Source organism: Apolloniradiicaulis salifontis (assembly GCF_053756655.1).
The window spans coordinates 782,053-891,999 of sequence record NZ_CM132387.1 but is presented as its reverse complement, the minus strand read 5'-3'; the positions used below and the strand labels follow the sequence as shown (position 1 = coordinate 891,999).

The following is a 109,947-nucleotide window of genomic DNA, read 5'->3' as shown; positions in this document are numbered from 1 at the left end:
CCGGTCGAGCCAGCCCTCTGGACCACGCAAGGGAAGAAGCGTCAGCTCCACCAGGCAGGAGCGCGCATCCAGCGTCACCGCCTCGCACAGGGCGCGGGCCGGCGCCGGCGCGCTCAGCGCGCCTTCAAGCAGGGCCGTCATGTGGGCGCGATCATGATCGCTCCACAAAGACAGGAAGTTCTGATCACGAAACTCGCGCTTGTGCAGGCTGCAAAGGCCCGTGCCGGCCAGGCGGAACACGTGATGGTCCCGGTCCATGCGGCGCAAGAGAAAGATGTGGGACAACAGCGCGCCCAGATCCTGGGGCGCGATATCAGCCCGGGCCGGCGCGGGCTCGCCGCGCCGGCGCGCGTCCCAATAAGCGAGCAGAGTTCTGGTGTGGGCGTGTTCCAAAGCCGGGCGTCCTTCGTCCTGTCCGGCGCATCGCTCGCCGGCCCGTTAGATCGGCCCCCAAGCAAACGTCTTGCCAATTGATGAAACACACCCGGCTCGCACTCCTGTCCCGGGCAACGGCGCGACGCTTGCAAGGCGGGGGGCTGAACTGATCTGGAGACCGCCATGCGCGTTTCATCCCGGTACGCCGCCCTTGCGACCGCCATAGCCGGAGCCGTCCTGGCCGCAGCCGCCGCAGCGGGCGATCCGGCGCCGACACCGCCCTCGCCCCCGCCGCCCTCGCACAATCCCTGCTGCGGGCATCCAGGCGGGCCCAACATCCATGCGCCCAACGTCCATATCGGCGGACCCAACGTGCATGTAGGCGGTCCCAACATCCATATGGGCGGCATCAATCTGCACTCCAGCGTGAATGTGAACGTCAACGCCAGCGCAAGCGCCAACGCCGTAGCGACAGCGACCTCCGGCGCCCGCGCCGGAGCGGGCGCGAGCGGGAACACCTTCATCTATTCGGGCGGCGGCTATGTGGGCGGGACCTATCCCGGCGCCGCCACGGCCCTCACCGGCCTGAGGCTCGCCGGCGCGTCCTCCACCGAGATCGTGGAGGAGGAACGCACCCGCCTGGTCGAGGAATGGCGGCTGGTGCGCGCGGTGTGCGTGGACGACGGCGGCTCGCCGCACCCGGCCTCTCGCCCCGACCCTGACGAGCGGGTTCATCCAGACTTTGACGGCGAAATCTTCCGCTGCATGGCCGGCACCGCCTTGCAGGCGACGCTGGGCTGGCGCGAAGCGGGCCATGACCGCTTTGACGGCGGCGAGACGATCCAGTGCGACAAGGGCGAAGCTCTGCGCCACGGCGCGGGCGGACGGCTCTACTGCGCCACCGAGGAAGCCCGCCGCAACTGTAATGAGCGTTCGCTCCTGCGCCTTCACGGGCCGGGCGTGAAGCTGATCTATTACCGCTACGAGGAAACCTACATGGAGAGTTACGAGCGCCGAACCGAGCGCAGCGAAGTCTCCTCCATGACCCTCATGCTGGACGGCGGGGTCGGCGGCTACCGCTGAGCCGCGCCTTAATCACACCCACCACCCACCTTCAAACGCGCCCCGGCTTCTCCTGCCGGGGCGTTTTTTTAGTCTGCCAAGGCGTCGAGAATCAGCTGCGCCGCCTCGCCAACCGTGCGGCGCTCCACCTCCACCACAGCGTTGGCTTCGCGCATGAGCTCGGCGTCGATGGCGCCGATCAGCGGCGCCAGAGCGCGGGCGATCGCGGGGCGCTGGGCGGCGTCGGCGGAGATCAGCAGAATCGCGTCATAAGGCGGCAGGGCGCCGGCTGGATCCTCAAGCACCCTGAGATCATAGGCCAGGATCCGCCCGTCAGTGGTGTAGGCGGTCACCGCGTCCACCTGGCGATCGCGCACGGCGGCGTACATGAAGGTGGAGTCCATGGAGCGCTGCTCCACGCCGGATAGGCCATAGAGCCCCCTCACCCGCTCCCATTCGGGACGCGAGAAGAACTCCGGGTCCGCGCCCACGCTCAAGTCCTCAACGCGGGTGAGATCGCCGATGGTCTGAAGCGCCTGGGCTTCGGCCAGCCCGCGCGAAACCGCAAAGCCATAGGCGTTCTCAAAGCCGAGCCCGCCCAGCGAAACCACGCCGTGAGTTTCATAAAGCCAGCTTGAGACCGCCGCGTTCATCACAGCCCGCGGCGCTGACGCCTCGCGCTGCATTGCGGCGCCCCACAACGTGCCGGTATATTCCACATAGATGTCGATCTCGCCCGATATCAGCGCGTCGAAGACGACGGTGGAGCCCAGATTGTCTCGCCGGCGCACCTGCGCCCCAGCGGCCTCGAGGCGCGCGCCCATCACCTCGGCCAGGATATATTGCTCGGTGAAGCTCTTGGCGCCGATGACCACGGGCTCGCCGCCGAAGCCGGTCACGGCGTCATCGGAGCGCGCCATCCGGTCCACGTCGCGGGTGGCCAGCTGGGCGCCCAGAATGGCCCCGGCTGGCACGGCCACCATGGCGATCCCGGCCAGCGCGGCGCGCAGGCGCTTGCCGGAGCTGGCGGACACCTGAAGCGCCCGGATCGTCTGATCGAGCAGGATGGCGAGCCCGGCCGAGCAGATGCAGCCGAACACCACCGCCGCCCAGTTGCGGGTCTGCAGCCCGGAGAAAATGTAATTGCCAAGGCTTGTGGCGCCCACCGGCGTGGCGAGCACCGCGGCGCCGATCACCCAGACGCTGGCCGTGCGCACGCCCGCGACGATCGCCGGCGCGGCAAGCGGCAGCTCGACCCGGAACAGGCTCTGCGCCTGGCTCATGCCCACCCCGCGCGCCGCCTCGCGCACGCCGGCGTCCACGCCCTGCAGGCCGACGATGGTGTTGCGCAGGACGGGCAGGATCCCATAGAGCGTCAGCGCCACATAGGCGGGCAGAAAGCCGATCATGCCGCCCAGCAGCGGCACCATGAGCGCCAGCAATGCAAGGCCGGGAATGGTCTGCAGCACGCTCGCCACCGTCAGGGACGGACCGGCCAGGCGCGGATTGCGCGCGGCGAAGACGCCCAGCGGCAGCGAGATCGCCAGCGCCGACAGGATCGCCGCCAGCGACAGCCGGATATGGCCGCCAAGATATGCGGGAAGCTGCTCGATCAGGGGCTGAAGCGTCTCACCCATGGCTCGCGCCTTCGTGCAGGGCCGCAATGCGTCCCGCCTCGCGCAGCGGACTTTCCAGCATGCGCGACACCCGCTCGTCCGCCGGCGAGGCCAGCAGGCGTTCAGGCGTATCGTATTGAATCACCGCGCCCTCGTGCATCACTGCGATTCGCGTCGCCAGCAGCAGCGCCTCGGCCATGTCGTGCGTCACCAGCACCGCAGCAAAGCGCAGCTCCGCCTGCAGAGCGGCGACGTCCTCGCGCAATGCGTCGCGGGTGATCGGGTCCAGCGCGCCGAACGGCTCGTCCATGAGCATCAGGCCGGGACCGGCCGCCAGCGCGCGGGCGACGCCGACGCGCTGGCGTTGACCGCCGGAGAGCGCGCTCGGCCTGCGTTTCGCAAACTCGGCCGGATCCAAGCGCACCAGGGTCAGCAGCTCCTCGACGCGCGCGGCGATCCGCTCCGGCGCCCAGCCCAGAAGCCTTGGCACGACGGCGATGTTTTCAGAGACGGTGTAGTGAGGAAACAGGCCGTCGCCCTGCATCACCCAGCCGATGCGCCGGCGCAGGGCTACGGGATCAAGCCCGGCCGCGTCCTCGCCGTCGATCTCTATGCGTCCCGAGGACGGTTCAAGCAGGCGATTGACGCATTTCAGGGTGGTCGTCTTGCCGCAGCCGGACTCGCCCACAAGGGCGACAAGCTCGCCGGGGCCGGCGGCGAAGCTCACATCACTCACCGCCTGAACCCCGCCGGGAAAAGTCTTGGCGAGCGCCTCGACGCTTAAGGCCGCCCGCTCAGCCATCAGTCCTCGAGATCGATGTCGAGAATGGTGATCTCGAAGGAGTAGGAGGTTTCGCCCTCCTCCACATTCTTCGACACCACGCCCAGGCATTCCTGGCCCAGATAGATTTCCGCGCATTCGTCGGCGCGCTGGCGCAGCTGAACGCGCAGTTCAGGGTTCAGTTTCTTATGCAGGAAGGATTCGACCTTCGCGGCTTCTTCACGGTGAAAAACGGGTGCGGCCACTGACGTGCCCCTTTCGTGTCTTGAGTCTGGAAAATCTGGCCGGAGCCTAGCGCCAAAGCGCCAAAGGGCAACCGGGGGCGGTGCTCGCGGCGGCGAACCGGTGAGGCTTTCGCGCCGCGCGGCGGCGTGCGGCGCGGCGCTCGCGGTCTCGCGCACTGGACCGGGGCGCCGCGGACATGCATATACGGGGCGACCCTTATCTCGACTTCTTGCGAAGGACGGCCATGCTCGGTCTGCTCTCGAAAATGTTCACCTGGTGGAACGGCGCCAGCGCCGGCGCGGTCTTCACGATCTGGCGCAGCGGCGTGAAGGTCGGCGACGACCAGTTCGGCAACCAGTATTATCGCGAAAAGACCGGCGGCACCGGCGCCGACGGCAAGCAGCGCCGCTGGGTGGTGTATAACGGCTATGCCGACGCCTCGCGGATTCCCTCCGACTGGCACGGCTGGCTGCACCACACCTGGGACGAAACGCCCGACGAGGCGCCCCTGCCGCGGCGCGCCTGGGAACTGGATCACCTGCCCAACCAGACCGGCACGCTGAACGCCTATCGGCCGAAGGGATCGCTTGTCGGCGGCGACGGGCGCGAACGCCAGCGGACCGTGGGCGATTACGAGGCTTGGACGCCGAAGGAGTAGGCCATGCGCAGCGGCGCGGTTCTCGAAACGGTTCTTGGCTTCGTGGTGCTGGTCGCCGCGGGAGCCTTTCTTGTTTACGCCCAGGGTCAGATGACCGAGGGGCCAGGACGCGACGGCTATGAAGTCACGGCGCGGTTCAACACGGTGGGTGATCTGGCGCGCGGCGCCGAAGTGCGCGTGGCCGGCGTTCCCGTCGGCGCGGTGCGCGCTGTGGCGCTGGACCCCGAGACTTATTTTGCGCGCGCCGACATGGTGATCCGCGCCGATGTGGAGATCCCTGAGGATTCCACTGCGAAAATCTCCACGGCCGGCCTTCTGGGCGGCTCCTATGTGGAAATCGAACCGGGCGGAGCCATGGAGATGCTCCAGCCCGGCGGCGAGATCACCTATACCCAGGGTGCTGTCGACATGTTCGATCTGATCGGCGAGGCGGTGATGAATCGCGGCGGCGGCGGCGGCGATTCAAACTAGCCACGCTTTGGCCAAACCCTGTGCTTAGGAACGCGCCATGCTTCGACTGACTTTTCTGCTCGCCGCCGCTTCGCTCCTGACCGCGCCGGGCTTCGCCCAGGACGCTGGGCAGGCGCCCGCGCAATCGCAAGACTCGCTGGACGACGTGCTAGGCGCGCGCGATCAGGAGAGCCGGTCTCAGAACCGCCGCTCCCAGGACAGCCGCGCACAACAGCGCCGCGAACGCTCGGGCCCGACATCGCAGCCGGGAACGGTCGCGATCCTGCGCGGTCTGGACAAGGTCACCGCCCGCACCCGTGATTTTGAAGCGCCGGTGGGCGAAACGGTGGCGTTCGGCGCCCTGGACGTGACGGTGCGCTATTGCCGCAAGCGTCCCCCCGAAGAGCCGCCGGAAGTGTTCACCTTCATGCAGGTCAATGACCGGCGCACCGATGGTTTCGGGACCGAGACCGAAGGCGAGCGGATCTTCTCGGGATGGATGTTCGCCTCCAACCCGGCGCTCAATCCGCTGGAGCACCCGGTCTATGATGTCTGGGTGATCGACTGCAGGGCGTAGGCGCCTGACACCCCTTCGGGCATCGCCAGAAAGTCCGCCTTGCGCTCCAGCGCGGCGGCCAGCATGACCTTGTAGGCCCTTCGCGGCACGCCCTTGGCGCCGAACCGCTCCAGATGGGCGGTGGTGAATTGCGCGTCCAGAAGGCTGAACCCGCCGGTTTTGAGACGCGCCACGAGATGCACCAGCGCGGTCTTGGAGGCGTCGGTGGCGCGCGAAAACATGCTCTCGCCAAAAAAAGCCCCGCCCAGCGTCACGCCATAGAGCCCGCCGGCCAGCGCGCCGTCCTTCCAGCATTCCACTGAATGGGCGTGCCCCTTCGCGTGCATCTCCATATAGAGCGACTCGATGGACTCATTGATCCAGGTGTCCTCGCGCCCCGGCGCCGGCTCGGCGCAGTTGCGCACGACGCTGGCGAAGCTGCGATTCACGGTGACGGTGAACACGTCGCGCTTCACCGTCTTCTGCAGGCTTCTGGGCATGTGGAACCCGTCCAGCGGAATCACGCCGCGCACGTCCGGCTCCAGCAGGAAGATTCGCGGGTCGTCGCGCGATTCCGCCATGGGAAACACGCCGCGCGCATAGCAGCCCAGCAATTCCTCAACGCCGAATCCACGCATGTCCGCTCCCTGACGGTCCGCCTCGCCCACATATCCACGCAAAAAGGTTAGCATCTCCATGTGCACCGGGGGAGCCCGGCGCGCGCCGCATACGCACCCCTTTGCGATGATGCGTGGCTGGACAGCAGGCCTGTGCGGCCTAGTCTCGCGCAGCGTTCATCAAAGGAGACCCCCATGATCAAGGCCTGGCAGGCGCCGCGCGCCGGTGCGAAATTCGAGCTCACCGAATACGATCCCGGCCCGCTGGCCGCCGACGATGTGGAGATCGCGGTTGAAAGCTGCGGGCTGTGCCACTCCGACATGTCGCTCCATGACGATGAGTGGGGGATCAGCCAGTATCCGCTCACCCCCGGCCACGAGGTCGTCGGCAAGATCACTGAGGTCGGCCCGAACGTCACCCATGTGAAGCCGGGAGACACTGTGGGCGTGGGCTGGTTCTCGCGCTCCTGCCTGACCTGCGACCCGTGCATGCACGGCGACCACAATATGTGTCAGAGCGTTGAAATGATCGCGGTGGGCCGGCGCGGCGGGTTCGCCGAGAAGGTCCGCGTGCAGGCGAGCTGGGCCAATCTCTTGCCGGACAATCTCAAGGCTGAAGACGCCGGGCCGCTGTTCTGCGGCGGCATCACGGTTTTCAACCCCATCGTCCAGTTCGGCGTGAAGCCCACCGACAGGGTCGGCGTCATCGGCATTGGCGGTCTTGGGCATATGGCTCTGCAATTCCTCAACGCCTGGGGCTGCGAAGTGACCGCCTTCACCTCCACCGGCGCCAAGGCCGACGAGGCGCGCGCCCTGGGCGCCCACCGCATCGTGGACAGCCGCTCTGAAGAAGCGCTGAAAGCCGAGGCCGGCCGGTTCGACTTCATCCTGTCCACAGTGGCGGTGGATCTCAACTGGAGCCTTTATGTAAACGCGCTGGGTCCGCGCGGCCGCCTGCACACCGTGGGTGTTCCGCCAAAGCCCATCGGCGTTCACGCCTTCCAGCTTCTGGGGGGTCAGCGCTCGATCTCCGGCTCGCCCCTGGGCAGCCCGGCGACCATCCGTGACATGCTGGACTTCTGCGCCCGCCACGACATCGCCCCGAAGGTGGAGCGCATGCCCATGAGCAGAATCGACGAAGCGTTCGAGCATCTGAAAAACGGCTCGCCGCGCTATCGCATCGTCCTCGACAACGATTTCTAGCTTGCCGCAGACAACGGGGCCGGCCTGCGCACACGACCCGGCGCGGGCCGGCCTCGATTTATCGGGTCTCCTGGGGAGCAAGGCTCGCCAGCGCGAACTCAGGGCCGGCCCACAATCCCGTCACGGCGCGGATCAGCGCCCCCTTGAAGTTCGCCGTTCTCGCCCACGCGCACGATGTGTATGCCGGAATTTTCCCCGCGGCCGCCCTCGATGGTGAAGCCGCGCGCGCGCAGCTCCGCCAGGATCTCCGGATCAAAGCCGTCCTCGATTCGCACCACGTCGCCGCGCGCCACCACATTGGGAAGGTCGGCGGCGCTCTGCGGATCCAGGCCCCAGTCCAGCATCGCCACCAGGGTCTTGGCGGTGTAGGCGATGATGGAGTTGCCGCCGGGGCTGCCGGTGGCCAGGTGGAACGCGCCGTCCTCGTCCAGCACGATCACCGGGCTCATGGACGAGCGCGGGCGCTTTCCAGGCTCCACCGCGTTGGGCAGGAGAGCGCCGCCGGGTCCGCGCGGCGTGAACGAGAAATCGGTCAGCTGGTTGTTCAGGAAAAAGCCGCCCGCCATGCGCCCTGACCCGAACGGGCTTTCCACGCTGGAGGTCATGGACACCACGTCGCCGTCGGCGTCGATCACCACGAAATGCGTGGTCCCCGGCGCATCGATCGTGGCGTCTTCAGGCTGCGGCGCGGCGCCCGGCGGCATGCCCGCCTCGGCGGTCGCCATGGCGTCGTTCATGTCGATCAGACCTGCGCGCTCTGACAGATAGACCGAGTCGATCAGGCCACGCACCGGCACATTGGCGAAGGCCGGGTCGCCCACATAGCGGTCCCTGTCGGCGTATGCGAGCCGGCTCGCCTCGATGAACAGCGCCCAGCCGTCGGCGGTCTCTGGCCCGTGCTCTGCCATGGCGAAGCGCTCGAGGATCCCGAGAATCCCGTTGATCGCCACGCCGCCCGACGAGGGCGGCGGCGCGGAGCACACCTCAAAGCCGCGATAATCACCACACAGCGCTTCATGGCGGCGGGGCTCGTATCCCGCGAGATCGTCGACGGTCAGCCGCCCCGGCAGCGGCGACTGATTCACCGCCGCCACAATGTCCTGGGCGATCTGGCCCTCATAAAAGCTGCGCCAGTCAGCCGCGATCCGCTCCAGCGTGTCGGCGTAGGCGGCGTTGGTGAGGACGTGGCCCACCGGCCACGGGCTCCCGGAGCCGTCGAACAGATAGGTCGACGCGGCGCCGGTCTCCTCCATATCGGTGAATTGCGCCATACGCGTGGAGTTGGCGTTCAGGCGCGGCGCCACTGCAAATCCGTCGCGCGCCAGGGCGATCGCCGGATCGAAATTGGCCGACCAGTCCAGCGAGCCATGGCGTTCATGGGCCAGCGCGAACATGGCGATGACGCCCGGCGCCCCGGTGGAAAGACCGGATCGCCAGGCCTCGACAAACCCAAGCGGCTCACCGGCCTCGTTCAGGAACATGTCCGGCGTTGCAGCCGCCGGCGCGGTCTCGCGCCCGTCAAAGGCGGTGACATCGCCGCTCGCGGCGTCATAGCGCACCATGAAGCCTCCGCCGCCAATGCCGGAGCTTTGCGGCTCCACCAGGCTGAGCACGGTCTGAATGGCGATGGCGGCGTCCACCGCGTCGCCGCCCTGGCGCAGTATCGAGAGCCCGGCCTCCACTGCATCGGGGTTTGCCGCCGCAACCATGCCGCCCACCCGGCTTCCGGCCGCGGATTCGCGTTGCGTCTGATCTATGGTCGCCGCGCCGGCGGACTCGCCCTGATCGCCCGGCGCCGGGCTGCAGGCGGCCATGAAAAGAGCAAAGGCGATCAAGGCGTACAGGCGTGAGATCATGGCGGTGTCCGATCAGCGGGGTTCAGACCCAAACCATCGCGCGGCGAGGCCCCCGCGTCCAGAGCCGGACAGCGAACGGGGCGGCGCACTGGCGCCGCGCGCCGCGTCGCGTAAGCTGCCGCCCGAACTCGGCGATGGGACGGCGTGACGCGCGTCCGTTACCAGGCGCACTGTTTAACCGACGCCCAAGCGGGCGCCCAAAGTGGCGGATGGCGCCTCAGGATGCTTGGCAATGGCCGGATCAGCTCGCCGTAACGACCTCACTGACATCGCCGGCCTGCGCGTCGGCGCCGCGCAGGATGAAGCCGCGCAGACCGGCGTCAGCGTCGTGCTGTGCGAGCCGGCTGCGGTCGCCGCGGTGGATGTGCGCGGCGGGGGCGCCTGCACCCGGGAAACCGATGTGATGAACCCAGGCGGGCTTGTGGAGACGGTGAACGCTATCGTCCTGTCTGGCGGCTCGGTCTATGGCCTGGCCGCCGCCGACGCCGTCACCGCGGCCCTGGGCGAGGCCCGGACCGGGTTTGAACTGTTTGAGACGCCGGGCCTGCCCGTCTCTCCCATCGTGCCGGCGGCCTGCCTTTATGATCTGGCCAATGGCGGCGACAAGGCGTGGGGGCGCGAGCCGCCCTATCGCGCCCTTGGCTTCGCCGCCCTGGACGACGCGAGGCGAGCCGCCCCGGTGCGCCTTGGCCGCGCCGGCGCAGGCTTCGGCGCCAGCGCCGGCGCTCATCCCGGGGCCATTGGCTCGGCGAGCTGGCGCACCGCCGACGGGATCAGCGTCGCGGCCCTTGTGGCGGTCAACAGTTTCGGGTCGGTGACGATGCCGGGCCAGGACGATGTGTACTGGGCCTGGCCGTTCGAGATAGAGACCGAGTTTGGCGGCGCCCGCCCCGATTCCCGCCGGCGCTTTGACCTGGCTGACTGGGGCGCGGCCAAGTTCAATCCCGGCGCCGCCCACGCCCGCACCCAAACCACGCTCGCGGTGGTGGCCACCGACGCCGCCCTCACCCGCGACGAGGCGCGCCGCTTCGCCGTGATGGCCCAGGACGGGCTGGCGCGCGCCATCCGGCCGGTTCACGCGCCGGTGGACGGCGACGTCGTCTTCGCCCTCGCCACCGGCCCCCACGCTTTACCGGACCCGCGCCCGATCAGCCTGTCCGTGCTGGGCGCGCTGGGCGCCGACTGCCTGACGCGCGCCGTGGCGCGCGGCGTCCACGCCGCCCGGCGGCAGGGATGAGACAGCGGCTGAGAAAAACGCTGCAAATCAGGCGCGGCAAGCGCTTGCCAATCTGAAAACCTGCAGCTAGGTTCCGCGCCTCTCGACGGGGCCTTGCCCCGTGACCGGGACGGCAGGCGCCGGTAGCTCAGCTGGATAGAGCACCAGACTACGAATCTGGGGGTCGGGAGTTCGAATCTTCCCCGGCGCGCCATCAATTACCTGATGTTTGCAACCGCTCGCATCGGCCGATCTGGGCCGGCGCGCGGTGGCGCTAGTGCGGCTGCAGCGCGGTTTTTTCTGAGGTCTCGAACCCGTGCCGGCGCGCGGCGGTGCTTATAAACCCGTTGGGTTGGAAGCTGGCCGCAGATGCGCTCGCGCAGGTTCAGCTTCGGGCGCTCACAGGCCTGATTTAGCGCGTGGCCTGTCCCAACGCCCAACCCCGCCAAGCGTTCACGCATCATTAACTGCAATCACGCATCGTGTTCAGTGCGTATCTTCAGTAAATACATTCAATATAAAGGGGCTGGGTATGGAATGGCGGGCTGGAAAATCAGAATACACGTTACGTGACCATGGCGCGCTGGGCGCCCTTCTCATTTATGACTGGCGGTTGCGCAGCGTTCTTACCGACGACGAGATGTTGGCGACCATTGAAGGACCGCTGACCAAAAGCGTGCTGCGCCATCTTCAGCGGCTGGGCCTGGTGCGCGCCCTTCACGGGGTTCGCCCCCAGGGCGGCCGCATGCGCATCTGGTCGCTGGAGGACGCGCTGCGGGTGCAGGCGGCGGCCGATCTGGTCCGCGCCACCGGCAGGAAGCTTTCGGTGTGCGCCGCCGTGATGGTCAGCGCGCGCGAGTACCTTGATCCGGTTTTCGCAGACTGGGAGCGCCATATCGATCAAAGCGGGACTCTGCGCGAAGACGTGGTGATGGAGGGCGACACGCCGGGGGTTCTGACCCATCCCACCGCTCTGAAGCGCGCGGTTCAGGCGTCGGTGTGCCGGTTCATGGCGCGCAGCCGGTTCGACCAGGTGAGCGCGCCCGCCTTCCTGCTCTAGCGCACGGCGCCTCACGCATTGCAATTTGGCTCAAAACCGGCTCGCATGTCGCCCGAATAAAAAACGGGAGGCGAAACGAACCCATGAGCGATATCCGCTTTGACGGCCGCACGGCCATCGTCACCGGCGCCGGGGCCGGACTTGGAAAAAGCCACGCTCTGGAGCTCGCGCGCCGCGGCGCGCAGGTGGTGGTCAATGATCTGGGCGGCGCGGTGGACGGCACCGGCGGCTCGGCGAGCGCGGCGCAGGCCGTGGTGGACGAAATCAAGGCGGCCGGCGGCCAGGCCATGGCCCACGGCGCCAATGTCTCCAGGCCCGATGAAGTCGCCGACATGGTGGATCAGGCGATCAAGACCTTCGGCAAGGTCGACATCCTGGTGAACAACGCCGGCATCCTGCGCGACAAGAGCTTCTCCAAGATGGATCTGGAGGATTTTCGCGCCGTGGTGGAGGTGCACCTCATGGGCGCGATGATCTGCACGCACGCGGTGTGGGATCACATGAAGGAAAACCAGTACGGCCGCATCGTCATGACCAGCTCGTCCTCGGGCGTCTACGGCAATTTCGGCCAGTCAAACTATGGCGCCGCGAAGATGGGCGTTGTCGGGCTGATGAACGTGCTCCACCTGGAGGGGCGCAAGTACGACATCCGCGTCAACACGCTCTCGCCCACCGCTTATACCCGCATGACTCAAGGCCTGATCCCCGAGGAAGCCGGCAAGCTGATGACCGCAGAGAGCGTCACCGCCGGCCTCATCCCGCTGGTGGCCGAGGACAGCCCGAACCGGCTGATCCTGTGCGCCGGCGCAGGCGGCTTTGCGGCCACGAAGATCTACGAAACGCCGGGTATCTATCTGGAGCCGGAGAAGCAGACGGCCGAAAACGTGTCGGCCGCACTGGGCCGCATTACGGACCCCTCCGGCCAGGAGGAGTACACCGAGGGCGGCTCCCAGACCTTCAAATTCCTCAAAGCCGCCGCCGACCATCACGGCGTGAAACTCGGCTGACCCCCCGCTCACATTTCTTCGACAATTCAAGGAGTTTCACCATGCGTGAAGCCGTCATCGTCTCCACAGCCCGCACCCCGATCGGCAAGGCCTATCGCGGCGCCTTCAACGACACCCAGGCCCAGGCTCTGGGCGGTCACGCCATCAAGCACGCCGTCGAGCGCTCCGGGATTGATCCCAAGGAGATCGAGGACGTCGTCATCGGCGCCGCCATGCAGCAAGGCTCCACCTTCCAGAATATCGCCCGCCAGGCGCTGATCCGCGGCGGCGTGCCCACCTCGGTGGCCGGCCAGTCCATGGACCGTCAGTGCGCGTCCGGCATGATGGCGATCGCCACGGCGGCAAAGCAGATCATCTCAGACGGGATGCAGATCACCGTGGGCGGCGGCCTTGAGTCGATCTCGCTGGTGCAGAACGAGCACATGAATCTGCACAAGGCGTTCGATCCCTGGATCAACGAGCATGTGCCCTCGCTCTACATGTCCATGCTGGAAACCGCCGAGATCGTCGCCGAGCGCTACGGCGTCAGCCGTGAAGCCCAGGACGAGTATTCGCTGCAGTCCCAGCAGCGCACCGCCGCGGCCCAGGCCGCCGGCAAGTTCGACGACGAGATCGTGCCCCTGCCCTCCACCATGCTGGTGAAGGACAAGGCCACCGGCGAAATCTCCAAGCAGGAGGTCACGCTGGACAAGGACGAGGGCAATCGGCCCTCCACCACGCTGGAGAATCTACAGAGCCTGAATCCGGTCTTCGCCAACGGCCAGCAAGTGCCCCAGGGCAAGTTCATCACCGCCGGCAACGCCTCCCAGCTCTCCGACGGCGCCAGCGCCTCGGTGCTCATGGAGCGCAAGGAAGCCGAAAGGCGCGGGCTTTCCCCGCTGGGCGCCTATCGCGGCATGGCCGTGGCCGGTCTTGATCCGGCCGAGATGGGCATCGGGCCGGTCTTCGCCGTGCCGAAGCTCTTGAAGGCCAACGGCCTGACCATGGACGATATCGGCCTGTGGGAGCTCAACGAAGCCTTTGCGGTGCAGGTGCTGTACTGCCGCGACAAGCTGGGCATCCCCAACGAGAACCTGAACGTCAATGGCGGCGCCATCTCGGTGGGCCACCCTTACGGCATGTCCGGCGCGCGCATGGTGGGCCACGCCCTTATCGAGGGTAAGCGGCGCGGCGTGAAATACGTGGTCTGCACCATGTGCGTCGGCGGCGGCATGGGCGCAGCGGGCCTGTTTGAAGTCCTGTAAGCGGCGCCATTTTTCGCTGGTCTCCCTCACGTCCGCTCGGTCGAGCGGCCCATAAGGAGCCGGCGGGCTGTCGCCCTTGGAGACCTGGCGGGTTCGAACATGCGCCTGCAAGGCGCGCCTGATGTCGCGCCCCGCACGATGAAACGGCCGCCGGCGTTTGTTCGCCGGCGGCCGCATTTCGTTGCACGCCGGTCCGGTTCGGCGTATTTGTCCGGACATGATTGACTTGAAAGACGCCTATTTCGCCGCCACGGCGCCGCGCGACGCCGAATCCGATCGCCTGCGCCGGCTGGACGGGTTTTACGCCGCCCAGACGCAGGCCTGGCTGGAGGATGCGGTGGCGTTCCAGCCGGGCATGAAGATCCTTGAAATCGGCGCAGGATCGGGCGGCATGCTCACTTGGTTTGCGCGCAAGACCGGGCCGGACGGAGATGTCCTGGGCCTAGATGTCGACCTGTCGCGCGCCGCGCCGGCGACCGCGCCCGTGCGTCATCTCCAGGCTGACCTTTATGCGCCGGCCGCCGAGCCGGAGGCGTTCGATCTGGTCTATGCCCGCCTTGTGCTCATGCACCTTCCAGACCCGGCGCGCGCCATTGATGCGATGTCTTCCTGGCTGAAGCCCGGCGGCGTGCTGGCCATCGCCGATCTGGACTGCTCCACCTGCACGCCCGCAGATCCGCATGCGCCCGGCGCCGGTGAATTCGCCGAGGCGCTGGACGCCATACGCGCCGCCATGGAAGCCTGCGCCCTGATGGACCCGGCCTTCGGCGCCCGCCTGCCCGCCCTGATCGGCGCGGCCGGGTACCAGAGCGTCGTGGAGCGGCGTTTTGAGCGCATCGTTCAGGGCGGTTCGGACTGGGCGGCCTTCATGGCGCACAACAATATGATGATCGCGTCGGCCATGGACGCAGAAGCGGCCGCCGAGACGGTCTCTCGCCACATGCTGTCGCCGGACACACGCTTTCATGACCAGACGCTGGTCTGCGTCACCGCGCAGAAATCCGAGGCGACGACGCCAAATAGTCGCTAAGGCGCGGGCGCCAGGTGCGTCACCTTGGTCTGGAAGGCGTCGTCATTGCCTTCGATCAAGAGCGGCAGGGCGCGGGCGATCGCGTCGGTGAGATCGGTGAACCAGGTGTCGGCCTTGGCGAAGTCGGAAAGCACCCAGGCGGTGACCTTCGCCTTGTCGCCGGGATGGCCGATGCCGATCCGGCCGCGTTTGAAGTCGCCGTCCAGATGGGCGAGCGTCGAGCGCAGGCCGTTATTTCCGGCGTGACCGCCGCCGGTCTTCAGCCGGAACTTGCCCGGCGCCAGATCCAGCTCGTCATGAAAGACGGTGACCATGGGACTGGGGATCTTGTAGAAACGCGCCGCCTCGCCGATGGAGCGTCCGCTCTCATTGTAAAAGGTCTGGGGCTTGAGCAGCAGGACTTTTTCGCGCCCGCGCGACGTCTCCACCACCGCCTCGGCGGCGGCGCCCTGAAACCGGGCGCGAAAGCCCGACGGGGCGTAGCGTTCGGCGATGGCGTCCAGCGCCATGAAGCCGGCGTTGTGGCGGTTGCCGGCGTACTGGCCGCCGGGATTGCCCAGTCCTGCGATGAGATGCATCCGCGGTCTCCGCAAATGAAAAGGGCGGCCGCTGGAGGATGTCCGGCGCGCCGCCCTTTAATCAAACAGATCTGAAAGTCGGTCGGCCTACGCCTCGGACTCTCCTTCTTCGCCTTCACCCTCGGCGGAGGCTTCAGCGTCGTCGCCCTCAACACCTTCGGCCTCGGCTTCGTCTTCAGTCTCTTCCTCCACGAGGGCGCGCGAGCCCTGCATGGTGGCGATGGTGAAGTCACGGTCGGTAATGGTGGGCTCGACATTGGCCGGCAGGGTGACATCGGAGATATGCACCGAATCGCCGATATCCAGGCCGGAAATATCCACCGTAATGGCGTCGGGGATCTGGCCGGCCGGGCAGCTGACTTCGATCGTGTGACGCACCACATTGAGGACGCCGCCGCGAGTTATGCCCTTGGACTTTTCTTCGCCAGTGAAGTGAACGGACACTTCAACAGAGATGACGTCCTTGGCGTTGACCCGCTGGAAGTCCACATGCAGCGGCAGATCCTTGACCGGATCAAACTGGACGTCGCGGGCGAACACGGTCTGGGTCTCGCCCTTGTGATCGATGGTGATCATGTTGGCGATAAACTTGCCGGAGCCGATCGCCTTGATCAGCTCGTTGTTCTTCAACGAGATGGACACGGGATCCTGGTCGCCGCCATACAGCGTCGCAGGCACAAGGCCGTCACGGCGCGCCTGGCGGGCGCCGCCCTTGCCGGTGCGCTCACGCACCTCAACGGAAAGAACAATGTCGCTCATCGGTCCGGTCCCTCGGCGAAGTCGGTTCAAATGCAAGCGCCGCCGGAAGGCGGCGCTCGGGGTTGGCGCCGCGCCGCCGTAGCGCGCTTCGCCCCATTTCGAGCGCGGCGTATAGCCGATCAGCCAGGGCCACGCAAGCGCGGGCGCTGAATCCGCTGCACCGGTATCGCACGCGCGCCGGGCCCTGTCGCGCCCAGCCCGGAGATATCAGGATCAACACGCCCCCGCCCGGTGATCGGGCTGATCTCAAGCCTCCGCCGCAAAGGCTGAACGGGTCTTTTTAGCGAAGATGTTCCAGGCCCAGCGACACCAGGCCGCCCGACGCAAGAAACAGCAGGCCGGACACCAGCGCCGCGCCGCGCTCGAACGGTCCGGTGATCTCCAGCCGGCGGGTGACCGCAGCCAGAACCGCAGCTTTCGGCGCCAGGCCCGCAATCAGGAAAACCACGCCGCAGACCAGAAGAAACCCGCCCGCGACCATCACCGCAACCATGCCCGCCTCCAAAGAAAATCATTGTCAGATGTGAACAGATTATGATCGCGGCGCGCAGGTGGCGAGCAAAACCGGAGCCCCACCATGAAAAACCCGGCGCATCAGCGCCGGGCCTTTTCTATGCGAACGATCGAATGAGAAATCTAGTCGGACTCGCCGCTCATCGGCTCGTCTTCCCTGGTGTCCTCCATCTCGTCCTCACCGGCGGGTTTGTCCGCCGTTAGCGAGCTGGTGTCGTAGAGCGACATGGTGGCGCTGCGATACTCATCCCAGCTGATCGACTCGTCGGAATTGGCGTCGAACATGGAGAGGCGCTCGGCATAGAAGCCTTCATCGGCCTGCCAGGCGCCCCACTCGTCCGTCGAGATCGACTTGTCGCTGTCCGCATCGATGGCGGCGAAGGCGCGCTGGAGCCTGGAGTCGAACATCAGCTCGAAAGCCGCCTCGTCCTGGCCGCCCCAGGTGCTTTGCGCCCGGTCCATGGTCTGGCCTTCGCTTTCGTCCATTTCCTGACCGGTATTGTGGTGGTCAAGAGCGCCGGCCGCTCCGCCAAGGGCGAGGGCCGCAACGGCGCCGAACAATGCTGTGGTCTTCATGGCGTTGTCCTCCTTTTATCCCGCCGCAGCTTTGCAGCGGGTTCTTCGCGGACAACGCGATCATTTCCGCCCCGTTCCAGAGCGGCTGAGTCCTGAAAAAAGCTGGACGGCTTCAATCGAAAAGCTTGGAGACCGACTCGTCGTTGGCGATGCGCCGGATCGCCTCGGCCAGAAGCGGCGCCACGGAAAGGGCGCGGATATTGCTCGCTGCGCCGTGAATCTTCTGCGTGGAGTCGATGGAGTCGGTGACCACCAATTCCTTGAGCGCCGAGGCGCCGATTCGCTCCACCGCCTTACCCGACAGAACCCCGTGAGTGATGTAGGCGGACACCTCCACCGCTCCGCGCTCTTTAAGCGCCGCAGCCGCGTTGCACAGCGTGCCGCCGGAATCGATGATGTCGTCGAAAATAATGCATCGCCGGCCCTCGACATCGCCGATGATGTTCATCACCTCGGCCTCACCGGGCTTGGGCCGGCGCTTGTCGACGATGGCGATATCGGCGTTGATGCGCGAGGCCAGCGCCCTTGCGCGCACCACGCCGCCCACGTCCGGCGACACCACCATCAGATCCTTGGTGTCATAGACCCTGCGGATATCGTCCTCGATCACCGGCGTGGCGAAGAGATTGTCGGTGGGAATATCGAAGAAGCCCTGGATCTGGCCGGCGTGCAGGTCCAGCGTCAGCACACGGTGCGCGCCGGCGCCGGCGATCAGATTGGCCACCAGCTTGGCGGTGATCGGGGTGCGGCCGCCGGTTTTGCGATCCTGCCTTGCATAACCGAAATAAGGAATGACCGCCGTGATCCGACGCGCGCTCGCCCGGGTGAGCGCGTCCATGCAGATCAGCAATTCCATCAGATTGTCGTTGGCCGGCTTGGAGGTCGACTGGATGATGAAGACGTCCTGGCCGCGCATGTTTTCGTCGATGCGCACGAACAGCTCGCCGTCGGCGAAGGTCTCGATGTCCACATTCGACAACGGTGCGTCGAGAAAATCCGCGATGGCTTTCGCCAGCGGCCGGTTGGCGTTGCCGCACATGAGTTTCATGGGAAGCCCCTTCGCGAATGGATCAATGCGCGCTGGCGCTCTTAGCAGGGATGGCGACCGGGGCAAAGCGCCGGGCGCGCTCGATAGCGCGCTCGGGCGCGGCCTTGATCAGGACGGCGATCGAAGCGCGCCGCGCTTGACGGGCGGGCCTCGCCGCGTCATCGCAAAGCCCTATGAAACGCCGCGTCAAATCCTCTCCCCCCGCCCGCACCGAAACGCTCACCGCAAAAGCGCTCGGCGCGCGGGGCGACGCCGTCTTCCCCGGCCCCGTCTACGCCACGGGGATTCTGCCGGGCGAGACCGTGAAGCTGGAGGTCCGCGGCGAACGCGGGCGCGTCCTGGAACGCCTGGACGCAAGGCCCGAACGTGTGACGCCCTTCTGCCCCGTGGCGGAGACCTGCGGCGGCTGCTCTTTGCAGCATTTCGAGGAATCCGCCTATCGTGTCTGGAAACGCAGCCTGGCCGAAGACGCCATGTCGCGCGCCGGGCTGGGCCTGCCGCTGGGCGAGCTGATCGACGCCCACGGCGCCGGCCGGCGCCGCGTCACCTTCCATGCAACCAGGATCGGCGCGAAATTCATCTTCGGCTTCAATGAACGCGCTGGGGACAAAATCGCTGATTCCCACGACTGTCCGGCCGCCACTCCGGGCATTCGCCGCGCCATCCCGGCCCTGCGCGAAATCGCCGAAGCCGCCACCCCGAAAAAGGGCCGAATCGACATCGCCGTGGCGTATCTGGAGCCCGGCCTCGACGTCTCCATCGAGGGCGTGAAGGAGGCGGACCTCGCCCTTCGCGAGCTCATCGCCCGCCACGCCTCAACCCATCACTGGGCGCGCGTCACCTTGAACCGCGAGCCGGTTATCGAGATCTCCACGCCTGTGGTGCGCTTTGGCGATGTGAAGGTGACACCGCCGCCAGGCGGCTTCCTGCAGGCCACAGAGGCCGGTGAAGCCGCGCTGGCCGCCGTGGTGATGGAGGCCGCGTCCCTGGTCGACGGCGGACCCAAGCACGTGATTGATCTCTATGCCGGATCAGGCGCTTTCGCCCTGCGCCTCGCCAGGAAATCCAAGGTGCTTGCGCTGGAGGGCGAAGACCGCCCGCTTGCGGCCCTGCGCCGCGCCGCCGACCGTACGCCGGGCCTGAAGCCGGTGGATGCGCGGGTGCGCGATCTGGCGCTGGAGCCTTTGAGCGTGAAGGAACTGTCCGGCGCCGATCTGGTGGTGCTGGATCCGCCCCGCGCCGGCGCGAAAGCCCAGATGGAGCGCCTGGCTGACAGTCAGGTCCCGGTGGTGTGTTCGATCAGCTGCAACCCCGCGACCTTCGCCCGCGACGCCGCCATCCTCATCGAGGGCGGATATCGCCTGGCCGCGCCCATCGTTCTTGTGGACCAGTTCAAATGGACCGGGCATCTGGAGATGGCGGGCGTGTTCAAGCGCAACAAGCCGCAGCGCTGAGCTCCATCGCCTTTTCACCGAGTCTGAAGCCCGCCCTCAAGCCGTCTGGTTATACGCCAGCGCGCCGATGCTGGTGCGCACGGCGTTGGGGCCGTAGCCCGACCCCGCTTGCTTCTGACGCGCGGCCTCGTCGGCGAGGGCTTTGACCAGGCCCTCAGTGAGCTGCTTGAGCGCCTCCACCGCGGCGCCGTTTCGTTTCAGCGCAGCCTCGAACGCGACCGTGCTGTTGGTCAGGCGCGTTTTCAGCACCGGGTCGAGGCCGGCCAGACGGCTGCGATCCTTGGCGGCGCGCTGGGTCTCGGCGCGGTATAGAGTGGCCAGCTTGGTCTTTTCACCCTGCAGGCTCACCGCCTCATGGGGTTTGCGCGCCTGAAAGAACGCCGTCTCCTGCTCGAGAAGCTGGGTCAGGCGTCCGGTGAGGCGGATCAGCGCTTCAGCGCGCTCTATGGGGGTGGTTGCAGCCAATTCGCTCATGGGTCCTGCGCCTCCTGAAGCGCCAGCATTTCGCGGGCCAGGCTGTCGGCCAGGCCGATCCCGCCGGCCTTGGCCATCACCTTGGCGAATTCTTCATTAAGCATGCCCTTGAAGGCGGATTCGCCGGGCCCGCCGCCGAAGCTCGTCTCGGTGCTGTCGCCCATCATCTGTTCCATCATCTGCGCCAGGAAGACCGATTCGAACTCTTCCGCCGTGGCGCGGATCTGATCTGGAGTTTGACCGCGCTGAGGCCGGTCCGGCCCGTTGGACCGCGAAGCTGCAAGCGCGTTCTGAAGCTGGGCGTCGAGAAGGCCCTCCATCACAGCACCTCTATTTCCGCCTGCAGGGCGCCGGACGCCTTGATGGTCTGCAGGATGGTGATCATGTCGCGCGGGCTCACCCCGAGCGCATTCAGCCCGTCCACAAGCTCACGCAGCGACACCGTGCTCTCCAACACCCCGAGCTGGGTCCGGCCTTCCTCCACGGTGACGTCGGTGCGCGGCAGGACCACCGTCTCACCGCCCTCGGCGAAGGGCTGGGCCTGGCTGGCGATGGGGCTTTCAGCCACGGTGATGGTCAGCCCGCCCTGTGCGATGGCGACGGTGGAGACGCGCACATTCTCGCCCATCACAATGGTGCCGGTGCTTTCGTCGATGACGACGCGAGCGCGCATGTCGGTCTCCACGCGCAGCTGCTCCACCTCGGCCACAAGCGCCACCATGTCGCCGCGAAACCCGTCCGGGCGTGACAGCGACACGATGGATGGATTCTGCGCATGGGCCGCGCTGGAGCCCAGATAGGCGTTGATCGCCGCCGCCATGCGCCGGGCGGTGGTGAAATCGGGATTGCGAAGCGCCAGGCGAATCGAGGCCTGGGCGGCGAGATCCCACGCCACCTCGCGCTCGATCACCGCGCCATTGGCGATGCGTGCGTTTGTGGGCACGCCTCGGGTGATGCTGGCCGCATCGCCCTCGGCGGAGAAGCCGCCCACCGCCAGCGCCCCTTGCGCGATCGCGTAGACGTCGCCGCCCGAGCTCATGAGCGGGGTGGCGATCAGCATGCCGCCCTGCAGGCTGTCGGCGTCACCGATGGCGCTCACCGTCACGTCAAGGCGCGTCCCCTGCATAGAGAAGGGCGGCAGCTCGGCCGTGACGATGACAGCCGCCACATTGCCGGTGCGCAGATCCGCATCACGCACATTGATGTTGAACCGCTCCAGCATGGAATTGAGCGCCTGGCGCGTGAAGGCGGAGTTGCGCAACGTATCGCCGCTTCCGTCCAGGCCCACCACAAGGCCGTAGCCCACCAGCTGGTTGTCGCGCACGCCCTCGACATCGGCGATGTCCTTGATGCGCGGATCGGCCATCGCCGGCGCGGACAGCACGAAAACAGCAGCGATGAGGACGAGGAATCGAATCATGATCGGCGCGCTATCCTAAGCTTTGAGCTTGCGTCGCAGCCATGCCAGAACCATGCCAAGGTTAACGCCGATGAACCGATTTTATTTCAATGGGTTGGCAAATTTGACGCCCGGCGTGATTTTCCGCCGCCCATGCGGCGCCCGGCAAGATCTGCCGCCTGAGGCGTCAGGCTTAAGGCGTTGTTAACAGAGCTTAAGCCAGTGTTCGATCCGACGCTTGAAAGGGCTTTTCACTCATGAAGGTCAATGGTCCGCGCAATGTGTCCGGCGCGTCCGGGGCTCGTAAATCGGGCAAGTCTCCGGCTGAATCCGGCTTTACGCCTGGCGGCGCCTCCAGCGCCCTCGGCCCCAGCGCCAGCGGAGGCCTGTCGGGCGCCGGCGCTATCGGATCGGTGGACGCGCTGCTGGCGCTACAAAGCGCGGGCGATTTCCGTGAAGCGAAAAAGCAGGCGACCGAGCGCGCCTTCTCGCTGCTGGACGTGCTGGACGATCTCAAGATCGCCCTTCTGGACGGGACATTGCCCCGCCAGACTCTCGTGCGGCTCATGGAGACCTTGAAAAGCCGGCGAGACTCCACCGACGACCCCCGCCTTGAGGCGATGCTGGACGAGGTTGAAGTGCGCGCGGCGGTGGAGCTGGCCAAGCACGACGCTTGAGGGCGCCGGCCCTGTCGCATTAACGCCAAGTTTTCATGATGTTTTCCAGGTCGCGGTTAACTTGTGGACGTGCGGCCCTGTCCGATTGACTCAACGCGCGGCGTGGATATTGTCTGCGCGCCTTCAGAGGGGTGGCGCAGGAGACGATCGGATGAGCGTGGCCACGGATTCCAAGCCTGATCTTCCCGCCGGCTATCGACCGAGCGACACGGAAGAATTCATGAACGCGCGTCAGCGCGAGTACTTCCGGCGCAAGCTGCAGGCCTGGAAGGAAGAAATCATCCGGGAGAGCAAATCGACCCTGTCAAATCTGCAAGAGGACATGGGCTCGCTTCCCGATATCGCTGACCGCGCCTCTACCGAAACCGATCGTGCGCTGGAACTGCGCGCCCGGGACCGGCAGCGCAAGCTGATCGGCAAGATCGAGGCGGCCCTGCGACGGATCGATGAAGGCGAGTACGGCTATTGCGAGGAGACCGGCGAGCCGATCTCGCTGGCGCGCCTTGACGCCCGGCCGGTGGCGACGCTCAGCCTGGAAGCCCAAGAGCGCCATGAACGCTCCGAGCGGGTCCACCGCGACAACTAGCGGTTCACGGCGCGGCCTTCACTGCGCTGATCAGATATTCGCGATTGCCGTCCCCGCCAGTGATCGGGCTCTCGGTCTCGCCCAAGACGTAAAAGCCCGCGTCCTTTAAAAAGGCGCGGGCTTTTTCTCGCGCGGCGTCTACTGCGGCGCCGTCGCTGACGATCCCGCCCTTGCCTACATGGGCCCGGCCCACCTGGAACTGAGGTTTGAAAAGGGCGACGAGATGCGCGCCCGGCGCCGCCAGCGCCAGCGGGACCGGTAAGACCTTCTCCAGCGCGATGAAGCTGGCGTCGCACACGATGAGCTGCGGCGCACGGCCGCCGATCCGCTCCAGGGTGAGCGCGCGCGCATCGCACCCTTCAAGGCTGAGCACACGCGCATCGGCCTTGAGAGCGCCATGCAGCTGATCGCGCCCCACATCCACCGCCGCCACCTGGGCTGCGCCACGCTCCAGAAGGATCTGGGTGAACCCTCCGGTGCTCGCACCCACATCCAAGCAGATCAACCCGGCGGGATCGATCTCGAACGCATCCAGCCCAGCGGCGAGCTTGAGCGCCGCGCGGCTTACATAAGGGTGGGCGGGTGCGGCCTCGATGGTCGCGCCGGGCGCGATTTTCGCCGCCGCCTTGTCAAGAATACGCCCGTTCACCCGCACGCAACCGGCCGCAATGGCCGCTTGGGCTTTCGCCCGCGTATCGAAAAACCCGTATTCTACGAGATGTTTATCAGCACGCATCCTGCGCTCCCGCACCGGTGAGTCGCAATTAATGCGAAATCAGTTGCTTTTTTCATTCTGCAGCCTTAAAAAAACTTATCAAATTTTTGGCCGGTCTGTCTGGTTTGCGCGTCGCTGCGCTCCGCTGTTCGAACCCTCCCCAAAACTTGATCTAAACGCGCCGCACGCATTGCGGCGTGTAGCTACACTGTGACGTAAAGGAAGTTTCCCATGGCTACGGGAATTGTTAAATGGTTCAACTCCACCAAGGGCTACGGTTTCATCCAGCCTGACGACGGTTCCAAGGACGTGTTCGTTCACGCCACGGCCGTCGAGCGCGCTGGCATGCCTTCGCTCAACGAAGGTCAGCGCGTCCAGTACGAGGAAAGCCGCGACCAGCGTACGGGCAAAACGTCCGCCAGCGACCTGCAGGCTCTTTAAGACCTCAAGCCGCAAGGCTTTGCCGCACCTCTAGCGAGATGCGGAAAAACCCCCGGCGCCGCCAGGCGCCGGGGGTTTTTTGTGTCCGCCAGGCAGTTTCAATCCGGATGTCGCCGAGCGCCCCAATCCCCGGTCGGCGCCGGCGGGAGGGCGCGGCTTAGGCAAGGGCCCTGGCCGCTTCGGCCTCACGGCCGAGGGCTTCGAGCACTTTGGCGGTGACATGCTTGGCGTTTAGACAGGCCTCTTCGTACATGGCGTAGGGGCTGTCCTGATCCTGGAAAATATCGGGCAAGGTCATGGTGCGGATCTTCAGACCGGCGTCGAGGGCGCCGCTATCGGCCAGGAAGTGGAGTACGAAGGCGCCAAAACCGCCGCGCGCACCCTCCTCGATGGTGATCAGCACTTCGTGCTCGCGCGCCAGGCGCGTGATCATGTCCTCATCCAGCGGTTTGGCGAAGCGAGCGTCCGCGATGGTGGGGTTCAGCCCGTAACCGGCCAACTCTTCGGCGCTTTTGAGCACTTCGGAAAGCCGTGCGCCGAAATTGAGAATGGCGACGCCTGATCCCTCCTGGATGATGCGGCCCTTGCCGATCTCCAACGGTTCGGGATTCTCAGGGATCTCCACGCCCATGCCTTCGCCGCGCGGATAGCGGAACGCGCTGGGGCGGTCGTCGATGCCGGCTGCGGTGGCCACCATGCGCGCCAGCTCGGCTTCATCGGCGGCGGCCATCACGACCATGCCCGGCAGAGCGCCGAGATAGCCCACATCGAACGCGCCGGCGTGGGTCTGCCCGTCCGAGCCCACAAGTCCAGCCCGGTCGATGGCGAAGCGCACCGGCAAAGACTGGATCGCCACATCGTGGACGACCTGGTCATAGCCGCGCTGCAGGAAGGTGGAGTAGATCGCCGCAAACGGTTTGAGGCCTTCAGCCGCCAGGCCCGCCGCAAAGGTCACAGCGTGCTGTTCGGCGATGCCCACATCCCAGGCGCGGTCGGGGAAGCGGGTCATGAACTTGTCGATCCCGGTTCCGCCGGGCATGGCCGCGCTGACGGCGCAGATCTTGTCGTCCTTTTCGGCCAGACCGATCAGGGCCTTCGCGAACACCGAGGTGTAGCTGGGCGTGCCGGCGGCTTTTTTCTGCTGCTCGCCGGTGACGACGTTGAACTTGGAGACGCCGTGATACTTGTCGCTGGCCGCTTCGGCGGGAGCGTAGCCCTTGCCCTTCTGGGTGCAGACATGGATCAGGACCGGGCCCTCGCCCGCGTCGCGCACATTGCGCAGCACCGGCACCAGCTGCTCCAGATCATGGCCGTCGATCGGGCCGATATAGCGAAAGCCCAGCTCTTCAAACAGCGTGCCGCCGCCCACCGCCATGCCGCGCAGATACTCCTCGGCCCGGCGCGCGGAATTCTCCACCCCCAGCGCCTTGGCGACGCCTTTGCCAAGCTTGCGCAGATCATTATAGCTCTTGGAGCTGACCTGCCGGGCGAAATAATGGCTCATGGCGCCCACGGGCGGCGCGATGGACATGTCGTTATCGTTGAGGATGACGATCATGTTCTTGTCGAGCGCGCCGGCGTTGTTCATCGCCTCATAGGCCATGCCAGCGCTCATGGAGCCGTCGCCGATCACCGCGATCACCTTGCGGTGGCCTTCGCCCTTGAGATCGCGGCCCACCGCAAAGCCCAGCCCCGCCGAGATCGAGGTGGAGGCGTGCGCGGCCCCGAATGGATCGTACTCGCTTTCCTTGCGCTTGGTGAAGCCGGACAGCCCGCCTCCCTGGCGGATGGTTCGGATCCGGTCGCGCCGGCCGGTGAGTATCTTGTGGGGATAGCACTGGTGGCCGACATCCCAGATCAGGATGTCCTCGGGCGTATCAAATACGTGGTGGATCGCAACCGACAGCTCCACCACGCCGAGACCGGCGCCGAGATGACCGCCGGTGACGGAGACCGCGTCGATCACTTCGGCGCGCAATTCATCGGCAGCCGCGCGCAGGAAGCGGGCGTCGCGATTCTTGAGATCGCGGGGAAACTGGATCTGATCGAGGTGGGGCGTATCGGGCATAGGGGCTCCGGTGTGACCGTCATACGGTCATGTAGACGTCAAGACTGGCGATCCAACACGTAATCCACCGTCTCACGCAAGCGCCCCGCCTCTTTCCCGAAGGGATTAAGGTGGTCCTTGGCCTGCTCTGCGAGCCGGCGCGCGCGATCGCGTGCGCCCTCGACCCCGAGAATGGTGACGAATGTGGCCTTTCCCTGCAGCGCATCCTTGCGGGTGCGTTTGCCGGTGAGAGTTTCATCGCCTTCGGCGTCCAGAATGTCGTCCACGATCTGGTAACACAAGCCAAGATCATGAGCGAAGCCTTCAAGGGCGACGCGCTCATCCTTGGAGGCGTCGGCGACCAAGGCGCCCGCTTCGGCGCAATAAGCGATCAGCGCGCCGGTCTTCATGCGCTGGCAGCGTGTGATGATGCCGATGTCGTCGGCCTCGCCGGCCTCTATCGCCATGTCGATCATCTGCCCCCCGGCCATGCCGCGCGCGCCGGCGGCCTTGGCCAGGCGGCGCACCAGCTCGACGCGCGCGCCCGGAGACGGGCAGGTTTCAGGATCGGCCAGGATTTCAAACGCCATGGACTGCAGCGCATCCCCGGCGAGAATCGCGGTCGCCTCATCATAGGCGATGTGAACCGTGTCGCGTCCGCGCCGGATATCGTCATCATCCATGGCCGGGAGATCGTCGTGGATCAAAGAATAGGCGTGGATGCACTCCACCGCGCACGCCGCGCGAAGAAGCGCGCGCTCATCGGCGTCCACCAGGCGGCCGCATTCGATGGTCAGGAAAGGCCGCATGCGCTTTCCAGGCCCCAGCGCGGCGTAGCGCATGGCCGAGATCAGGCGCTTCTCTGGTCCGTCGGGGCGGGGTATCAAGGCGTCCAGCGCAACCGTGATGCGGTCGGCGGTCTCGGCGAGCGCGGTGTTGAAATCTGTCATCGCGATCCTCACACCACGCGAGCGCCGAGCGGCGCATCGCCGTCAGCGTTAAGCAGAAGGACGCGGCCGGCCGCGTCATGAACGCCAAGCACCAGAACTTCAGAGCGCATCGGCCCGATCTGGCGCGGCGGAAAATTCACCACGCCCAACACGGCGCGCCCTTTCAGAGCGTCCGGCTTATAGTGCTCTGTGATCTGTACCGAGCTTTTCTTGAGTCCGACGCCGGGCCCGAAATCGATCACCAGCTTGTAGGCGGGCTTGCGCGCCTCGGGAAAAGCCTCCGCCTTGACGACGCGGCCCAGGCGGATATCGGCGTTGAAGAACGCATCGGGCGTGATCTCGGCGGCGGGCGGATCTTCGGGGCGGGTCATCAGCTCAAGTCCGCCGGTTCAGTTCCGGCCTCGCCGTTCGCGCCGATGACGATCTTGTCGACTTTCAGCTGGGCGTCCTTCAACCTCGCCTCGCAGTGGGCCTTGAGCGCGGCGCCCCGCTCGTACATGGCGATGGATTTCTCCAGCTCCACCTCGCCGCGCTCAAGCTGGCTGACAATGCCTTCCAGCTCGGCGAGCGCGGCTTCGAAGCTCATTTTGGCGATATCGGAATGGGCGGCGTCAGCCATGCAGCGGCTCCGGTGGTTGGAGGACGGGCTAAGAGAAGCCCCTATCCGTCCAGCGATCAACCGCCTGTGCTGCGCCGGGAGGTGTTTTTGAGCTCATACCGGCGCCAGGACCAGTACCAGTCGCCGCCGTCACGTACACACGCCCAGTCGCGTTTCTTCAGCTGCGGGCGCAGCATGCGGTTAAACCAGCCATGGGCGAAGAGAATCACCGGGCCGTGGCTGGCCGCCTCGATCAGCGCATCGGCGGCGGCCTGGGCGCGCCGCTCGCACTGGGGCCGGCTCTCGCGTCCGCGGGCATGGCCGGCCCACCACGAGCAGCGCGCCAGAACGCCCCAAGTGCGCGCCGTGAAGCGGCCGGGCATTTGCGGCGGCGGCAGCGGCGCCTCTACAAAAAGAGAATCCAGCGAGATCTCGCGTCCGCCGCAGCAGGCCTGTGCGGTCTCAATCGCGCGCGGCAGGGTGGAGGCGTAGAGCGTGCGCGCCTGTTTCGCCTCGGCGATCAGGCTGTCCGGCACGTCCTGACCCGGCTTCAGGCCGGCCTCGTCATAGGCCGCCCACCAACGCTCATAGCCGCGCCAGCCCATTCGCTCATAGCGATCGGCGTCCGGCTCGCCATGGCGTGCGATCACGATCTGTCCAGGCGCGAGGGGGGTGTCGGCGTCGGTCATGAGAAGTGGAATTAAGCGGGCCGCAAAGGGGGAGGATTGGCCGGAAAACGCGCCCTGCCCCGTCAGGCCGCCTCCAGTGCGCCGAGGAACGCTCCCACGGAGCGCGCCAAGGCGGGGCAGTCGTATCCCCCCTCGAGCATGCATACAAGCCGCGATGCGCTTAATGCGCGCGCCGCCTCGGCCAGCGCCGTCCCCGCCCAGGCGAAATCGTCTTCCAGCAATGATAATCCAGCCAGCGGATCGGCGGCATGGGCGTCAAAGCCGGCGGAGACGAGAATCAGCTCCGGCTCAAAGCGTGCCAGCGCCGGGAACACGCGCGCCTCGAGTGCGGCCCGCCAGGCCGGTCCGGCCGTTCCCCGCTCCATGGGCAGATTGATGATATTTCCGTGCCGCCCGGTTTCATGGGCCGCCCCGGTCCCGGGATAGATCCAGCCCTGATGGATGGAGGCGAACAGGGCGCGCGATTCGGTCTCGGCCCAGGCCTGCGTCCCGTTGCCGTGATGCACGTCGAAGTCCACCACCGCCACGCGTGACAGCCCGTGCGCCCCCAGCGCATGAGACGCCGCGACAGCGATGGAATTGAACAGGCAGAAGCCCATGGCCCGGTCCGGCTCGGCGTGATGGCCGGGCGGGCGGGCGGCGACGAACACGGCTTCAGCATCCCCAGCCATTACCTGATCCACCGCCTCCATGCCCGCCCCGGCCGCATACAGCGCAGCGTCCAGCGAGCCGGGGCCCATATAGGTGTCCATGTCGATCTGAGCCCAGCCGGCTTTGGGCTCAGTGTCGAAGACCTGATCTATCAGGGCCGGCATATGCACCCGCTCCAGCGCCGCGCGGTCGGCTTTGAGCGTGCTCTGCACCACGTCAAAGCCGGCGGCGCGCGCGCCGTCCAGGGCCGCCTTAAGCCGGCCAGCGTGTTCAGGATGACCTTCTGGAGCGCGTTGCTCGAGGCCGGAGGAATGGGTGAGGACACGGGTTTTCATGATGATTTGCAGTTTAGCGCACCCGCCGCACCGGATATACGGCGAGTATCGTCGATTTTTGTATACAAACGCATACATTTGTCCTATTATTCTCCTTACAGGAGATCGACATGTCTGGAAAAACTGTCTCGCTATCGGTGCGCGTCAGCGATGAGGACGCGGAGTTTCTCGCCCGTCTGAAGATTGGCGACGCGACGACACCGTCGGAGAAGATGCGCGCGCTTCTGGCCTCCGAACGCCGCCTTCGCGCCGGTCCGCGCGATACAAGCGAAGCCTCGGAGATGCTCGACGATTTGATGCGCCCGGCCAGGCGGCGCTGGCGCCAGAACGAGGAGGCGGCAAGCCTGCATTCTGAAGTGCTGCAGCGGGTGTATGACCGCTTGCCGGCGCTCGCCGCTCTGGCGCTGGCCGGCCCCGAAGCGGCGGGCGAAGCCGGGGATGCGGAGGCGGCGCTGTCGGACTTCGAAGGCCGGGTGCTCGACCAGACGTTCGCCCTGGTGGAGGACCTGCTGCAGATCGCCCTGTTGCGCGAACCGCGGGCGTTGAACAGGGCGTCATTGAAAAATCGAATATCCACCGTCATCGAACTTGCGGAACTCGCAAAGATGGCGCAAAACTCTAACTAAAGGAGAAGGTTATGGCTGAAGGTCTTGTGTCGCGTGTAACGCGGCTCGTATCCGGGAGCGTCAACTCCATCGTCGATGCGGTGGAGAACGCGGCGCCCGAGACGGTCATGCGCGAAGCGATCCGGGAGGTGGAGCGCGCCATTGACGATGTCCGCGCCGAGCTGGGACTCGCCGCCGCCAACAAACATCACGCCAACAAGCGCCTCATGGAGACCACGGCCAAGCACGAAGCGCTGGCCGATCAGATCGAGACCGCGGTCACCGAAGGCCGCGACGATCTGGCTGAGGCCGCGATCGGGCGCCAGCTCGACATCGAGGCGCAGATTCCGCTGCTGGAAAGCGCCCTGACCGAGGCGGCCGAGCGCGAAGCCGAGCTGGAGGGCTATGTGCAGGCCCTGCAGGGCCGCAAGCGCGAGATGGAGGCCGATCTCGACACCTATCTGTCCTCGCGCGCCGACACCGCGGCGCCGGGCTCGGCGGCCGGCGCCGACACGGGCCGCAAGGACGGCGCGGAATCGCGCGCCGACAAGGCCGAAAGCGCCTTCAACCGCGTACTGCGGGGCCAGACCGGGATTGACGGCTCGGTGAAGGCGGATCGGGACACCGCAGCCAAGCTCGCCGAGCTGGAGCAGATCTCGCGGGGCAACCGGGTCAAGGAGCGCCTGGCCGCCCTGAAAGCCGCCAAGCCGGCCGAATAATGGCCGGCGTGTTCGATCCGTCGGTGGCGCCTTTCGCCGTAGCCCTTGTGCTGATGCTGGTGATCGCGCTGGCCGAGCTCGCCGGCGCGCTCATGGGCCTAGCCCCGTCCGGCTTTCTCGACAACATGCTGCCGGAGATCGAAGCGGACGCGGACTATGACATGGACGCCGATCTGGGCGGTTCGGGCGGGGCGCTGGACTCCGATGCGGTCGCCGCGCCGGACGCGCCGGGGGCCGGGCCGCTCTCCTCGATCCTTGGATGGCTGTGCGTCGGCAAGGTGCCGATCCTGGTCCTGCTGATCGCGTTCCTCACGGTGTTCGGCCTCACCGGCTATGTGATCCAGGGCGCATTCTCAGAACTCGCCGGCTTCACCCTGCCCCCGGCCCTCGCCGCCATTCCGGCCCTGCTCGCGGCCGTGCCCGCGACCCGCGCCAGCGGGCTCGTGCTCGCCCGGATGATCCCGAAGGAACAGACCGACGCGGTGAGCCGCACGGGATTCATCGGCCGCATCGCAGTGGTGATTCGCGGCGAGGCGCGCCCCGGCGCGCCGGCCGAGGCCAAGCTCACCGACAGCCACGGCCTGACCCACTACCTCCTCGTCGAACCGGACGAGGCCGACGCCGTCTTCACCGCCGGCGACGCCGTCCTCCTCGTGCGCGAGGCGGGCGGGCGCTACCGCGCGATCATCAACCCGAACCCGGTGCTGACCGATGACCCAGTCTGACATCCCACCGCCCGGCGCTGCGCCGGCCCCGATTTCCGCCACGGAGACCGCCATGAACATGCTCGACATTTTGATCATCGCCGGCGTGTTTTTCGTCGCACTGCTGGCCATCGGCCTGATCTTCGCCCGGCTCTACCGCCGCTCCTCGAAGGAGGTCAGCTTCGTGCGAACCGGCTTCGGCGGCCAGAAGGTGATCATGAATGGCGGCGCACTGGTCTTCCCGGTGCTCCACGAGATCATCCCGGTGAACATGAATACGCTGCGCCTGGAAGTGCGGCGCAGCGATGGCCAGGCCCTGATCACCCGCGACCGCATGCGTGTCGACGTGCAGGCCGAGTTCTATGTCCGCGTCCAGCCCACCGTGGAGTCCATCGCCAACGCCGCACAGACCCTGGGCCAGCGCACCATGACGCCCAGCGACCTGAAGGAGCTGGTGGAGGGCAAGTTCGTAGACGCCCTGCGCGCGGTTGCTGCGGAAATGGCCATGGAGGAGCTTCACGAACAGCGCGTCAGCTTCGTGCAGAAGGTCCAGGCTGCGGTGTCTGAGGACATTCTGAAAAACGGGCTGGAGCTGGAATCAGTCTCGCTCACCGGACTTGATCAGACCAACAAGGAATTCTTCAACCCCGACAACGCCTTCGACGCCGAAGGCCTGACCAAGCTCACCCAGGAAATCGAGGAGCGACGCAAGAAGCGCAACGATATCGAACAGGAAACCGAGGTGCTGATCGCACGCAAGAACCTCGAAGCGCGCCAGCAGCAATTCACCATCTCGCGCGACGAGGAATACGCCCGCCTGGAGCAGGAGCGCGAGGTTCAGATCCGCTCCGCCGAGCAGGCCGCTCAGGTCGCCCGCGAACGCGCCGAACGCGAACGCGAGGCCGAAGAGGCGAAGATCCTCTCCGGCCAGCAGGTGCGCGAAGCCGGCATCCGGTCCGACCAGGCCGTGGCCGAGCGCGAGATCGAGAAGAACCGACAGATTGAGGAGCGCGAGATCTCCAAGGCCCAGGCCGTGGAGGCCGCCGCGGTGGAGAAGGCCAAGCAGATCGCGCTGGCCGAGCAGGCCCGCGACATCGCCGTGGCCGAGAAGAGCCGGGAGAAGTCCGAGGCCGACGCCAAGGCCGACGAGGCCCGTGCCATCGCAGCCAGGGCATTCGAGGAGGTCACGACCGCGCGCGAGACCGAGATCGCCAACCGGGAAAAGGAAATTCAGCTCATCGAGGCCCGCAAGGCCGCCGAGCAGGACGCGATCGCCATCCAGGTCGCCGCCGAAACCGAGAAGGCCGCCGCCGCGGATCGCGCCGAGGCGATCCGGATCGCCGCCGAGGCCGACGCCCAGAAGGAGCGCATCTCCGCAGAGGGTCACGCCCAGGCCGAACGCCTGCGCGCCGAAGCGATGGAGGCGATCTACAAGGTGGAAGCCGCCGGCAAGCGCGCCATCAACGAGGCGGAAAACCTCCTCAGCCCCGAACAGATCGCCATGCAGGTGCGCCTGGAGCTGATCAGGCAGCTGCCGGAAATCATCGCCCAGTCGGTCAAACCCATGGAGCAGATCTCAGACATCAAGATCCTGCAGGTGGACGGCCTCAACGGTCATGGCGGCGGGGCCCACGGCGCCAACGGCGCCGGCGACGGCGGCGGCCTCGCCGATCAGGCGGTGAACGCGGCCCTGCGCTATCGCAGCCAGGCGCCTCTGGTGGACGCGCTGATGTCGGAACTGGGCCTGAAGGCCGGCGATCTGTCCGGGCTGGCGGGTGACGTGACCAGCGCCTCGCGCGCCGCGGCGCCGGAGCCCAACTAGGCGCCGCGCCCCCTTCGCGATGCGCCCAAAAGGGCGGCGGAGGGATCCGCCGCCCTTTTTTCTTACTCGGCCGCGTAGGACTGTGACGGCCTGGCGTGGGTGTCGACCATGGACTGCAGCATAACAAAGTTCGGCTCGAACTCGGCGTAATTGCAGATGATCTCCTCGCCCGGTGCGATATCCTTGATCGCCCGGCCATACACCGCGTCCGCGAAATCGGTGTTGGGATCGAGCGAATGGTTCATGTGCCGACCGTTGTCAGCATCCAGAACCAAAAGTGTGGGATCAGCCGGGTGGGGGTAGGTGTACCGGTCCACGAACCGGCGGATGGGCTCGGGCATGGCGGCGAGCTCGGCCGGCGAGATCAGCCGGTCGAACCCTGGTTCGAAGCGATAGATAAGCTGGCCGGCGCGCACGAATTCGGCGGCGAAAACGCCGACGCCTTCGATCGCGCTCGGCCCCACATAGGTGTCGATGAGCAACATGATGAGAAACGCCCAGATCCCCCGCGTCGACGGGGGTGGAAGACGCGGCGCCGGGCCGGTAAGCCCCACGGCGCGGAGTGCGACGCTCCAGCGCCTATGATGGCGCATTCACACAAAAATCAAGCGGTTTTTTAAAGGCGCAAAGGGCCGTTGACGCGCGCCCCCAAGCCCGGCTTGATCACGCCCATGAATTTTTTGTCCGACACCACCGCCCCCGCCCATCCCGACATTCTGGCGGCCCTCGCCGGCGCCAATGAGGGCTTCGCGCCCAGCTACGGCGCCGATCCTGTCAGCACACGCGTCAAAGCGCGCCTCAAGGATATTTTCGAGACCGATCTGGAGGTGCTCTTCACCACATCGGGCACGGCGTCTAACGCGCTCGCCCTGTCGGTGCTATGCCCCGGCGACGCCGCGATCCTGTGCCATGACGAGGCGCATATTCATCGCGACGAGCGCGGGGCGCCGGAATTCTTCACCGGCGGCGCCAAGCTTTTGCCTGTCAGGGGCTCGCACGCGAAAATTCCCGCCGACACGCTCGCCGCGATGCTGAAGGAATGGCCGCGCGATTTCGTCCACGCCTCGCCGCCGACAGTTCTGTCGATCTCCCAGCTCAACGAATCAGGCTGCGCCTATACGCTGGAGGAGATCAAGACGCTTACAGGGCTCGCCCGTGACGCAGGACTTCTGGTGCACATGGACGGGGCGCGCTTCTCCAACGCGCTCGCCACGCTCAATTGCTCGCCGGCTGAGATGACCTGGAAGGCCGGCGTGGACGCGCTGTGCCTTGGCGCCACCAAGAACGGCGCGCTGGCGGCAGAGGCCGTGATCCTGTTTCCATCGGTTATGGATCGCTTCGCCGCCCTTCAGGCGCGCCAGAAGCGCTCCGGGCACATGCTGCCGAAAATGCGCTATGTGGCCGCCCAGTTGGAGGCGTGGCTGCACGACGGCTTGTGGCTGGATCTCGCCCAGCGCGCCAACGCCGCTGGCGGCAAGCTCGCAGCGGGCCTCGACGCGCTGCCCGGCGGCGGCCTCGCCCACCCCTGCCATGGCAATGAAGTCTTCGCCCGCCTCGACCCGGCCCTGGCCGAGCGGTTGCGCGCCGCCGGCGCCGGGTTTTACGGCTGGCCGGACGGCTCGGCCCGCTTCGTGGCGAGCTGGTGCACCAGCGATGACGAGGTCGACGCGCTTTTGACGGCGGCGCGCGGATAAGGCGCCCGAAACGGGCCGGCAGGCGTTATGGTGGAGACCCATCAAGCGGAGCCGTTCCATGAGTCCGATCACCACGCGCCCGATCACAGCCACCCTCGCCCGCCTCACCGTTTCAGCCCTTATGGTGAGCGCGCTCAGCGCCTGCGTCCTGCCGCCGGACAGGCTGGCCGGCGATGGGCCGCCGCCGGTCGTGCAAAGCGTCGATCTGGGGCGCTATTCCGGGCGCTGGTTTGAAATCGCGCGCTATGATGTGAGCTTCCAGCGCGGCTGCGAGGGCGTCACAGCCCAATACCGCGCCCTTGAAGACGGCGAGATCGAAGTGATCAACGCCTGCCGAAAGGACGGTCTGGACGGCGAAGCGGACACCATCACCGGCCGCGCTCGAGTGGTGGAGGGCTCGGACGGCGCCAAGCTCAAAGTCTCCTTTTTCGGCCCCTTCTTCCTGGGTGATTACTGGGTGATCGATCTGGCCGAAGACTATAGCTGGGCGGTGGTGTCCGAGCCGCGCGGGCGCTTCTTGTGGATCCTGTCGCGCACGCCGCAAATGGACGAGGCCATCCTGGCGGATCGCCTCACCTGGCTCGCCGCGCAGGGCTATGACACGCAGGCGCTTCGCTTTACGCAGCAATGGGACAGCGTCGAGGCCGCCCCGGCGCCCGTCAGGCCTTGATGCAACACAGCAGCGGCGAGCGTACGGCGCAAGCGACGCAAATGCGAGACCGAAAGCAGGGTTGACCGTGTCAGCTCCGCCATTAACAGATTGATCTCTGTTCAATTTCTTGATTTCGGAACGCCAGCCATGCTTGACCAGACCGCCCTTGACGCGGAACGCCGCCGCCTGTTCGCCGCGAACCGGGCGGGCCTGCCCATGCCCGTCGCCGGTATGCTGGTCTTCACCGCCCTGGCCGCCGCCTCGCAGGTTCTCGAATACGCCAGCTGGATGCTGATATGCGCCTATTCACTGGGCGCGATCTTTCCCATCGCCATGGCGCTTCAGGCGCCGCTCAAGGCGCCGTTCTTCAAGACGAAATCACCACTCAACGGCGTCCTTCTGCCCGCCGTCCTCGCCGCCAATCTTCACTGGCCGGTGACCGTGGCGGTGATGCTTGAAGCGCCCGCGTTGTTCCCGCTTGCCCTGGGGTTGTCCACGATCGGCATCTGGGCGGTCGTGGGCTGGCTCTACGCAAGCCCTATGGGCCTTGTTCACACGGTCATCAGGGTTGTCGGCGTCACCGCCCTCTTCTTCCTCCTGCCCGACACAGCGACCCAAGCTGTCGCCATTCCCGCCTTCGTCGCGCTGGTGTACGCCATTTCGATCATTGGCTTCGTCATCGAGCTGAACGCCGGCGCAAAATCGGCGGACACGCCGGCCTGACGGGCGCGATGTCGTGATGTGAAGCGGGAAGCTGGAGCAGGTGGCGAGACAAACGCCACTCAGGACCCGCTCGACTCCCACGGGAACGCGACCCAGAGGCCCGGCTCCGTGTGGCGCGCCGCGATAACGCCGGAGCGGCCTTGGGTCTTGTCCACCAGGGCGCCCACCAATGCGCCGGGATAGCGGGCCCGCACCGCCTCAAGCGTGCGGCCGGTGTCGATGATGTCGTCGATGACGATGGCCGCAGTCTCGGGCGCCGGGCCGTAGGCGACGAGCGCGCCTTGCGCGCCGTCCGGCCCGTCCGCGTAGGACATCAGCCCCAGCGCCGCGACCTTGCGCACACCCAGCCTGTGGGCCACCAGCGCCGCCGGGATCAGCCCGCCGCGCGCCACGCCCACCAGCACCGCATCCGGCCCGAACGGCCCATGCGCGGCATCAAGCTGCTCGGCGAGCTGCGCCGCCAACGTCTCGATATCGCTCCACTCAAGCTTCAGCACTGCGCAGCGCTCCCCTGTTGCGCCCGTCGTGGCATGGACAGGTCCCGGCGTCGAGCCGCGAAGTGTATGGCAAAAGGAGCTGGAGCGGGTGGCGGGAATCGAACCCGCGTATGCAGCTTGGAAGGCTGCCGTTCTACCATTGAACTACACCCGCGCGCCGTCAGCGGCGGAGATCTTCAAATAACCGGGCGGGGCGGCGTTTGTCGAGGCGGAAGGCGCAGTCCGGGTTCGCTTTTCGCCCTCACCCGCCAGCCCCGGTGAGGCGCCTTTCGCTCGAGCCACTGGCCCCCGCCTGCTCGACCGAGGCTCATCGTGGCCGAGTGAACCAACGTCGAACCCGCCGGGTTCGCAAGCGCGACCGCGCGCCCGGAGCGTCAGCGAAGACCGATCGAGCGGACGCGAGGGAGGACCGATCGAGCGGACGCGAGGGAGGACTGGGAAGAATGGTGGAGGGGGCTGGATTCGAACCAGCGTACGCCGAAACGGGCAGATTTACAGTCTGCTGGATTTAACCACTCTCCCACCCCTCCACAGGGTCGATCCCAAACGAAATCGCAGCCGCCACGACACATTGGCCGGGGCGGCTGGGCCCGCTTCGGAAAACCACCGCCGTTGAAGCCCGTTGCGCGCATGCGCACAAGGCTTTAACGAGGCCGCTCCCCGATTTGGAGCGCGGACTATAGTCATGGCCCCTTCACGGCGCAACACCGAGCGCAAGCCTCATGCAGCCCGACATGCACACGGGCGCAAATCCTTTGCCCACAAAGGCGAATCCGACCCGACGGAGGGCTGGATCTGGGGCCGGCACGCGGTGTTGGCGGCGCTGGCCAATCCGCGCCGGAAGATCCTGTCGCTGCACGTCACGCGCAACGCCGCCGACGAGCTGGCCGACGCGGACCTGAAGCGGGCGAGCCTGGAGCCGCCCCATGAGATCGCCTCGCACCTGCCCGACGGGGCCGTACACCAGGGTTTTGCGGTCAAAGCCAAGGCGATTGAATCGGAATCCCTTAACGCCGTGATGGAGCCCACCCACGGGCTTCTGGTGGTCCTCGACCAGATCACCGACCCGCAGAATGTCGGTGCGATCTTCCGCTCTGCGGCCGCGTTCGGGGCGCGCGCGGTGATCATGCAGGACCGCAAGTCCCCGCCAATGTTCGGCGCCCTGTGCAAGACGGCTGTCGGGTGCGCGGAGACGGTGCCCTTCATCGAGGTCACCAATATCGCCGACACGCTGATTGATCTGGCCAAGGCCGGGCGCTTTTCGGTTGGTCTCGCCGGCGAGGCCGAGGCCAGCCTTGGCGAGGCGGTGGCCCATCACGCCGGGCCGGGCCTGGTGCTGGTTCTGGGCGCCGAGGACACCGGGCTGCGCCCACGCGTTGCGGAGCATTGCGACGTGCTGGCCCGCATCCCAATGGGGCCCAAGGCGGAAAGCCTGAACGTCTCGGCGGCCGCGGCCGTGGCGCTTTACGAGTGTTCGCGCCACGATCCGCGGATCAATCCGCAGGATTAGCCGCCGATCCTGAGATCGTCGGCGCCGGACCGGTTCACATCCACCGCGCCCTCCACCGCGCCCAGGCGCACCGAGCCGCCATTGATGCGCACGCGCGGGTCCACCGCCACGCCGCCGAAGCGAATCTCCCCGGACCCGCCCGACGAGGCCTCGAAAGGCTCGGCACGCCCGTCTTCGATGCGGATATCGCCGGACCCCGAGACGGTGGCGCTGAAGGGGCCGTCCACCCGGTCGCCGGAAATGTCGCCGGAGCCGGAAATACTTCCGACAAAGCCGCCTGCACGATCAAAGATCAGCTCTCCGGAGCCGGAAATGGCGGCGCGCACGCCGCCGGGCGCGCTGTCGATCTCCACTTCGGCCGAGCCGCTGGCGTTGAGATTCAACCGCTCCACCATGCCCAGAGCCACATCGCCGGAGCCGGAGATGTTCAGTTCCACCGGGCCGGAGATGTCGCCGCCTTCAATATCGCCCGAGCCGGACACGCGCGCGTCCAGACTCGCCGCTCCGCCAAACTCCACATCGCCCGAGCCAGATATGCTTAGCCGCACCGCGCCGGTAACCGCACCAAGCTCCACATCGCCGCTGCCCGACACGGACACCACGACGTCTTGCGCCACTGAAGCGATTTCGAAATCACCGCAGGAGGAAATGCTCAGGTCCACCGCGCCCATATCGCCGGCCCGGCCGTAGATGATGGAGTCCGAAACGGCGAGATCGACGCCGGCGGGCGCGGTGATCTCCAGCAGCGGATAGTCCTCCAGGGCGAGCAGTTCACCGCGGCGCGGACCAATTTGCGGCTCGCCGCCCCAGCGCGACCGGCAGCGCCAGTCACGGATGCGAATTCCGCCGTCAACGCGAAGCACTTCGCCGTCCAGCCGGGTCTCCGGCGCGTCACCGGCGCCGGCGCGCACTAACCGCGCCGATAGGCTGGCGCCCTCCACGATGCGCACTTCGCCGACGAAATTCTCGATATCCACGCCAGGGCCGGCCTGCAGGGCGGCGGCGGCGAGAAAGGCGATCAGGCTCATAAAGGTCTCCCCCATTGTTGAGATGTCTACAATGGCGCTGATGCGCCGTCTTCGTGCTTCGGATGCACTTTGACGGTCGTCGCCCGGACATAAGATGTCCGGCCCATGACATCGTATTCATCAAATTCCGGCTGACGCCAGAGCGGCGGGACGGATCCGAACCGAGCTGCGGCGCGTATAACACCTGAAAATATGAAAGGCCGCACCATGCTGAAACATGTCCTGTTGATCGCGCTCGCCGTGGCCTTAAGCGGCTGCGCCGGCGGCCCCAAGCCGGAGGACCGTGCCGGGCGCGAGCCGGTGATGGCGCTGGAGGACATCCTCACCGGGCGCACCTACGCCTACGCCGTGTTTGAACGCGGCGGCGTGCTGGACCGGATGTTCTGGGTCGAGGCGGTGGGACGCTGGGACGGGCGGGCGCTGACGCTGGAGGAATATTTCCTCTACGATGATGGCGTCACCGACGAGCGGATCTGGACCTTCGAGCGGACCAGCCCCACCACCTATGTGGGCACGGCGCCGGACGTGATCGGGGAGGCCAATGTCGAGGTGTTCGGCGACGCGGCCTATTTTGACTATGTGGTCGATCTGGAGATGGCCGACGGCTCCACGGTGCAGGTGCAGTTCCAGGATCGGCTGTACCGGGTCTCGCGAAACACCATCATCAACCGCGCCACGGTGAAGAAATTCGGCCTGGTGGTGGGTCAGGTGACCGTGGTGTTCCAGAAGGATCGCCCGTCCGACTGGCCTGATATTCCAGGTGCGCCGGCGCGCTGACGCCCCCTCGACAAACGGCGGCGGGAGGGCTTTGCTTGGGCCCATGAAACACCACGCCCCCCGCACCGAGCTCGCCACCCACGACGTCGTCAACCAGTCCGAGCCCCTGGCCGGGGTGAACTGGTATTCCGGCGACGCAATGCTCAAATCAGCCGTGGAGCGAAACGGCGGCGCCGGCCATGACGCCCATCTCGCCGCCTTTGGCGAGGCGACCGGCTCTGAGACCGTGCAGGACCTGGCGCGGATCGCCAATGAAAACCCGCCCGTCTTTAAGCCCTTCGACCGGTTCGGCCGGCGCATCGACGAGGTGGAGTTTCACCCCGCCTATCACGCGCTCATGGAGCTGGGCCTGTCCAACGGGGTGTCGGCCGCCGCCTGGCGCTCGAGCGAAACGCCCCACACTTTGCACTCGGCCTTGCTGATCTTGATGGGTCAGGCGGACGCCGGCGTATGCTGCCCGCAATCGATGACCTATGCCTGCGTGCCGGCGTTGCGCCACGCCGACTGGACCGGGCCCTGGATCGAGGGCGCGACCGCCGCAAAATATGATCCGCGCTTTCTGCCGCCCGAAGACAAGACCGGCCTCACCCTCGGCATGGCGATGACCGAAAAGCAGGGCGGCTCGGACGTGCGCGCCAACGCCACCACGGCTGTCTCCACCGGCGCCGATACGGTGGAGCTTGTGGGCCATAAATGGTTCTGCTCGGCGCCCATGAGCGACGCCTTCCTCACCCTTGCCTATGAGGGCGCCAGGGACGGAGATGGCGACGACGCCGCCCTCTCCTGCTTTCTCACGCCGCGCTGGCGCCCGGACGGGACCCGCAACACGATCGAGATCCAGCGCCTCAAAGACAAGATGGGCGACAAGTCCAACGCCTCCTCCGAGATCGAGTACAAGAACGCCTACGCCCGCCGCATCGGCGAGCCCGGCCGCGGCGTGCGCACGATTATCGAGATGGTCAATCATACGCGGCTCGATTGCCTGGTGGGCTCGGCGGGCCTCATCCGCAACGCCGCCGCCCAGGCGATCTGGCACGCCGACCGCCGCGCCGCCTTTCAGCGCCGCCTCATCGACCAGCCGCTCATGCGCGAGGTGCTGGCCGAGCTCAGCATGGAGGCCGAAGCGGCCGTGGCGCTGGCCTTCCGGGTGGCGCAAAGCTTTGATCACGCTAGCGAAAATCCCCATGAGGCCGCGCTCGCCCGCCTGCTCACCCCCATCGCGAAATACTGGATCTGCAAGCGCGCGCCGTATCTCGTGTACGAGGCCATGGAGGCCCATGGCGGCGCCGGCTATGTGGAGGAGCACCCCCTGCCCCGCCTGTTCCGCCAGAGCCCGCTCAACGCGATCTGGGAAGGCTCGGGCAATGTCATCGCCCTGGACGTGCTGCGCGCCCTCTCCAAAGACGCCAGCGCCCGCGAGGCTTTAGCCGCAGAACTTGAGACGGCGCGGGGCTTCCATCCGGCGCTGGACCATCGCCTGGACACTCTGCTCGCCATGGTCTCCGGCGTGCGCGAAGCCGATGCCCGCCGCTTCACAGAGCTCGCCGCCACAAGCCTCTCCGCCTGCGCCCTGGCCCGCGCCGGGCTGGAACCCGCCTTCGACGCCTATGTGGCCAGAAGAATTGCAGAATCCCCGATCATGCTGGGCGCCGGAGAAGCGAGAATCGACACCGAAGCGCTGATCGTCCGCGCACGCCTGGACGCGTAAGGCTGGCGCAAGCGGACGGCTGCGGCTAACCCTTTGCACAAAGGGGGGCCGCCATGTCTTTCATCACGTTAGGGCTTTTCGCCTATGTGCTGATCCAGCTGGGGATCGCGGTGTGGGCGTCTCGCAAAATCTCCGGCGACGCCGACTATTTGGTGGCGGGCCGGCGCCTTGGCGAATTCACGTTGGGACTCAGTCTCTTCGCCACATGGTTCGGCGGCGAGACGGTGATGGGGGCCAGCGCAGCCATCGCCTCTGAAGGCATCGCCGGCGCGCGCGCCGAACCGGTGGGGTATGCGCTATGCCTTACAGCGGCGGCGCTGCTGGTGGCGGGCGCCTTAAGATCAAAGGGTTACATGACCCTGGCGGACTTTTTCCGCGACCGGTTCGGGCCAAGGGCCGAGGTGGCGGCGGCGCTGGTGTCGATCCCCACATCGGTGATCTGGGCGGCGGCGCAACTCATTGCTCTGGCGGCGCTTCTGGCCGCGGTGACGGAGATACCCGTGACCCTCGCCCTCCTTTTGGCGGGCGGTTTTGCGGTGGTCTACACCTTCCTGGGCGGGCTTCTGGGCGACGTGATCACCGACGTGGTCCAGAGTCTCGTGGTATTGGCCGGTTTGGTCCTGCTTTTGTTCATGTTGATCGGCCACGCCGGCGGGGTGGAGGCTGGGCTTGAAAGCCTTCGCCCCGAGCAGCTTGTCCTTGTTCCGCCGGGAGAAAGCTGGATCGAGCGGCTGGACGCCTTCGCCATTCCGATCCTCGGCTCCATCGTGGCGCAGGAGATGATTGCACGCTTTCTCGGCGCGAAGACCGCCAAGGTCGCGGTGCGCGGCGGATTAATCGCCGCCGGCCTCTACCTGGTGGTGGGCGCCGCCCCCATCGCGTTCGGACTGATCGGCGTCAACGCCGGGTTCGGCGCCGAAACGGGCGATCTCTACCTGCCGCTCATGGCCGCCGAATTGCTGCCCGGCGCCCTGTTCGTGATGTTCATCGGGGCGTTGTTCTCGGCGGTCCTGTCCACGGTGGATTCCGCCCTGCTGGCGGTTTCGGGCCTGGCGACGGAGAACCTCTACGCGCGGGTTCGCCGCAAGGCCGGCTCGGTGGAGAAGCTCTGGGCGGCGCGGGCGCTGACGGTGGTGGCGGGCGGCGCCGCGCTCATGGTGGCGTTCTCGGGCGAGACGATCTACGGGCTGGTGGAGCTTGCAAGCTCGCTGGGCTCGGCGGGGCTCTTGGTCTCGCTATTGATCGGGCTGCACAGCCGCTTTGGCGGCGAGTGGAGCGCGCTAGCGGCGCTGGCGGCGGGGCTCATCACAATCTGGCTTGCAGACTGGGTGTTTGTGATCCCCGGCGGATTCCTGCTCTCGATCGCCGCGGCGCTCGCCGCCTACACCGCGCTGGGCGTGCTCAGACCTCAGCCCAGAAGCCCGTAAATCCCCAGCGCGATGGCGGTGCCGATGACATAGCCCAGCACGCCGGCCAGCACGCCCGGCGTGACAAGATCGGTCCAGCCCTTGGCCGCCGCCAGAGCCGGCGCGGTGGTGGCGCCCAGAATCGCGGCGTTGGAGGCGATGATCATCTCCGGCAGCGAGAGCCTGGCGAATTTGCCCACCACCAGCATCACACCTGCGTGGATGGAGATCAGCACCGCGATGAACACCATGATCATCGGCGCCTGGACCAGAAGGTCGGCGACATTGGCGCCCGCCGCGATGGCGCCGAAGAACAGGAAGGCGAGCACCACGCCCAGCTCGAACCCGCCATGGAGCTTCGCCATCTGAGCCGGAAACAGCGTCGCGGGAATGACGGCCAGCGCCGTGATCATCACATAGCGAAGGCCGGGAATACCGATCAGGTTCGTCAGCAGGTCCGCCAGCGCCACCACCACAAGGGCGAAGGTGAGCGTCAGGGCGAGCGACAGGCTGGTGGCGCGGCCCCGGCTTTCCTCGCCGGTCTCGGTCACGGCGCCGCCGCTATGGTCGCGCTGGACAAAGCGCCGGGCGAGCCAGGCGAAGCCGGGAAGCACCGCAAGAACCGCGAGGAACGCCGCGCTGGCCAGATGGTCGGCGGCGACGATGGCCGAGACCAGGGCCGGCTCGTTGGCGGCCAGCCCCGTCTGCTCGATCAACGGCGCGAAATTCACCGAGCCGCCGATATAGCTGGCGGTGAGCGATGCGGTGACGGCCGCGCTCACATCCCCCAGAGGGACCAGCAGATACGCCAGAAGCGCCCCCGCCACCGTTCCCACCGAGCAGATCAGGAAGGCGAAGGTGACCCGCGTGGTTTCAAAGAGGATGCGGCGCAAATCCGCCTTGATGAGAAATAGCGGGATCAGCACCGGCACCGCGTAGGTGAAGACGAAATCATAGGCCGGGCTGTCAAACGGCATGATCCGCAAATTCGACGCCAGGATCGCCAGAAGGATCGTCCACACCGTGCCGGTCAGGAGCGCGCCGATCTTCGTCTTTTCAAGAAGAAAGCCGATGGCGGCGATGGAGACCAGGCCGGCCATGACCGCAAAAGGCTGATCGGCGGGAATGAGCGAGTCCATGCGGGGTGACATCCTGAGTTTTCGGGCCGGAGCTGATGGGCCTCATCGAACGGGCCTTGGTGACCAGGCCTGAGCTATCGGGCCTGAATAATCGCGTCGGCCTCGATTTCAACCATGAAGTCTGGATGCGCAAGCGCGCTGACGCCCACCATGGTGGATGCGGGCGGACAATGGGCGAAGACGCCGTGATGGGCGGCGCCCACCGCGGCCTGGGTCTCGGCGCTCATATCGGTGACGAACATCCGCGTGCGCACCACGTCTTCGGGCCGCGCCCCGGCGGCCTGGAGCGCCGCCACGATGATCTCCAGGCACCGCGCCGCCTGCGCACCGGCGTCGCCGCGGGCGAACGGCGCGCCGTTATCGTCCACCGCCACCGTACCGGCGACAGAAACATGGTCGCCCGCGATGACGGCGCGGCGATAGCCGACCCTGGTTTCCCAGGGCGCGCCGGAGGTGATCCGGTCGCGCCCCGCCAGTCGTTCGATTTTCATGGAGCGCCGCGCCTACTGCGCCGCGCCTTCGCCAGACGGCACGCCGTTGGCGAACAGATCCAGCGCAATGGCGGTCATGCCCTCGGCGGCCATGGTCACCGCGCTTTGCGCGTCGGTGTAGAAGAAGGGCGAGTGGTTGGCCGGCGGGGTTTCGCCGCGCGCCTGATACTCCTGCCAGACATCCATGGGCGCGCCGCCGACCCAGAACATGAAGATCGGAACGTCTTCATCGGTGCGGCCATAGCGCGAGAAATCCTCGCCGCCGGTCACAGGATCTGTGGTGGCGACCTGCTCGCCGAAGCGCGCTTCCAGGATCTGTCCGGCGCGGGTGGAGAGCGCCGGGTCGTTGTAAACCGCCGGGGTGTAGGTCTCATCGATCTCGATCACCGGCATCAGCTCCTCCGGCAGGCCCGCCGCCATGGCGATCCCGTTGGCCACCCGCTCGATCCCCGTCAGCAAGTCCTGTCGCACCTCATCGGTGTAGGAGCGCACTGTGATCTGCAGATGGGCCTCGTCGGAGATGATGTTGTGTTTGGTCCCGGCGTTGAAGGCGCCCACCGTGACGACCCCGGTCTCGAAGGGGGAGAGCTCGCGGCTCACCAGCGTCTGCAGGGCCAGCACGATCTGGCTGGCGATCACCACCGGGTCCTTGCCCAGATGCGGCGATGCGCCGTGGGAGCCGATGCCTTTCACATAGAGGTCGACGGTGTCCACATTGGCCATGGCGAAGCCGGGCACGTAGCGAATCTGGCCGGCCGGCATATACCCCCAGGTGTGGTGGCTCACCACCGCGTCCGGGGTCGGGAAGCGCTCATAAAGCCCGTCGACCAACATGGCCGCGGCGCCCAGCCCCACTTCTTCGGCCGGCTGGGCGATCAGCACCAGCGTGCCCGACCACTGGTCGCGATTGTCCGCCATCCAGCGCGCCGAGCCCACAAGCGCGGTCATGTGTGTATCGTGGGCGCAGGCGTGCATGACCGGAAATTCATTGCCCATGCGGTCTTCCTGCGTGACCGTGGAGGCGAACTCCACCGGTGTCTGCTCGCGCATGGGAAGCCCGTCCATGTCGGCGCGCATGAGGATGGTGGGCCCCTCCCCGTTCTCCATCACCGCCACGACGCCCGTGCGCCCCACTTCTTCGGTGACGTCATAGCCGGCGGCGCGCAGCTCCTGCGCCATGCGCGCGGCGGTCTCGAACTCCACGAAGGAAAGCTCGGGGTTGGCGTGAAGATGCTGGTAGAGCCCCTGCAAGTGGCCGGTCCAGTCCGCCTCAAGGCTCTGACCCAGCCCGTCCTCCTGCGCGAAGGCGGGCGCGACGAACGCGGTGGTGGCGGCGGCGGCGGTCAGTAAACAGCGCGCAAAGGACATGGCGACTCTCCCCTTATGTCTCTTTCGCCATTGCACGCGCGGAACGCAGGCAGGTCAACTCCGCCGAATGCGCGCGCCGTTCCCCGGTTCGTGTCCCGGCGAAGGCCGGGGCCGGGACCGGGGCCTCGCGCCCCATCCGGGCGGACGCTGGAGCGGCGGTGAGGCCTTCAGGGCGTTTCTCATGCACCCGGTGCGCGGTCCCGGTCTCACCCCCGGCCTTCGCCGGGGGATGAACCGGGAAACGAATTCGTGTTAAAAGGGATTTCTGGATTGAAACACGCGCGAGAAAGTCATGGCCGCCTGCTTCGTTTATATCGTGACCAACCGGCCCCGGGGCGTGCTTTACACCGGGATGACCAGTGATTTGCCGAAACGGATCGGGGAACACCGGGACGGTCTGATCGCCGGCTTTACGCGAACTTACAATTGCAAGCGCCTGGCCTGGTTCGAGCCCTTCGACGATTTCACCGCCGCCTATCGCAGGGAATATCTGGTGAAGCGTTGGCGGCGCGCCTGGAAGATCCGGCTCGTCGAGGAGATGAATCCGGGCTGGCTGGATCTCGGTCTGGATCTAACGGCCTGAAACAGCCCTACCCGAACAGCGCCATGGGCAGGGCGCCGATCACCGCGCCGGTCATCAGCGTGGCGAGCGTGCCGGAGATCAGGGCGCGGGGGGCCAAGTTGAGGATGTCTTCGCGGCGGCTGGGCGCCACGGCGATCAGCCCGCCCACCAGAATGCCCACCGAGGAGAAGTTCGCAAAGCCGCACGCCGCATAGGTCATGATCAGACGGGTGCGCGGGCTCATCTCATCGGAGAGATTGGCCAGCGCGTCATAGGCGAAGATTTCGTTGAGCGCGGTTTTAAACCCCATCACCGTGCCGGCGGGCGCCGCTTCAGACCACGGCACGCCGGCCAGCCAGACCAAAGGCGCGAACAGCCAGCCCAGGGCCCGCTCCACGCTCAGCGGCGCGCCGAACACGTCCGGCGCAGCGTCCAGCGAGAAGTTCACCAGCGCCACAAGCGCAGTGAACACCAGCAGCATGGCGATGATGTTCACAAACAGGCGCACGCCGTCGGAGACGCCGACGGTCAGCGCATCCATGGAGGAGTGGTAGAGGTTGACCGGGATCTTCTCTTTTTCGGCCTGCTCCTCGGTCTGATCCTGAGGATGCATGAGCCGGGCGAGGACCACCGCGGCCGGCACCGAAATCAGCGAGGCGGTGAGGATATGGCCCGCCGCGTCGGGCAGGATGCCGGAGAGCTGGCTGACATAGATGGCCATCACCGAGCCGGCGACGGTGGAAAAACCCACCGTCATGATGAGAAACAGGTCCGAGCGGCTCATGGTGGGCAGGCGCGGACGGATCAGCACCGGGCTTTCGGTCATCCCGAGGAAGATGTTCGCCGCCGCGCCAAGGCTCGCCGCGCCGGACAGATTGAGGATGCGCCGGAAGAGCGCCGCGAATCCGCGCACGGCGAACTCCAGAATCCGCCAGCGCCATAAAAGCGCCGACAAGGCCGAGAGGACGATCACCATGGGAAGCGCCTGGAAGGCGAAGGAGAAGGTGAGCCCTTCCGCGCCCTCGCGAATCACAAAGGGCATTTCGCCCCCGCCCAGATAACCGAAGACAAAGCTGGTGCCCTGCGTCGTGGCGCGCTGCAGCACCTCTACTACGCCGGTGAGCGAGGACAGGAAAGCGCGCGTGGGAGCGAACGAGAAGAGGAGGACGGCGATGGCGAATTGCACCGCCACCGCGCCGGCGATGAGCATGAGCGGGATTTTCTTCCTCGGACCCAGCACCCAGGCGATGGCGAGAAACGCGAAAATCCCAAGCAGGCTACGCAGCTGCAGGCCGGCGTCTTCCAGCATTGTGCGATGTCCCTGATGCGTGGCGGCGCCAATAACCCCGAAGCGCCGCAGCCCCTTCGTCAACGGGGCGTCACAATACTTAATTCGGTCGCAAACGCCAGCGCGCCTTGCGCCTCAATGGCGCCCGGCTATATGACGGCCCCATGAGCAAGCCCATCTGGTCTCCCTGCAAGAAAATCTGCCTGGTCGATCCGGGCCAGTCCATCTGTGTGGGCTGTTTTCGCACCCTGGAAGAGCTGGGCCGCTGGACCGCCATGAGCCATGAAGAGCGCCTGGCCATGAAGGGCGAGCTTAAGGCGCGCGAGGCGGCCTACCGGGCGGCGCTGAAAGCCGAGACCGGTGAGAGCGGGCGCTAGCCGCCAAACACCGCTTCACGCAGCATGTTCACCGCGACGATGAGAAGGCAGATGGCGAAGGCCTGTTTCAGGCGCGCGGCGTTCAGCCTGTGCGCCAGCGCGGCGCCCACCGGCGCAAGAAACACCGCCGCCGCGGCCAGGCACACAAAGCCGGCCATGTTCACATAGCCCAGCGAGAACGGCGCGCGTCCCGCCTCGTCCATGCCGGCGATCATGTAGCCGATGGCGCCGGGCAGACCGATCGCCACGCCGAAGCCCGCCGATGTGGCGACCGCCGTGTGCATGGAGCGCCCGCACACGCTCATCAGTGTGACGCCGAAAACGCCGCCGCCGATCCCCATGAGGGCGGAGAGCACGCCGATGGCGCCGGCGAGCACCGCGCGCAAGGGCAGGCCGGGCATGTCTTCAGCCAGCCTCCAGTCGGGGCGCCCGAAGAAGAATTGGGCCGACAGGAGCAGCGCCACCCCGCCGAACAGGGCGGTGAGGACACGGCCGGGTACGATGTCGGCCAGCGCCGCGCCGGCGAGCGTGCCGAGCACGATCCAGGGCGACCAGGTCCTGACCAGCTGAAAATCCACCGCGCCGCGCTTGGCGTGAGCGGCCACCGAACGCAGCGACGTCGCCACGATCACCATGAGCGAGGTGCCCACTGCGGCGTGCATCGCCGTGTCGCCATATCCGAGCGCTGTGAGCACGAAATACATGGCCGGGACCATGACGACCCCGCCGCCGATTCCAAACATGCCCGCGATCAGGCCGGCGCCCGCGCCCACGGCCAGAAGGGCGGCGATGAAGGGCAGATACTCGATCACGCCGCCACGCGCTCCGGCGCCACGGCGGCCAGCGCCTCTTCCACTACGTCCCAGCCTGCGCCGGGCCGGTTGGCTTTTTCAGAGAGGATCTGGCGGAATTTGCGCGCACCCGGACGGCCCGCGAACAGGCCAAGCATGTGCCGGGTGATGGCGTGCAGCTTCACGCCCTTGTCCAGCTCACGCTCGATATAGGAGCGATAGGCGAGCACTGCGTCCACAGGATCGCTCACCGGATCGGGCGCGCCGAACACGCGGCTGTCGACCGCACTGAGGATCCAGGGCGTGTGATAGGCCGCCCGCCCCACCATGACACCGTCCAGCGGGCCTTGCGCAGCGAGTGCGGCGTCAAGATCGGCGAGCCCGCCATTAAGGATGATCTCAAGATCGGGCCGCTGGGCCTTGAGACGTTTCACCAGATCATAGTCCAGCGGCGGCACGTCGCGGTTTTCCTTCGGGCTCAGCCCCTTCAGCCAGGCCTTGCGGGCATGGACGGTGAAGCTGGTGACGCCGGACTGCGCGACGGTATCGACGAAGGCGGACAAGGTCGTCTCCGGGTCCTGATCGTCAACGCCGAGCCGGTGCTTGACGGTGACGGGGATGGAGACCGCCTCGGCCATGGCGATGAGGCAGTCGCGCACCAGCTCCGGCTCGCGCATGAGGCAGGCGCCGAATTTGCCCGACTGCACCCGGTCGGACGGGCAGCCCACATTGAGGTTTACTTCAGCATAGCCGAACTGCTCGGAAATCTTCGCGGCCTCAGCGAGACTCTTTGGGTCCGCGCCGCCCAGCTGGATCGCCACCGGATGCTCGGCCGGATCAAAGCCGATGAGGCGGCCGGTGTCGCCGCGGATCACCGCCTGGTCCACCGCCATCTCGGTGTACAAAAGCGCCCGGCGCGTGAGGACACGGTGAAACGCCCGGCAATGCCGGTCGGTCCAGTCCATCATCGGCGCCACGCAAAAGCGGCGGTCAAGGGCGGGGGGCGTGGGTGCGCTCATGGCGCGCCATTTAGGCCGGACGGCCGCGAAGCGCAAATCCGCAGGCAGCCTGGGCGCGTATCAGGTATAATGAGGATGAGGCGGATCTGCAGGCCCGGAACCTGGCCACCCGATCATCATCGACACACCGGTATCCGCCCTTTTTCGGAGGAAACACCCATGGTTTTTCGCACAGCAGCCCTCGCCGCCTCAGCCCTGGCGCTGACCGCTTGCTCGACCGGCCCCGGTATGGAGGGCGCCGACGCCCGGCCACAGGGCTTTGAGGATTACCAGGGCGATCCGCGCCTGGGAGAACGGGTGGACCGCATCTGTTTTGGCTCCCAGATCGATAATTTCCGCGACCCCACGAACAACACCGTTTTGCTGGAGGCCGGTGTGAACGACTGGTATCTGGTGCATACGTTCAGTTGCCCGGATCTCGATTTCGCCCAGTCGCTCTCCTTTGACCGGTACGGCTCCTGCCTTCGCCAGAGCGACGCGGTGATCGCCTATCGCAGCTTCACAGGCCCGAGCAGAAGCGAGCCGGCGCCGCAAGGGTGTCGGATCCGGGCCATCTATGAATGGGACCCGGACGCGGCGGCCGAAGGGGAAGAGGAAGCCGGCTAGGACGTAAACCGCGCCTTAACCACGGCGCTTAACCGCGCCTTGGGATGAGCCTGCTAGCGTGATCTCCCAAAAGGAGCTCGCAATGGCTAAAGCAGCGTTCCACAAGCATCAGCGCGTCTTCGTCAAACCGGTCGGCACCTGGACCGTTATCGAGAAGATCAAGCCTCAGTGGGTCAAGGATGTCGAAGAGCCAGTGAAGATTTTCTACGACTGCGGGCTGGGGCGCGATTTCATCGCCGCCGAACTCGCCGCTGAAGCGGTGGAGGAAAGCGACACCTCCCGGTGGCGCCTGATGCGCGCCAAGAACAAGTGGCAATCGCCCGAGGAATGCGCCCACCACCCCCAGCCGGGAAGCTATCCCGTGGTGGTCACCGACGCCCAGAACTGGGGCGGCTGGCGTGTCCCCGGCGCGGAATATGATCGCGATCCCGACCGTATCGAGCACCAGGCCCGCCTGATCGTCCATGCTCCGCGCCTTTTGCAGCTCGCTGAAGCGCTGGCGCGCGAGGTGGCTGAAAACGCCGACGCCGGCGCTGATCTGGTCACCCTGGGCAAGCGCGCCGCGGAGATGGTGCGCGCCGTGCGGGCGCGGCCCGACGACGACGACGCAGACCTAAGAGCAGCTGGTTAACCATCGGCTTACCCGCCTGAGGCTACCTCTGATCTACTTGGCGGTTCGGTCAGGTCAAAAGGACGGAAATGGCCGATTTTTCCAATGTGCGCGCCCTCGTCATCGACGACAACGCCCATATGATCCAGATCATCCGCTCCCTGCTGCTGGGCTTTGGAATCACGCGCACCTACGAGTCCCGTGACGCCGCGGAAGCCTTTGACATCGCGCGCCAGGAAGCGATCGATTTCATCATCGTGGACTATCAGATGCCGATGCTGGACGGGCTGGAGTTCACCCGCCTGGTGCGCACGGCCAAGGACACGCGCAATCCGTTCATCCCGATCATCCTTCTGACCGCTCACACCGAGCGCAGCCGGATCATGGCGGCGCGCGACGCCGGGGTGACCGAGGTCTGCGCCAAGCCGATCACCGCAAAACAGCTGTGGATGAAGATCGCCGCAGTGGTCAACACGCCCCGCCCCTTCGTGCGCGCGCCGAATTATTTCGGTCCCGACCGCCGGCGCCGCGATGAAGGCGCGCCAAAGAACATTGACCGGCGCACAACCCCGATCACCGGCCAGAAACCCCGAGAGCCAGACGAGATCAGCCCCGATGCGGATGACGGCCCGAAGGCTCAGCAAGCCTGAGCTGCGCCGATCCAGCCGGCCCGCTGCGGAGAGTGGCTCTGCCGCGCGACATCGAGGCGCACGGTCAACAGCACTGCGCCTGCAGACCACGCCGCGGACGCCTCACCCTGAATGGCGCCAGGATCCGGCTGAAAGCCGATGATCCTCGCCCTGGCGTTAACGCTTCACTGCTGGACGCCGGTGCAGGGCGCGCCGTACCTTGGCGACTATGATTCGGACAGGTGACGCGCAGGGTGCGGGACAGGCTCGCGACGCGTCCGCAGGCCACGCGCGCCCGCGGGCGTTTTCCGCGCGCGCGGTGATCCTGGCGGTAATCATCTTCACCTTGGTGTTCGGCGCTGTGATCTTCGTCAAGCTGGGCCAGGAGCGCCAGCGCGCCGATCTGGACGCCCGCGCGGTTCACGCGCGCACCGCCGCCCTGTTCGCTGAAGATGTCGAGGGCCGCCTGGCCGAAGTGCGCGGCGCGCTCGCTGCAAGCACCAGCCAGTTTCAGGCCCTGTCCGGCGAGGCGCTGGACGCAGCCGCCTATCGCGGCGTGGAGATGCTCACCGCACTCACCACGGTCAGCGGCGCCGGACTGCTTTTGCCCGACGGGCGGGTGATCGCCGCCGGAGTCCATGGCGGTGAAGCTCTGCGTGCGGTGGCCGAGGCCGCGCTGGCGGGCGAGGGCGAGATCATCGCCCTGCCCGGCCTGTCCACTCCGCTGGCCATGGTGCGCCCGGCGCCCCTGGCCGACGGATCGGTGGGGGCGCTTGTGGCGGTGCTTGACCCGGCCCCGCTACTGGGGCCGCGCCGGGTCGGTGAAATCGCCATTCTAACCGATATCGACGGCCAGGTTCTCGCCACTGCGCCGCGCACGGCCTTCACCGGTGCGCCGCGCATCGCCGACCTTGTCGGTCTTGATTCCAGGCTGGTCGCCGAGATCGCCCGCACCGGCGGCGCGGCGCCGGGCGCCGACTTCGCCGGCGCTGAGGGCGTGCTGGGCGCGGCCCCGATCAATGGCGCGCCTCTAACGGCCATGAGCATCGGCCCGTCCGGGCTCGACAGCGCGGCCTGGCGCGACACGGTGTTCTTCCATGTGCTGCTGTTTCTGGCGCCGCTTGGCACCGCCATGGCGCTGCTGATCATGCTGCGGAGCCAGATGAGCAAGCTGGACGACACTCAGGTGCGCCTGCGCGACAGCGAAAACCGTCTGCGCCTGGCCATCGAGGGCGCGCGCTGCGGGGTGTGGGACTGGGATCTGGATGAGGATGAGGTGGTGCTCACCGACTCCTTTGCGCGCCTGATCGGACGGGCGGGCGCGGAGGTCATGAGCGGGCCGGAGCTTTTGCGCCTGATCCGCCAGGAGGATCAGCCGCGGCTGCGCGCGGCGCTGCGCGGCGCCGCCAACGCCAAGGATGTGGATCTGGAACTGCGCGCGGCGGGTCTGCCGGTGTGGCTGCAGCTGCGCGGGCGTTTGCAGCCCGGCACGCGCCGCATCGTGGGCGTCGCCATCGACACCACCGAGCGCAAGGGCGCGCAAGCCCGCGTCGCGGCGGCGGAATCGCGCCTGCGCGCGGCGCTGGAGTCCATGTCGGAGAGCTTTGTCCTGTGGGATGCGCGCCGGCGCCTGGTGCTGTGGAACCGTAAATTCCGCGAGTTCTTCGGCTTTGCGGACGGCAAGCTGCGCACCGGCATGAGCTACGCAGAGGTGGAGGACGTGGCCGGGCGCGCCATCAAGCGCATCCATGGCGGCGAAGACAGCTCTGAAGCCTATGACCTCGAGCTCGGCGACGGGCGCTGGCTGCGCTATTCGGAGCGGCGCACCGCCGACGGCGGCCTGGTGAGCGTGGGCGCCGACATCACCGCGCTGAAGAGCCAGGAAGCCGCGCTGAAGGAAAACGACCGCAAGATGCGCCGCACGGTGGAGAATCTCCGCCTGTCCCAGGAGCGCGTCCAGGAACTCGCCGCCAATTACGAGCAGGAGAAGATCCGCGCCGAGGAAGCCAACCGTTCCAAGTCGGAGTTTCTGGCCAACATGTCCCATGAGCTGCGCACCCCGCTCAACGCAATCAACGGGTTTTCCGAGATCATGGCCGGGGAGATGTTCGGCCCGCTCGGCGATGCGCGCTACAAGGATTATGTCGGCGACATCCTGACCTCCGGCCAGCATCTTCTGTCGCTGATCAACGACATTCTCGACATGTCCAAGATCGAGGCCGGCAAGATGCAGCTTCAATCTGAACCGCTGGACCCGTCCGACCTCATCGAGCAGTGCGTGCGCCTGATGCGCGCCCGCGCCGACGAGAAAGAAATCACGCTGGAGATCGCCGGCGGGGTGTTGCCGAGCATCGAGGCCGATCCGCGCGCCCTGAAACAGGTCATGCTCAATCTGATGAGCAACGCGGTGAAGTTCACCCCCGAGGGCGGCAAGGTGATCGTGCGCGGGTTCGACGCCGCCGACGGCGTGGTGCTGCAGGTGGCCGACACCGGCATCGGCATTTCAGAAGAGGATCTGCCGCGCGTCGGCCGGCCGTTCGAGCAGATCGAGAACCAGCATTCGAAAAAGCATCAGGGCTCGGGCCTTGGCCTGGCTTTGTCGAAATCGCTGGTGGAGATGCATGGCGGCGCGCTGCGCATCGACTCAGTGCTGGGCAAGGGCACCACGGTGTCGTTCTCGCTGCCCAGCCAGGCCAGGCCCCAGCCCGGCGATGGCGGCGGCGTGCCGGGCGTCCATAGCGACGCCTCGGCGGCGGCGACACTGGAGGCCCAGGCGCCGCGCTCCGCCCGCGCGCTGCACTAGAGCCTTTTCAGCGAAAGTGGGTACCGGTTTCGCGGTTCGAAAAGGCGAAAAATCAAAAGTTTAGATCGATATTGGTCGATCAGGATCGACCGAAATCGCTCCAGGCTCACCCCTCCGGCTCCGGCGCCGGACCGGATCGATCAGCCCGGCGCAGGGCGCGTGGTCCCAGCGCCGCGCGCAGCGCCTCGCGCCGGGTCTCGGCGTCAAGATCGGCCACCGCCTCCAGCACCACACGTTCGGTGGCGGCCTCGAGCTCGCTGCGCGCCCGGCGCGCATCACCAAGCGCAGTCGCCGCCGCCTCGACCTCAAAACCTTCAGCGCCCAGCGCCGCCATGGCTGTGCGGCGGGCCAGGTAGGCGTCGCGCCCCAGGCTGCGCAGTTCGGGCCGGACCGCATCAAAGCGGGCGCGGGTGTCGGCGCGCACATCGTCGGGCAGCGCCTCCACAAAGCCGCGCAGGTCGAACCCGCCACGCGGCGCGCGCCCGGTTCTCCGCTCGCCGCGGTCCTGCGCTTCCGGCGCGGCCGCGGTCCCAAAACCATCGCGCGCCGCCGCGCCGATGAGCACCCCGTTCAACAAAACCGAGGCCAGCAAAAGCACGATCCAGATATTGATCCGGCCCATCACGCATCCTCCAGAAGCTCTAGCGCCGCGCTGTCGTCCAGCGCGCCGAACGCATTGGCGTAAAGATCCACATCGCCCGTCCCGCCGGGCGCTGCGCCAAGCCAGCCCGCGCCAAGACCCACGGTGAGCGCCAGCGCCGCCGCCAGGGCCGCCCAGGCGGGCGTGGGGGCGGGCGCCCGCTTAGCGCGAGGCGCACTGGCGGCGATGCGGCGGGCGAGTTCATCGCTGGCGGGCGCGGACCTCGCGTGCTCCAGCGCGCCATCCAGCAACCGCGCCTGTTGCAGCACAACGCGCGCCTCAGACGTGGTTTGCGCCAAGGCGCGGCCGGGGTCGCGCTCGGCCGGGGGCCAGCGCTCAAAATCGCCGCCATAGGCGGCGCACAGGGCGGAAAATCGTTCAAGCGTCATCATGTCTCGCCTCCATGGCCGGCGCCGAGGCCGGCCAGCAAGTCCGCGTGTTCATCGCTCAGCGCCGTCTTCAGCGTCCGCCGTCCCCGCGCCAGCAGGCTTTCAAGCGCCTCGATGCTGATGTCCAGCACGGCTGCAGCTTCGATATTGCCCATGTCCTGGAAATGGCACAGCTCCAGGGCGGCGCGCTGACGCACCGGCAAGGCGGCCACGACCGCGCGCACCCGGCGTGCATCAGCTCCGGCGGCCAGAGCCGCTTCGACCCCGGCGCGGGGCTCGGCGAGCTCGGGCGTGTCGTCACCCATCAGCGCCTCGCCGCGCTTTCGCAGGCGGTCATAGCAAAGATTAAGTGCGATGCGCGCCACCCAGGTCTCAAGCCTTGCGCGCTCGGGCTGATACTGGCCGATCTTGCGCCAGACCCTCAAAAAAGTGTCCTGGGACACGTCTTCGGCCTCGATTGGGTCGCGCAGGGTGCGCGCCGCAAGCCCGGTCACCAGCGGCAGACACCGCGCGGTGAGCGTGGCGACCGCATCGCGATCGCCGCGCCCCACGCCGTGCGCAAGCGCCCGGTCTGCCGCAATCCGCCCGTCCTCGCCGTCAAAGCGGGGGGATCCTCCCACACGTGTAAGGACGGGACGGCTCATGGAGCCTAGTCGCGCCACCAGGCCGCCGCGGCGCGCCGTTCGGCCATGGCTTCACGGCGGCCCTCCCAGCGGCTTTCCCGGCCTTCCCGGCGCTCAGCCAGTCGGGCGTCGATCTCCGCACCGGTCACCACGCCGTCAGAATTCGCATCAAGAGCGTCGAACATGGGGCTCGGCGCGCCGGTGAACTCGGCGCGCGAGATGCGGCCGTCCCCATCGGCGTCCACCGCCGCCATGCGCCCGGCCCGGCCGCGCCCGCCCTCGCGCTCGGCGCCCGCTTCTTCTCGCATTTCAGCGAAGCGCTGGCGGGTCGGCGAGGCGTCCTGCGCATCAAGATAGCCGTCCGCATTGCGGTCGCGGAAATCGAACTCTTCGGCGCGCAACGCGTCGCGTTCGGCCCGCGTGACCTGATTGTCGCCATTGGCGTCCGCCGCGCCCAGCGCCATCAGGGCGCGCATGGCGCCCCGGCCGCCTCGGTGATGCCCCCCCTCGCGGTGACGGCGTCCGGCCTGAGGGGCGTCACCGTGCTCACGGGCATATTCGCCGCGCGGCGCGTCAGGAGCGGGCTGCGCCGAAGCAAGGCCGGTGACGGCGATGGCCAGAGCAGAGGCGGTGAGAATCAAGGTTGTTTTCATATCGCTCTCCGTAAGCATCATCGAGACGGCTCAGCGCCGCCTTCTGATGGGATTACGCGTCGGGCTCCGCTATTCCGTCGCTCTTGAACTGCACAGGACCGATCTCCGTCTCAAACGCCGCCCGCACCGCCTGCGCATGGGTGTCAAGGCGGCCGGCGAGTTCGGTCAGATCCTCGGCTCGGCCCGCCACGGCCAGGCGCCCGGCGAAGGGCGCGCTGGCGCCGCCCGGATCAAACCCGCCGCCATGGGCCGCGCGCACCAGCTGCGTCAGGGCGGCGTAATCTTCTTCTGCGGCGAGCAGACGCTCCACGAGATCGCCTTTGAGCGCGCCCGCTTCGGCAAGCATCTCCAGCGCGGCGCGCGTGCGCGGCGCAGCGCGGGTGCGCGCGATGAGCTGGGCGGTCTGGGCGATGAATTCGATCTCGATCAGCCCGCCCTCGCGCAGCTTGAGATCCCAGGGCGATTTGGCCGGCTTGTCGCGCTGCAGGCGGGCGCGCATGTCTGCGGCGTCGGCCCTTATCTCATCGGCCGGGACGGGCTTGGCGATGGCCGCCTCCACCGCCCGCTCCAGCGGTTCGCGCAAAGTCCCGGCGATTATGCGCGCCCGCGTCAGGGCCATGCGCTCCCAGGTCCAGGCCTCGTCGCTCTCGTAATACGCCGCAAAGCGCGCCAGCCGCACCGCGATGGGCCCGGCCGAGCCTGACGGGCGCAGCGCCATGTCCACGGGATAGAGGTCGCCCTCCTCGGTGGGCGCCGACAGCGCTGTGACCAGGCGCTGGGTGAACCGGATGAACCAGGCTTCCGCGCCCAGCGGCTTTTCGCTGTCGGACTGGGCGGCGCTGGGCTCATAGACCACGATGAGGTCGAGATCGGAATCCGCGCTGAGCTCGCGCCCGCCAAGCTTGCCCATGCCAAGCACCGCCCAGGCGCCGGGCGCGGGTCCGTGCTTGCGGGCAAGCTCGCCTTCGGCTGCGCGCGCCATGGCGTCCACCGCCGCGTCGGCGAGATCGGCGAAGGCCGCGCCCGCATCGCTGGCGGTGGCCTGGCCCAGAAGAAGCTGCGCGCCGATGCGCAGGCGCTCCTCGCGCGCCAGGCGCCGGGCTGCGTTCAGCGCCTCTTCAAAGGGCATATGGGCCACCCCTTCAAAGCGCCGCATCTCCCGATCGGCGGGATCCTCGCTGAGAGGGATGGAAAAGCTCGGCTCCAGCATCACGTCCAGCAGCGCCGGGCGGCGCGCCAGGATCTCCGCCAGCCGCGGAGCAAGGCCGAGAATATCGATCAGATTGCTGGCGAGTCTTGGCTGATTGACCAGAAGGGAGAGCGGCTGAACCCCGCTGGGCAGTCCTTCAAAAAAGCTGGTGAAACGCGCCAGCGCCGTGTCGGGATCGCCGGTGTCGGCGAGCCCTTCAACCAGGCGCGGCGCAAAGCGGGAGAACAGGGCGCGCGCCCGCTCTGTGCGCGCCGCCCGCGCCCGGCCGGCGGCCCAGCCGGCGAGCGTCTCCCACACGCGCTGCGGATCGGAGAAGCCCAGCTTTTCAAGGGTCGTGACCGTGTCCGGCGTCGGTTCCACCCCGGTGAGGACCAGGCTGCCCTCGCGGGTCGCGAGGCTCTCGCCGCCCTGAAACTGATCGGAGAACAGGGTGTGGACGCGGGCGAAGATCTCGGTGAGCCGGGCGTCGAAATTCGCCAGTACGCGCTCGCCGGTGAGGGCCGCCACCGCGCTGCGCGCCTCGTCTGTGCGTGGCAATGACTGGGTCTGCTCGTCATTGAGCATCTGGATTCGATGCTCGACGCCGCGCAGTTCGCTATAAGCCCAGCTCATCTGGGCGGCCGACTCGGCTGGAACCAGCCCCTCGGCAGCCAGCGCAGCCAGAGCCTCCAGCGTGGAGGCGGCCCGCAATTGCGGGCGCCGCCCGCCGAAGACCAGCTGCAACACCTGGGCGTAAAACTCGATCTCGCGGATCCCGCCTCGGCCCAGCTTCACGTCATGGCCGGGAATCTCGATGCGAGAGCGCCGGCCCACCGCCTGGATCTGCCTGGCGAGGGCGTGGATGTCCTCCACCGCCTCGAAGTCCAGCGTGCGCCGCCAGATGAAAGGTTCAAGGTCGAGGAGAAAACCCTCAGCCGCGCTTTGATCGCCGGCGCACCAGCGCGCCTTGGCGTAGGCGGCCCGCTCCCAGTTCTGGCCCACCGCTTCGAAATAATGGCGCGCCATGTCGGCGTTCACCGCTGCGGGGGTGGAGGACGGGTCCGGACGCAGCCGCAGGTCGACGCGGAAGACATAGCCGTCGGCGGTCAGATCTTCCATCACGAAGGCGAGCCTCTGGGCCACGCGCGCAAAGGCGCGATGGGCGTCCTTGCCTTCAGGCGGGCGCGCCGCCTCGGGCTCCCAGAACACCGTAAGATCCACGTCGGACGAATAATTCAGGCTGCGCTGGCCATGCTTTCCAAGCGTCAGGACAAACAGGCCGGGGATGGGATCGAGGGGGTCTGCCAGGTCAAATCCGCAAGAGCGGGCGGCGACGGCCAGACTCGCCTGAACGCTGGCGTCGGCGAAGTCAGAGAGCGCGCGCGTGACCTGGCGCAGGTCGAACGCGCCGGAGAGATCCGCCAGCGCCGTGACCAGATGAAGATCAAGCTTGGCGAGGCGCAACGCCTCCATCGCAGGCGCTTCATCCAGCCCAGCAGCCTCACGCGCGGCGGCGCACGCCGCCTCCACCAGCGCCTCCGGGCTCTCATGGGCGAGCCGCTCCAGTGTCTGACGGCGCCGCGCGGCGGTGCGCGCCAGATAGGGCGCGGCGGCGAACACCGCGTCCAGAAACTCAGCCCCTTCGCCCCACGCCTCGTAAGCCTCCCCCCCTATACGCTCACGTGCACGTCTGGCGCGCGCCGGGTCAATCACAGGCAGGGTGGTGGAAATGCGGGTGGGGAGCGCGCCGGTCATGGCGGGACGCTAACCCCATGAGGCCCGAATGCCGAGCCCCCCGATGCGCCCCCTACTTCGCCTTCGCAAAGCAAAGAGCGATCCTGAGGCCGGGGCCATGGCCGTCCTCGGTGACGCCGGGGCCGTCGTCCAGGGTGAGGTCGGCGCCGTGGACCTCGGCGATGGCCTGCACCAGCGACAGGCCGAGCCCCACGCCCGGGAGGGAGCGGCTTTTCTCAAGCCGCGCAAAGCGTTCCAGCACACGCTCGCGCTCGTCCACTGGAATGCCGGGGCCGGTGTCGGTGACGGAGATCTCGATGCGGGCTTCGCTGGTGATGCGCCCGCGCAGCACCACCGCGCCACCCGCCGGCGTATATTTCACGGCGTTGTCGAGGAGATTGGCGATCGCCTGAGCGATCAGCTCGCGGTCGCCCAAAAGCGTCAGGCCCGGCGGGCAGTCGCAAGCGAACTCGGTGCCGTCCTCCTCGCACAACGGCTCATAAAGCTCGGCGACGTCGGCCACGAGGTTTGACAGATCAAGCGTCTCAAACGCCTGGCGCCGCTCCCCGGTCTGAAGCCGGGAGAGCGACATCACCGCGTTGAAGGTCTTTAAAAGCTCATCCACATCGGAGACGGCTTGGGAAAGCGCAGCCTCGCGCGCCTCAATATCGCCGTCCTCGACAATGGCCGCTTCAAGGCGTCCGCGCATGCGCGTCAGCGGCAGGCGCAGATCGTGGGCGATGGAATCGCCCGCCGAGCGCATGCGGTGCATGAGCCGCTCCAGCCGATCCAGCATGGCGTTGAAATTGGATGAGAGATCGTCAAGCTCGTCGCCGGAGAAGGTGCGCGGCGCGCGGGTGTCCAGGCGTCCGGACATGACCGCGCGCGAGGCGGTGTTGATGGCTTCCAGGCGCCGCGCGAACCGGCGCGACACCACCGAGCCGGAGACAAGGCCCAGCGCGAGGGCGACTGCGGAGGCGATGAGCACCGCGTTCAGGGTCTCTCCGACAAAGCGGGACTCCTCCTCCACGTCGATGCCGACAAAGAGCTTCTGCCCCGTGGCCAGATTAACGATGCGCCCACGCGCGTCGCGTCCGTCCTCGCTGGCCTGGACGCCATCGGCGGGGGCGCGGTCATAGACGAAGCGCACCCGGCCTTCCGCGTCCGGCGCCGCAGCGGGCAGCCCGGAGATATTGCCCGAGATGCGCCGGCCTTCGTCACCCAGCAAAAGATAGAGAAACTCGCCGCCGCCCACCGAGCGCTGCACGATGTAGCGGTTGGCCGCTTCGGCGCCGCCGGCGTCAAAACGCGCCTCGATGCGGGCGATCTCTTCGGAAATCGCGGCGTCGGCCCGGCGCATGGCCGCGCCCACCGAGGCGGCGTAGACCAGCGCCAGGATCACGAAGCTGGACAGCGCAAACAGCCCGGCGCTTAGAAGCGTCAGCCTGAACGCGGTGGTCCGCATGAAGGCCGGCATGCGCCGGCGCACGCTGTGTTCGGCGGTCACATCAGCCTCGCAGCTTTACGCCTGGAGACGATAACCCGCTCCGCGCACGGTGTGCAGCATGGTTGATCCGAAGGGCTTGTCGATCTTGGAGCGCAGCCTGGAGATATGCACATCGATGACGTTGGTCTGGGGGTCGAAATGATAGTCCCAGACCTTCTCCAGCAGCATGGTGCGCGTCACCACCTGACCGGCGTGACGCATGAGAAATTCCAGCAGGCGGAACTCGCGCGGCTGCAGGAGGATCGCCTCCTCGCCGCGGCGCACGGTGCGCGCCAGCAGGTCCATTTCCAGATCGCCCACCGAGAGCCTCGTCTTGGCGGAGTCCGGATCGCGCCGGCGCGCCAGCGCGTCAACACGGGCGAGCAGTTCGGACGGTGCATAAGGTTTGACCAGATAATCGTCGCCGCCGGCTTTGAGGCCTTCGACCCGGTCATCCACCTCGCCCATGGCCGAGAGCACCAGGGCCGGCGTCTTGTCGCCTTCCCCGCGCAGTTCGGAGATCATGGAGAGGCCGTCTCGTTTCGGCATCATCCGGTCGACGATCAGCACGTCGAAGGCGCCTTCTCGGGCCATGGCCAGGCCGTCATCACCGTCATGGGCGCAATCGACCACATGGCCGTTCTCACGCAGCATCTTGGCGATATTCTTGGCGACCTCGCGATCGTCTTCAACGATGAGAACGCGCATTGCGTTCAGCCTCCCCTGCAAGATCATCAAAAGCGTGAGGGCGCGCCGACTCCCGTCCGGCGCGCCCACCCCGCCCTACTCTTCTCTGTCGAGCTCCAGGGCGACATAGCGCCCCTGCCCGCCTTGGGTGCGCACATAGACCAGCACCGCTGCGCGGCCGCGCTCGCGCGCATCCTCCACAGCGGAGCGGAAGTCCTCGATGCTCGTCACATCGCTGCCCACCGCCTCCACGATCGCGTCGCCCGGGCGCAGGCCCTTTTCGGCGGCTTCCGATTGCGGCTCGACTTCGACGACCACCAGACCGCGCTGGCCTAGCTCGAGGCGCTCACGGGTCTCATCGTCGGGCGCTTCCAGAGTCATGCCGAACATCTGCATCTGGCCAGGCTCAAGGGCCGGACCGGTCGGCTGCATCTCGTCCTCACCGGGACGCTCGGCGAGCTCGACCTGCAAGGTGCGCTCGCGGCCGTCGCGTAGAACGGTGAAACGCACCTGCTCGCCCGGCGCAACGGCGCCGACGCGGCGGGTGAGTTCACGGGCGCTGTCCACGGCGCGGCCGTTGATCTGGGTGACGATGTCGCCGTTTTCAAAGCCGCCGGCGGCGGCCGGAGTGCCGGCGATCACCTGGTTGATCAGCACGCCCTCGACGTCCGCATCAAGGCCCATGGCCTCTTTCAGGTCGTCGGTAAGATCGGACGGGGCGATCCCCAGATAGCCGCGGCGCACCTGGCCGTTATCAATGAGCTGGTCGATCACCTGGGCGGCCAGATCGGAGGGGATCGCAAAGCCGATGCCCACATTGCCGCCGGTGGGCGAGATGATGGCCGAGTTCACGCCCACCACATTGCCGTTGAGGTCAAAGGTCGGCCCGCCCGAATTGCCGCGATTGATGGGCGCATCGATCTGCAGGAAGTCGGTATAGGCCTGCTGCGGTCCCATCTGGCGGCCGGACGCCGAGACGATGCCCGCCGTCGCCGTGCCGCCCAGACCGAAGGGATTGCCCACCGCAACGACCCAGTCGCCGACGCGAATGTCGAGATCGCGGTCAAGCTCCACGAAGTCAAAGGGCGCCCCGTCCTCGGTCACGCGCAGGAGCGCAAGATCGGTCGGGACATCCGTGCCCACCACTTCAGCGGCGAGGCTGCGGCCGTCGGCCAGACCCACCGATATCTCGTCCGCGCCTTCGATCACATGGTTGTTGGTGACCACATAGCCGTCAGCTGAGATAAAGAAGCCCGAGCCCTGGCTGCGGCGCGGACGCGGGGCCTGCTGGCCCGGCAGCCCGCCGAAGCGCTCAAAGAACTCGCGAAACTGCGGCGGCATCTGGCTCAGGTCCGGCATTTCGGAGGCTTGAGTCGAACCGCGCGCCTCGATGGAGACCACGGCCGGGCTCACCCGGTCGATCAGGTCTGCAAAGCTCATGGGCGCGCTGTTGGGCGCGGCGTAGGCGTAGGGGCCGGCGGCGCCCTGCTGGTCCTGGGCTGAAGCGGGCAGGCCCGCCAGCGCGGCGCAGAGAACGGCGGCGGGGAGTATCAAACGCTGTTTGAGGGTCATGCGTGTGTTGCGATCCTTATCGCTGCGTGGGGAGACGCGGGAAAACCCGGCGGCCCCGATGGAGTGAGTCATGATGGATGTCGGATCACGGCCATATTACCGCAAGCTTACGCTTCCGTAATGTGCACCTTCGGCCCGTCAGGGCAACGCCGCGCGTGGGGCGCCGGTTTCCGTACACGTCAGCCCCGGGTGTCGGTCTCGATCGTGGAGCTGCGCTCCAGTGTCTTGTGAACCGGGCATTTATTGGCGATTTCCAGGATCTTCACCTGCATCGCCTCGCTCTGGGGCGTCTCCACATGGATGGTGCGTTTGAAGATGTCGCGGCTCGCCTTCGCTGCGCTGTCGGCGTCGCGCGCATGGGTGACCCGCGTGGTGATGCGGCCGAACTCATAACCCTTGAAGTTGGCGTACATTCGCAGCGTCATCGTGGTGCAGGCCGCCAGCGACGCGCACAGGAGCTGATAGGGGTGCGGTCCGCCGTCCAGCCCCTTCTGCTCTTCGGGCTCATCGACAATGAAGCTGTGGCTGCCCGCCCGCGCCCAGCTATGAAATCCGCCAAGTCCGGTCTCGGAGACGGTGGCGCAGCGATCGCCGGCGAAGTCTGGCGGCTCGGGAAGCGTGAGGGTGTGGGCATAGCGCCTGGCCCAGGCGCCGATCATGTCGGCGGCGAAATAGGCGTCCTCAGCCCTCGAGAGCAGGTGATCGGCCGTGTCCAGGCTGACGAAGCTCTTGGGGTGCATCGCGTCGACGAACAGCCGCGTGGCGTTGTCGATCCCCACCGTCTCGTCCAGCGGCGAATGGCAGATCAAGAGCGCGGCTTTCAGCGTGTGGACGATCTCGTCCAGCGAATGGCCTTCGATATCGTCGAGAAACTGCTTCTTGATGGTGAAGGGGCGCCCGGCGAGCTTCACCCGCGCCAGGCCCTCTGTCTCGATCTCGTCCACGTGGTCGATGAATTGATGGCGCACATGGGCGGCGTCCGCCGGCGCGCCGATAGTGGCCACCGCCTTCACCGAGGCGATCTGGGGCGCCGCCGCGATCACCGCCGCCCCGCCCAGCGAATGACCCACCAGGAGGCCTGGGCCTTCATGGTTCGTCCCCAGCCACTCGGCGGCTTTGACCAGGTCATGCACGTTGGAGCTGAAATTGGTGTTGGAGAAATCGCCTTCGGACTGCCCCAGCCCGGTGAAATCAAAGCGCAGCACCGCAAAGCCGTGCTCGGTCAGGCGGCGCGAGATCCGCTGGGCGGCGTGAACGTCCTTGGAGCAGGAGAAGCAATGGGCGAACAGCGCCCAGCCCAGAGGCGGCCCGTTGGGGCGCTCAAGCCGCGCGGCCAGCCGGTCGCCGGAGGCGCCGTCAAACTCGACTTTTTCGGTGATCGCCATGACCCGCCCTCGCGTGCTGTGAACACCGAAGACCCTAGGCCCGGTGAGCGCGCTTAGGAAGTCACGGGCCCGTGTCCGCTCATATACGAGTTCGGCTTAACCGATCAGACGCCGCGCTTCTTGCGCATGGTCGCAAACAAGAGCGCCCCGCCCAGGATCAGGAAGATCAGCGGCGCGATCCAGAGGGGCGCGGAGCGGGCGTCAAAGCTGGGACGCATGAGCACTTCATGGCCGAAGCGCTCCACCAGGGACTGGCGCACCTCGCCGTCCGCGGCGCCCTGGGCCACCTGCTCGCGGACATAGCGGCGCATGTCCAGCGCCATGCCGGCGTTGGAGTCCATGATCGACTCGCCCGCACACACCATGCAACGGATCTCGCGCATCAGATCCTGGGCGCGCGCCTCATCTTCCGGCGGCAGGGCCGGGCCTGTCTCCGGCGCCGTCTGAACAGCCAGCGCGAGGGCGATCAGAAAGACCTTCATTCAGCCGGTTCCACCCGTGCCGCGACGGGGCTCGCCCCGCGCACCGGGGCATTGGCGCGCACGCGCCCGGTAAGCGCCAGGCCGCCGCCCGCCACGATGAACAGGGCGCCCAGGCCCAGCGCCCAGACAAGCGGGTGATACTGGGCGCGGATCTGGAAGGCGGTGCTTCCGTCGTCGCGCAAGCGCGCCTCGCCCACAGACACGTAGAGATCGCCGCTGATGCGCGATTTCAGCGCCACTTCACGCGTGGTCTGGTCGGCGGCCGGATAGTAGCGCCGCTCCGGCGCCATGGTCCCCGAGCTGTCTCCAGAGACCGTGATCTCGGCCCTGTCGGCCATGTAGTTGGGACCATCGGCCCGGCTCACATTCTCCAGCGTCAGGGTCCGTCCGGCGACATCCAGGCTTTCGCCAATGGCCAGCGTCGTCTCGATATTGGGCGGACGCGACGCGTCGGCCGCAGCGCCCAGTGCAATCAGGCCGACCCCGGCATGGGCGAGCGCGCGTCCGGTGGCGGCGAAGCGCGCCCCGCGGGCCTTGGCTGCCGGCAATGCGTTGAGCGCGTCCATCACGGCGCCGGAAATAGCCCAGACGCCCACCGCGCCGCCGATCACCGCCAGCACCGGCGCGCCCACATAGATGAGCACGCCGCCCACCGCGGCCACCGGGACCAGCAGGAGGGCGGCCTTCATCTGGTGAAGCCCGGGCCGCGCCCCGCCATTGGCCCAGGGCAGGAAGGGCGCAAGCGGCATCATCAACACCGCGGCCAGCAGCAGCGGATTGACCGAAAGATTGAAATACGTCGCCCCCACCGACGGTGTCGGCAGATTCAGCGCCTCATAGATAAGCGGCAAAAGCGTGCCCACCAGCACCACCCCGGCCGAGGCCGCCAGCAGAAGATTATTGGCGCCGATGAACGCTTCCCGGCTGGTCGGCTCGAACCCGTCGCCCTCGCCCAGCGTATGAGCGCGCGTCGCAAACAGCAGGAAGCCGGCCACCGAGGAGACCCCCAGCATGCCCAGGATCAACACCCCGCGCTCAGGATCGAGCGCGAAGGCGTGCACGCTGGTCAGAACGCCCGAGCGCACCAGGAAGGCGCCGAGGATGGACAGGATGTAGGCGAGGAGCGCCAGGAACACCGTCCAGCCGGGAAACGCGCCGCGCTTCTCCGTGGCGATGGCCGAGTGGACCAGCGCCGCGCCCAGGAGCCAGGGCAGGAAGCTGGCGTTCTCAACCGGATCCCAGAACCACCAGCCGCCCCAGCCGAGCTCGTAATAGGCCCACCAGGCCCCCAGCGCGATGCCGGCGGTGAGGCTGGTCCAGGCGCCCAGCGCCCAGGGCCGCAACGCCCCGGCAAGCTCGCGGCCGCCGGATTTCTGCACAAGGCCCGCCGCCGCGATGGCGAAGGCGGTGGAGAGCCCGACATAGCCGACATAGAGCATGGGCGGATGGATCACGAGGGCGGGATCCTGAAGCAGCGGATTGAGGTCCGAGCCCTGGATCGGAACCGGAAAAACACGCTCGAACGGGTTCGAAGCAAAGGCCAGGAACGCAAAGAACAGCGTCTGCAGCAGGCCCTGAAAACTCACCGAGCGGCTGCGCAGGGCGGCGTCGCGCGGACCGATCATGGCCAGGCCCAGGCCGAACAGCGCCAGAATCCAGCACCACAGCAGCATGGAGCCTTCGTGGCCGCCCCAGGCGCCGGCGATCTTGTAGGGCAGCGGCTTGTCCACATGGGAGTTGGCCGCGACATAGGCGATGGAGAAATCAGAGCGGATGAAGCTGGCTATCAGCAGGAGAAACGCAGCCCCGGCCGCCAGAACGGCGATCTCGGTGGCCGCCCGGCCCGCCGCGGCGGCGGGACCGCGCCCGCCCTGGTCGGCGCCGCGCCAGGCCAGCACGGTCTGCACGACGCTGGCGATGAACGCCAGTGCGATCAGAAATCGTCCGATCTCAGCAATCATCTAGCGGCTCCCCGCCCCGACCGGACGCGCCGCGCCGGGACCTGCGGTCTCGCCATAGCCATCGCCGTCCTGCCAGTGCCCGCTTTCGCGAAGCGCTGCAGCGACTTCAGGCGGCATGTAGGTTTCGTCGTGCTTGGCCAGCACGCTGGTGGCGGCGAAAACCCCGGTCTCGGCGAAGGCGCCCTCGGCCACGATGCCCTGCCCCTCGCGGAACAAATCAGGCAGTCCGCCTTCAAAACTGACCCGGATTTCTCCGGCGCCGTCGGTGACGGTGAAGTCGGCGCCGCCAGACCCGTGACGCTGCACGGAGCCGTCCACGACCAGCCCGCCGACCCGCACGCGGCGGCCGGGCTCGGGCGGGCTCTCGGCCACCATGGCGGGCGAATAGAAGAACACCATGGCGTCGCGCATGGCGGTCATGGCCAGCGCGCCGGCGGCGACCAGAACGCCCCCTGCGGCGGCGATGATGAAGAGGCGGCGGCGGGCTTTTCTCACGCGTCGGTCTCCTGAACGGTCAAGGCGCTCTCAACGGCGGCGATCATGGCGAGCTTGCCGGGCTCTTCGGCGAAAACCTCCCGGGCCCGCGCCAGCACGATATGCGCTTCTTCGAGTTCGTTCTGCATCATGCGCGCGCGCACCAGCGAAAGCCAACCGGACAAATCGTCCGGGTCTTCGTCAAGGCGCGCCTGAAGCCCGTCCACCATGGAGGCGATCATCTCGTCCACATCGGCGCCGTCGCGCGCAGCCTCGGCGAAGGGCGCCGCGCCGTCTGCATCCGGTCCGCCGCGCGGGCGCGACAATAGGTCGGCGGCGCGCGCCGCGATCGCCTGACGGAAGGGATTTTCCGGATCAAGCCGGGCGAGGATATCGGCCCAGGCCTGCGCCGCCGCGGCGCGGTCGCCGCTTTCATAGGCGGCGACGCCCAGAAGGAAGGCCGGCTCGGGCAGGCTGGGATCCAGAGCGATGGCGCGGTTGAACGCCTGGCGCGCCTGAATCGTCACCTCGTCATTGAGATTGACCAGCGCCTGACCCAGCTCCGACCAGCGCCGCGCCGTTTCCTCGACGCGCACGGCGCGCTCCAGCAAGCCGACGCCCTCCAGCGCCCGGTCGGTGCGCGCCAGATAGCGGCCCAGCAGGGTGAGCGCCTCGGCGTCGCGCGGGTTATCGCGCAGGGCCGCGCGCAGCACTTCTTCCTGTTCGATGGGCGACAGCGTCATGGGATCGGCGTTGCGCAGCCGCTCGGCGAGCTCGGCGTAGGGCGCGCTCGGCGTCGTGGGTTCGCCGTTGACCAGATAGGCGCCCAGCGCGCCCACGGCCACAAGCCCGGCGCAGGCCAGCCCCGCCAGCCGCGCGGGGCGCGCCTTCAGCCCGGAAAAAGGCCGCGCAATGTAAAGCGCGGCCAGCGCGCCAAGCACGCCGCAGATGAGAACCACGACGATCATGCGCCGGCCTTTGAAAAACTGAGGAGGAGATTATTGGCCGGCATCTCGATATCCCCGGCGGGCTGGAACCCGCATTGCGCCGCCAGCTGGTCGATATCGGCGCGCTGGCGCACGCCCCAGCGCGGATCACGGCGCTTGAGGTCGGCGTCGAAAGCCAGATTGGACGGCGCGCTCGCCTCCTGGTCCAGGAACGGCCCGTAAAGATGGATCGCGCCGCCCGGCTTCAGCAGTGACGCAGCGCCGGAAAACAATCCCTCCGCCGCACTCCACGGCGCGATATGGATCATGTTGGCGCAAAACACTGCGTCGACGCGGTCCAGGGCGTCCGCCCAGCCGGAGACGGCGGCGTCGATGGTCAGGCACGCGCTGATGCGCCCGTCCGCCTCCGCCGCCCACGAATCGGCGCTGGCCCGCGAGGCGGGATCGGGATCGCTGGGCGTCCAGAAGAGGTCCGGCCTCGCGGCGACGCAAGCCAGGGCGTGCTCGCCGGTGCCCGAGGCGATCTCCAGGACACGGGCGCGTTCTGGCAATAGTCCCGCCAGCGCCTGCGCGATGGAGGCCTTGTTGCGCCCGGCGCTGGGCGAAGACAGGCGCGCGGCGTCCGCAATCCGATCTTCCAGGGCGATGGGGTTGGCTTCGCGGTTCGACATGGAGCCTAGATAGGCGTTCGCACCGGTCTTTTGAAGGAAATTAGGCGGCGCACGCTGCGGCGGTACGGCGCAGCAGCACGCCGGCCGCCTCGGTCTCCCCGGCCGCCCGCATCAGGGCGGCGATCTGTACGGCGCGCGCCTGGACCTCCTCGCGCCCGCCGGACGCACCGCTGCGCAGGCTCTCCAGCAGGCGCTGACCCGCATCTTCAAGGCGTTCAATGATGTCCTTCATCACCGCCGCATGGGCGCTTCCCACCGCCGCGCGGCCGGCGTCGTCCCGGCTGAGATAGAGGAACAGGCAGAGCGCTTCGGCGCGCTCGGTAAGGTCCTCGCCGTCCCTGCGCCCGGCCCGGCGCTGTGAGGAGCCGCCTTCCGGCGCAGCGCGGGCGACCATGTCGCGGGCGACGTCATGGATCGCGCTCATCTGCTCGCTGGCGCGCGCTCTCAGGGCGTAGACACGCTTGCCCCAGGGGCCGTCCTTGCGAATGCCGATCTCGCGGGTCATGCCCACCGTGATCGCGGAAAAGGCCGCCAGCGCTTCTGCGGCGTCCACCGCCGCCTCACGGGCCGCGGGCGGCGTCGAAAAACGCTTCAGGTGGAACTCGGCGTCGGCCAGAAGCGCCTCGCCGATATGGGCCATGTCGGTCTGGGAGACCAGCAGATCATCGCCGCGCCGGGCGATCCGCTCGAACACGCGCAAGAGCCGCCAGGGATGCTGAAACCGGCTCATGATCAAAAACAAGGTCCAGACCCCGGCGTCGGGATCGGCCTCGGCGGCCGCTTCATACCGGTCGCGAATCTGGGCGGCGAGGGAGTCGGTCATCTCCACGATCTCGGCGGGAAGCCCGGCCACCGCCTTGCGCAGCACCGGCGCAGAGCGCAGCAGCGACACCGCGTGGTCGACATCCTCGAAATGGCTCACATCCAGACGCACTTTGAGACGCTTCAGGGCGCGCGGATCGTCCTTGGCCGCCTTGACGCCCGCCTCGATCGCGTCAGCGGCGCGCCGGCGCAGGGCATCCAGGCTTCCGTCCGGCGCCGCGCTAAGATTTTGCATGACCACGGCGCGCACGGCCTTTGGAAGCTCGGGATCGAGGTCGTCTTCGAGCCAGCTCCAGAGGTCTTTGAGGAGCCTCGCCGGGGCGTAACTTCGAGACGGCGGATCAACGCCCGGCTCCCCGGACACCGCCTTGAGCGGCAGAAAGAAGCGCGCGCGAATCGCGTCTGCAGGCTCGCTGGAGCAAAACTCCAGCACGCGGCCAAGCCCCGGATCGGCCTGGGACGCCATCTGGCACAGACGCGCGGCCCGATCGCCTTTGAGCGAGCTCAGCAGAAGACGCAGCTTGCCTATCTTGGCGTCGGGCAGCGATGCCATGACCATGGACCCCAAACACGTGATTCAAGGGTGGATGATATATCCTTAACGCCGCGTTTCTGATGCGCCGACCCCGGCCAGACGCGGCAGCACGAGGCGCGCACGCAATCCCCCGCCCTTGGCCTCGCCCAGTTCCAGCGCGCCCTCGTAGGCCCGCGCCAGATCATTGACGATCGAAAGCCCCAGCCCGGTTCCCGGCGCCTGTTCATCCAGCCTTACGCCGCGCGCCAGAACCGCCTTGCGTTCCGCTTCGCTCAAGCCCGGCCCGTCATCGCTCACCACGATCTCCAGGCGCGCATCCTCCAGCGCGGCGGCCGACACGGTGACGCGCGCCGCCGCCCATTTGCAGGCGTTGTCCATGAGATTGCCCGCCAGATCCTCAAGGTCCTGGCGCTCGCCGCGGAACACCAGGCCGGGCGGGCAGCGCCAGTCCAGCTCGACGCCGCGGCGGGCGTAGATCTTCTTCAGCGTGCGCCCCAGATCGTTCAGCACGTCAGACACCGGCGTGCGCGCGCCGATCGCCTTGGCGTTGGCGGCGGCCCGGGCGCGGCGCAGATGGTGCTCCACCTGATCCGACATCAGGCGGGTCTGGCGAGTCACCAGATCGGCGAGCGGCCCATCCGACCCGCGCGCCTCGTTGCCCAGCACAGTGATGGGCGTTTTCAGCGCATGGGCGAGATTGCCCACATGGGTGCGCGCCCGCTCAACGACCTCGCGTGAATGGTCGAGCAGGGCGTTCAGCTCGCCGGCCAGAGCAATGAGCTCGCCCGGATAACTTCCGGTGATGCGGCCCTCCTCGCCGTCGCGCACGGCGGCCACCGCCCGTCCCATGCGCAGCACCGGGGACAGCCCGATGCGCACCGCGGCGTAGACACCGGCCAGCAGAAGCAGCGCAAACGCAGCGAACAGGCCGGCGAAGATCGCCGCGAACCGGTTCACCCGCCGGTCCGCCGGCCGCCGGTCTTCGGCGGCGGCGAACACGAACATGTCCGGCGAGCCCTCCACCATGAGCGCGCGCACGCGCATGCGCAGGCGCTCGCCGTCGGCGCCGGTGATCTCGCCGGTGAGCGCGGCGCCGGGTTCGGCCAGCGCGCCCGCGCGCAGGCGATCCGGCACGGTGAGCGTCTCATCGGCCAGTGAGGCGGAGGTCAGGGTTTCAAGCGTGGCGTCGCCAGTGATCCGGCTGATCTGCCAGTAGCGGCCGGAGAACGCCTGACGATAGCTCGGATCGGTGGGCCGCTGGCTCAGCTCAAGGCCGGTCTCGGCCAGATCCAGCTGGGCGATCAGCGACTCGGTCACCCGGGCCAGCCGGTCGTCGAGATCATTCAGAACGGTCTGGCGAAAAAGGGCGGTGAGTGCGATGGCGCCGGCCACCAGCAGCACCAGCGCCCAGCCGAGCGAAACCAGCACCAGCCGGGCGGCCAGCGAGCCTTCGCGTTTCAGTCCCTGCTCGTCGTGTGCTGTCGTCACCCTGTCTTCGCGTCCACCCGTCCTGCATCCGGATCCACAAGACGATAGCCCAGCCCCCGCACGGTTTCGATCCGCTCAGAGCCGATTTTCTTCCGCAGGCGCCCGACGAAGACTTCGATCGTATTGGAATCCCGATCAAAATCCTGATCGTAGATATGCTCGACAAGCTCGGTGCGTGAGATCACGCGGTCCCTGTGGTGCATGAGATAGCTCAGCATTCGAAATTCATGGCTGGTCAGCTTGATCAGCTGATCGCCCAGGAAAACGCGCGCGCCGCGCGTATCCAGTGACAGCTTGCCGCTCTCCAGCGTCGAGGAGGCGTGTCCCGCCGCGCGCCGGGTCAGCGCACGCAGGCGGGCCAGCAATTCCTCTGGATGGAAGGGCTTGGTGAGATAATCGTCGGCGCCCGCGTCAAAGCCGGCGACTTTCTCGCTCCAGCGGTCGCGGGCGGTGAGGATGATCACCGGGGTGGTGATTCCCTTGGCGCGCCAGCGTTCCAGAACGCTCACACCGTCCAGCTTTGGCAGGCCCAGGTCCAGAACGATGGCGTCATAGGGTTCGGTCTCGCCCAGATGACAGCCGTCTTCGCCGTCATGGGCGGTGTCCACCGCATATCCGGAATGATCCAGCACGTCGGCCAGCTGCCGGTTCAGGTCGGGATCGTCTTCAATGATCAAGGCGCGCATGGAGCGGTCTCCTCGTATCCTCAGAGTATTCGGCCGGTGCGCGCATCCACGCGCACGTCGAACCTGCGGCCGTCTTCAATCATGCGGACGGCGTAAAACGGCTGTCCCCCGTCCACGAAACGCACGTCCAGCACGCTGGCGCGCGGATAGGCTCGCTCGGCGATGTTGCGCGCTTCGCGCGCGCTGATCTCGGCCTGCCAGCCGGAAGCGGCGGTCTGGTCGCCGACCGCGTGGGCGGCGCCCACGGGCGCGGCGCCGGCCAGCGCCAGAGCGCAAAGAGGAAGGGCGAGCAATCTCATCATCATGGCGCTGATCCTAGCTGATCGGTCTGAACCCGTCCTGAACGTCGCACGCGACTTCCATTCAGGATCGGCGCCAACCGGTCACGCCTTGAAGCGCTTTCGCGGATCATAGTCGGACGGCGGGGTCCACGTCTCGATGAAGGTCTCCAGCGATGGATCATTGAGCGGCACGTCCACCACCAGCTTGATGATCTGATCACCGCGCCCCGTCCCTGCGGCGCGCGGCGCGCCCTTGCCGCGCAAACGCAGCTGGGAGCCTGAATTGGCGCCCGCCGGAACGCGCACCTCCACCGGGCCGTCCACGGTGGGCGCCCGCACGGCGCCGCCGAACAGCGCCTCTTTCAGGGAGATCGGCAGGTCCAGGCGGATATCGTCGCCATCGCGGCGAAACCAGTCATGGGCACTCACGCGCACCTCGATGAGCACGTCGCCGGCCGGACCGCCCCGGCCGCCGGGCTCGCCCTGACCGCGCAGGCGCAGAACTTTTCCGCTCTCCACGCCCGCCGGGATCGCCACATCCACCGCCCGGCCGCCGGACAGGCCGACCCGGCGTTTGGCGCCGCGCATGGCCTCTTCAAAGCTGACGGTGACAGCGGCCTTCAGGTCCGCGCCCTTGCTGGGGGGAAAGCCGCCGCCGCCCATTCCAGCCGGGCCTCCAGGACCGCCACGGGGCCGCCGTCCGCCGCCTTCTGAGAACAGGTCGGAGAAGAGGTCGGAAATGTCTTCAAACCGGCCCGACGGCCCACGCTGACCCGTCGATTCGCCTGGGCGGGAGCGATAATGAAACGGCGCGCGCTCATTTCCCTCAGCGTCAATTTCGCCCCGGTCGAACTTCGCTCGCTTTTCAGGGTCGGACAAAAGCTTGAACGCGCGGCCCACTTCCTTGAAGCGCTCCTCGGAGGGTTTGTCATCGGGGTGCGTGTCAGGGTGCAGCGCCTTGGCGAGCTTTCGATAGGCGCGCCTGATCTCGTCGGCCGTGGCCGAGCGGGAGACGCCGAGAATCGCATAAGGATCGGTCATGGGCCTGAACAGATAGCAGGGGTGCGCCTCACCTGCGAGCGCGGCCTTGCATATGGCCCTAAAGGCGCGACCTTAAAAGAGGGTCAGCCGTAAAGGGACGGATCCAGCGCTGCTTCAAGCTCGCCTCCCGGGCCGTAAGCGTCGCTGATCTGGGCGATCCGCACCGTGGCCGAGGCCAGGCCGCCGGGAAACAGCGCCGCCAGCTCGGCCGCGTCGAACGCGAGGTTCGGCTCGCCGGTCTCCACGACCGCACGCTGCGTTCCGTCATCGCATAGCTCCACGCGATAGAGCTCGCGCGCTTCGCTCATGGGGATCTCGCTCCGCACCCAGCTGTCGGCCTCGACCCGGTCGCGGCGGATCCAGCTGAGCGCCAGCCCGCCGTCCTCCTGACGCACCCGCAGATGCACCGGGCGCAGCGGCTTAAGATCCATGGGGTCATAGCGCGTGATAAGCTGGCGCGCGCCGCTGGCCGAGGCCGGCTCGCCCGGCCGGTGCGCCGAGGCGAACAGGTCCGCGCCGCGCTCCTCGCTCCTGACCGGAAGGACGGCGCCCGCCCCGTCCAGCAGAACGAATGCGGCGCCGGACGGCTTGGCGTTCGCCGGCGAGCCTCCAAGCCCGCGCAAAAGCCCTTTGAGGACATACGACCCATCGCCCTGCAGATCGGCGCCGGTGAAAGCGATCACCTCCCAGCCCGCCTCGCCCTCAATAGCGGCCAGCGCGTCGCCGGCAAGGGCCGCGAAGGGTGTCACGGCGGCCAGCGCGCCGTCATTCAGGCGCACCCGAATCCTGCCCGCCCGGTCCCAGCGGCCTTCTGCGCCCGGCGCCAGCTCCGCCTCCAGCACGCCGGTGAAGGCGGGCGCGTTGATCGTTGCACGTTCGCCCGCGCTCTGGGCGTCGGGGCCGGCCGACAGGGCCAGCGCGCCCGGCCAGGGCCGCGCCCAGCCCGCCGCCCAAAGGCCGCCGCGTGCGCCCGTCGCGTCTGCGCCGAGCGGCAGATCGAGAAGGCGCAGCAAGGGCCGCGAGGATACGCCGAGCGCTTCACCAGACCCCGGCTCCGGCCCGGCGCGCAGGACCGGTCCGGCCAGCGCCGGCGACAGATCGGCCCGGCGCACGGCGATCCCGTCCAGCGCCGCAATCCGCCAGATTCGGCCCTGCGGTCCGGCGTCCAGAACCACTGCGTCGCCGGGTTCCAGCGCCGCGCGTGAGGGCGGCAGCTTCAGCCGCACGCCGTCGCCGGCGAGCCGGGCGTTGGCCAGCAAGCCTTCAGCCCATTGGGCCGCGAGCGTGCGATCGGCCAGTACAGGCAGGTCCGCACTTACAACGCCGTTCTCCAGCGTATCCAGCCCGCGCGCGCTCACCTGGGCGGGCCGGTAATCGCCGTCATCGGCCACCACTGAAAGCCGCGCCTCCACCGCCCGCGCTTCGGCGGGGCTTCTACTGATCGCAATGCGGCCCTCGCCGTCATCCACCAGATCGGTTTCAGCCAGAGCAAGGGGCGAGCGCGCCGGCTGGCGCTGGATGCAGGCCGGACCGCCGGCGCGGTCGGCGACGTCAAAGCCGAACACCTCGCCCAGCCCGGCCAGCACGTCGCGGGCCTTCACCGGGCGATCGATGACGAAGCCGGACAGCACACCCTCCACCGCGCTGACATCCAGCTCGGCAAGCCCCGCGCGCCGGGCGATATCGGCGACCAGGGCGGCGAGTTCAGACTGTCCGGCCCGGCCGGTGAGCCAGTGCCCGCGCCGCCAGTTGGCGCCGTCGCTCCACACATCGGTGCGGGCGGGAAATTCGGGAAACGGTCGCGCGTCCCAGGTCCAGACATGGCAATGGGCGAGATCCAGCATGGGTCCGCCATAAACCCCGCTCAGCGGATTGCGCCCGGCGTCATCGCACCAGTAGCTCACCAGCGCCTCGATATAGCGGCGCTGGATCAGATCATCGCGGGCGCCGCTGGAGTGATAAGGCGCAAAGCTTTCAGAGCTTTTGGGATCGATAAAGACATTGGGCTGGTTCGCGCCTTTGTCCACGGCCGGGCAGCCCAGCTCCACAAGGCGCACCGGCTTGCTTTCGGGAACCCAGTTCGTGGCCGTCCCCTGTCGCACGCCCGCGATGCGGTCATGGTGCGCGCTCGCCCACCAGCGCTTCAGATCCTTGTAGCGATATACCCAAGGCTCGCCATAGGCGCCGTCGGTGATCGGCGTGCGCTCTTGAGCCTCGCGATCCTCGGGGCTGGCGTAATACCAGTCATACCCTTCTCCGCCCTCCACATTGGAAGCCAGATAGGCCGGGTCGTAAATCGACACCGCGCCGGCCAGGCGATCAAGATGCGCCTGCCCGTCACGCCAGTCGGAAAGCGGCGCGTACCAGTCAATGCCGACGAAATCGATTTTCATCGGCCCAGGCGGCGTGAAATTGCGGTCCGCGCAGCCCGTCCGGGTCTTCGGCGGAAAACGCATAGCCCACCGCGCCATTGGGCCAGACCAGCCGCTTTCTGGAGGCTTCATAGCGCGGTCGCCCCACCACGGCGTCCAGCGACAACAGACCCGATGGCCCGCCCAGCATCACCTCGCGCACATCGTTGAAAGTCGGCCCGATCAGCGCCACGCGCCGGGCGCCGGCGAGCACCTGGGTGTTCAGCCATTCCGCACCGGCGCGCGTCTTTCCTGCGCCCCGGCCGCCCAGAAACAGCCAAATCAGCCAGTCGCCGTCCGGGGCGAGCTGTTCAAGCCGTCCCGCCCTCAGCCAGGGATTCAGGCTCGCCAGCTCGGCCAGCTTTTGCGCCTGCGTCAGCCGGCGCACGAAGGGCCTCACGTCTTTCTCCTCTAATTTGCGCGAGCAGACGGCGTTCAAGTTCGGCTCCGGCGTCAAACGGCTCACCGCCACTCTCCTCGGCTTCCGCCGCAGCGGCGTTTTGGGGTTCTGACCAGTTTTCAAGAGCCCGGGCCGCGCGCACCAGCGCCACCAGCGCCTTGGCGCGGCGCTCGGCTTCAAGGGGGCTTCCAGCATCCAGCGCCGCCTCGGCGGCCATCAGGCGCCGGGCGAAGCGATGGCGCAGCCTTGCCGGCGCGTCGGGCGGAAACATCCGCTCCACCCACCGGCAGCGCTCGCGAACGTTGGACGGCGCGAGGCCATAGGCCAGCGCCAGATCCTCCGGCGTCTCGCCGATCCGCCATCGCTCATATAGCGCGGCCCAGTCCGCCTTGCGGGGACTGGGCCGCTGTTCATCTTTTATCTCGACCATGCCTGAAGACTACCCCAGGTCCGGCCCGGTCGGATTGATTCATCAATCTGGCCGCCGCCGATAAGGCTGGGCGCGCAGATGCAACCCGCCATCGCCGGGAGAGCGGCCCGGTTCTCCGCCGGTCAGGACCGCGAGACGCCGCGATAGACCAGCGCGAGGCCCGCCAAGACACCGATCACGACGCCAATCAGATAGAGCATGGTGTTGTCGGTGAAGCGGCCGGTCAGCGCCGCGGCCAATTGATTGACCGGCGCATTGGACGCCCGCCAGGCGAAGACCAGGAGCAGCGCGCCCACACAGAGCGGGACGAGGCCGACAAGAGTTGTCTCGCTCATGAGGGCTCCCTTTGGCGACGTGGCGAGTTGAGCCTCAGCGCGCCGAAGCCGGAGGTTCACCGGCGCCGTGGACATGGGCGATTGACCCTTGCGACCCTCCACCATGGCGCTGGGAGCCCGGCGCAAGCGCGCTGATCCATGTTAGCCCCGCAAACCTCACGACAGGCGAGAATGCTTTCTTTTACCCCTCGCGTGCCCGATTCTTCGGTGCGGATGCGGCGGCACGCCTTGAAAGCAGGCACACACCATGGACAAGAACCGCGTCAAAGGGGCCGCCAAACAGGTCAGCAGCGCCGTGAAGAAAAAGGGCGCCTCAAAAAAGGGCTGATCGCGCGCTCTGACTCTGATCTCTGTCCAAGGCTGGGCGGGCCAACGCCCGGCTGCGGCGAGCTGTGCCCGCCGATTGCACAACCCTCGCTTTCGGGCGAGGCCTTGAACGCTGCAAACACCCGCCGACGCCGACCGTCCGGAGTCTGATTACAGGAGACACTCGTCATGCCCAGCATGGCTCGACCGAGCCACCACCGCAAGCCGCGCCCCTTTTGGTGCGGTGGCTGGCCTTTGGCAGGGCGGCGCCGGTATGGCGAGGGGCCGGCATGGTAGATCTGCAAAGCCCGTTGGCGCGCAAGCTGGAGGCGTTCGTCGCGCTGTCGGACGTCGATCGCGCGACCCTGGCGCGCCTGACCCGGCGCCGCAAATCTTTCAGGGCCGGCCATCAGCTCATCCATGAGGGCCAGGAGAACGCCGCCGCCTACATCATGGCCGAGGGGTGGGCGAACTCCTACAAGCTGCTTCCCGAGGGCGAGCGCCTGATCGTCGACGTGCAGATTCCCGGCGATTTCCTCGGCCTGCGCAGCGTGCTGTTCCGCACCTCCGACCACACCATCGAAGCGGTCACCCGCATCGAGGTGTCCGAAGTTCTCTCCTCGGATATTCTGGACGCCTTCGCAACTGCGCCTCGCCTCGCCACCGCCGTCCTCTGGGCCGCGTCACGTGACGAGGCCATGGTGGTGGAGCATCTGGTCAATCTGGGCAGGCGCTCGGCTGAGGAGCGCATGGCGCACTTCCTGCTGGAGCTGGGCTCACGCCTGCAGCTCATCGGGATCGGTGACGCGACAGGGTATGATTGCCCGCTGACCCAGTATCACCTGGCGGACGCGCTGGGCCTGAGCGCGGTCCATGTGAACCGGATCCTGCGCCAGCTGCGCGAGAACGGGCTTGTCACCGTTCAGAAGAAACGCGTCACCTACGACAATCTTGAAGGCCTGAGCCAGCTCGCCGGTTTCGACATCGCCTATCTTGACCATAGCGGGCCGCTTCTGAAGTGATCCGCCTCGCCTATCCGTCTACGATGATGTGATCTTCAAAATCCTCGGCGTCCACATCGCGCTCGCTCACCAGCGTTCCATGGACGCCGATCCCGGCTTTCTTCACGCTCTCAGGGTCGCCGCTGATAAGCGGGTGCCAGTCATGAAGCGCCTGGCCTTGCGCGATCAGGCGATAGGCGCAGGTGTCCGGCATCCAGTAGAATTCGCTGACATTATCCGGAGTCAGCTTCACGCAGCCGGGAACGCGGGTGTGGCGGTTGGCGTAGTCGGTGCACCGCAAGGTTTTCAGATCGAGCAGCCGGCATCCCACATTGGTGCGCCAGACCCGGTCGTCGCCCTCGTCCTGGAGCAGCACCACGCAGCACTTGCCGCACCCGTCGCACAGGGACTCCCATTCGTCCGGGGTCATTTCCGAGAGGGATTTGGTTTCGTGAAACGGGCGCTTATCGATCATCGCCCGAATTTAGCCTTGAAGGCTTGGTCAAGACAGGTCGAAGCTGCGGTCAAACATGGAGACCGGTCATAACTTTCCGCGCCGACGAAAAACCGGGCGTCTTCAGGCGCCTGCGAAACGCCCTGCCCGCCGCGCTGGCGCTGGGCCTCGCCGCCCTTGTGCTGGCGGGGTCGGTCTCGCTGTGGGCCGGCTGGCGCTGGGCGTTCGAGGGCATGCCCTCGCCGCCTGAAAGCCTTGAGGAGCTCTGGGAGACGCGCCGCGAGGCGAGCTACACTCTGCTGGGCGCCGGCGGCGAGGTTCTGGGCGTTCGCGGACCGCGCTATGGCCGGCCCATCGAGCTGTCCGAGCTGCCCGCTCATGTGCCCCAGGCCTTCATCGCCATCGAGGACCAGAATTTCTTTGAGCATGACGGTGTCGACCGGGGCGCCGCGATCCGCGCCATGCTGGCCAATTTGCGCGCCGGCGAGATTGTCCAGGGCGGCTCGACGCTGACCATGCAGCTGGTGAAGAACCTCATCCTGCGCCCGGATCAGACCCTGCAGCGCAAGCTGCAGGAGATGCGCCTGGCCATGGCAATCGAGGAGCTGCTCACCAAGGAGCAGATTCTTGAGCTGTATCTGAACCGGGTCTATCTGGGCGAAGGCGCGTTCGGGGTGCAGGCCGCCGCCGAGCGGTATTTCAACAAGCCGGCGTCGGAGCTGACCTTGCAGGAGGCGGCGATCCTGGCCGCCCTGCCCAAGGCGCCCAGCCGTCTGGCGCCCACCGAGAACCTCGCCGCCGCCCAGGCCCGCGCCGAAGACGTGCTGAACGCCATGATGGATGTGGGCTTCATCGATCCCATCCAGTATCTCGCCGCCGTCAGCGAACCGGCGGTCCTGGCCGAAGGCGCCGTGCAGGCGGTCAATCCGGTTGTTTACGGCCATGCCTTCGACCTGGCGCTGTCGCGCGTCCAGGCGGTGATCGACCCGGACGAGACGCCGATCCTGATCATCCAGACCACCCTGCAGCCCGCCCTTCAACGCGCCGCCTCCGCGGCGGTGGAGGCGGTGCTCTCTGAGTCCGGCGAAGCCCGCAACGCCGGCGAGGCGGCTCTTGTGGCGCTGGACCTCGACGGGTCGGTGCTGGCGATGATCGGCGGGCGCGATTACGGCGAGAGCCAGTATAACCGCGCCGTTCAGGCCGAGCGCCAGCCGGGCTCCGCGTTCAAGCCGGTCGTCTTCGCCGCCGGTTTCGAAGCCGGGCTTGATCCGGCCACAGCCTATGACGACGCGCCTGTGGATATCGAGGGCTGGCGGCCGGAGAATTATGGCGGCGGCTATCGCGGCCGGGTCACCATCGCCGATGCGCTCAAGCGCTCCATCAACACCGTCGCCGCTCAGGTGGGCGCGCAAGTCGGCGTCGACGCGGTGGCTGAAATGGGACGCCGGCTGGGCATCACCACCTCGCTCAATCCGGTGCCCGCCCTGGCGCTGGGCGCCAGCGAAGTGCGCCTCATCGACTTAACCGCCGTCTACACCGCCTTCGCCAATGACGGACGGGTCACCCAGCCGCGCCTGGTCACCGAAATCCGCAACGCCCGCGGCCGGGTTCTGTGGAGCGAGGAGCCGCCGGGCCTAGGCGCCCAGGCGATCAGCCGCGAGCACGCGCGGGCCATGTCCACCCTGCTGGAAAGCGTCATCCTGGACGGCACCGGCGCCCGCGCCCGCCTGCCCGGCCGGCGCGCCGCGGGCAAGACCGGCACCAGCCAGAACAGCCGCGACGCCTGGTTCGTCGGCTATACCGGGCAGATGGCCGCCGGGGTCTGGGTGGGCAATGACGACGACACGCCCATGCGCGATGTGACCGGCGGATCGCTGCCCGCCGATATCTGGCGCCGGTTCATGGTCGCCGCCCATGAGGGGCTGGAGCCCGCGCCGCTTTCCTCGCCGCCCCCGCGCCGGCGCACCGAGCGAGAGGAGACGCTGGCGGCGTTCTATTCGTCGCTGTCGTCGCGCTTCGAAGCGATCGCCGAGCCGGACTGATCGGCAGGCGCTCCGCCGGGCGGCTGAAGCAGGGCGCGGATCTCGGCCAGTTCCACGCGCAGCGCCCTCACCTCGCTCACCAGCACCTCGCGCTCGTCATGGGCTTCGGCCTGACGCTCGGTCTCGGCGTCGAAATGCTTCGACTGCATGGAGTCCACGATCACCGCGATGAACAGGTTCAGGACCGCGAAGCTCGTCAGCACGATGAAGCCGACGAAGAAGATCCACGCGAACGGATGCTCGGCGATCACCGGGCGGGCCACGCCCATGGACCAGCTCTCCAGCGTCATGACCTGGAAAAGAGTGAAGGCCGAGCCGCCTAGATCTCCAAAGAATTGCGGGTGGGTGCCGGAGAAGAGCTTGGCCCCCATCACGGCGCCCACGTAGAAAATCACCGCCAGAACCAGCATGATGGCGCCCATGCCCGGGATCGCCCGGGCCAGCGCCTCCACCACCGAGCGCATTTCCGGAACGGTGGAGAACAGGCGGAAAAGCCGCAGCACTCTCAACGCCCGCAGCACGGTGAACGCGCCCGCATCCGGGATCAGCGACAGCGCCACGACGCTGAAATCAAACCAGTTCCAGGGCGAGCGGAAGAATTTCGCCCGCTGAACCACTAATTTCAAAGCGATTTCAACAACAAAGACGCCAATGATCGCGGCGTCGGCGTATTGCAGCCAGGTCTCGACCTGCGCGGGCAGATCATAGGTCATCAGACCCAGGATCGCCGCGTTGATAAGGATCAACCCCGTGATCACATTGCGAAAGCCGGGGCTCGCCACAAAGCGTTCGATCGCGTTTTGAGACTGGATCTCACTGTCGCTGGCGGCCATATCTCGTCTCCAAACAAGAACCGCGAAGCGTTAGCGGGCGCGCACCCTTTAAGCAATATCCTCGATCCGCCGTCGGCGACGCTTTTTTAACAGGGCCGGGCGCAGGCTGGACTCATGATCATCCTTGCAAGCCTCTTCGCCGCTGCGGCGTTCGCCGTCGAACCGGCCCTCGCCGGCGCCCCGGACGGTCCTCCCGCGCCGTCAGGCGCGGTACTGGAAGACCATGCCCGGCGCGGCCTGACGCTGGAGCGGCTGGACGGACTGGCGGCTGAAAGCGCGCAGGCCTGCGCCGCCGTATGCGCCACACGCACCGCCTGCCAGGCCTGGACCTGGCGCACCGGCTGGACGGGCCGGGCCGCGCGCTGTGATCTTCACGGCGCCGCCGCGACGCCCTTCGCCCATCCCGGCGCCGTCACCGGCCTGTCTTCCAGCCTCTCCGCGCGCATCGAAGCCGCCGGCGACCGCCCGCCCAGCGAGCGCGAGCGCACGGCGCTGATGCAGGCCGACGGCGCCATCGCGCCGCCGCGGGCGCGGACCGCGACCGGGGTCTCGGCTGCGCGAACAGAGCTCGACGGCGGCTAAGCCAGACGCCCACCCTTGCAGGCGCGGTCACGCGCTTAAGCGCTTGTAAACCGTGAAAACCGCTCCCGCAGGCACGGTTTCTTTACCCAGAGTAATGGATGATGAAAGCCTCGCAAGAATTGACGAGTGGAGCGCCTCGATGGCCGTACCCAGCAAGCTGCACAAGCTGACCCAACTGGCCAAGGAGAAATCCTCCGATCGCCGCCGCGCGCTTCTGCGCGAGGTGACCGACATGTTCTTCGACGCGCCGCCAAAAAACGACAGCGGCGCCCAGCGCCAGTTTGACGCCGTGCTTCAGACGCTGGCCAGCCAGACCGCCCAGGACGCGCGCGAAGAGCTCGCCCGCCGCTTCGCCGACGCACCCTTCGCGCCCAAGGGCCTGATCCTTCAGCTTGCCCAGGACGCCATTGAAGTGGCCGCGCCGATCCTGTCGCGCTCGGGCGTTCTGTCGGAAGAAGACCTCGTCACAATCGTGCACGAATCCACCCAGGCTCATATGCGCGCCATCGCCGTGCGCCCGCAGGTGGGGGAGCGGCTGTCCCACGCCATCGTGGAGAAGGGCGACGACCACACCGTGGCCAGGCTGGTCTCCAACACCGGCGCAAAACTCTCGCGCGAAACCTTCGAGACCGTGACCCGGCGCGCCGAAGACAGCGAAGTGCTGCAGGCGCCGCTCGTGAATCGTGCGGACACGCCGGCTGACCTTCTCAACGACATGATGATGGTGGTGAACAATACGCTGCGCGCCCGGATTCAGGACCGCTTTGAGTCCCTTGAGCCCGGCGTTCTGGAAGCGGCTCTGGCCGCCTCCCAGCGCCGCCTTGAATCACGGATCGCCGAAGACCAGGACATCGCCGAGGCCCGCCGCTTCATCACCGCCAAGCGCGTTAGGCGCGAGCTGGACGGCCAGCTCTTGATCCGGCTCCTGCGCGAGAAAAAGACAATCCATTTCTGCGTCGGCTTTGCTGAAATCACCCATGTGGACTATTTCGCGGCCAGAAAAGCGCTGGAGCATGAGAGCCCGGACGGCCTGGCGCTGATCTGCAAGGCGGCGAACGTAGACAAGGCGCTCTTCGTCACCATCGCCGTGCTGCGCGGGGGCGCCAAGGAGGGCGCGTTCAACGACGCGCGCGAGATCGGCAAGGTCTATGACGCGCTGGATCCCGGCGACGCCGAGCGCGCGCTGCGCTTCTGGAAGATGCGCAAGAACGCCGCCGCCGCTTGAAGGCGCCCGCCCCGCTCTTCCTGTCCGCCGTTGAAACGAAAAACGCCGGCCTGACGTTGCGTCGGGCCGGCGTTTCGCATTCCGTGAGAGGCTGAGCCGCCTAGAAGGACCGCGTCAGCATGACATAGGTGTAGAGCGGATTGTCGTTCTGCGGCGCGCCCGGCGCGTCGGTGGCGAACTCGCCCTTGAACAGAACCGCCGCGCCCGCTTCAAGGCGCAAAACATCCCGCTTCACCCACCAGCGCAGACGGGAGTCGATCACCTGGCCCACATGATCGCCGGAGCTGCCGGTGACATCGCGCAGCCCCGACCGGCGCCAGCGATCGGTATCGGAAGCCAGCGACACGTCCTGAACCAGGACATCGATCGCCACCGGCCCGCGCGCGACTTCCAGCCGGGCGCCCAGAGCGACGATGTTCTCAAGATCCAGCGGCCCGAAAATCCCGGTCTGACCCAGCACGCCGCGGCGAAGCCCGTATAGGCTGTCAAAGCGGTTCCACTCGCCGTCGCCCGCATCATCGTCGCCGGAGGCGTAGACAAGCTGTGCGGACAGGCGCGGCGACCAGTCGCCGTCAAACTGATAGCCGGTTTCAGCCAGGACAAACGCCGAGGCCACGTCCAGGCCGGCGCCGGTCTCGCCGGTCTGCCACATGGTCTCCAGATCAAAATCAGCCTTGCCGCGCTCGCCGGAAAGCCGGGCGCCAAGCGTGTAGAGATCCGTCCCGCCGTCTATCGTCCGGCCATACAGATAGACTTCCCCATCCACGCCCGGCGCAAGTTCGGACCGAGTGAGGTGGGCGGCCCAGAAGCGGGTGTCCCAGTCGGCCTCGTCAAACTCGTGCTCATTGTCCAGCAACGCCGCCCGGTCGCCCGGCTTGCGCTCCACCGGCGCGGTGTAGAATGCGTCCAGCTTTAGCCCTTCAGAGAGCGTGAACGCGCCGCGAACCCCTTCAAACGTAGCGGGAAAGTTACGAAACGAGTTCTCGCCAGCCAGGCGGCGGGAGCCGACATTCATCACGAACCGGCCGGCCTGCACCTCGCCGCCGTCGATGTCGGCGCGCACATAGGCTTGAAGGATTTCCAGCGTATTGATGGCGGTGGAGGAGACCACCCCCCCCTCATCGGTGAGCCAGGCGCGCGCATCAAAAAGCTCGACCCCGAAATCGAACCGCCCGGATTCGTATTCACCCAGCGCCCGCGTCCGCCAACTCAGCTGCTGATCGGAGCCCTCACGCCCGGCGCGAAACGGCGCGGACAGGGTTTCATAACGGATGCGCGTGGAGCCCTCGAAGGTGAAGGGGGACGCAGGCTCCGCCATATCAGATTGCGCGGCGCCAAGGGCGGCGGCGGTGAGTAGAATGAACATGAACAGTCTCCGGCTGAAACGACTGGCTCAGCGTTTTAGAGAGACACCGCTCCGGTTTAGTTAATCATCCGCGTCGCGCTCGCCGAGGGCGATGGCTTCAGGGTCCACCGGATCGCCCGGCACCGCATAGGCGCCGGAGAACCAGTTGCCCAGATCCGCGTCGGCGCAGCGCCGAGAGCAGAAGGGTCGAAATTCGTGCAAGCCGGGCCGCTTGCACATGGGACAGGGCGGCAGGGTCTTGCTCTTGGCGTCGCTCATCGCACAGGCCTCACATCGCTCTTTCGCGGGGTCAGGACCGGATCGGCGATCAGGACGGACCGGTCGCCGAGCCGGGCTTTGGCGGTCTTGCGCCAGCCGATCGGGTCGGCGTCGAGCCAGGCATGGACCTCGGCCCCGGCGCGAATCTCAAGCTTCGCCGCGCGGTTTGAGCGGCCTTCGCGCTCCAGTGCGCGCAGGGCGGTCAGCGCAGCGGTTTCAACGCTGTCGACGCCATAACGCTCCCAGCAAATTTCGTGCAGGGCGCGGCCCAGGCGCTGGCGGGCCAGTTCCACCACCGCAAAGCGGCTGGCCGGCGCGATGTCCACCTTGGCCGGATCACCCTTGAAGGCGCTTTGCAGGGTCTGGGCGAGGGTGGCCTGATCAGCTTTTTTCTTCAGCGGCAGGAAATCGATGGCGACGACGCCGCCAATGCCGCGCAGGCGGATCTGACGGCCGGCCTCGCGCGCCGCGGCGCGGTTGAGATCCAGCGCCAGCTTGTGGGTTCCGCCCGGCGATTTGCGCCCCGATGCGTCCACATCGATGGCCGTGAGCGCGGTCACCGGCTCGATGATCAGCCGCCCGCCGCCGGGCAGCCCCACCACCGGTTCCAGCGCGGCGTCAAACAGCTCATCAAGCTCGATTTCGGCTTCTTTGGGCGTGCGCACCGGCGCGTCGAACATCATCGCCAGGCGCTCGGCCAGGGGCGGCGCCGATGCGATGGTCTCGGGCGCGTCGCCGGGCTCCACGTCGAACAGGGAAAGCGTCGGGCCCTTCTGCTGAAATTCCTCACGCGCGATCTGCACGCCGATGGCGGCGCCTTCGCGCACCTCGTCGGGGCGCCCGGCCTTGCCGAAGGGCAGAAAGCCCTCCTTGCCCTTGCCGATATCGCAGAAGGCGCCGTTGATGGACGCGTCCACCTTGCGCACCCGCGCGCGGAACACCTCCCCGCGCACGGCGCGCGCAGCGCGCTCGCTCCAGCGTTCCACATGCAGCTCCACGGCGCGGTCGCCGTCGATCACGGCGGCGCGCGTTTCACCGATATTGTCGGAAGCGACGATTCTCAAAACCAGTATCCCAGTCCCACCAGAAGCTGGCGGGCTTCATAGACCGGCAGGCCCACGACGCCGGTATAGCTGCCGATCAGGTTTTCGATATACGCGCCGGCCCGGCCCTGAACACCATAGCCGCCCGCCTTGCCCTTCCACTCACCGGACTCCAGATAGGCGGCGATTTCAGCCGCGTCGAGGCGCTTCATGGCCACGCGCGTCTCCACCACCCGGCTCGCCTCGCGCCCGTCGGGGGCCCGCAAGGCGACGCCCGTATAGACCCGGTGATTGCGTCCGCTCATCAGCTTGAGGCAGGCCTCGGCCTCCTCGCGCGTCTCGGTCTTGGGAAGGATGCGCCGGCCCACGCCGACCACCGTGTCGCTGGCCAGCACGAAGCATCCCGGATGCTGCGCGGCGGCGAGCTTCTCTTGCGCCAGGCGCAAAGCCAGCGCCCGCGGCGTCTCGCCGGGTTTCGCCGTTTCGTCGATATCGGTGGGGGCGATGCGGTCCGCAGGCGCGCCGATCTGGATCAGGAGATCGCGGCGGCGCGGCGACGCGCTCGCCAGGACCAGCGCAGGGCGGCCGTCCGGAACGGACACCGGCCTACTTGAAGCGATAGGTAATGCGCCCTTTGGTCAGGTCGTAGGGCGTCATTTCGACCAGCACCTTGTCCCCGGCCAGCACGCGAATGCGATTCTTGCGCATCTTGCCCGCGGTGTGGGCGATGATTTCGTGGTCGTTCTCCAGCTTGACCTTGAAGGTCGCGTTGGGAAGCAGTTCCACGACTTCGCCCGGGAACTCCAGAAGTTCTTCTTTCGCCATTCGGCTCCTCGTTCTCAATCTCAATCTGTAAGCGGGTAGGCGCGCGGCGCAGCGGTGAAGCGCGCGCGCCGCGGATCGTTCCGGGCGCTATATACGCGTGATCTCCGCCCCGCGTCGAGCACGGGACGCTCAATCAAGACAATCCGTCCTTCATGCAAGCCCTGATTCCGTCTCGAACGCGAGAATGCGCCCCTCGATGGCGTCGCGCGCGGCCCGATAGGCGGCCAGCCGCAGGAATCGGTCGCGCTCGCCGAAGCCGGCCGGATCCTCCACCGGCCAGATTGCAAACGCCGCAGCGCGCGCTTTGGCGAAGGCGCGGGCCTCTTCGGCCACATCCGCGGCCAGGCACACCACCAGATCCACCGGTCCGGCGGCGGCCTCGCTAAGGCCGCGGCATTCATAGCCGGAGAGATCCACGCCCTTCTCGCCCATCACCGTGATCATATGCCCATCAGGCAGGCTCGCCGGCTCGACCCCGCAGGAAAACGCCGGCGCATCCGCCCCGAATCGCAGGCGCCACAGGGCCTCGGCCATGGGCGAACGCACCGCGTTGCGCGCACAGATGAAGACGATTGCTGGCGGCTGCGGCTGCGGCCTCTCGCTCACGCGCCTCTCCTGTGGAGCGCGCAGATCAGGGTGAACAGACGCCGGGCGGTGTCGAAATCCACGTCGATCTTGCCCTCTAGCCGCTCTCGCAGCAGCGTCGATCCTTCATTGTGCACGCCCCTGCGGCCCATATCGATGGCTTCGATCTGGCCCAGCGGCGCATCGCGCACCGCCGCGTAATAGCTCTCGCACATCAGGAAATAGTCCTTGATGATGCGCCGCAGCGGTCCCAGCGAGAATACGAAAATCCGCACCGGCTCGCCTTCCGGCGTCTTCACGTCGAAGACAAGGCGCTGATCCTCGATCGCCAGGCGAAGGGCGTAGGGCCCCTCCTCCGAGCCGGCGGGCTTGAACATGTTGCTTTCAAGCAGATCGGCGATCGCCACGCGGCGCTCATGCTCGACATTTTCGTCGGCCTTGCCGATCGTGGCCTGATCAAGCTCCACCGAAACCAGATGCTGATCGCTCATGGGTCCACGCGCCCTGAAGTTTTCCCGTCCGGGGCGGCTTCACCCTCGCGATGGGCCGGCCGGCGCACCGCGCGCCAGGGTTCGGAAATATCGGCGAGCACCATGTCCACGCACTCCACATCAAGGCGCAGCTCGCCCCCGCCGGCGAAGGTGAAGACCAGCGCCCCGCCTGGATTATCCTCCGGAGCCTCGCCCGGCTCAAAGACTATGGACAGCAGCGAGACCACCGCGTCGTCGGCGCCCTGCTTGAGGCGTTTGGCTTTTGCAGCCGTGACCGAACCGGCCTGAAAGGCCGTGCGCACGCGCTCGCCCTTGCCGCGCCCGCCGGCTTCCCAGCGATAGCGGTTGAGCGCCAGCGTGAAGCGGGCCTTGGCCGGCTCATAGAGAAAATCGCCGATCTTGCCGACCGCATCCTGAAGCGCGGCCGACAGGGCGGCCACCTCCTGGGGCTCCTGCGCGATCAGTCGCAAAGGCTTGGCTTCGCCCATGTCAGGCGCTCTCCTTCTCGGCTTCGCGCCGAATATCGGCCCCGCACGCGCAGAGCTTCTCTTCCAGACGCTCAAACCCGCGATCGAGATGGTAGATTCGGCTCACCGTGGTTTCACCTTCTGCGCACAGTCCGGCGATGACAAGGCTTACCGAGGCGCGAAGGTCCGTGGCCATCACCGGCGCCCCCTTCAGCCTCGCCGGGCCGCGCACGACCGCCTCATTGCCGCGCACCTGGATGTTGGCGCCCAGGCGCGACAATTCAGGCGCGTGCATGAACCGGTTCTCGAAAATTGTTTCGCGAATCACGCTGGCGCCGTCAGCCAGCGCCATCAGCGCCATGAACTGCGCCTGCAGATCGGTGGGAAAGCCTGGATAGGGCGCGGTCTGCACGTCCACCGCCTGGATCGGTCCGGGAGCGCGTTCCACCGTCACCGCGCCGTCTTCGGCCGTCACAACGGCGCCGGCGCGGCCCAGGGCGCGCCAGAGGGCGGCGTTATGGTCGTACACCGCGCCGTCCAGCCTTACCTTGCCGGCCGTAGCCACAGCCGCCATGGCGTAGGTCCCGGTCTCGATGCGGTCAGGACAGACCTCCCACCGGGCGCCGGAAAGCGCGTCCACGCCCTGAATGTGGATGGTGGCCTCACCAGCCCCTTCAATCTTGGCGCCCATGGCGTTCAGGCAACCGGCGAGATCGGCGATCTCCGGCTCGCGGGCGCAGTTCTCCAGCACCGTTTCGCCCTTCGCCAGCACCGCGGCGAGCATGGCGTGTTCGGTGGCGCCCACCGAGACGATGGGAAAAATCATCCGGCCGCCGCGAAGGCCGCCGGACGGAGCCTGCGCATTCACATAGCCCTCACTCACCTCGATCGTGGCGCCCAGCGCCTGCAGGGCTTCCAGATGAAGGTCCACAGGCCGCGCGCCGATGGCGCAGCCGCCGGGCAGCGACACCTTCGCGCGCCCCTGGCGAGCCACCAGCGGGCCCAGTACGTTGAAGCTCGCGCGCATCTTGCGCACCAGATCATAGGGCGCGAACGCATCCTTGACGTCGTTCGCCTTTAGCACCAGGCGCGCCGGCTCCTCCTCGCGCACTTCAACGCCGAGATGGGCGAGCAGCTTGCCCAGAAAGCGCGTGTCGGCCAGGCGCGGCATCCGCGTCAGGGTCAGCGTCTCAGGGGTGAGCAGCGAGGCGGCCATGAGTTTGAGCGCCGAGTTCTTGGCGCCGGAAATCTCGATGCGTCCGTCAAGGCGGGCGCCGCCCCGGATGACAATGCGATCCATGAAATACCTTTCGTCCAGATCCGGAGCGCAAGCGCGCCTGAGACGTCCTAACGCAAACTCCAGGCGTTGCGTGCGGCCATATCAGGGCGAGCCTGGCCCTTTCTCCGGTTTTTTTGCAGCCTTGCGCCGCTTCAGATTGGCGCGCAAGGCTTCGGCCAGGCGTTGCTCGCGTGCACGCTGCGCATCATCAGGGGCGGTCTTGTCCAGGCGTTTCTCGCTCATGGGCTCTCAAGTGCAATCGTCTGCAACAAGCGTCAAGCCCACCCTTGGCGGCGCGATTCAGATGGGGTATAGCCCCCGCTCCAACGTGGTGGGCGACGCGCCCGCACCGTTGCGCCGCTATAGCTCAGGGGTAGAGCGTTCCCTTGGTAAGGGAGAGGTCGAGTGTTCAATTCACTCTAGCGGCACCATTTTCACTTAAAAAATTCAAATCGGCTGACTCAGCACGACGTCGCGCGCGCCGCGGAGCCGGCGCAAGGCCAATACGGCGCTTGGCGGAATTCCGGACCTTTGTTTTTAAGAGCTTGATTTCGGCCAGGCCTCGGCTTCGTCTGGCCTCTGTTTTTGTGCACATCCCGCCTGTGAGCCGCTCGATTCGAGAGGCGCCCCTCTGGTCGGCTAGCACGCCCTCCAAATCGGCTCCGGGCGCTTCTGATCCAGTCGCGCGGGCGGCGACGCGCGCCTCAATAGATCATCGGGGCCCAGTACAGGGCGACGACGCTGAGCAGAACCACCGAGATAATGTTCAGCCAGAAGCCGGCGCGCACCATTTGCGGGATCGAAACGAGCCCGGAGCTGAACACGATGGCGTTGGGCGGCGTCGCCACCGGCAGCATGAAGGCGCAGCTGGCCGCCAGCGTCACCGGGATCACGAAGACCAGCGGATCCTGGCCGGTCTCCACCGCGATGGCGGCGATCACCGGCAGGAAGGTCGCCGCGGTGCCCAGATTGCTGGTGAGTTCGGTGAGGAAGATGACCATCGCCGTCGCCGCGATGATCAACAGCACGATATTCACCGCGCCCAGCGGCGACAGCTGCTGGCCGATCCATAGGGCGAGGCCCGAGCTCGACACCGCCGAGGCCAGCGCCAGCCCGCCCCCAAACAGGATCAGCACGCCCCAGGGCAGCCGGCTCATGTCCTCCCACACCACCAGAGCTCGATTGGTCTTGCCCGACGGGATTAGGAAGGCCGCCATGGCCGCCGCCATGGCCACGCCGGCGTCTGTGAGCCCGGTCAGCCCGGTGAGCGCCTGGATCGGCTCGCGAAGCACCCAGCCCAGCACCACCGCCAGGAACAGCAAGGTGGTGCGCACCTCCGCCTTGGACATTTTGCCCAGATTCCGGCGCAGCTCGTGAATATGGGTCATCGCCGCCCCCGAGGCGCGAAAGCCCACCGGGAAGATCACCCGCACGAGCATGATCCAGGCGATAGGCAAAAGGCAGATCGCCACCGGCAGGCCCACCATCATCCAGCGCGCGAAGCCCATCTCGACGCCATAGGTCTCCTGCATGAAGCCGGCGAGGAAGGCGTTGGGCGGCGTACCCACCAGCGTCGAAAGTCCGCCGATCGTCGCCGCATAGGCCAGGCCCAGCAGAAGACAGGCGCCGAAATTACGCCGCTCGCGGGCGTCAAGTTCGGGCATGGTCTCGCTGATCACCGTCACCACAGAAACCGCAATGGGCAGCAGCATAAGCGTCGTCGAGCTGTTGGAGATCCACATGCTGACGAACGCCGCCGCCACCATGAAGCCGGCGACGATGAAGCGCGCATCCGCGCCGATCACCGCGAAGATGGAAAACGCGATGCGCCGGTGAAGGCCGCAGCGTTCGATGGCGAGCGCAATCACGAACCCGCCCAGAAACAGATAGATGATCGGGTTGGCGTAAGGCCCGGCGGCCTCTGCGATGCTCGCCACCCCGGCCAGGGGTAGAATGACGATAGGCGCGAACGCCGTAGCGGCCACGGGTATCGCCTCGGTCGCCCACCAGATGGCCATGAGCAGGCCCACCGCCGCGACCACCGAGGCTTCTCGCGGCAGGCCTTCGGGAGAAAAGCCGAAGGCGACGGCCAGGGCGATGACCGGGCCGGCGAACAAGCCTATGCGCTGGTACAGGGCCGGTGCGGAATCGTCTCGTGCAGTCATTACATCGCCCTGTTTTGATCATTCAGTTCAAGGATGCGTGCGGCGCCCGCAAGACCGCCGTCGTGCATACGCGGGGCCTTGCTCTGTCGACGCCAGTGTATGCATGGACGGCTAAGATGGAGACCCCCCGCAAGATGCGGCGGCGCGCTTCAGCGGTCCGGATCCGGCGCGAAGGCTGGAACCAGCAAGCCGCCGCGTGCCGGGCCGCAGGCCCAGCAGGGTTCAGCGTTGAGGCCGGGTGAGGGAAAATTCCTCAAGAAGGTCAGGGAGCGCCGCATCGCCGCGGCGCCCCCCCTTAACCCCCTGAACTAGAAGCGCTTGCGCACGTCGATATAGACCTGACGTCCACGAATGCTGTGATACGCGGCGTCATAACCATTGGTCTCGTCGGCGAGCGGCGGATCTTCGTCGAAGATATTGTTCGACCCGACGCGGATGAGCATGCCGTCAAGCGGCCCGTTTGTGTCGATATTGTACTGCACATAGGCGTTGGTCTGGGTCCACTCGGCGACGATGAAGGGATCGCCATTGGGGTTCAGACCGGCGCCGGTGTCGATGAACTCGCTGGTGTAGTCAGCGCGAACACCTCCGCCGAAGCCGCTCGGGTGACGCCAGGTGAGGGTCGCCGAGGCGCGCCATTCCGGCTGCCCGTCCTGAAGGATGATATTGCCTTCCTGGGAGACGGTGATCTCGTTGGAGATCAGACCGCTGTCCACCGCGGCCCGGATCTGCTCGGCGCCCGGCGACAGAGCGATCAGATAAGTGTCGAGGAAGGACGCGTTCACGCTCAGGTCGAAATCGCCCAGCGGCGTGTCGTCGAACCCGTAGTAGATCCCGTAATCGATACCCTGAACATCAATGTTTTCATTGTTGTCGTAGGTGTCACGGATGAACAGGATGTCGCCCGCGGGGTCGAGGTTCGCGGCGGTGTAGAAATTGATGTCGTCCTGATCGGGGGCGGCCCGCACGACGTTGGGGTTCGAAGAGCCCTGCAGGCGCAGGAGATAGTCCAGGCTGATATGGTTTTCAGCCCCGAACACCCCGACCACGTCCTGACGCTCGATCTCCCAGCGATCCACCGTGACCGTCAGCGAGTTAAGGAAGGAGAGCGGACCGTCCAGGCCGCGCGGCTCGAACACGATGCCGTAGGTGATGTTGATGTCGTCCTCCGGCCCGATATCGTCGGACACGGAGCGGCGCTCGATGCGGCCTTCGGAGAACCCGGTGCACGCGGCGAAGTTGGCGAAGGTCCCGTTGCGCACGCCGGCTTCGCAGGCATAACTGTCTTCACGGGCGTTGGACCGATCGACGCCCTCGTTCACCACGATCAGGTTGGGCGCGCGGAAGCCTTGCGAATAGGCGCCGCGCAGCTTGAAGCCCTCAACTGGAACCCACGCGGCGGCGATGCGCGGCTTGATCCCGCTGCCGCCGAAGTCGGAATACTCCTCATAGCGTGCGGCCAGCTGGATATCGAACGTGTCCACAAGCGGGATGTTCATGTCCGGGCTGACCACCGGAATGGACGCCTCGGCGAAAGCGGCCAGCACGTTGCGCGAACCACTGGAGTCCGGCGTCGGGCTGGTGCCGTAGATGTCGGTCTCGCTCACCTCTCCGGTCACCTGATCGGTGAAGGTGATGGTGCCGTCCACCCGGGCGTCGCGGTCCTCGTCATAGGCTTCGTAGCGGGCCTCGACGCCCGCCGCCAGGCCGATGAACCCGCCGGGTACGGCGAAGACGTCGCCATTGCTGACCTTGAAGTCCACAAGGGCGAGCTCGGACGTGCTCTCACGGACCACGTCGACCAGGAAGGGTTCGATAAGGCTGCGGTCATTGGGCGTCGCGTCGCCGACGGAGGGATTGGCCGGATTGCCGCCGTTGAAGAGATTGTAAACGTTGGGCGTTTCGTTGAAGAGCGCCTGCTGGAACAGCGTGCGTGAGATCGAGTTGTTCACCGTGTCTTCAGCGTAGCCGCGATTGTACAGCGCCGCGCTGTCCCACTCCCAGCCTGAATCACCGAACTCGCCGCGGGCGCCGCCCAGGGCGCGCCATTGCGTGTTGACCACGTCGATGTCGCGGAAGCCCACGTCCACAAAGCGGTAGCGCCCCGCGTCGGTGAACACCGGCAGGCCCTCCGCCGGCACGTTGGTCAGACCCGGCAGACGGTTGGGATTGATGGAGCCGTCGGAGAACGTGATCGGCCCGAACGGGTTATAGAAATAGTTCGCCGGAACCGAGATATTGGTCGCGCCGATGCCGTTGCGCGGCTCGTTGGTGGAGCGGGTCTCGGCGTAATAATACCCCAGCTCGCCGTACAGGCGCACGCCATTGTCCAGATCATGGTTCAGGAAGGCGAAGCCGTTGAAGCGGTCACGGTCTGAGATGATCGAGCGGCCCAGCGCGCCGTCATAGCGCAGGTCGCGATCCTGACTGCCGTCGTCAATGCAAAGGCCCGGGACCGACAGTGCGTCGGCCGTGTCCGCGCGGCAACCGGGGAAGCCGTTGGGCTGGAAATGGAACACGCCCGAAGCCGAGGTCAGTGTCACGCCGTTTTGGCGCACGCGGTTCGCCGAGCCGGTGTTCAACGTCCATTGGCCCCAAGGGGTTTGCGTGGCGCGGTTGTCGAATGAGTCGTCGCCCTCAAAGCTTGTCCCCACCAGGAAGGGGCGCAGATCTTCACTGGCGGCGCGCTCGACCTCGTCGGCGAACAGTCCGTCCCGGCGCGAATACTCGGCCGTGAACGAGACATTGGTGCGCCCGCCGTTGAAGTCTTCGCCCGCCTTCACGGTCAGGGTCTGCTCGTTGAGACCGTTACCGGTGGCGTAGAGATGCCGGCCGCGCACCTCGAGGCCGTTAAAGCTGTCGTCGAGAATGGTGTTGAACACGCCGGCTACGGCGTCCGTGCCGTAAATCGCCGAGGCGCCGTCATTGAGCACTTCGACGCGCGCGATTCCCGAGACCGGCAGCGCGTTCACGTTGGTGGTGGTCACCGGCGTAGACAACTCAGCCTGGGTCGACGGGTGATTGACGACGCGGCGTCCGTTCAGCAGCACCAGCGTGCCGCTTGAGCCGATGGAGCGCAGATTGATCGACGCGATGTCGCCGCGCGCATTGTTGTTGGTGGTGTTGTTGTCGGTGCGAAACGCCACGCCGCCCTGGGACGGAAGCGACCGGATCAGGTCTTCGCCGTCCACGCCGCCAATGGCCGCGATATCGTCGGAGTTGAGGACCGTAACGGGCAACGCCTCGTTGATTCGCGCCCCGACGATATTGGTGCCCGTCACGACGATCACGTCGGCGCGCTGCGGCGGCGCCGCTGCGGGCTCGTCAGTCTGCTCCTGCGCAAACGCAGCACCGCCAAGAGCCAGCGCGCTCAGCGCGCTCAGCGCGACCGAACAATTAAGTAAGCCTCTAACCGACATTTTATCCCTCCCTGGTTTTTTATGCGCAAACGAGACCCTTACGGCTCGACACTGTCAACGAAAAACATACACACGGTTCAAATCTCGGACGATACATGTTGCCAAAGGGCCCCGATCCTGTTCGCTTAGAGGGGCACTCTGCTGTCGTGAACGTTCAAAAAGGCGCTCCCCATCATGTCCGTCCTGCGGCCGGAATTTCCCGACCACGCCTCTCCGTTCTCGCGCGAACAGGAGCGGCGGCTGAAGGTGGACGCGATCGTCTCTGCTGCGGCCAAGCACTTCAATGAACAAGGCTTTGCGCACACGAGACTCGAAGACGTCGCCGCCGATCTGGGGCTGACGAAGACCAGCATCTCGTATTATTTCGCCAGCAAGGAAGATCTGGCGGAGGCGGTGTTCGTGGCCGCCACCGACTTTCTTCACGACGCCGTGGACAGCGCTCTGGCCGCCCCGGGCGATTCGGCGGCTCGCCTCGCCGCGCTGTTTTCCGCCTACGCCGCCCAGCTTGAACAGGCCGCCAATGGCGAGCGCCCTCACCTGGCCGCTTTGCATGATCTTGACGCCTTGCCCGACACCCTTCGCCTGCACATCGCCGGCGAGCTCACCAAGTGCGTGGCGGAGATCAATGAGGTGGTCGCCGCCTGGATCGCCGAGACCGGCGCTCCGCTGGGACGCGCCGAACCGGCGAGCTGCCTGATCCTGGCCCTGCTGGACTGGATGGGTGAGCGACAGAGCCAGCATCGCCGCGCCGACGATGACCAGGGCGACCTAGAAACACTCACCGACCTGATCACCCACGGATTATCCGCGTCGCCAGGCCCGCTTCGGGCCGCGACGCCGCTGGACCTGACGCCTGACGAGGCGTTGGCGATCTTTGATCGTGACGCACGCAACCGCATGAAGCGCAAGGCTTTTCTTAAGGCCGGATCGCGCCGCTTCAACCAGCAGGGATTCGGCGGCACGTCCTTGGCCGAGGTCGCAGCCGATCTCGGCGTGTCGCGCGGCGCGTTCTACTACCATATCGAGGACAAGGCGGAGTTCCTCGATCAATGCCTGGAGCGCTCGCTGCAGATCGTGGAGCGCGCCCTTGATAAGGCCGACGACGCCGATCTGGCGCCGCTGGGGCGCGTGCATAGCGTTCTCGCCGAGTTGGTCTACCGCCAGGCGGCCGGCGTGGAGCCCTTGCTGAGACCTGGAATGGCCGCGGTGCTGGAGGCGCCGCGCCAGCGCCGCCACGTCACGCGCCTGAAAACCATTTCGCGCCGCCTGGGCGACGCCCTCACCGAGGCGGCGGCATCCGGCGAGGCCCGCAGCCTCGACACCAGTCTCGTGGAAGACATTCTCGCAAGCGTCGTCTTTCTCAATGGCGGCTACATGCTGGCGGCGGCGAAGAGCTTTGCGGGCTGGAGCATCTCCACAGACCCGCGAACCGCCACCCGCGACTATCTCCACCTCTTGCTTCATGGGCTGAGGGGACCGCAATGACGATGAGCCGTTCAAGAATCGCGCGAGCGCTCTGTCTTGCCGCGCTGGGGTTTGTCTCCATCAGCGCGGCGAACGCCCAGGCGCGCCCTGAAAGCGTCGAGGCGCTTTACGCCGAGCGTAGCGAGACCGCTCTGGTGCTCCAGGTGGAGGCGGCCATGGCGCTGGCCCAGGGCGAGCTTGGCGTGATCCCGATGAGCGCCGCGTCCGCCATCTGCGCAGCCGCCGATCCTGACCTGGTGACGGCGCAGGCGCTGGCCGACGAATACGCCATCGTACGTCACCGCATGGTGGCGATGCTCAATGTCTGGCGCCGCTCCATGCCGGAAGAGGCGGGCGAGTACCTGCATTTCGGCGCCACCACGGTGGATATTTACGACACCGTGGCGATCATGCAGGTGCGCAGCTCGGTCCTGATGATGATCGAGCAGATGCAGGCCATCGAGCTTTCCCTGATCGAGCTGGCCGAAACCCACCGCGACACGCCGATGATGGGCCGCACGCTTGGCCAGCACGCCCTGCCCATCACATTCGGTAAGAAGCTGGGTGTGTGGATCGGCGAGAATCGCCGCCACATCGACCGGCTGAGCGATCTTCTGGATCGGCTCGACCGCTCGGCGATCCTGAAGGGCGCCGTGGGCAGCTATTACGGCCTCGGCGATGAGGGCATGGCGGTGGAGATCGCCTTCGCGCGCAATCTCGGCTTCGACACGCCTTACCCCGCCGACTGGCACGGCTCTCGCGACGTCTTCGCCGAATACGCCTCCACACTGGCCCTGATCGCCGGCACATGGGAGCGCTTCGGTCAGGAGGTCTTCCTGCTGCAGGCCACCGATATCGGCGAAGTGGTCGAGCGGCGGCCCTCCACCGCCGTGGGCTCCAGCACCATGCCGCACAAATCAAACCCCTCCCTATCGGAAGCCCTGATCCACCATGGCCGGGTGACGCCGCGCCTTGCGGCCATCGTCATCGACGACATGGTCAGCTTTTTTGAGCGCGACAACACGTCGCGATCAAACCGGGCCGTCGGCGAGCTTTCCATCGCCGCCGCTGACATGCTAGGCGACGCAGGGAGCCTGATCGCACGCCTTGAGGTGAACGAAGCGGTCATGCGCGCCAATCTGGACCGTACCGACGGCATGATCATGTCCCAGCAGGTGGTCTTCGCGCTGGCAGAGCCTCTGGGCCGCGTGGAGGCCGAAGAGCGCGTGCGCGCAGCGGCCTTCGCCGCCGCCACGACGCCGGGCGGGTTTCGCGCCGCGCTGGCCGCCGATCCGGATATTGCAGCGGTCCTGAGCGAGGATTACATTACAGAGCTGCTGGATCCCACGAGCTATCTCGGCCTCGCAGGCGCCCAGCTTGATCGCACCATCGCAGAGGCGCGAGCCGCCCGCGCCGATGATCCGGGCTTTGACGGCCGGCGCCCCGCGCTCGCCTGCCCGCAAGAGGCGCGCTGACCATGAAGCGCTCCTTCGGTGCAACGACCCGGCGCAGCGTCACGGCGGGCCTATTGGGCCTCGGAGCAGCGGGGATGGGCGTGACTGGAATGGGCGCAGCCTCCAGCCAGTCCGCTTCCGAGACCGCCCACCCTGGCCGCAACGCCGGCGCCGACGAACAGTCGGACATGTTCAGCTTTGACGGCTGGGCGGGGCCGGCCCTGCCGGTCTGGACCTACACCCCGGACCCCGCCGATACAGGCCTGCCGCTGGTGATCGTGATGTCTGGCCAGGGCCGCAACGCGTCGGAATATCGCGACCAGTGGATCGACGCGGCGCGCACGCATCGATTCGCCATCGCCGCGCCGGAATTCGCCCGCACCGATTTTCCCGCTGCAAGCCATTATAATCTGGGCAACCGAGTGGACGCAGAGGGACGGGCCGTGGCGCCCGCGCTGTGGTCATTCAGCGCCATCGAGCCGATGTTTGACGCCGCGCGCGCCCGGCTGGGCCTGACGTGTCAGACCTATGCGATCTACGGCCATTCGGCCGGCGCCCAGTTTGTCCATCGCTATCTTGTATTCAGCGCCGCGCCGCGCGTTCACGCCGCGGTCAGCGCCAATGCAGGTTGGTACACCCGGCCTGATTTCGACATCGCCTGGCCCTTCGGGCTTGGCGGGACCGGGCTTGGCGGCGCCGATCTGGCGCGCTGGCTCGCCCGGCCCATGACCGTACTGCTGGGGTCAGCCGACACCGCCCAGACCGGCTCGCTCAATCAGACACAAGCGGCCATGGCCCAGGGACCCCACCGCCTGGCGCGCGGGCGAAGCTTCATGGAGGCGGGTCTTGCCGCCGCCGAGGCGCTCGGCGCGCCGCTGAACTGGCGCCTGGGCTATGTTCCGGGCGTCGGTCACGACAATTCACTCATGGCGGAGCATGCAGCCCATGATCTGGTCACGCGTCCTTCTACGCCGTAGCGCGCTTGCCGGCGCTCTGACGCTCACCGCATGCGCGGTGCAGCCGCTGCAGGCACAGCAGCAGACGCCCAGCCGGCAGGCTGGACCGGTATGCGTGTTCGGGCCGCTGACCCTGGACGCGCGGTTTCCCGGAGGGCGGCTCACCGCCTGTGAACGCCTGGAGGACGGCGCCGTTCAGGTCACCACCGCGCCCGAGAACGAACCCATAAATCCCAGCCCCTGGTACGCCTTTGATCTGACGTGCGAGGCGTGCGGCCCGGTGACGCTGGAGCTTGCCTATGAGGGCGGCGAGCACCGCTATCCGCCCATGGTCGCGCCTGTGAGCTCGCAAGGCTGGCCGTCGCCTGTGGGCGTCGCGGCCGACGAGACGCGCTTCACCCTAGATCCTGGCGAGGGCCCGCTTCGCATCTCCGCCCAGCCCTTCTACACCGTGGACCAGCATCACCAGTGGCTGGCGCAAATCGCCGCGCGCACCGGCGAGACCGTCACCGAAATCGGGCGATCGCTGGATGGCGCACCAATCCTGGCCCTGGGGATTGGCTATGACCGGCCCGGATTACTATTGCTGGGCGGCCAGCATCCGCCCGAAACCCGCGGCGCGTACGCGCTTGAAGCCTTCGCCGAACGTTTTCTTGCCGATGACCCGCTCGCCCGCGCCTGGCGCGGCGCTTACGGGTTGACGCTTATCCCCGTGCTCAATCCCGACGGGCTGAATCGCGGCCACTGGCGCCACAACAGCGCCGGCGCCGACCTCAATCGCGACTGGGGCGTTTTCGCCCAGCCGGAGACGCGCGCCGTGGGCGATTACTTGGCGGAAGCCGGCGCGCCGCTGATGATGATCGACTTCCACGGCACCCGCCGCGACGTGCTCTACACCCTGCCGGACGCGGCCGCGGGCGCGTGGCCTGATTTCGCGCCTCAGCTTCATGACGCCCTTGTTGACCGCCTCGGTGAAGCCGCGCCCGCCCGCGCCGGCTCGCACCGGTCCGGGTCAGGCGTTTCCAAGGGCTGGTTTCACGACACCTATCTGATCCCCACCCTCACCTATGAGGTGGGCGACGCCAGTCTTCTTGAAGACCTTCAGGCGACGGCCGTCGCCACTGCGGAAATCGTCATGGCGCTGATGCTCCAACCTGCCCAGCCCCAGGCCCCGACAGATCCGCAACCCGTGCGGCCCTGAGCGCAAAAACCAGCCCGACGGGCTGCGGCGCCGCCCCACCTTGCATGCTCATCACCGAAACACGCCGTATACGCTGATCAATTCCAGCCCCGCCTGACCGGCGAATTTTTCAGCGACGAAAACCAGGTTCGTGTTCGATATCGGAGACGCCTGGGTGCATTGTGCTATGGTCACGCTGGCCCCGGCCAAAGCGCCTGGAGCGGTTGTTATCGCCGCGTTCACATAGCTTTCGCTCGCACCGTCAGCGGTCATCCTGAGCAGGTCCCCGGCGCTGTCGCTGATCAGCCCGGCCCTCACCATTACGCCCGATTGTCTGAATTCGGCTCCAAAAACCTGCTGCATCATCGGAGAGATGTCGATGGCGCACACCCAGTCCCCGTTCGGGGCCATCTCGCCGATCCGCACCACGTCACCGGGCGACCAGCCGGCGATATCGGCGGCGTCGGTGACCTGAAGCTGGCTGTCGCCCCCGCCCCAGTCGGGAACCGCCTTCAACCAGGCCGATTGCTCTGGTGCGACGGAGCTGTTCCAGATCCTGAGATAGCTCGCGCCCGACTGTTTGAAATGGTTTGTGAAAAGCGGCGCATCAGGTCCCGTCAGCGTGATGACATCACCGGCGACTGCGCTGATCGTGGAGGATCGAGGCATGGGGCCGCGGGGCGCGTCCACGCGCCAGATGGTCACCACATTGTCCCCGCCTGGAGTAAAGACAAGCGAGGACGTCTGAGCGCCGGCGATTCTGAACGGCCCGGCCAGATCAACCGCGCCGGTCTGGCGGTCCACTTTCAGCGCCGTGGTCCAGCTGGCGCCGTCCGGGCTGGTCTTCACCGAGAGATCGTCCGATCCGGCCAGCCCGATCTCGGCGCGCCCCGACCAGCCGCTTTGAAACACGAGCGAGAGCGTCTCCGGCTCGCCCTCCTTGTTCAGGGTGTAGCGCAGATCCCCGGTGCCGCCCTCAGCCGCCGGGCGCGCCGTCCATAAAGCCTGATTAAGCTTGGCGGCGAACGGATTGGCGGCGTCCGGCGCGGTGCCGACGCCCAGGCTTTGAAGATTACCCAGCGTGGCGATAGCGTCGCTGAACGCTGTCCAGGCGCCGCCGTCAAACATCACCAGCGCGCTTTCATCGGCCACATAGGCGGTCAGGCCGGTGCGCGCTGCGACGCGCGCCCAGGCGCCGTCCTGAAAATAAGCCAGATCGTGCTCGAAAAACGCCGCCCACTCGCTCCCGCTCGCCCCGGCGGGCAGAATGTAAGCGTCGCCCTCGGCCGGGGCGGACGGCTGGGCGGCCAGAGTGCGGCTGGCCACCGCCGCGCCGGTGATCGCATCCAGGCGGCCCAGCGCCTCGTTCACGGTGACATGCTTGCGGGCCTGGGCCGGCATCAGCCAGGGCAGGCCGAGGCGGGGTGTAGAATCGGGCATGGAGAACCTCGCGGCGAAGATGAATGAAACCTCCCCGCAGGGTAAGGGCGCCGGCGAAGGGTGGGATTTCCGGTCCGCTTGTCCCCGGCGCCCTCGCCTTCTTCCCTCTAGGCGCGGTGCGGTTTAGACATTTGGCCATGACCCAGTCTCTCCATACCTTCGCCGGAGGATTTCCGGCCGCCGGCGCCGCGCAATGGCGCCAGGAAGCTGAAGCCGCGCTGAAAGGCGCGCCGCTTGGCAAGCTTGTGCGCAAGACGCTGGACGACATTGAGCGCGGCCCGCTTTTCACCCGCGATGATCTCATGGAAGCCGGCGACACCGGCGCGCCCGGCGCAGCGCCCTTCATCCGCGGCGGCGTCGCCGGGCGCGATGAATTCCTGCCCTGGGCGATCCGCCAGAGCGTCGCCGACCCTGATCCGAAAGCCGCCAATCAGGCGATCCTGGCTGATCTCGCCGGCGGGGTGAGCGAGATCACGCTGCGCCTTGATCCGCTGGGCCAGACCGGCTGCGCGGCGCGCACGCTGGACGAGCTTAAGGTCGCGCTGGACGGCGTGATGCTGGACCTGGCGCCGATTCATTTCGCGCCCAGCCGCATGGCGCCCCAGCACGCCGCACTATTGCTGGCGCTTTATGAGAGCGAGGGCCTGGACGGAGCCACGCTGCGCGGCGGGCTCGGCCTGTCGCCCATCGGGCAGAAATCGCTGGCCGGGGGCGGCGCGGCGGATCTGCCTGAGCGCCTGAAACGCACCGCCGAGGCCGCGACCTATTGTGCGGCCCATTTCCCCCATCTGAAAGTCGTCTCCATCACCGCCACCGCTCCCCATGAGGCCGGCGGATCGGACGCCCAGGAGATCGCCTTCGTCTGCGCGGGCGGGGCGAGCTATATGCGCGCCTTCATCGATCACGGGATGAGCCCCGACCAGGCCGCAGGCGCGCTGGAATTCGCCATCGCCGCCGACGCCGACATTCACCTGACGATCGCCAAGCTGCGCGCCGCGCGAAGGGCCTGGACACGGGTGCTGGAAGCGTTCGGGGTCAGCGAAGACAAGCGCGCCATGAGTCTGCAGGCGATCACCAGCGGGCGCATGCTCACCCGCCGCGATCCCTACACCAACCTCATCCGCAACGCCTGCGCAGGCCTCGCCGCGGCCGCGGGCGGCGCCGACACCATCACCGTGCGCCCCTTCACCGACGCCATCGGCGCGCCGACGCCCTTCGCCCGCAGGCTGGCGAGAAACCTGCAGGTCATGCTCATGGAGGAGAGCCATCTGGGCAAGGTCGCCGATCCGGCCGGCGGCGGCTATCTGCACGAAACCCTGGGTGCGCGCCTGGCCGAGGCCGGCTGGGCGGTGTTTCAGGAGATCGAGCGGCGCGGCGGCCTGTTCGAAACGGTCAAGACCGGCTGGCTGCAGGGCGAGATCGCCAGGGTGAGCGCCGCGCGCGTGGCCCGCTACGCCGCCGGGACCGAAAGCCTGATCGGTGTGACGCACTATCCCGAGCTTGACGCCAAACCTGTCGAGACAACCGCGAGCGTCTACACGCCGCCCGCCCTCAACGCGCCGGTGATCGAGCCGCAGCCCTTCGACGCCAAGATCAAGGCGGCCAAATCCGGCGGCCAGGTGCGCGTTCTCGACCTGCCCGAACCGGAATGGACGCCCTTCACCGCCATGCGACTGGCCGCGCCTTTTGAAGACCTTCGCGACGCCGCCGACGCATTCGAGGCCGCCCATGGCGCCAAGCCGCGCGCCTTTCTGGCCACGATCGGCGCCCTGGCCGATTTCAACGCCCGCGCCGGATTCGCCGCCAACCGTCTCGCTGTGGCGGGCGTGGAGGCGATCTCGCCCGCCTCCTACGACGCTGTGGAAGCCTGCGCCGACGCCTTCCCGGCGTCCGGTGCGCGCCTCGCCGTGATCTGCGGGACAGATCAGGGCTATGACGAAAAGGCCGAGGCGCTGGCCAAGCTGCTGAAAGCCGCCGGCGCAAGCCAGGTCTGGATCGCGGGAAAGCCCGATGATCTCGCCGGGATCGATCATTTCATTCATATGCGTAGCGATGCTCTGGACGACGGACGCCGCGCCCACGCCGCCACGGGAGTTCAGTCATGAGCCATCCCGATTTCACCACGCTGGATCTCGGTCCTCTTGAGGTTGGCGAAGCCGCCGCAGCAAACACGCCGGAGCGCGGCGCCTGGACGCCGTCGGAGGAGATCCCGGTGAAGGCGGCCTACACCGCCGAGGACCGCGACGCCCTTGATTTCGTTGACGGACGGCCCGGCCTGGCGCCCTTCCACCGCGGGCCCTACCCCACCATGTTCGTTCAGCGTCCCTGGACGATCCGGCAATATGCCGGCTTCTCCACGGCGGCGGACTCCAACGCCTTCTACCGGCGCAATCTGGCGGCGGGGCAGAAGGGCCTCTCCATCGCCTTCGATCTGGCCACCCATCGCGGCTATGACAGTGATAATCCAAGGGTTATCGGTGATGTAGGCATGGCCGGCGTCGCCATCGACTCCATCCTCGACATGCAGCAGCTCTTTGACGGCATTCCGCTGGATCAGATGAGCGTGTCCATGACCATGAACGGGGCGGTGCTGCCCGTCATGGCGCTCTATATCGTAGCGGCCGAGGAGCAAGGCGTTTCGCACGCGAAACTTTCAGGAACGATCCAGAACGACATCCTGAAAGAGTTCATGGTGCGCAACACCTATATCTACCCGCCCCAGCCGAGCATGCGCATCATCTCCGACATCTTTGCCTATACGGCCAAGGAAATGCCGCGCTTCAACTCCATCTCGATCTCGGGCTATCACATGCAGGAGGCCGGCGCCCCGGCCGATATCGAGCTGGCCTACACCATCGCCGACGGGCTCGATTACATCCGCGCCGGGACCGAGGCGGGGCTGGATGTGGACGCGTTCGCGCCGCGCCTGTCGTTCTTCTGGGGCGTTTCCATGAATTATTTCATGGAGGTGGCCAAGCTTCGCGCCGCCCGCCTGCTGTGGGCGACCCTGGTGCGCGACCGCTTTGATCCCAAGAACCCCAAATCGCTGTCCTTGCGCACCCATTGCCAGACCTCCGGCTGGTCGCTCACCGCCCAGGACGTCTACAATAACGTGGCGCGCACCGCGGTGGAGGCCATGGCCGCCGTGGATGGCCACACACAAAGTTTGCATACAAACAGTCTGGACGAGGCGCTGGCCCTGCCGACCGATTTTTCGGCCCGGATCGCGCGCAACACCCAGCTGGTGCTGGAAAGCGAAGCCCATCTCACCGACGCCATCGATCCCTGGGGCGGCAGCTATTATGTGGAGCGCCTCACCCATGATCTGGCGGTGCGGGCGCTGTCTCATATCGAGGAGATCGACGCGCTGGGCGGCATGGCGAAAGCCATCGAGGAGGGCGTGCCCAAGCTGCGCATCGAGGAAGCCGCCGCCCGCACCCAGGCGCGCATCGATTCAGGACTGCAGACCATTGTGGGCGTCAACAAATTCCGCCTCACCGAACCTGAAGACGTGTCAGTGCTCCGCGTCGACAACAAGAAGGTCCGCGCCGAGCAGCTGGAGAAGCTGAAGACACTCCGCGCCGAACGCGACCAAGCCGCCACCGACGCCGCCCTTGACGCGCTCACCAAAGCCGCCGCCGGCTCGGGAAACCTCCTTGCGGCCTGTGTCGAGGCGGCCCGCGCCCGCGCCACGGTGGGCGAGATGAGCGACGCCATGGAAAAGGTCTTCGGCCGCCACAAGGCCGAGATCAAATCGGTTCAGGGGGTGTATTTGAAAGCCTCAGGTGATGACGAGAAGGTCAAGGCGGCGCTAGCGGCTGCAGACAAGTTCGCAGATGAAGAAGGCCGCCGCCCGCGCATCCTGATCGCGAAGATGGGCCAGGACGGCCATGATCGCGGCCAGAAAGTGGTCGCCTCCGCCTTCGCGGATCTGGGCTGGGACGTGGATATCGGTCCGCTCTTCCAGACCCCGGAAGAAGCCGCGCGCCAGGCGGTGGAGAACGATGTCCACGTGGTCGCCGCCTCCTCGCTGGCCGCCGGCCACCTCACCCTGGTGCCTGAACTTAAAAAGGAACTGGCGGCCCAGGGCCGAGGCGACATGCTGATCATCGTCGGCGGCGTGATCCCGCCCGAAGACGTGCCGACGCTGAAAGAGATGGGGGCCGCGGCGGTCTATCCCCCCGGCACGGTGATCGCGGCGAGCGCGGTGGAGCTGATTGGGTTGCTGCCAAGGCAAGGTACAGAGTAGCGCCGGCTCGTCACAATTACTTAGTGTGTGAACTTTATAGATTTGTGCGCGCTTTCCGGGGCCGGATATCCCCCAATATTCTGGCTCAAATCCCCGCAGTTCGCGCCCTTCAACCAAGGCCGTGACGCTGGGTCGCCGGGCGGGTGCGGGTTCGTTTTAAGGTATTCAGATACCGCAATGAATCGTGGGAGGGCGCGGTTTCCGGGTGAAACCGGGCCTGTTGCGGGTGAAGCTGTTCATGATGGTTGGCGATGGGTTCGCCGCCCTTGAGGGGCGCGAGGCGCCCACCCGGCAGAATCTCGCGCCGCCACCCCCTCCGTCCGCTTCGCGGACACCCCCGGATCAAGGCGGAGATGTGGTGACGGCGTGTTCCTGCGGGTGAACATCACCCAAACGAAAACGGCCCCGCGCAAAAGCGGGGCCGCTCCTCGTTTGGCGGGGGCGCAGGCTTTAGCCGCCGATGAACGGCACGGGCAGGCCGAAGGTTTCCGCCAGGCCGGTGATGATGATCAGGCCCACCGCGATGGGCGCCAGCCAGCGGATGGTGAAGCGCCAGTAGCGGAAGAAGGCGTCCGAGCTTTCCTCCAGCTCCTTGCGCATGAGCGCCCTGGAGACCACCCAGCCGGTGAACAGCGCCACCAGCAAGCCGCCCAGAGGCAGGAGGAAGCGGCCCGAAATCATGTCCAGCAGGTTGAAGAAGTCGCCCGACATGGCGGCGGCCACGCCGAACAGGAAGATGATCGCGCCGAAGAACAAGGTCGAGCCTACGCGGCCAAAGTCCGTGTGCTCCTCGCCGAACGCGACGATCACCTGCAGAAGCGAGATCGAGCTGGTCAGCGCCGCGATGAAGGCCAAGGCGAAAAACGCCGTACCCACCCACTGGCCGCCTGGCATCTGGGCGAAGGCGGCCGGAAGCGTCTGGAAGAACAGGCCCGGACCGGCGCTGGCGCTGAGACCGAAGGCGAATACGAAGGGGAAGATCGCAAGGCCCGCGATGATCGCCACCAGCGTGTCGGCGCCGGCGATGATGGTCGCCGACTGGGGCAGGTTGTCGCTGCGGTTCAGATACGAGCCGTAGGTGATCATGACCGCGCCGCCGACCCCGATGGAGAAGAAGGCCTGTCCCAGCGCCGCTAGCACGGTGGAGGGCGAAATCTCGGAAAGGTCCGGGGTGAACAGGTATTCCACCGCCGCGCCCATATCGCCGGCCATGCCGGCATAGACGACCATGCCGATGAGCATCAGGAAGAAGAGCGGCATGAGGATGGTCACCACCCGCTCGATCCCCTTGGTCACGCCCAGACAGACGACGCCCACGGTGATGAGCATGAACACCACATGCCAGCCGATGACGGTGCTGGTGTCGCCCACCAGAACGTCAAAGCGCGCACTGGCCGCTTCGACGCCGAGCCCGACAAAATCGCCCTGGATCATCTGAAAGACATAGGCGGCGACCCAGCCGGCCACGACCGAATAGAAGCACAGGATCATCACCGCGGCGGACATGCCGACCCAGCCGCCGATGGACCAGAGCTGGGAGGCGCCGGCGTCAAACGCCATCTTGCGGAACGAGCCCACGGCGCTGGCGCGGGCGTGGCGCCCGATGGACAGCTCGGCCATGAGGATGGGAAAGGCGATGAGCGCCACGCAGATGAGATAGACCAGCACGAAGGCCGCGCCGCCGTTTTCGCCCGCCGTGTAGGGAAAGCGCCAGAAATTGCCCAGACCCACCGAGGACCCGATCGCGGCCATGAGGAATCCGAATCTGGAATTCCAGGTGCCGTGAGACGCAGAACCGCCTATCGCCATGTGTGTAAGCTCCCCTCCCCGGCGCGCGCCCCGGTGCGCACGCTTTTCACACCGGGCCGTGGCCTGCGGCGGATTGGCGCGAAGCCTGAGCGAAACCGGCTGAAAGATCAAGCATGCACGCCAGATCCGGGCCGCCCGGAAGCGGCGCGCGGGCTAGCCGAACACGCCGGCGCCCTTGGGCGGCTCGGCGCCGCGATGGACGTGGGCCCCCAGGATCAACCCCAGCCCGAACAGCACGGTGAGCATCACCGTGCCGCCATAGGAGATCATCGGCAGCGGCACCCCGACCACCGGCAACAGCCCCATCACCATGCCCACATTGATGAAGACATAGAGCGCGAACGTGGTGGCCACGCCCATCACCGTAAGGCGCAGGAAGGTGGACTTGCACGAGGCCGCGATAAGGACGCAATTGGCCAGCACCAGCGCATAAAGCACCAGCACGAAAACGCCGCCGACAAAGCCGAATTCCTCGCCCAGCATGGTGAAGATGAAGTCGGTCTGTTTTTCGGGCAGGAAGTTCAGGTGCGCCTGGCTGCCTTCCATGAAGCCCTTGCCGGTGGCGCCGCCGGAGCCCAGCGCGATCTTCGACTGCAGGATCTGATAGCCCTCGCCCATGGGATCGGCTTCGGGGTCCAGAAACGTCTGGATGCGCGACAGCTGATAGGGCGCGATGAAGTATTGCAGATACACCCAGGCGCCGGTTACCGCGAAGCCGAGCGCGCCCAGGATCACCTTCCACGACAGGCCCGCCATGA

Annotated in this window: 110 protein-coding genes, 4 tRNA genes and 1 pseudogene (2 of these 115 cut by a window edge); 43 read left to right on the top strand and 72 right to left on the bottom strand. The window is 66.9% G+C overall.

Annotated features, from left to right (window positions below; genetic code table 11):
* Positions 1-393: the 5' portion of a PAS domain-containing protein gene (locus ACWCOP_RS04315; protein WP_478249997.1), read on the bottom strand. Its footprint begins 168 nt before the window's first position; only the first 393 of its 561 coding nucleotides appear in the window; it begins with the start codon at positions 391-393; the stop codon falls past the left edge of the window.
* 165 nt (positions 394-558) lie between these two features.
* On the opposite strand from ACWCOP_RS04315, the gene ACWCOP_RS04310 reads away from it, so the two are divergent.
* Positions 559-1,458, top strand: a complete 900-nt coding sequence (locus ACWCOP_RS04310) for a hypothetical protein (RefSeq protein ID WP_478249996.1) — start codon at positions 559-561, stop codon at positions 1,456-1,458.
* A gap of 68 nt (positions 1,459-1,526) precedes the next feature.
* Here the strand turns inward: ACWCOP_RS04310 and ACWCOP_RS04305 are convergent, their stop codons facing one another.
* From ACWCOP_RS04305 to ACWCOP_RS04295, 3 genes are read right to left on the bottom strand one after another with little or no spacing between them, the layout of a single operon-like run.
* On the bottom strand, positions 1,527-3,074 hold the full coding sequence (locus ACWCOP_RS04305; RefSeq protein ID WP_478249995.1) for an ABC transporter permease/substrate-binding protein: 1,548 nt from the start codon (positions 3,072-3,074) through the stop codon (positions 1,527-1,529).
* Positions 3,067-3,855: an ABC transporter ATP-binding protein gene (locus tag ACWCOP_RS04300; RefSeq protein ID WP_478249994.1), complete on the bottom strand. Its 789-nt coding sequence runs from the start codon at positions 3,853-3,855 to the stop codon at positions 3,067-3,069. Before ACWCOP_RS04300 ends, ACWCOP_RS04305 begins: the two co-directional genes overlap by 8 nt.
* Positions 3,855-4,079 (bottom strand): DUF3126 family protein, encoded by a 225-nt coding sequence (locus tag ACWCOP_RS04295; protein ID WP_478249993.1) that lies wholly within the window; start codon positions 4,077-4,079, stop codon positions 3,855-3,857. Before ACWCOP_RS04295 ends, ACWCOP_RS04300 begins: the two co-directional genes overlap by 1 nt.
* 224 nt (positions 4,080-4,303) lie before the next feature.
* Between ACWCOP_RS04295 and ACWCOP_RS04290 the strand changes: the two genes are divergently transcribed.
* Genes ACWCOP_RS04290 through ACWCOP_RS04280 form a run of 3 tightly spaced genes read left to right on the top strand, consistent with a single transcriptional unit; the run spans position 4,304 to position 5,744 of the window.
* The gene (locus tag ACWCOP_RS04290; protein ID WP_478249992.1) at positions 4,304-4,717 is read left to right on the top strand and encodes an NADH:ubiquinone oxidoreductase subunit NDUFA12; all 414 of its coding nucleotides are present in this window, start codon (positions 4,304-4,306) and stop codon (positions 4,715-4,717) included.
* 3 nt (positions 4,718-4,720) lie between these two features.
* Positions 4,721-5,188: an outer membrane lipid asymmetry maintenance protein MlaD gene (gene mlaD, locus ACWCOP_RS04285; RefSeq protein ID WP_478249991.1), complete on the top strand. Its 468-nt coding sequence runs from the start codon at positions 4,721-4,723 to the stop codon at positions 5,186-5,188.
* Positions 5,189-5,225: 37 nt separating this feature from the next.
* Entirely contained in the window at positions 5,226-5,744 is a 519-nt protein-coding gene (locus ACWCOP_RS04280; protein ID WP_478249990.1) for a DUF2155 domain-containing protein, read from the top strand.
* Here ACWCOP_RS04280 and aat read toward each other — a convergent pair.
* Positions 5,711-6,361, bottom strand: a complete 651-nt coding sequence (gene aat, locus ACWCOP_RS04275; protein WP_478249989.1) for a leucyl/phenylalanyl-tRNA--protein transferase — start codon at positions 6,359-6,361, stop codon at positions 5,711-5,713. The two genes, ACWCOP_RS04280 and aat, sit on opposite strands and share 34 nt — an antisense overlap.
* A 174-nt stretch (positions 6,362-6,535) precedes the next feature.
* Between aat and ahr the strand changes: the two genes are divergently transcribed.
* A complete protein-coding gene (gene ahr, locus ACWCOP_RS04270) occupies positions 6,536-7,543 on the top strand; it encodes an NADPH-dependent aldehyde reductase Ahr (RefSeq protein ID WP_478249988.1) in 1,008 nt (335 codons plus the stop codon).
* 98 nt (positions 7,544-7,641) lie between these two features.
* On the opposite strand, the gene ggt is transcribed toward ahr, so the two are convergent.
* On the bottom strand, positions 7,642-9,399 hold the full coding sequence (ggt, locus tag ACWCOP_RS04265) for a gamma-glutamyltransferase (RefSeq protein WP_478249987.1): 1,758 nt from the start codon (positions 9,397-9,399) through the stop codon (positions 7,642-7,644).
* Between the two features lie 232 nt (positions 9,400-9,631).
* Between ggt and ACWCOP_RS04260 the strand changes: the two genes are divergently transcribed.
* The 6 genes from ACWCOP_RS04260 to ACWCOP_RS04235 all read left to right on the top strand — a co-directional run bounded on the left by ACWCOP_RS04260 (position 9,632) and on the right by ACWCOP_RS04235 (position 14,956).
* The gene (locus ACWCOP_RS04260; protein ID WP_478249986.1) at positions 9,632-10,636 is read left to right on the top strand and encodes a P1 family peptidase; all 1,005 of its coding nucleotides are present in this window, start codon (positions 9,632-9,634) and stop codon (positions 10,634-10,636) included.
* 116 nt (positions 10,637-10,752) lie between these two features.
* Positions 10,753-10,829, top strand: a tRNA-Arg gene (locus ACWCOP_RS04255).
* Positions 10,830-11,147: 318 nt separating this feature from the next.
* A complete protein-coding gene (locus tag ACWCOP_RS04250) occupies positions 11,148-11,675 on the top strand; it encodes a hypothetical protein (RefSeq protein ID WP_478249985.1) in 528 nt (175 codons plus the stop codon).
* Positions 11,676-11,758: 83 nt separating this feature from the next.
* Positions 11,759-12,682, top strand: coding sequence for an SDR family NAD(P)-dependent oxidoreductase (locus ACWCOP_RS04245; protein ID WP_478249984.1), 924 nt, complete (start codon positions 11,759-11,761; stop codon positions 12,680-12,682).
* 41 nt (positions 12,683-12,723) lie between these two features.
* Positions 12,724-13,926 carry an acetyl-CoA C-acyltransferase gene (locus tag ACWCOP_RS04240; protein WP_478249983.1) on the top strand — a complete coding sequence of 401 codons (1,203 nt, stop codon included), beginning with the start codon at positions 12,724-12,726 and terminating at the stop codon, positions 13,924-13,926.
* A gap of 217 nt (positions 13,927-14,143) precedes the next feature.
* The gene (locus ACWCOP_RS04235; protein ID WP_478249982.1) at positions 14,144-14,956 is read left to right on the top strand and encodes a class I SAM-dependent methyltransferase; all 813 of its coding nucleotides are present in this window, start codon (positions 14,144-14,146) and stop codon (positions 14,954-14,956) included.
* Here ACWCOP_RS04235 and pth read toward each other — a convergent pair.
* From pth to ACWCOP_RS04210, 5 genes are all read right to left on the bottom strand, one after another.
* On the bottom strand, positions 14,953-15,534 hold the full coding sequence (gene pth, locus ACWCOP_RS04230; protein WP_478249981.1) for an aminoacyl-tRNA hydrolase: 582 nt from the start codon (positions 15,532-15,534) through the stop codon (positions 14,953-14,955). The two genes, ACWCOP_RS04235 and pth, sit on opposite strands and share 4 nt — an antisense overlap.
* An 87-nt stretch (positions 15,535-15,621) precedes the next feature.
* Complete coding sequence (locus tag ACWCOP_RS04225) at positions 15,622-16,293, bottom strand: 50S ribosomal protein L25/general stress protein Ctc (protein WP_478249980.1); 672 nt, start codon at positions 16,291-16,293, stop codon at positions 15,622-15,624.
* Between the two features lie 280 nt (positions 16,294-16,573).
* The gene (locus ACWCOP_RS04220) at positions 16,574-16,786 is read right to left on the bottom strand and encodes a hypothetical protein (protein ID WP_478249979.1); all 213 of its coding nucleotides are present in this window, start codon (positions 16,784-16,786) and stop codon (positions 16,574-16,576) included.
* Between the two features lie 143 nt (positions 16,787-16,929).
* Complete coding sequence (locus tag ACWCOP_RS04215; protein ID WP_478249978.1) at positions 16,930-17,382, bottom strand: EF-hand domain-containing protein; 453 nt, start codon at positions 17,380-17,382, stop codon at positions 16,930-16,932.
* Positions 17,383-17,494: 112 nt separating this feature from the next.
* On the bottom strand, positions 17,495-18,430 hold the full coding sequence (locus ACWCOP_RS04210) for a ribose-phosphate pyrophosphokinase (RefSeq protein WP_478249977.1): 936 nt from the start codon (positions 18,428-18,430) through the stop codon (positions 17,495-17,497).
* A 173-nt stretch (positions 18,431-18,603) separates the two neighbouring features.
* On the opposite strand from ACWCOP_RS04210, the gene ACWCOP_RS04205 reads away from it, so the two are divergent.
* A complete protein-coding gene (locus ACWCOP_RS04205) occupies positions 18,604-19,884 on the top strand; it encodes a class I SAM-dependent RNA methyltransferase (RefSeq protein ID WP_478249976.1) in 1,281 nt (426 codons plus the stop codon).
* A 36-nt stretch (positions 19,885-19,920) separates the two neighbouring features.
* On the opposite strand, the gene ACWCOP_RS04200 is transcribed toward ACWCOP_RS04205, so the two are convergent.
* From ACWCOP_RS04200 to ACWCOP_RS04190, 3 genes are read right to left on the bottom strand one after another with little or no spacing between them, the layout of a single operon-like run.
* Positions 19,921-20,358, bottom strand: a complete 438-nt coding sequence (locus ACWCOP_RS04200; RefSeq protein WP_478249975.1) for a flagellar basal-body protein FlbY — start codon at positions 20,356-20,358, stop codon at positions 19,921-19,923.
* Positions 20,355-20,678, bottom strand: coding sequence for a rod-binding protein (locus ACWCOP_RS04195; protein WP_478249974.1), 324 nt, complete (start codon positions 20,676-20,678; stop codon positions 20,355-20,357). The genes ACWCOP_RS04200 and ACWCOP_RS04195 overlap by 4 nt, the downstream gene beginning before the upstream one ends.
* Positions 20,678-21,778 (bottom strand): flagellar basal body P-ring protein FlgI, encoded by a 1,101-nt coding sequence (locus ACWCOP_RS04190; protein ID WP_478249973.1) that lies wholly within the window; start codon positions 21,776-21,778, stop codon positions 20,678-20,680. Before ACWCOP_RS04190 ends, ACWCOP_RS04195 begins: the two co-directional genes overlap by 1 nt.
* Positions 21,779-22,014: 236 nt before the next feature.
* Here ACWCOP_RS04190 and ACWCOP_RS04185 point away from each other — a divergent pair, with 236 nt between their 5' ends.
* Both ACWCOP_RS04185 and dksA read left to right on the top strand, forming a co-directional pair.
* Positions 22,015-22,434 (top strand): flagellar assembly protein FliX, encoded by a 420-nt coding sequence (locus ACWCOP_RS04185; RefSeq protein WP_478249972.1) that lies wholly within the window; start codon positions 22,015-22,017, stop codon positions 22,432-22,434.
* Between the two features lie 151 nt (positions 22,435-22,585).
* Positions 22,586-23,020 (top strand): RNA polymerase-binding protein DksA, encoded by a 435-nt coding sequence (dksA, locus tag ACWCOP_RS04180; protein ID WP_478249971.1) that lies wholly within the window; start codon positions 22,586-22,588, stop codon positions 23,018-23,020.
* A 4-nt stretch (positions 23,021-23,024) separates the two neighbouring features.
* On the opposite strand, the gene ACWCOP_RS04175 is transcribed toward dksA, so the two are convergent.
* The gene (locus ACWCOP_RS04175) at positions 23,025-23,756 is read right to left on the bottom strand and encodes a TlyA family RNA methyltransferase (protein ID WP_478249970.1); all 732 of its coding nucleotides are present in this window, start codon (positions 23,754-23,756) and stop codon (positions 23,025-23,027) included.
* 210 nt (positions 23,757-23,966) lie between these two features.
* Between ACWCOP_RS04175 and ACWCOP_RS04170 the strand changes: the two genes are divergently transcribed.
* Positions 23,967-24,176, top strand: coding sequence for a cold-shock protein (locus tag ACWCOP_RS04170; protein WP_478249969.1), 210 nt, complete (start codon positions 23,967-23,969; stop codon positions 24,174-24,176).
* Positions 24,177-24,333: 157 nt separating this feature from the next.
* On the opposite strand, the gene dxs is transcribed toward ACWCOP_RS04170, so the two are convergent.
* The 6 genes from dxs to ACWCOP_RS04140 all read right to left on the bottom strand — a co-directional run bounded on the left by dxs (position 24,334) and on the right by ACWCOP_RS04140 (position 29,446).
* Positions 24,334-26,244: a 1-deoxy-D-xylulose-5-phosphate synthase gene (gene dxs / locus ACWCOP_RS04165; RefSeq protein ID WP_478249968.1), complete on the bottom strand. Its 1,911-nt coding sequence runs from the start codon at positions 26,242-26,244 to the stop codon at positions 24,334-24,336.
* A 38-nt stretch (positions 26,245-26,282) separates the two neighbouring features.
* Positions 26,283-27,173 carry a polyprenyl synthetase family protein gene (locus ACWCOP_RS04160; RefSeq protein ID WP_478249967.1) on the bottom strand — a complete coding sequence of 297 codons (891 nt, stop codon included), beginning with the start codon at positions 27,171-27,173 and terminating at the stop codon, positions 26,283-26,285.
* An 8-nt stretch (positions 27,174-27,181) separates the two neighbouring features.
* Positions 27,182-27,544, bottom strand: a complete 363-nt coding sequence (locus ACWCOP_RS04155; RefSeq protein WP_478249966.1) for a tRNA-binding protein — start codon at positions 27,542-27,544, stop codon at positions 27,182-27,184.
* Entirely contained in the window at positions 27,544-27,792 is a 249-nt protein-coding gene (locus ACWCOP_RS04150; RefSeq protein ID WP_478249965.1) for an exodeoxyribonuclease VII small subunit, read from the bottom strand. The genes ACWCOP_RS04155 and ACWCOP_RS04150 overlap by 1 nt, the downstream gene beginning before the upstream one ends.
* A gap of 56 nt (positions 27,793-27,848) precedes the next feature.
* Positions 27,849-28,460, bottom strand: coding sequence for a histidine phosphatase family protein (locus ACWCOP_RS04145; protein ID WP_478249964.1), 612 nt, complete (start codon positions 28,458-28,460; stop codon positions 27,849-27,851).
* A gap of 62 nt (positions 28,461-28,522) precedes the next feature.
* Positions 28,523-29,446 (bottom strand): histone deacetylase family protein, encoded by a 924-nt coding sequence (locus ACWCOP_RS04140; RefSeq protein WP_478249963.1) that lies wholly within the window; start codon positions 29,444-29,446, stop codon positions 28,523-28,525.
* Between the two features lie 110 nt (positions 29,447-29,556).
* On the opposite strand from ACWCOP_RS04140, the gene ACWCOP_RS04135 reads away from it, so the two are divergent.
* From ACWCOP_RS04135 to ACWCOP_RS04120, 4 genes are read left to right on the top strand one after another with little or no spacing between them, the layout of a single operon-like run.
* Complete coding sequence (locus tag ACWCOP_RS04135; protein WP_478249962.1) at positions 29,557-30,072, top strand: hypothetical protein; 516 nt, start codon at positions 29,557-29,559, stop codon at positions 30,070-30,072.
* Positions 30,073-30,083: 11 nt separating this feature from the next.
* A complete protein-coding gene (locus ACWCOP_RS04130; protein ID WP_478249961.1) occupies positions 30,084-30,770 on the top strand; it encodes a PspA/IM30 family protein in 687 nt (228 codons plus the stop codon).
* Positions 30,770-31,495, top strand: a complete 726-nt coding sequence (locus tag ACWCOP_RS04125; protein WP_478249960.1) for a YqiJ family protein — start codon at positions 30,770-30,772, stop codon at positions 31,493-31,495. The genes ACWCOP_RS04130 and ACWCOP_RS04125 overlap by 1 nt, the downstream gene beginning before the upstream one ends.
* 52 nt (positions 31,496-31,547) lie before the next feature.
* The gene (locus ACWCOP_RS04120) at positions 31,548-33,296 is read left to right on the top strand and encodes a flotillin family protein (protein WP_478249959.1); all 1,749 of its coding nucleotides are present in this window, start codon (positions 31,548-31,550) and stop codon (positions 33,294-33,296) included.
* Between the two features lie 62 nt (positions 33,297-33,358).
* On the opposite strand, the gene ACWCOP_RS04115 is transcribed toward ACWCOP_RS04120, so the two are convergent.
* The gene (locus tag ACWCOP_RS04115) at positions 33,359-33,781 is read right to left on the bottom strand and encodes an SET domain-containing protein (RefSeq protein ID WP_478249958.1); all 423 of its coding nucleotides are present in this window, start codon (positions 33,779-33,781) and stop codon (positions 33,359-33,361) included.
* 186 nt (positions 33,782-33,967) lie between these two features.
* Here ACWCOP_RS04115 and ACWCOP_RS04110 point away from each other — a divergent pair, with 186 nt between their 5' ends.
* The 3 genes from ACWCOP_RS04110 (at position 33,968) to ACWCOP_RS04100 (ending at position 36,365) form a co-directional block, all read left to right on the top strand.
* Positions 33,968-34,990, top strand: coding sequence for a threonine aldolase family protein (locus tag ACWCOP_RS04110; protein ID WP_478249957.1), 1,023 nt, complete (start codon positions 33,968-33,970; stop codon positions 34,988-34,990).
* Between the two features lie 58 nt (positions 34,991-35,048).
* Positions 35,049-35,660, top strand: coding sequence for a lipocalin family protein (locus ACWCOP_RS04105; protein WP_478249956.1), 612 nt, complete (start codon positions 35,049-35,051; stop codon positions 35,658-35,660).
* A 129-nt stretch (positions 35,661-35,789) separates the two neighbouring features.
* Positions 35,790-36,365, top strand: coding sequence for a DUF7010 family protein (locus ACWCOP_RS04100; protein ID WP_478249955.1), 576 nt, complete (start codon positions 35,790-35,792; stop codon positions 36,363-36,365).
* Positions 36,366-36,424: 59 nt separating this feature from the next.
* On the opposite strand, the gene ACWCOP_RS04095 is transcribed toward ACWCOP_RS04100, so the two are convergent.
* The 3 genes from ACWCOP_RS04095 to ACWCOP_RS04085 all read right to left on the bottom strand — a co-directional run bounded on the left by ACWCOP_RS04095 (position 36,425) and on the right by ACWCOP_RS04085 (position 37,392).
* The gene (locus ACWCOP_RS04095) at positions 36,425-36,862 is read right to left on the bottom strand and encodes a phosphoribosyltransferase (RefSeq protein ID WP_478249954.1); all 438 of its coding nucleotides are present in this window, start codon (positions 36,860-36,862) and stop codon (positions 36,425-36,427) included.
* Between the two features lie 80 nt (positions 36,863-36,942).
* Positions 36,943-37,016 (bottom strand) — tRNA-Gly (locus ACWCOP_RS04090).
* A gap of 290 nt (positions 37,017-37,306) precedes the next feature.
* Positions 37,307-37,392 (bottom strand) — tRNA-Tyr (locus ACWCOP_RS04085).
* Between the two features lie 155 nt (positions 37,393-37,547).
* Here ACWCOP_RS04085 and rlmB point away from each other — a divergent pair.
* On the top strand, positions 37,548-38,372 hold the full coding sequence (rlmB, locus tag ACWCOP_RS04080; RefSeq protein WP_478249953.1) for a 23S rRNA (guanosine(2251)-2'-O)-methyltransferase RlmB: 825 nt from the start codon (positions 37,548-37,550) through the stop codon (positions 38,370-38,372).
* Here the strand turns inward: rlmB and ACWCOP_RS04075 are convergent.
* A complete protein-coding gene (locus ACWCOP_RS04075; protein WP_478249952.1) occupies positions 38,369-39,400 on the bottom strand; it encodes a GIN domain-containing protein in 1,032 nt (343 codons plus the stop codon). The genes rlmB and ACWCOP_RS04075 overlap by 4 nt on opposite strands.
* Positions 39,401-39,607: 207 nt before the next feature.
* Here ACWCOP_RS04075 and ACWCOP_RS04070 point away from each other — a divergent pair, with 207 nt between their 5' ends.
* From ACWCOP_RS04070 to ACWCOP_RS04060, 3 genes are read left to right on the top strand one after another with little or no spacing between them, the layout of a single operon-like run.
* Positions 39,608-40,177: a DUF3833 family protein gene (locus tag ACWCOP_RS04070; RefSeq protein WP_478249951.1), complete on the top strand. Its 570-nt coding sequence runs from the start codon at positions 39,608-39,610 to the stop codon at positions 40,175-40,177.
* A 43-nt stretch (positions 40,178-40,220) separates the two neighbouring features.
* Positions 40,221-41,885 (top strand): acyl-CoA dehydrogenase family protein, encoded by a 1,665-nt coding sequence (locus tag ACWCOP_RS04065; protein WP_478249950.1) that lies wholly within the window; start codon positions 40,221-40,223, stop codon positions 41,883-41,885.
* 53 nt (positions 41,886-41,938) lie between these two features.
* Positions 41,939-43,312, top strand: a complete 1,374-nt coding sequence (locus ACWCOP_RS04060; protein WP_478249949.1) for a sodium:solute symporter family transporter — start codon at positions 41,939-41,941, stop codon at positions 43,310-43,312.
* Here ACWCOP_RS04060 and ACWCOP_RS04055 read toward each other — a convergent pair.
* The 3 genes from ACWCOP_RS04055 to ACWCOP_RS04045 form a co-directional block, all read right to left on the bottom strand.
* On the bottom strand, positions 43,294-44,430 hold the full coding sequence (locus ACWCOP_RS04055) for a DUF819 family protein (protein ID WP_478249948.1): 1,137 nt from the start codon (positions 44,428-44,430) through the stop codon (positions 43,294-43,296). The two genes, ACWCOP_RS04060 and ACWCOP_RS04055, sit on opposite strands and share 19 nt — an antisense overlap.
* A gap of 74 nt (positions 44,431-44,504) precedes the next feature.
* Positions 44,505-44,921 carry a RidA family protein gene (locus ACWCOP_RS04050; RefSeq protein WP_478249947.1) on the bottom strand — a complete coding sequence of 139 codons (417 nt, stop codon included), beginning with the start codon at positions 44,919-44,921 and terminating at the stop codon, positions 44,505-44,507.
* A gap of 12 nt (positions 44,922-44,933) precedes the next feature.
* The gene (locus ACWCOP_RS04045) at positions 44,934-46,289 is read right to left on the bottom strand and encodes a M20 metallopeptidase family protein (protein ID WP_478249946.1); all 1,356 of its coding nucleotides are present in this window, start codon (positions 46,287-46,289) and stop codon (positions 44,934-44,936) included.
* A gap of 292 nt (positions 46,290-46,581) precedes the next feature.
* Here ACWCOP_RS04045 and ACWCOP_RS04040 point away from each other — a divergent pair, with 292 nt between their 5' ends.
* Positions 46,582-46,872 (top strand): GIY-YIG nuclease family protein, encoded by a 291-nt coding sequence (locus ACWCOP_RS04040; RefSeq protein WP_478249945.1) that lies wholly within the window; start codon positions 46,582-46,584, stop codon positions 46,870-46,872.
* Positions 46,873-46,879: 7 nt separating this feature from the next.
* Here ACWCOP_RS04040 and ACWCOP_RS04035 read toward each other — a convergent pair whose 3' ends face one another.
* Positions 46,880-48,160: a NupC/NupG family nucleoside CNT transporter gene (locus ACWCOP_RS04035; RefSeq protein WP_478249944.1), complete on the bottom strand. Its 1,281-nt coding sequence runs from the start codon at positions 48,158-48,160 to the stop codon at positions 46,880-46,882.
* Positions 48,161-48,303: 143 nt separating this feature from the next.
* On the opposite strand from ACWCOP_RS04035, the gene ACWCOP_RS04030 reads away from it, so the two are divergent.
* Positions 48,304-48,516 carry a DUF1289 domain-containing protein gene (locus tag ACWCOP_RS04030; protein ID WP_478249943.1) on the top strand — a complete coding sequence of 71 codons (213 nt, stop codon included), beginning with the start codon at positions 48,304-48,306 and terminating at the stop codon, positions 48,514-48,516.
* Here ACWCOP_RS04030 and ACWCOP_RS04025 read toward each other — a convergent pair.
* Together ACWCOP_RS04025 and dusA are read right to left on the bottom strand one after the other, a co-directional pair.
* Positions 48,513-49,328 (bottom strand): sulfite exporter TauE/SafE family protein, encoded by an 816-nt coding sequence (locus ACWCOP_RS04025; RefSeq protein ID WP_478249942.1) that lies wholly within the window; start codon positions 49,326-49,328, stop codon positions 48,513-48,515. The two genes, ACWCOP_RS04030 and ACWCOP_RS04025, sit on opposite strands and share 4 nt — an antisense overlap.
* On the bottom strand, positions 49,325-50,326 hold the full coding sequence (gene dusA / locus ACWCOP_RS04020; RefSeq protein ID WP_478249941.1) for a tRNA dihydrouridine(20/20a) synthase DusA: 1,002 nt from the start codon (positions 50,324-50,326) through the stop codon (positions 49,325-49,327). The genes ACWCOP_RS04025 and dusA overlap by 4 nt, the downstream gene beginning before the upstream one ends.
* A gap of 159 nt (positions 50,327-50,485) precedes the next feature.
* Between dusA and ACWCOP_RS04015 the strand changes: the two genes are divergently transcribed.
* The 4 genes from ACWCOP_RS04015 (at position 50,486) to ACWCOP_RS04000 (ending at position 54,974) form a co-directional block, all read left to right on the top strand.
* Complete coding sequence (locus ACWCOP_RS04015; protein ID WP_478249940.1) at positions 50,486-50,932, top strand: DUF6491 family protein; 447 nt, start codon at positions 50,486-50,488, stop codon at positions 50,930-50,932.
* 82 nt (positions 50,933-51,014) lie between these two features.
* Complete coding sequence (locus ACWCOP_RS04010) at positions 51,015-51,563, top strand: hypothetical protein (RefSeq protein WP_478249939.1); 549 nt, start codon at positions 51,015-51,017, stop codon at positions 51,561-51,563.
* A 68-nt stretch (positions 51,564-51,631) separates the two neighbouring features.
* Positions 51,632-52,192: a response regulator gene (locus ACWCOP_RS04005; RefSeq protein WP_478249938.1), complete on the top strand. Its 561-nt coding sequence runs from the start codon at positions 51,632-51,634 to the stop codon at positions 52,190-52,192.
* Between the two features lie 208 nt (positions 52,193-52,400).
* Positions 52,401-54,974, top strand: coding sequence for an ATP-binding protein (locus ACWCOP_RS04000; protein WP_478250650.1), 2,574 nt, complete (start codon positions 52,401-52,403; stop codon positions 54,972-54,974).
* 106 nt (positions 54,975-55,080) lie between these two features.
* On the opposite strand, the gene ACWCOP_RS03995 is transcribed toward ACWCOP_RS04000, so the two are convergent.
* From ACWCOP_RS03995 to ACWCOP_RS03885, 23 genes and pseudogenes are all read right to left on the bottom strand, one after another.
* Positions 55,081-55,596, bottom strand: a complete 516-nt coding sequence (locus ACWCOP_RS03995; protein ID WP_478249937.1) for a periplasmic heavy metal sensor — start codon at positions 55,594-55,596, stop codon at positions 55,081-55,083.
* The gene (locus tag ACWCOP_RS03990; protein ID WP_478249936.1) at positions 55,596-56,006 is read right to left on the bottom strand and encodes a hypothetical protein; all 411 of its coding nucleotides are present in this window, start codon (positions 56,004-56,006) and stop codon (positions 55,596-55,598) included. The genes ACWCOP_RS03995 and ACWCOP_RS03990 overlap by 1 nt, the downstream gene beginning before the upstream one ends.
* The gene (locus ACWCOP_RS03985) at positions 56,003-56,647 is read right to left on the bottom strand and encodes an RNA polymerase sigma factor (protein ID WP_478249935.1); all 645 of its coding nucleotides are present in this window, start codon (positions 56,645-56,647) and stop codon (positions 56,003-56,005) included. Before ACWCOP_RS03985 ends, ACWCOP_RS03990 begins: the two co-directional genes overlap by 4 nt.
* Before the next feature lie 5 nt (positions 56,648-56,652).
* The gene (locus ACWCOP_RS03980) at positions 56,653-57,279 is read right to left on the bottom strand and encodes an EF-hand domain-containing protein (RefSeq protein WP_478249934.1); all 627 of its coding nucleotides are present in this window, start codon (positions 57,277-57,279) and stop codon (positions 56,653-56,655) included.
* 52 nt (positions 57,280-57,331) lie between these two features.
* Positions 57,332-60,223 (bottom strand): bifunctional [glutamine synthetase] adenylyltransferase/[glutamine synthetase]-adenylyl-L-tyrosine phosphorylase, encoded by a 2,892-nt coding sequence (locus ACWCOP_RS03975; protein WP_478249933.1) that lies wholly within the window; start codon positions 60,221-60,223, stop codon positions 57,332-57,334.
* 52 nt (positions 60,224-60,275) lie between these two features.
* On the bottom strand, positions 60,276-61,709 hold the full coding sequence (locus ACWCOP_RS03970) for a sensor histidine kinase (protein WP_478249932.1): 1,434 nt from the start codon (positions 61,707-61,709) through the stop codon (positions 60,276-60,278).
* A gap of 15 nt (positions 61,710-61,724) precedes the next feature.
* Entirely contained in the window at positions 61,725-62,396 is a 672-nt protein-coding gene (locus tag ACWCOP_RS03965; RefSeq protein WP_478249931.1) for a response regulator transcription factor, read from the bottom strand.
* A 75-nt stretch (positions 62,397-62,471) separates the two neighbouring features.
* A complete protein-coding gene (locus ACWCOP_RS03960; RefSeq protein WP_478249930.1) occupies positions 62,472-63,947 on the bottom strand; it encodes a Do family serine endopeptidase in 1,476 nt (491 codons plus the stop codon).
* Between the two features lie 179 nt (positions 63,948-64,126).
* Positions 64,127-65,332 carry a bifunctional alpha/beta hydrolase/OsmC family protein gene (locus tag ACWCOP_RS03955; RefSeq protein ID WP_478249929.1) on the bottom strand — a complete coding sequence of 402 codons (1,206 nt, stop codon included), beginning with the start codon at positions 65,330-65,332 and terminating at the stop codon, positions 64,127-64,129.
* Between the two features lie 104 nt (positions 65,333-65,436).
* Positions 65,437-65,814, bottom strand: coding sequence for a cytochrome c-type biogenesis protein (locus tag ACWCOP_RS03950; protein WP_478249928.1), 378 nt, complete (start codon positions 65,812-65,814; stop codon positions 65,437-65,439).
* Entirely contained in the window at positions 65,811-67,775 is a 1,965-nt protein-coding gene (locus ACWCOP_RS03945; protein WP_478249927.1) for a heme lyase CcmF/NrfE family subunit, read from the bottom strand. The genes ACWCOP_RS03950 and ACWCOP_RS03945 overlap by 4 nt, the downstream gene beginning before the upstream one ends.
* A complete protein-coding gene (ccmE, locus tag ACWCOP_RS03940) occupies positions 67,776-68,270 on the bottom strand; it encodes a cytochrome c maturation protein CcmE (protein WP_478249926.1) in 495 nt (164 codons plus the stop codon).
* Positions 68,267-69,217 carry a tetratricopeptide repeat protein gene (locus ACWCOP_RS03935; protein WP_478249925.1) on the bottom strand — a complete coding sequence of 317 codons (951 nt, stop codon included), beginning with the start codon at positions 69,215-69,217 and terminating at the stop codon, positions 68,267-68,269. The genes ccmE and ACWCOP_RS03935 overlap by 4 nt, the downstream gene beginning before the upstream one ends.
* Complete coding sequence (locus ACWCOP_RS03930) at positions 69,214-69,867, bottom strand: DUF938 domain-containing protein (protein ID WP_478249924.1); 654 nt, start codon at positions 69,865-69,867, stop codon at positions 69,214-69,216. The genes ACWCOP_RS03935 and ACWCOP_RS03930 overlap by 4 nt, the downstream gene beginning before the upstream one ends.
* A gap of 40 nt (positions 69,868-69,907) precedes the next feature.
* A complete protein-coding gene (locus tag ACWCOP_RS03925; protein ID WP_478249923.1) occupies positions 69,908-71,248 on the bottom strand; it encodes a hypothetical protein in 1,341 nt (446 codons plus the stop codon).
* A gap of 39 nt (positions 71,249-71,287) precedes the next feature.
* A complete protein-coding gene (locus ACWCOP_RS03920; RefSeq protein ID WP_478249922.1) occupies positions 71,288-72,712 on the bottom strand; it encodes an ATP-binding protein in 1,425 nt (474 codons plus the stop codon).
* A complete protein-coding gene (locus ACWCOP_RS03915; protein WP_478249921.1) occupies positions 72,709-73,398 on the bottom strand; it encodes a response regulator transcription factor in 690 nt (229 codons plus the stop codon). Before ACWCOP_RS03915 ends, ACWCOP_RS03920 begins: the two co-directional genes overlap by 4 nt.
* Before the next feature lie 20 nt (positions 73,399-73,418).
* Entirely contained in the window at positions 73,419-73,703 is a 285-nt protein-coding gene (locus tag ACWCOP_RS03910) for a PepSY domain-containing protein (RefSeq protein ID WP_478249920.1), read from the bottom strand.
* 78 nt (positions 73,704-73,781) lie between these two features.
* Positions 73,782-74,720, bottom strand: coding sequence for a DnaJ C-terminal domain-containing protein (locus tag ACWCOP_RS03905; RefSeq protein WP_478249919.1), 939 nt, complete (start codon positions 74,718-74,720; stop codon positions 73,782-73,784).
* Positions 74,721-74,803: 83 nt separating this feature from the next.
* Positions 74,804-77,107, bottom strand: a complete 2,304-nt coding sequence (locus tag ACWCOP_RS03900; protein WP_478250649.1) for a baseplate megatron protein TIM-barrel domain-containing protein — start codon at positions 77,105-77,107, stop codon at positions 74,804-74,806.
* 1 nt (position 77,108) lies between these two features.
* A pseudogene (locus ACWCOP_RS03895) lies at positions 77,109-77,492 on the bottom strand (terminase large subunit domain-containing protein); the annotation flags it as partial.
* Positions 77,443-77,961: a hypothetical protein gene (locus tag ACWCOP_RS03890; protein ID WP_478249918.1), complete on the bottom strand. Its 519-nt coding sequence runs from the start codon at positions 77,959-77,961 to the stop codon at positions 77,443-77,445. The gene ACWCOP_RS03890 and the pseudogene ACWCOP_RS03895, both read right to left, overlap by 50 nt.
* A 122-nt stretch (positions 77,962-78,083) precedes the next feature.
* Positions 78,084-78,296 (bottom strand): DUF3185 family protein, encoded by a 213-nt coding sequence (locus ACWCOP_RS03885; protein WP_478249917.1) that lies wholly within the window; start codon positions 78,294-78,296, stop codon positions 78,084-78,086.
* A gap of 596 nt (positions 78,297-78,892) precedes the next feature.
* Here ACWCOP_RS03885 and ACWCOP_RS03880 point away from each other — a divergent pair.
* On the top strand, positions 78,893-79,624 hold the full coding sequence (locus tag ACWCOP_RS03880) for a Crp/Fnr family transcriptional regulator (RefSeq protein WP_478249916.1): 732 nt from the start codon (positions 78,893-78,895) through the stop codon (positions 79,622-79,624).
* Between the two features lie 10 nt (positions 79,625-79,634).
* Here the strand turns inward: ACWCOP_RS03880 and ACWCOP_RS03875 are convergent, their stop codons facing one another.
* On the bottom strand, positions 79,635-80,078 hold the full coding sequence (locus tag ACWCOP_RS03875) for a YcgN family cysteine cluster protein (RefSeq protein ID WP_478249915.1): 444 nt from the start codon (positions 80,076-80,078) through the stop codon (positions 79,635-79,637).
* A 23-nt stretch (positions 80,079-80,101) separates the two neighbouring features.
* On the opposite strand from ACWCOP_RS03875, the gene ACWCOP_RS03870 reads away from it, so the two are divergent.
* Entirely contained in the window at positions 80,102-82,099 is a 1,998-nt protein-coding gene (locus ACWCOP_RS03870; RefSeq protein WP_478249914.1) for a transglycosylase domain-containing protein, read from the top strand.
* On the opposite strand, the gene ACWCOP_RS03865 is transcribed toward ACWCOP_RS03870, so the two are convergent.
* Positions 82,051-82,932: an ion transporter gene (locus ACWCOP_RS03865; RefSeq protein WP_478249913.1), complete on the bottom strand. Its 882-nt coding sequence runs from the start codon at positions 82,930-82,932 to the stop codon at positions 82,051-82,053. The genes ACWCOP_RS03870 and ACWCOP_RS03865 overlap by 49 nt on opposite strands.
* A gap of 114 nt (positions 82,933-83,046) precedes the next feature.
* Between ACWCOP_RS03865 and ACWCOP_RS03860 the strand changes: the two genes are divergently transcribed.
* Together ACWCOP_RS03860 and ACWCOP_RS03855 are read left to right on the top strand one after the other, a co-directional pair.
* A complete protein-coding gene (locus tag ACWCOP_RS03860; protein ID WP_478249912.1) occupies positions 83,047-83,514 on the top strand; it encodes a PAN domain-containing protein in 468 nt (155 codons plus the stop codon).
* Between the two features lie 139 nt (positions 83,515-83,653).
* On the top strand, positions 83,654-84,739 hold the full coding sequence (locus ACWCOP_RS03855) for a DUF2336 domain-containing protein (protein ID WP_478249911.1): 1,086 nt from the start codon (positions 83,654-83,656) through the stop codon (positions 84,737-84,739).
* 100 nt (positions 84,740-84,839) lie between these two features.
* Here the strand turns inward: ACWCOP_RS03855 and ACWCOP_RS03850 are convergent, their stop codons facing one another.
* From ACWCOP_RS03850 to ACWCOP_RS03805, 10 genes are all read right to left on the bottom strand, one after another.
* Positions 84,840-86,105 (bottom strand): alginate export family protein, encoded by a 1,266-nt coding sequence (locus tag ACWCOP_RS03850; RefSeq protein WP_478249910.1) that lies wholly within the window; start codon positions 86,103-86,105, stop codon positions 84,840-84,842.
* A 60-nt stretch (positions 86,106-86,165) separates the two neighbouring features.
* Positions 86,166-86,363, bottom strand: coding sequence for a DNA gyrase inhibitor YacG (locus tag ACWCOP_RS03845; protein ID WP_478249909.1), 198 nt, complete (start codon positions 86,361-86,363; stop codon positions 86,166-86,168).
* Complete coding sequence (locus ACWCOP_RS03840) at positions 86,360-87,427, bottom strand: ribonuclease E/G (protein ID WP_478249908.1); 1,068 nt, start codon at positions 87,425-87,427, stop codon at positions 86,360-86,362. Before ACWCOP_RS03840 ends, ACWCOP_RS03845 begins: the two co-directional genes overlap by 4 nt.
* On the bottom strand, positions 87,424-88,008 hold the full coding sequence (locus ACWCOP_RS03835) for a Maf family protein (RefSeq protein ID WP_478249907.1): 585 nt from the start codon (positions 88,006-88,008) through the stop codon (positions 87,424-87,426). The genes ACWCOP_RS03840 and ACWCOP_RS03835 overlap by 4 nt, the downstream gene beginning before the upstream one ends.
* Positions 88,009-88,012: 4 nt before the next feature.
* Positions 88,013-88,231 carry a translation initiation factor IF-1 gene (gene infA, locus ACWCOP_RS03830; RefSeq protein ID WP_009800516.1) on the bottom strand — a complete coding sequence of 73 codons (219 nt, stop codon included), beginning with the start codon at positions 88,229-88,231 and terminating at the stop codon, positions 88,013-88,015.
* Positions 88,232-88,381: 150 nt separating this feature from the next.
* Positions 88,382-88,837, bottom strand: a complete 456-nt coding sequence (locus ACWCOP_RS03825; protein WP_478249906.1) for an arsenate-mycothiol transferase ArsC — start codon at positions 88,835-88,837, stop codon at positions 88,382-88,384.
* Positions 88,834-89,307 (bottom strand): UPF0262 family protein, encoded by a 474-nt coding sequence (locus ACWCOP_RS03820; RefSeq protein WP_478249905.1) that lies wholly within the window; start codon positions 89,305-89,307, stop codon positions 88,834-88,836. Before ACWCOP_RS03820 ends, ACWCOP_RS03825 begins: the two co-directional genes overlap by 4 nt.
* Entirely contained in the window at positions 89,304-89,795 is a 492-nt protein-coding gene (locus ACWCOP_RS03815) for a DUF2948 family protein (RefSeq protein ID WP_478249904.1), read from the bottom strand. The genes ACWCOP_RS03820 and ACWCOP_RS03815 overlap by 4 nt, the downstream gene beginning before the upstream one ends.
* 1 nt (position 89,796) lies before the next feature.
* On the bottom strand, positions 89,797-91,074 hold the full coding sequence (gene murA, locus ACWCOP_RS03810; RefSeq protein ID WP_478249903.1) for a UDP-N-acetylglucosamine 1-carboxyvinyltransferase: 1,278 nt from the start codon (positions 91,072-91,074) through the stop codon (positions 89,797-89,799).
* Positions 91,075-91,155: 81 nt separating this feature from the next.
* Positions 91,156-91,296, bottom strand: coding sequence for a hypothetical protein (locus ACWCOP_RS03805; RefSeq protein WP_478249902.1), 141 nt, complete (start codon positions 91,294-91,296; stop codon positions 91,156-91,158).
* Between the two features lie 113 nt (positions 91,297-91,409).
* Between ACWCOP_RS03805 and ACWCOP_RS03800 the strand changes: the two genes are divergently transcribed.
* A tRNA-Thr gene (locus ACWCOP_RS03800) sits at positions 91,410-91,484 on the top strand.
* A 273-nt stretch (positions 91,485-91,757) separates the two neighbouring features.
* Here ACWCOP_RS03800 and ACWCOP_RS03795 read toward each other — a convergent pair.
* Both ACWCOP_RS03795 and ACWCOP_RS03790 read right to left on the bottom strand, forming a co-directional pair.
* Positions 91,758-93,218 (bottom strand): SLC13 family permease, encoded by a 1,461-nt coding sequence (locus ACWCOP_RS03795; protein WP_478249901.1) that lies wholly within the window; start codon positions 93,216-93,218, stop codon positions 91,758-91,760.
* Between the two features lie 308 nt (positions 93,219-93,526).
* Positions 93,527-96,637: a TonB-dependent receptor plug domain-containing protein gene (locus tag ACWCOP_RS03790; protein WP_478249900.1), complete on the bottom strand. Its 3,111-nt coding sequence runs from the start codon at positions 96,635-96,637 to the stop codon at positions 93,527-93,529.
* A gap of 174 nt (positions 96,638-96,811) precedes the next feature.
* Between ACWCOP_RS03790 and ACWCOP_RS03785 the strand changes: the two genes are divergently transcribed.
* The 4 genes from ACWCOP_RS03785 (at position 96,812) to ACWCOP_RS03770 (ending at position 101,712) form a co-directional block, all read left to right on the top strand.
* A complete protein-coding gene (locus ACWCOP_RS03785; protein WP_478249899.1) occupies positions 96,812-98,122 on the top strand; it encodes a TetR/AcrR family transcriptional regulator in 1,311 nt (436 codons plus the stop codon).
* A 2-nt stretch (positions 98,123-98,124) separates the two neighbouring features.
* Positions 98,125-99,576 (top strand): lyase family protein, encoded by a 1,452-nt coding sequence (locus ACWCOP_RS03780; protein WP_478249898.1) that lies wholly within the window; start codon positions 98,125-98,127, stop codon positions 99,574-99,576.
* A gap of 74 nt (positions 99,577-99,650) precedes the next feature.
* Positions 99,651-100,532 (top strand): alpha/beta hydrolase family protein, encoded by an 882-nt coding sequence (locus ACWCOP_RS03775; protein WP_478249897.1) that lies wholly within the window; start codon positions 99,651-99,653, stop codon positions 100,530-100,532.
* A complete protein-coding gene (locus ACWCOP_RS03770) occupies positions 100,501-101,712 on the top strand; it encodes a M14 family metallopeptidase (RefSeq protein ID WP_478249896.1) in 1,212 nt (403 codons plus the stop codon). The genes ACWCOP_RS03775 and ACWCOP_RS03770 overlap by 32 nt, the downstream gene beginning before the upstream one ends.
* A gap of 51 nt (positions 101,713-101,763) precedes the next feature.
* Here the strand turns inward: ACWCOP_RS03770 and ACWCOP_RS03765 are convergent, their stop codons facing one another.
* Complete coding sequence (locus ACWCOP_RS03765) at positions 101,764-103,131, bottom strand: DUF2793 domain-containing protein (protein ID WP_478249895.1); 1,368 nt, start codon at positions 103,129-103,131, stop codon at positions 101,764-101,766.
* 137 nt (positions 103,132-103,268) lie between these two features.
* On the opposite strand from ACWCOP_RS03765, the gene ACWCOP_RS03760 reads away from it, so the two are divergent.
* Positions 103,269-105,236: a methylmalonyl-CoA mutase family protein gene (locus tag ACWCOP_RS03760; RefSeq protein WP_478249894.1), complete on the top strand. Its 1,968-nt coding sequence runs from the start codon at positions 103,269-103,271 to the stop codon at positions 105,234-105,236.
* On the top strand, positions 105,233-107,380 hold the full coding sequence (gene scpA, locus ACWCOP_RS03755; protein WP_478249893.1) for a methylmalonyl-CoA mutase: 2,148 nt from the start codon (positions 105,233-105,235) through the stop codon (positions 107,378-107,380). Before ACWCOP_RS03760 ends, scpA begins: the two co-directional genes overlap by 4 nt.
* Positions 107,381-107,830: 450 nt before the next feature.
* Here scpA and ACWCOP_RS03750 read toward each other — a convergent pair whose 3' ends face one another.
* Both ACWCOP_RS03750 and rodA read right to left on the bottom strand, forming a co-directional pair.
* Positions 107,831-109,132, bottom strand: a complete 1,302-nt coding sequence (locus ACWCOP_RS03750; RefSeq protein WP_478249892.1) for a sodium-dependent transporter — start codon at positions 109,130-109,132, stop codon at positions 107,831-107,833.
* Between the two features lie 210 nt (positions 109,133-109,342).
* Positions 109,343-109,947, bottom strand: partial view of a rod shape-determining protein RodA gene (gene rodA / locus ACWCOP_RS03745; protein ID WP_478249891.1) — the 3' portion only. The gene runs 541 nt beyond the window's last position; the window shows 605 of its 1,146 coding nt (coding positions 542-1,146); its start codon lies beyond the right edge, outside the window; the stop codon is at positions 109,343-109,345.

Coding starts and splice junctions, on each gene's coding strand:
- ACWCOP_RS04310 (WP_478249996.1), top strand. CDS start 559: ATGCGCGTTTCATCCCGGTACGCCGCCCTTGCGACCGCCATAGCCGGA.
- ACWCOP_RS04305 (WP_478249995.1), bottom strand. CDS start 3,074: ATGGGTGAGACGCTTCAGCCCCTGATCGAGCAGCTTCCCGCATATCTT.
- ACWCOP_RS04300 (WP_478249994.1), bottom strand. CDS start 3,855: ATGGCTGAGCGGGCGGCCTTAAGCGTCGAGGCGCTCGCCAAGACTTTT.
- ACWCOP_RS04290 (WP_478249992.1), top strand. CDS start 4,304: ATGCTCGGTCTGCTCTCGAAAATGTTCACCTGGTGGAACGGCGCCAGC.
- mlaD (WP_478249991.1), top strand. CDS start 4,721: ATGCGCAGCGGCGCGGTTCTCGAAACGGTTCTTGGCTTCGTGGTGCTG.
- ACWCOP_RS04280 (WP_478249990.1), top strand. CDS start 5,226: ATGCTTCGACTGACTTTTCTGCTCGCCGCCGCTTCGCTCCTGACCGCG.
- aat (WP_478249989.1), bottom strand. CDS start 6,361: ATGCGTGGATTCGGCGTTGAGGAATTGCTGGGCTGCTATGCGCGCGGC.
- ahr (WP_478249988.1), top strand. CDS start 6,536: ATGATCAAGGCCTGGCAGGCGCCGCGCGCCGGTGCGAAATTCGAGCTC.
- ggt (WP_478249987.1), bottom strand. CDS start 9,399: ATGATCTCACGCCTGTACGCCTTGATCGCCTTTGCTCTTTTCATGGCC.
- ACWCOP_RS04260 (WP_478249986.1), top strand. CDS start 9,632: ATGGCCGGATCAGCTCGCCGTAACGACCTCACTGACATCGCCGGCCTG.
- ACWCOP_RS04250 (WP_478249985.1), top strand. CDS start 11,148: ATGGAATGGCGGGCTGGAAAATCAGAATACACGTTACGTGACCATGGC.
- ACWCOP_RS04245 (WP_478249984.1), top strand. CDS start 11,759: ATGAGCGATATCCGCTTTGACGGCCGCACGGCCATCGTCACCGGCGCC.
- ACWCOP_RS04240 (WP_478249983.1), top strand. CDS start 12,724: ATGCGTGAAGCCGTCATCGTCTCCACAGCCCGCACCCCGATCGGCAAG.
- ACWCOP_RS04235 (WP_478249982.1), top strand. CDS start 14,144: ATGATTGACTTGAAAGACGCCTATTTCGCCGCCACGGCGCCGCGCGAC.
- pth (WP_478249981.1), bottom strand. CDS start 15,534: ATGCATCTCATCGCAGGACTGGGCAATCCCGGCGGCCAGTACGCCGGC.
- ACWCOP_RS04225 (WP_478249980.1), bottom strand. CDS start 16,293: ATGAGCGACATTGTTCTTTCCGTTGAGGTGCGTGAGCGCACCGGCAAG.
- ACWCOP_RS04220 (WP_478249979.1), bottom strand. CDS start 16,786: ATGGTTGCGGTGATGGTCGCGGGCGGGTTTCTTCTGGTCTGCGGCGTG.
- ACWCOP_RS04215 (WP_478249978.1), bottom strand. CDS start 17,382: ATGAAGACCACAGCATTGTTCGGCGCCGTTGCGGCCCTCGCCCTTGGC.
- ACWCOP_RS04210 (WP_478249977.1), bottom strand. CDS start 18,430: ATGAAACTCATGTGCGGCAACGCCAACCGGCCGCTGGCGAAAGCCATC.
- ACWCOP_RS04205 (WP_478249976.1), top strand. CDS start 18,604: ATGAAACGCCGCGTCAAATCCTCTCCCCCCGCCCGCACCGAAACGCTC.
- ACWCOP_RS04200 (WP_478249975.1), bottom strand. CDS start 20,358: ATGAGCGAATTGGCTGCAACCACCCCCATAGAGCGCGCTGAAGCGCTG.
- ACWCOP_RS04195 (WP_478249974.1), bottom strand. CDS start 20,678: ATGGAGGGCCTTCTCGACGCCCAGCTTCAGAACGCGCTTGCAGCTTCG.
- ACWCOP_RS04190 (WP_478249973.1), bottom strand. CDS start 21,778: ATGATTCGATTCCTCGTCCTCATCGCTGCTGTTTTCGTGCTGTCCGCG.
- ACWCOP_RS04185 (WP_478249972.1), top strand. CDS start 22,015: ATGAAGGTCAATGGTCCGCGCAATGTGTCCGGCGCGTCCGGGGCTCGT.
- dksA (WP_478249971.1), top strand. CDS start 22,586: ATGAGCGTGGCCACGGATTCCAAGCCTGATCTTCCCGCCGGCTATCGA.
- ACWCOP_RS04175 (WP_478249970.1), bottom strand. CDS start 23,756: ATGCGTGCTGATAAACATCTCGTAGAATACGGGTTTTTCGATACGCGG.
- ACWCOP_RS04170 (WP_478249969.1), top strand. CDS start 23,967: ATGGCTACGGGAATTGTTAAATGGTTCAACTCCACCAAGGGCTACGGT.
- dxs (WP_478249968.1), bottom strand. CDS start 26,244: ATGCCCGATACGCCCCACCTCGATCAGATCCAGTTTCCCCGCGATCTC.
- ACWCOP_RS04160 (WP_478249967.1), bottom strand. CDS start 27,173: ATGACAGATTTCAACACCGCGCTCGCCGAGACCGCCGACCGCATCACG.
- ACWCOP_RS04155 (WP_478249966.1), bottom strand. CDS start 27,544: ATGACCCGCCCCGAAGATCCGCCCGCCGCCGAGATCACGCCCGATGCG.
- ACWCOP_RS04150 (WP_478249965.1), bottom strand. CDS start 27,792: ATGGCTGACGCCGCCCATTCCGATATCGCCAAAATGAGCTTCGAAGCC.
- ACWCOP_RS04145 (WP_478249964.1), bottom strand. CDS start 28,460: ATGACCGACGCCGACACCCCCCTCGCGCCTGGACAGATCGTGATCGCA.
- ACWCOP_RS04140 (WP_478249963.1), bottom strand. CDS start 29,446: ATGAAAACCCGTGTCCTCACCCATTCCTCCGGCCTCGAGCAACGCGCT.
- ACWCOP_RS04135 (WP_478249962.1), top strand. CDS start 29,557: ATGTCTGGAAAAACTGTCTCGCTATCGGTGCGCGTCAGCGATGAGGAC.
- ACWCOP_RS04130 (WP_478249961.1), top strand. CDS start 30,084: ATGGCTGAAGGTCTTGTGTCGCGTGTAACGCGGCTCGTATCCGGGAGC.
- ACWCOP_RS04125 (WP_478249960.1), top strand. CDS start 30,770: ATGGCCGGCGTGTTCGATCCGTCGGTGGCGCCTTTCGCCGTAGCCCTT.
- ACWCOP_RS04120 (WP_478249959.1), top strand. CDS start 31,548: ATGAACATGCTCGACATTTTGATCATCGCCGGCGTGTTTTTCGTCGCA.
- ACWCOP_RS04115 (WP_478249958.1), bottom strand. CDS start 33,781: ATGTTGCTCATCGACACCTATGTGGGGCCGAGCGCGATCGAAGGCGTC.
- ACWCOP_RS04110 (WP_478249957.1), top strand. CDS start 33,968: ATGAATTTTTTGTCCGACACCACCGCCCCCGCCCATCCCGACATTCTG.
- ACWCOP_RS04105 (WP_478249956.1), top strand. CDS start 35,049: ATGAGTCCGATCACCACGCGCCCGATCACAGCCACCCTCGCCCGCCTC.
- ACWCOP_RS04100 (WP_478249955.1), top strand. CDS start 35,790: ATGCTTGACCAGACCGCCCTTGACGCGGAACGCCGCCGCCTGTTCGCC.
- rlmB (WP_478249953.1), top strand. CDS start 37,548: ATGGCCCCTTCACGGCGCAACACCGAGCGCAAGCCTCATGCAGCCCGA.
- ACWCOP_RS04075 (WP_478249952.1), bottom strand. CDS start 39,400: ATGAGCCTGATCGCCTTTCTCGCCGCCGCCGCCCTGCAGGCCGGCCCT.
- ACWCOP_RS04070 (WP_478249951.1), top strand. CDS start 39,608: ATGCTGAAACATGTCCTGTTGATCGCGCTCGCCGTGGCCTTAAGCGGC.
- ACWCOP_RS04065 (WP_478249950.1), top strand. CDS start 40,221: ATGAAACACCACGCCCCCCGCACCGAGCTCGCCACCCACGACGTCGTC.
- ACWCOP_RS04060 (WP_478249949.1), top strand. CDS start 41,939: ATGTCTTTCATCACGTTAGGGCTTTTCGCCTATGTGCTGATCCAGCTG.
- ACWCOP_RS04055 (WP_478249948.1), bottom strand. CDS start 44,430: ATGGACTCGCTCATTCCCGCCGATCAGCCTTTTGCGGTCATGGCCGGC.
- ACWCOP_RS04050 (WP_478249947.1), bottom strand. CDS start 44,921: ATGAAAATCGAACGACTGGCGGGGCGCGACCGGATCACCTCCGGCGCG.
- ACWCOP_RS04045 (WP_478249946.1), bottom strand. CDS start 46,289: ATGTCCTTTGCGCGCTGTTTACTGACCGCCGCCGCCGCCACCACCGCG.
- ACWCOP_RS04040 (WP_478249945.1), top strand. CDS start 46,582: ATGGCCGCCTGCTTCGTTTATATCGTGACCAACCGGCCCCGGGGCGTG.
- ACWCOP_RS04035 (WP_478249944.1), bottom strand. CDS start 48,160: ATGCTGGAAGACGCCGGCCTGCAGCTGCGTAGCCTGCTTGGGATTTTC.
- ACWCOP_RS04030 (WP_478249943.1), top strand. CDS start 48,304: ATGAGCAAGCCCATCTGGTCTCCCTGCAAGAAAATCTGCCTGGTCGAT.
- dusA (WP_478249941.1), bottom strand. CDS start 50,326: ATGAGCGCACCCACGCCCCCCGCCCTTGACCGCCGCTTTTGCGTGGCG.
- ACWCOP_RS04015 (WP_478249940.1), top strand. CDS start 50,486: ATGGTTTTTCGCACAGCAGCCCTCGCCGCCTCAGCCCTGGCGCTGACC.
- ACWCOP_RS04010 (WP_478249939.1), top strand. CDS start 51,015: ATGGCTAAAGCAGCGTTCCACAAGCATCAGCGCGTCTTCGTCAAACCG.
- ACWCOP_RS04005 (WP_478249938.1), top strand. CDS start 51,632: ATGGCCGATTTTTCCAATGTGCGCGCCCTCGTCATCGACGACAACGCC.
- ACWCOP_RS04000 (WP_478250650.1), top strand. CDS start 52,401: ATGATTCGGACAGGTGACGCGCAGGGTGCGGGACAGGCTCGCGACGCG.
- ACWCOP_RS03995 (WP_478249937.1), bottom strand. CDS start 55,596: ATGGGCCGGATCAATATCTGGATCGTGCTTTTGCTGGCCTCGGTTTTG.
- ACWCOP_RS03990 (WP_478249936.1), bottom strand. CDS start 56,006: ATGATGACGCTTGAACGATTTTCCGCCCTGTGCGCCGCCTATGGCGGC.
- ACWCOP_RS03985 (WP_478249935.1), bottom strand. CDS start 56,647: ATGAGCCGTCCCGTCCTTACACGTGTGGGAGGATCCCCCCGCTTTGAC.
- ACWCOP_RS03980 (WP_478249934.1), bottom strand. CDS start 57,279: ATGAAAACAACCTTGATTCTCACCGCCTCTGCTCTGGCCATCGCCGTC.
- ACWCOP_RS03975 (WP_478249933.1), bottom strand. CDS start 60,223: ATGACCGGCGCGCTCCCCACCCGCATTTCCACCACCCTGCCTGTGATT.
- ACWCOP_RS03965 (WP_478249931.1), bottom strand. CDS start 62,396: ATGCGCGTTCTCATCGTTGAAGACGATCGCGAGGTCGCCAAGAATATC.
- ACWCOP_RS03960 (WP_478249930.1), bottom strand. CDS start 63,947: ATGACCCTCAAACAGCGTTTGATACTCCCCGCCGCCGTTCTCTGCGCC.
- ACWCOP_RS03955 (WP_478249929.1), bottom strand. CDS start 65,332: ATGGCGATCACCGAAAAAGTCGAGTTTGACGGCGCCTCCGGCGACCGG.
- ACWCOP_RS03950 (WP_478249928.1), bottom strand. CDS start 65,814: ATGAAGGTCTTTCTGATCGCCCTCGCGCTGGCTGTTCAGACGGCGCCG.
- ACWCOP_RS03945 (WP_478249927.1), bottom strand. CDS start 67,775: ATGATTGCTGAGATCGGACGATTTCTGATCGCACTGGCGTTCATCGCC.
- ACWCOP_RS03935 (WP_478249925.1), bottom strand. CDS start 69,217: ATGATCGTCGTGGTTCTCATCTGCGGCGTGCTTGGCGCGCTGGCCGCG.
- ACWCOP_RS03930 (WP_478249924.1), bottom strand. CDS start 69,867: ATGTCGAACCGCGAAGCCAACCCCATCGCCCTGGAAGATCGGATTGCG.
- ACWCOP_RS03925 (WP_478249923.1), bottom strand. CDS start 71,248: ATGGTCATGGCATCGCTGCCCGACGCCAAGATAGGCAAGCTGCGTCTT.
- ACWCOP_RS03915 (WP_478249921.1), bottom strand. CDS start 73,398: ATGCGCGCCTTGATCATTGAAGACGATCCCGACCTGAACCGGCAGCTG.
- ACWCOP_RS03910 (WP_478249920.1), bottom strand. CDS start 73,703: ATGATGATGAGATTGCTCGCCCTTCCTCTTTGCGCTCTGGCGCTGGCC.
- ACWCOP_RS03905 (WP_478249919.1), bottom strand. CDS start 74,720: ATGACCGATCCTTATGCGATTCTCGGCGTCTCCCGCTCGGCCACGGCC.
- ACWCOP_RS03890 (WP_478249918.1), bottom strand. CDS start 77,961: ATGGTCGAGATAAAAGATGAACAGCGGCCCAGTCCCCGCAAGGCGGAC.
- ACWCOP_RS03885 (WP_478249917.1), bottom strand. CDS start 78,296: ATGAGCGAGACAACTCTTGTCGGCCTCGTCCCGCTCTGTGTGGGCGCG.
- ACWCOP_RS03880 (WP_478249916.1), top strand. CDS start 78,893: ATGGTAGATCTGCAAAGCCCGTTGGCGCGCAAGCTGGAGGCGTTCGTC.
- ACWCOP_RS03875 (WP_478249915.1), bottom strand. CDS start 80,078: ATGATCGATAAGCGCCCGTTTCACGAAACCAAATCCCTCTCGGAAATG.
- ACWCOP_RS03865 (WP_478249913.1), bottom strand. CDS start 82,932: ATGGCCGCCAGCGACAGTGAGATCCAGTCTCAAAACGCGATCGAACGC.
- ACWCOP_RS03860 (WP_478249912.1), top strand. CDS start 83,047: ATGATCATCCTTGCAAGCCTCTTCGCCGCTGCGGCGTTCGCCGTCGAA.
- ACWCOP_RS03855 (WP_478249911.1), top strand. CDS start 83,654: ATGGCCGTACCCAGCAAGCTGCACAAGCTGACCCAACTGGCCAAGGAG.
- ACWCOP_RS03850 (WP_478249910.1), bottom strand. CDS start 86,105: ATGTTCATTCTACTCACCGCCGCCGCCCTTGGCGCCGCGCAATCTGAT.
- ACWCOP_RS03845 (WP_478249909.1), bottom strand. CDS start 86,363: ATGAGCGACGCCAAGAGCAAGACCCTGCCGCCCTGTCCCATGTGCAAG.
- infA (WP_009800516.1), bottom strand. CDS start 88,231: ATGGCGAAAGAAGAACTTCTGGAGTTCCCGGGCGAAGTCGTGGAACTG.
- ACWCOP_RS03820 (WP_478249905.1), bottom strand. CDS start 89,307: ATGAGCGATCAGCATCTGGTTTCGGTGGAGCTTGATCAGGCCACGATC.
- ACWCOP_RS03815 (WP_478249904.1), bottom strand. CDS start 89,795: ATGGGCGAAGCCAAGCCTTTGCGACTGATCGCGCAGGAGCCCCAGGAG.
- murA (WP_478249903.1), bottom strand. CDS start 91,074: ATGGATCGCATTGTCATCCGGGGCGGCGCCCGCCTTGACGGACGCATC.
- ACWCOP_RS03805 (WP_478249902.1), bottom strand. CDS start 91,296: ATGAGCGAGAAACGCCTGGACAAGACCGCCCCTGATGATGCGCAGCGT.
- ACWCOP_RS03795 (WP_478249901.1), bottom strand. CDS start 93,218: ATGACTGCACGAGACGATTCCGCACCGGCCCTGTACCAGCGCATAGGC.
- ACWCOP_RS03790 (WP_478249900.1), bottom strand. CDS start 96,637: ATGTCGGTTAGAGGCTTACTTAATTGTTCGGTCGCGCTGAGCGCGCTG.
- ACWCOP_RS03785 (WP_478249899.1), top strand. CDS start 96,812: ATGTCCGTCCTGCGGCCGGAATTTCCCGACCACGCCTCTCCGTTCTCG.
- ACWCOP_RS03780 (WP_478249898.1), top strand. CDS start 98,125: ATGAGCCGTTCAAGAATCGCGCGAGCGCTCTGTCTTGCCGCGCTGGGG.
- ACWCOP_RS03775 (WP_478249897.1), top strand. CDS start 99,651: ATGGGCGTGACTGGAATGGGCGCAGCCTCCAGCCAGTCCGCTTCCGAG.
- ACWCOP_RS03770 (WP_478249896.1), top strand. CDS start 100,501: ATGATCTGGTCACGCGTCCTTCTACGCCGTAGCGCGCTTGCCGGCGCT.
- ACWCOP_RS03765 (WP_478249895.1), bottom strand. CDS start 103,131: ATGCCCGATTCTACACCCCGCCTCGGCCTGCCCTGGCTGATGCCGGCC.
- ACWCOP_RS03760 (WP_478249894.1), top strand. CDS start 103,269: ATGACCCAGTCTCTCCATACCTTCGCCGGAGGATTTCCGGCCGCCGGC.
- scpA (WP_478249893.1), top strand. CDS start 105,233: ATGAGCCATCCCGATTTCACCACGCTGGATCTCGGTCCTCTTGAGGTT.
- ACWCOP_RS03750 (WP_478249892.1), bottom strand. CDS start 109,132: ATGGCCGCGATCGGGTCCTCGGTGGGTCTGGGCAATTTCTGGCGCTTT.